The organism is Bartonella phoceensis (assembly GCF_902825145.1).
GTDB lineage: Bacteria > Pseudomonadota > Alphaproteobacteria > Rhizobiales > Rhizobiaceae > Bartonella > Bartonella phoceensis.
Map to the genome: position 1 here is coordinate 115343 of NZ_CADEAD010000001.1, position 115343 is coordinate 230685.

Consider the following 115343-nt stretch of genomic DNA (forward strand, 5'->3'; position numbering starts at 1 on the left):
AGCTTCTTTTTCCTTGAAACCAGAATAGATCTCAGGTTTGTGATGACAAGTTTTCTGCTGGTAAAAGCGTGGACCATGTTCAATGGCACCTCCTTTGGAGTCGCTTGTTGCATAATAAAGACGTCGGATGCGTGCAAATGAAATAGCAGCGGCGCACATTGCACAAGGTTCAAGGGTTACATAGAGGTCGCAATCAGGCAGTCTTTCGCTTTGAAATGTTTCGCAGGCCATACGAATAACACGCATTTCTGCATGTCCTGTAGGATCATATGCGGCTTTTGTGTAGTTACCGGCGCGTGCAATAATTGTTTTACCGTGTGTGATAACAGCACCTACCGGGACTTCATCTTTTTTCTTTGCCCATTGGGCTTCTAAAATGGCTATTTCCATAGGTGTCAAGGTCATAGAGTTCTTTCTGCAAAAGTATAGGGATTCGAAGGCTTTTCTAGAGAAAAGAATACTTATAAAATGGGTGAACTATGATCCTTTTATAACAAAGAGACATATTTTAAAATGTTTAAAACGAACTTGCAAGTAACCGATACATTACTTCTGCTATAGGATAGAAAATGATTGTATTACTGACCTTTTTCAGGATAAGCGGTATGGTACGGGGTAACAATTTTCTGAACCTACTGGAAGAGATTGGTGTGAAAAACAAATGAATGAAAACAGCAAGAGTGAACGAATTGCTAAAAGGTTAGCGCGTGCAGGGGTTGCCTCACGACGTGATGCAGAGATGATGATTGCTGCAGGCCGTATTGTCGTGAATGGTGAAGTTGTGACGACGCCTGCTTTTAATGTTACCCGCTCTGATGTTATTAAAGTTGATGGCAAACCTTTGTCTCCTACGGAACGAACGCGATTATGGCTTTACCACAAGCCGGCAGGATTTGTCACCACTAACCGTGATCCTGAAGGTAGGCCAACAGTCTTTAGCAACTTACCAAAAGGAATGCCTCGTGTTCTTTCAATAGGAAGACTTGACATTAACACAGAAGGACTTTTGCTGTTAACCAACGATGGTGGTTTAGCACATGTATTAGAGCTTCCTTTAACAGGGTGGGTGCGCAAATATCGGATTCGTGCACATGGAAAAATAACACAGGGTGCACTTGATAACCTTAAAAATGGCATAGCGATTGATGGTATTTTCTATGGTTCGATTGAAGCATCGATTGAACGTGAACAAGGGTCAAATATATGGCTTTCTGTAGCGTTGCGTGAAGGAAAAAATCGTGAAATAAAAAAGGTTTTGGGTGCATTAGGATTATTGGTTAATCGTTTAATCCGTGTATCTTATGGTCCATTTCAGCTCTCTGATTTGGAAGAAGGAGCTGTTCGTGAGATAAAAGGACGAATGTTACGTGAGCAATTGGGGGAGCGTTTAATTATGCAAGCCAATGCAGATTTTGATTCTCCTATTCTGAAACCCTTTTCAAACTCTACCGTTATTGCGGAAAAACGAAGTGGTAAAGATTCTTCTGTTACAAATGATGGTCGGATTTTCTCGAGTAGTAGAGAGATAAAACGCAAACAGCGCGACAGATCTATTCAGCACGATCAATCACGATTGGCTACGAAATCTGATGAAAAACTTGTGCGCAAGGATCGGAATGAAGAAGGAAAAGCAGAGCATTTTTTGCCTCGTTCGCGTCGTTGTAATGTTTGGATGGCTCCTGGTGCACGACCACAAAGTGGGCGCAAGAAGTCTTTCTATGGCGAAAATTCCTCGCATGAACATAAAAGCAAACTAGTTGATCAGAAATTTGTTCATAGAGAAAGAAAAAAGCCACCAGAAGTTCAATTACAGAAAGAGAGGGGTGCGAATTTTGATCAAAAATATGGTAAAAAATCTTTTAGTAAGGCGCGTTTTATTGGCAAGAAGGAGCGTTTTTTAAAGAAAGAAGAAAAGATCATGAAAGATAAAAATGATGCGCGTTCTTTTGAAAGAAAACGTAGGACTAAGTTTGATAGTACCATGAAAAAATCTAAAGCGTATAGTGGTGATGCAAAAACAACGAAGAAATTTGGAGGAGCACGTGCGGATTATCGGGGGTAAATTTGCTGGGCGTATTTTGTTTGCTCCTACGGGGCAATCGATTCGTCCAACGAGTGATCGGACACGCGAAAGCCTTTTCAATATTCTTGCTAGCCGAGAAGAACAATTTTGGACCAATAAACGTGTTCTTGATCTTTTTGCTGGGACTGGTGCTTTAGGCATAGAGGCTCTATCGCGTGGTGCAAAAGCTGCTGTTTTTGTTGAAAATTCAGTTGATGGGCGTGGACTGTTGCAAAAAAATATTGAAGCTTTTGAATTGCAGTCTATTGGGCGTATTTTGCGTCGCGATGCAACAAAACTGGGGAATATTGGGACAATGCTTCCATTTGATGTTATTTGTGCAGATCCTCCCTATGGACATTGTTTAGGTGAGCGTGCTTTTGTAGAAGCTCTAAGAGGAGGGTGGGCAAAATCTGATACACTTTTTGTGCTTGAAGAAAAGAAAGATACACTGATTCAATTACCTGATACATTTTATCTCGATGATGAGCGTTTTTATGGGGATACAGCAATACGTTTTTATAAACTGCGTTCATAACTTCAGGCTTGAGGTAGTTCTTGTTTTTATCTGATAGGATAAGAGAGGTTATCTTATATATCTTTTTTCATGAGGTGTTTGCTTTATTAACCAATCATCATTTTTGAAGTTAATCAAAGACGAAGAAAGATTTTCTGCAATTATTTTGCATCACTAACGTATAATCTCTTATTCTTATACATGATACATCTAAGGGTATATAGCATGTTCGGGTGATATTCTCATGACCATCGCTATATGCTAAGTTTCAGGTAGACGATATAAGAAGCATAAAGGTGTAATCGCCTTTGCAGCATTACTACACATGTACAAAAACCTTGATAACATTATACAAAGATATTCCCTTTTAAAATCGATGATTCGATAACGTTTTATGCTTTTTTTAAAAATATTAACGGAATACATAAAAAAATATTTCTAAAATAAATCTGCAATTTTCTACATCCTTGGTATACTATTTACACAAGTTTTCTTAGATCTAGTAATTTTTCATCATGGAAATTACTTTATATGTTCAAAATAAAGGATAAGTAATGTATAAAACGTGTTTTTAGATATTATTTATAAATATTCTAAGGGGGAGAAGGTATGGCTTACGCAACCAATAAAGCAGATATTCATGATACGATTTATGCTCTGCGTTTATATCTTAAAGTCCTTGATCTCATTAGAAAAGCGGAATCCAGACAGACAGCTGGTAGCCTTTCCTGCATTGATTTCTTTTATATCTTATACAAATATATTCTTCAAATAAATCCAACACGTATCAATGAATCCCAAGTGTGATCGATATATTCAAAGTAAAGGGTATGCGGTTGAAGTGTTGTATAGTATATTATCAGAGAAATGGGATATTTTTATCCTCAATTTCTTGAGACGGATTTAAGCTTTGGTTCAAATTTTATTGGCCATGTAACCAAAAAAGTTCCTGGTATCGAATAACGCATAGAGTTTCTTGGTCATGGCTTATCTCTTGGTGCGGGAATAGCTCTTGCTGGACAGCATAACGCTCAATCCTGCCGTATTTTTGTACTTCTTGGCAACGGTGAAATGACAAAGGGATAGGTTTGGGAGTCAGCACTTTTTTCAGCATACTATAGACTTAGCAATCTTATTACCTTATTGCAGTTGTCAATAGAAATCGGTTGCAAATTATGGGTAACGGATGTCTTAATGAAAATAGAGCCTTTATCAGATGAATTTACAAGTTTTGGATGACACTTTGTAGAAATCGATGGTGACGATATAACACAACTGAAAAGACTTTTAGCATCAACTTTATCGCATAAGGAAAAACCAACAACAATACTTATGGATACAATAAATGGATGCGGAATTTTCGCTATGGAAATGACGTACGCTGGTACCATAAAGTTCCAACAGATGAGGAATATAATAGGGCTGTCAATGAAATTCAGATAAAAATTCAATTGATGAAAGAAAGAGCGTGAATACTCTCTATCAAGAAACACAAACTGCCGTGAAATTTTCCAACCTCGAAATTTTGAATAAGACTCTTATAAAAATAGAAAATTTGATAAAGATATTGTTGTTTTAACAGCTGATTCACGAATATCTGGAAAATTGACCGATTTACAAAATTTTATCCGAAATGTATTGTAGAAGTTGGAATTGCCAAACAAAATTTAGTAGGCGTTACCGCTGGTCTCTTGCTTCATGTGGAAAAAAGCCTTTTGTTGTTTCGCAAGCGTGTTTTTTGACAACGCGTGTACTTGAACAAATAAAAGTAGATGTGGCTTATTGCGAAAATCCTGTTTAATTGATTGGTATAAGTGCTGATATTAGCCATGGATCCCTCAGGGCAACACATCATGCCATTTCTTATTTTGCTTCGCTTCGTGCTATTCCTAAACCTACGCATCATTGCTTCGGTGGATAATAAGGAAACGGAAGCTGTAATTCTCTCGATGCTTAGAAGTCCTACGCCTATTTATGTACGTTTAGGAAAGCACTCTATTACAAATATTCATAAAGATACTTTAAAAATCAATATCAGCAAAGCTTCTGTTATAAAAAAAGAAAAGATGTTCTCTTACTTGCCACTGGCGAGACTGTTCAGATTTGTCTTGATGCTGCTAAAGAACTCCAAAATATGAAGTTATACCAATGTTTGTCAGTGTACCAACAATTCGGCCTTTATATGATGCATCTATTCTAGAACTGCGCAAACTTCACAGATCTATTATAGTCTGTGAAGAGCATAGTGGTAAATAAAGGGCTTGGAGATGCAATTGCGAGATTACTTATGGAACATAGCATTGTGTGCAAATTTGTATCGCTAGAGATATCGGATGAACCAATCTGTAATGGAAGCCAATTGGATGTTTTCGCACATTATGAAAGAAGCTCAGGTAGTATAACGAAAACTGTGTCAGCAATGACATAATATATAAAAATATTAAATTTCTTCCTAATATACTTACCAGTTAAAACATTATAAATCATTGAGGATACAAAATAAAATAGATAAGCACATCAAATCGTGCTGTCTTTTTTTTCATTATTTAAAAATGTACTCTATAAAAGACAATATCATATCCTATGGTATATTATCCAATAAATGCACACAAATATTATAGAGATTATAGAATCTGATCAATTTTTTATCGTTTATAGACTATTAATAATATATCTTGATATTTTAAATAAAATTAATTATACACTATGCGTGTTTATTATATATTAAAATGAAACTAAATGACATTTATAAATCTACTTTTTTATGCCAACATGGAAGAGAATTAATTGGCGTATTATATTTTAAACGTTTTTTATAAATAGGAGGGAAAAAATGCTTACAGCAGCACTTATATCTATTTTTGCTTTCTCAACAGTTATTTTGCCTTTAATAGCTGCGCTTGTTCCTTTTTATCCTTAGAATGAGCTTTTAACGACCCAAATAAAGGTTATGTAGTCTTATTTGTGTTTTTTTGCATTCAATTATTATTAAGCTTTTTTATTTGACTATTAGCGTAGTTATTGGACATTTCCCGTCGTTTTATGGAGGAGACTCTTGACATTTTCTATTTAACATTAATTGTCAACATATCTGTGAAATACACAAATATACTCCTCTATAAAAAGGACTTTCATTTTCTAAAAACAGTGTAAAATATTGCTTTCGTTGTTTAAAAAGCATCTATATTTACTAAACTCTCACCTGTAATCTCTTTAACCGCCTGTGCACCGGTCAATGTCATAGCCACCCGCATTTCATTCGCAAAAAGATCAAGGAGATGAGCAACACCTCTCTCGCCCGCTGCTGCAAGTGCATAAACAAAAGCACGCCCAATCATAACGGCATTTGCGCCTTGAGCTATCATGCGTACAACATCAAGGCCAGAACGAACACCAGAATCTACTAAAATAGCCAAATCACCCTTTACCGCTTCGGCAATTGCTGGCAATGCTCGTGCAGTAGATAAGACACCATCAAGTTGACGTCCTCCATGATTGGAAACAACAATACCATCAGCACCAAATTGTACTGCTTCTCGTGCATCTTCTGGATCGAGAATACCTTTCAAAATCATTTTTCCCTTCCAAAAATCTCGAATCCATTGCAAATCGCGCCAACCAATTGATGGATCAAAATTTGCACCGAGCCAACCAACATAATCATCCAATGCAATTTTCTTTTGCAAATAAGTAGAAACATTTCCAAGATCATGTGGACGCCCCATAAGACCAACATTCCAAGCCCAATGTGGATGAATAAAAGCTTGTAAAATACGACGTAACCCAGCATAAGGCCCAGACATTCCTGAATGTGCATCACGATAACGTGCACCAGGAACCGGCATATCGACTGTAAACACCAAGGTTTGTATTCCAGAAGCCCAAGCCCGCTCTAATGCATCACGCATAAATCCACGATCTTTAAGCACATAAAGTTGAAACCAAAATGCACTTCCAACTGCTTTCTGAACTTCTGCAATAGGGCAAACTGAAACTGAGGATAGGGTAAAGGGAATACCTTTTTCAACGGCTGCACGCGCAGCTTGTACCTCACCACGGCGTGCATACATGCCTGTTAATCCAACGGGTGCAAGTATAATCGGTAAATTAAGTGTTTGATCAAAAAGCTTGGTTGAAAGATCAACTTTACCGATCTGCTTCAGAATCCGTTGACGCAGTGCAAGTGCTTGAAGATCGGTACAATTACGTCGCAGCGTCTCCTCAGCATAAGCTCCACCATCAATGTAGTGAAAAAGGAAAGGAGGAAGTCTACGTTTTGCTGCCTTGCGGTAATCAAATGTTGAGGAAATAATCATGAGTAGCACCAATATTCCTGAATGAACAATAAATACATTCTAAAACTAATAAGGACTAACCCGCACGTCACCTATTAGACGTTCTCCCAAAACACTTCATTCAGTAGATGCAGGAAATTAATATTGCAACTCAAAAATACATAAATGAAAATAAAATTTTTATTACCCTCATTTAGATTAAGAATCTATGGGGGCTAAATCTTAATAAATAACTTATAAACGTACACATTATTAACATGTATCCAAAAATAAAGAATTAAGGTACGACACCTTTTTCTCATCAATATCCTTTAAAAGATATTGTTTGAGTTATTGATTCTCATTTTAAAGCAATACCCTTCTTATAAACTATAAAGATATTTCACATTACAGTTTTAAAAAGTTCTAGAGCTAACTATTGAGTATAGACTATGAAGCTTCTTTATAAAGATGAAAGTATCAATAGAACAAATTAAACTTGTCACATGCATCAGATGTTTTCTTTTACAAGTTTCCAGCCAATAAAAATTTATCAAAGCACACACATCTCGATTTACTTAAAGAATTTTAATTATGATTATTTATAAACAAAAAAATATCATCTTTTTTTCAGATATTTACTGTTCTATCACTGATAACTTACTTTCGCATTTTTTAACGATATTTGATATGAAAAGAGTACAGAATAATTTTTATTTCAATTTTTAAAAATAAAACGAATGCTAACAACCAATTTCGCATATCCAATTTGAGAAATGAACACATTAACAGTGTATCATATTTATGAAAATGAGGTTGATATATATGCTTCTTGCAAAGACTTTATCAACACTCGTATCTTCAAATCATTTAAAATGTTTAGATAACTTTAATTCTTGCGCTTGATAATGTGATCCAGCATTATGCCCGTATAGTATAGACGGCCTATTGAGCATATGTTCATATACTAAACGACCAATAATTTGACCATGTTCTAAGATAAATGGAACCTCACGGCTGCGGACTTCCAAAACTGCTTTTGCTCCTTTTCCACCAGCTTCCATATGCCCAAAGCCTGGGTCAAAAAAACCTGCATAATGCACTCTGAATTCACCAACTAAAGGATCAAAAGGGGTCATTTCAGCTGCGTAAAGCGGGGGAACATGGACAGATTCTCGCGAAACTAAGATATAGAACTCATCAGGATCAAGAATCAATTCCCTTTGACCACGGTTAAAAAGAGGCTCCCAAAAATCTAGAATATCCACAATAGCGTGTTTATCAATATCAATAATATTTGTATGGCGTTTACCACGATAGCCTACAAGTCCATTTTCATCCCCTTTCAAATTAATTGAAATCCCAATACCACCTGCGCTAATATTAGGCAAATCATCCGATATTAGTGTTTCATTTGTATGCAAAGCATGCAACTCAATTTCATTTAAATAACTGTATCCTTTGCGAAATCGAAGTTGAGATAAACGCGAACCGGTACGCACCAAAATTGGAAATGTGCGTGGACTCATTTCAAGATAGAGTGGGCCATGGTAACCGGCATAAATCTTATCAAATTCCCGCGCGTTATCGGTAATCACACGTGTAAAAATATCTAATCGCCCGGTAGAACTTTTTGGATTTGCAACGGCCGATAAAGTTTCCGGTAAAGCCAAACTTTCTAAAAGAGGAACTATATAAACACATCCTGTTTCCAAAACTGCTCCATCTCGCAAATCAAATTCGTGTAATTTTAACCGTTCGATTTTATCTAAAACTTTTACATCAGCGCCCGGCATAAAGGAAGAACGTATACGATAGGCTTTATCTCCTAAACGAAGATCAAGACTTGCAGGTTGTATTTGGGCTGCATCAAATGGCCAAAGAGCCTTGAGAATGCTATTATCAATCAAAACTTGTATATCACTATTTGCCAAAATACCGCTCACACGCACCATATGTTCTGCCTTCCATTTTTACTTCATTTCTTTTTGGCTCAGATGATTGATGAGTGCAAGCTGTTTTAAGGCGACAACAACAATTCTCCTCTGGTTTTGCTAATAAATTTGTTGCTACAATCTACATGAAAACACTATAAGCGACGAAACAGTACTTGGTGCAACATTCCGGAAAGTAAATATAAGAGTTATTTTGTGAATAATATCTTACACAATTCCATTCTTGAATGTTACACAAATAATGCTATCATAATTCAAATCTCTCATAGAATCCGCAGGAATCTTTGTATAATTTATTATGATCATACGCCATCTTAGCGAAAATATTATTAATCAAATTGCTGCCGGTGAAGTTATCGAACGACCAGCAAATGTTGTTAAAGAACTTGTTGAAAACGCTATTGATGCTGGAGCAACCCGAATCGAAATTGTTACAGCAAATGGTGGGAAGAACTTTATAAAGGTCTGTGATAACGGCTGTGGTATTCCTGCAGATCAGTTGACATTAGCAGTTTCTCGCCATTGTACCTCAAAAATTACTGATAATGTGCACAATATTTGTTTCCTTGGGTTTCGAGGAGAGGCTTTACCATCTATTGGTTCTGTTGCTAAACTTAAACTCACTTCACGAACCCGGGATGCTGATAATGCTGCTGAAATTACTGTTACAGCAGGAAAAGTTATTGGCCCCAAACCAGCTGCCGCAAATTGCGGAACGATTGTTGAAGTTCGTGACCTTTTTTTTGTCACTCCAGCACGGCTCAAATTTATGAAAACGGACCGTGCTGAAATGAATGCGATTACTGATATGATTAAACGAATTGCTATCGCATTTCCGCATATCCGTTTTTCCCTTTCAGGCTCAGATAGAACTTCTATGGAATTACCTGCTACGGAAAATAATATCCAAGGACAATTACAACGTATTACGCAAATTATGGGGAAAGAATTTGCTCCCAACAGTATCGCACTGAATGCTGAACGCGAATCAGTTCGTTTGACTGGATTTGCTTGTTTACCATCCTTCAACCGTAGCAATAGCCTTCATCAATTTTCTTATGTAAATGGGCGTCCAGTGCACGATAAATTTCTCTGGGGAGCAATTCGAGGAGCCTATGCTGATGTTATGACACGGGATCGTTATCCTGTATCTATTCTTTTTATTGATCTACCACCTGCTGATGTAGATGTTAACGTCCACCCTGCCAAAGCAGATGTACGATTCCGTGATTCAGGGCTCATTCGCGGTTTAATCGTTGGAGCAATTCGTGAAGCATTGCATCAGACGGGTGTTCGTCCTACTTCAACGCGTTCTGAAGCAATGTTGGCTGCATTTCAGATACAACAGCCATTGAAAACTTTTAAAAATACACATTCACCTTCTTCTTACAGTTCACAGCCCCATCATTTTGCATCCGCATCAATGCTTCATAAGCCATTGGATATTATCAACTCTTTTGGTTTAGAAGAAGATGCTACTCCTCTTATAGACGGTTTAGATACACCAAGTGGTGATACTTACATTTCAAGTACGGCACCTTCACCAGAAGAATTATCTTATCCACTAGGAGCAGCCAGGGCACAAATTCATAAAAACTATATTATTGCTCAAACCAAAGATAGTTTGATTATTGTTGATCAGCATGCTGCACATGAACGATTGGTTTATGAAGCACTCAAGAATGCGCTTTATTCCAAACCACTTCCCTCACAATTGTTGCTTATCCCTGAAATTGTAGAACTCTCTGAAGAAGATGCAACATGCCTTTTAACGCATAAAGATGCTTTGCAGAAATTTGGCTTGTGTATAGAACCATTTGGACCGGGTGCAATCGTTGTACGTGAAACACCCTCCATGTTAGGAGAGATCGATGTACAAGCCCTCATTAAAGATCTCGCAGATGAGGCTGCTGAATATGATACTACAGACAATTTAAAAGCAATGCTTGATTATGTTGCAGCGACTATGGCCTGTCATAGTTCCATACGATCTGGGCGTCTTTTACGCCCTGAAGAAATGAATGCACTGTTACGACAAATAGAAGAAACGCCTAATACGGGAACGTGTAATCATGGACGCCCCACTTATATTGAACTCAAATTGGCTGATATAGAGAGGCTTTTTGGTAGGAAATAAATTTCTCTTCCCCACTTTAGCAAGAAAGAAATATTTTTTAATTCACTATCGGCTTTATTAAGGTATCTTATGGCACTTTACTTGTATAACATCTCATAAGAATAGAAAGGGAGTATAAAAAGTGTTTTCCAGTAATGAACGCGAAGCAAAAATTCATTATTCTAATAATGGATATAAAATCATAGAATATGGAACCTATACCTTTTGTGCTGTCAGTGGACAAAAAATCCCAATAGACGATTTAAAATATTGGAATCATCATCGCCAAGAAGCATATGCGAGTTGTGAAATTTCCTATCATCGCGAACTTGAATGCAATCCATATCTTAACAAATTGTTAGAAACACAGAAAAAATAACCTACTGAAAGCTACAAATTCGCTTCTTAAAAGGAGAGATGTCTACGCTCTCTAAAACGATGCATCACCTCTTCAAGGAGTATACGGCAAAAATCTTTTTGAGCAAAATCAACGCTGACATCAAATACAATAAGATTTTTTAAGTCTTTTTGTACACTACTTGTTTGTATACGTGCATAATCCTTGGCAGTTGTAGCTAGCCATAAATTTTGCATTTTAGCCTTTTGTGCAAGTTTTTTTAAATCGGTGTCGGTAAAAAAATAGTGGTCAGGATAAGAATAAGTTTGCACCACATGACCGGAGAGTTCTTTAATAGATTTGAAAAATTTATCTGGATTACCAATACCTGCAAATGCCAAAAATGATTTTCCTGCAACCTCCCCAGATGCGAATGATTTGAGATGTGCATGATGCGAAGGTTTTCCAGTATTTGTGACAAGGGAAGTAATCTTATCACACGCATCCGAATGACCAAACAATAAAATACTATCCGTCAAAGAAAGCTGTGTTTTTAAGGGTGCACGCAAAGGTCCTGCTGGAAAAACAGCTCCATTACCAAAACCACGCAATGCATCTACAACAAGCAATGCATAGTCCATATAAAGACGACGGCTTTGAAAACCATCGTCCATTAAAATAAGATTACATCCTTCTTGCTTGAGTCGTTGTGCTGCTGCATAACGATCGGCTGAGATAGCCACAAGGGCATGCTGTAGAAGTAAAAGTGCTTCATCTCCAACATCGCGTGCATTATCATATTCCTTATTTACAATATGTACTTCCTTAATTGTTCCACCATAACCACGCGATACAACACCAGGTACAAAACCAAGTTCTTTAGCCACTTGAGCAAAAGCGATAACAACGGGCGTTTTACCAGCACCACCACATGTAAAATTACCAATACACAAGACAGGAAGATCGATAACGGGAAGCTCTCTTGTCATACGGCGATGTAAAAAATAGCCATAACCCCACGAAACTGGTGTTAACAGAGTACGCAAAAAGCTTTTATCTTTCCACCAAAAATGCGGCGCGCTAATGTGCATAGTTATCCTGATTTTGGTTTAACCCTGTTTGTATTACAAGAGGTTGCAAAAAGGGATCAAGAACCTTTAATGTGCGCTCTAGTGCACCTGCCATCCCTGTTGCAACTTCATAGGCTCTATCAGCCATTTCTTGTCGAAATACTTCATTTGTTAAAAGTTTATACACTTGTATAGCAAGCTGTTTTGTATTTTGAATCATATATGCTGCATCACGCATTAAAAATTCTTCAAACATCTCTTGAAAATTTGAGACATAGGGGCCTGTTAAAATCGCTGAACCAAGTAAAGCTAACTCCAATGGATTGTGTCCACCATCCTCACATAATGACTTACCAATAAAAGAAACTTTTGATAAGCGAAGAAAAAGCGCTATCTCCCCAATCGTATCACCCCACAAAATGTCTGTATTGGCATCTGGAACAATATTGCTGCTTCTACGGATAAAACGCAACCCTTTATTGTCACATTTCTTGACAAGGTCTTCCAACCGTTCAGGATGGCGAGGAACAATAATTGTCAATAAATTTGGCAAATAATTTTTAAGAATCTGATGGACCTCAAAAGCAATTTCTTCTTCCCCTTCGTGGGTTGAAATAGCTGCCCAAACCGGGCGATTGCCAATAGCACTCCGATAATATGTAAGCAATTCTTGATTTTCAGCCGGTAAAACATTAGCCTTAAGATTACCAGAAAACGCAACAGATTTTACTCCAAGTGCATGGTAATAAGCGACATCTTTTTCGTTTTGACCAATAGCTAAATCGATATGCTTAAAAATATGTTTGACAAGAAAAGGGCGCTTTTGCCAAGCTTTAAAAGTTCGTTCGGACATATGGGCATTTACCAAAATCTGTGGAATGCGCATTTTAGCAAGCTCTTTAATACGTAAAGGCCAAATTTCCGATTCACAAGTCAGTGCTAGATCAGGCTTCCAATAATGAATAAAACGGCGTACTGCCAAGTCTAAATCCAATGGAGCATACTGATGAATTAACTGATTTCTAAAATGCTTTTTTACGAGGGAAGAAGATGTCACAGTACATGTTGTTAATAATATATTGATTTTTAATGACAAAATATAATCAATGAGCGGAACAAGAGCGAGGGTTTCTCCAACACTTGCTGCATGTAACCAGATTAATGGGCTTTGAGGTCGCTCCTTCTGGCTTTTACCCAAACGCTCTTTTTGGCGACCTCGTTCTTCTTTTCCACGTACAGTACGAAGAAACAAATAAAAGGGTATAATAGGACGTAAGCAAAAACCAAATATCCGATAGATTAAAAGAGCTACATGTGCTTTTAGTTCCATCATGAAAACCACTTCATTTATCTGTTTTGAGATGTCTATAAACTTTTTCTATTAAAAGATTCATCACTCCCATTTATTGCATTCATTTTTTTTCCAGCGAATAGAAAGATATCTTTCACATTTTAGTCCACAAAAAACACTACACTTGTGAGAGGATTATCGGGAAAGAGAATCGCGCTTTTATTCCCTATCTTTTCAAGAACTTTCTCCCATGGAAATGCATATACACAAAATATGATAGGACAGATAAATAATTTAGCGAATAAAATAATCTATTTTCGTATTCTACGCCCTTTATATCCACAAGTATAGTATCTTTTATCAGACTAAAGAGCATTTTGAATGTTAAAAGTTTCCATAAGAATCATGATGGACATAAGGTATTGCCTCGTTTTCTCGAACGATACATAAATTTAAGCTCTTATTTTTTTGTAAATTAAACATTGATTTTTTGGTGAGTAGAACAAAAAAATGTGGCAACAACTTTTTTATTTTGAAAATAAAAAAAGAGATCTCGGATATGCTGTCCATGCAAAAAGTGATAAGGAAATAAATAACAAACATTCTCTATTTTTGCAACATTATCTCAATTTTTCAACTGCAAATTTATTCAATAAGCAAAATGAAAATAAACTTTCCACGCGATAAAAAACTATACGAATACTGTTTTGTCAGTAAAGATTAATTTCCTCGTTAAAAACTCTTTAAAATGTATTATTTTTTTGGATTTTTTTACTCATCCGAACATTCAATCTTTCTCTTTTTTTACTCAGATAACATAGAAAAATAATGATTGAATACTTGGAATTTCTTATTTATCGGTTGTTTCAGTGTCAAGAAGCCGATGCAAGTCTACAATGTAATAACGTTGTAATGCGTTATCTACACTACTTTGTGCTTTCGCCTGCCATGCCTCTTGGGCGGATTGGTAGTCTGGAAAAATACCAACCACATCTAACTCATCAATATTCTTAAATTGGTTACTACTAAGATTTTTCAATTCTCCACCAAATACAAGATGCAAATACTGTTTTTTTTCGTTGGCTTCAGACATATGTGCCTCCATATCATTAAGAGATTTTAGCGCGTTTTTTTATGTGGTTAAACTAACTTTGCTTGACGAACAACACCTATCACCTCCTGACAGCAATTATTTTTTCCAGCGATTAAAAGTCCGTACTGATAATGTTCAATGCCGTAAGATATAAAAGGTGCATCAAGGGATAGAAAACATCCTCCGCATTCCTGTAAAATAAGATCAGCTGCAGCAATATCCCACGCATGACAATTTGGGCGAACTAATACGATATCGATCTCATTTTGAGCAACAAGAACAATACGATATGCAAGAGAGGGAATGTGGCGATAAAAACTGACCCGATTGCAAAAATCATCCGGCAATTTTTGTGCTAACGATTTATCAATTGAGACTTTATATTTTCTATTTGTTTGAGAGAATAAAAGAGGAATCTCTACGTCATTTAATGTTGCTCCTCTACCCGTAACAGCTGCATAAACATCCTCCTGAGCTGGACATTGCACAACACCTACAATAGGACGCTCGTTCTCAATAATAGCAACCGAAATACACCAAGAAGTGCTGCCAGAAAGAAAACCACGCGTTCCATCAATAGGGTCAACCACAAAGTAGCGCGCATAAGCTTTTCGCCCTCGGTCATCTTTTGTTTCCTCTGAAATCCATCCATAATCCGGTCGTGCTCCAAGAAGTTTTTCCTTCAAAAAGCGATCAACTGCGAAATCTGCTTCACTAACCGGTGAATTGCCTTCTTTCATCCAAACATCCAACGCACACCCAAAATACCTCATTGCTAAATCTCCTGCCTCTCGACAAACATCAAGCAAAAGGTTTAAATCAGAAGAATGATGCGTGTTATTTTCCTGCAAGTGTCATCCCTTCAATTAATAATGTTGGAGCTGCTATACCATAACGCCGATCAATATCGCTTGCTGGTGTCAAATGTGCTAACATATGGAGTAAATCAGAACCTAGTGTTACCTCGCTTACTGGATAAGTGATTTCACCGTTTTCAATCCAAAAACCAGAAGCTCCACGACTATACTGACCCGTGACAAAATCAATACCATGCCCGAATAATTCTGTGACATAAAACCCGCTTTGCAAACCTTTTACCATATCATAAGGCGATATTAAACCCGGTTCAATAGCAAAATTAGTGCTGGACGGTTGAACAGATGACGCTGAACGTACACCGTGACCATTGGTTTTAAGCCCTAATTCACGAGCTGAAGATGATGAAAGGAGCCAGTATTTTAAAATACCATTTTCAATAATATTGAGCGTTTGCCCTTCTACTCCTTCTCCATCGAAAGGTCGAGAAGCATTTCCACGTAAGCGCAGAGGTTGGTCTGTCACATTAACATGCGGTTTCATCACCGCTTTTCCCAAGAGATTTTGTAAAAGACTCGTTTTACGTGCCACCGATGCTCCATTAACCATAGATGCGATATGCCCTGCAATTCCACGAGCCACACGCGGATCAAAAATAACATCTACAGTTCCTGTAGCAGCACGAACTGCTCCTAAGCGTCGAACTGCTCCAACACCTGCATTTCTTCCCACAGTTTCTGCTGCTTCCAAATCAGAAAAATGTAGTGCAGTTGTATAATCATAATCGCGCTCCATTGCTGTGCCTTCACCAGCAAGCGCACTGCAAGAACGTGAAAAATAACTGGAGTGATAGGCTCCACAAAAACCATCGCTTGTCACAAGGACAAATCCGCTACGACCATAAGCTGTCGTGGCCCCACCAGAATTGCTCACTCCTTTAACATCAAGAGCTGCTGCTTCCATTTTCAAAGCATCGTCTGTTAGAAAATGACTGTGTGGAACAAAATCATCAAAAAGATCAAGATCTTTAGGATGTGTAACCAAAGACTCTTTATCTGCCAATCCTTCAAATAAACTATCAGGAGAAGCTTTTGCCATCGCAACAGCACGCTCTGCAAGTTTTTGCGGGTAAGCCGCTAAATTAGCAGAAACACTTGCTACTTTTTTACCGACAAAAACTCTTAAGGTGAAATCATTACTCTCTGAAGATTCTGTCGATTCAACTTTTCCAAAACGAACCGATACATTGGTAGAATGTGCGCGAACAATAATAGCATCAGCAGCATCTGCCCCAGAACGTCTTGCCGATTCAACGAGTGAAGCAGCTTTATCAATCTGGTTTTTGTCAGTCATTATGGACTCCCTTAAATATTAACATTCATGTGGTTAAGCCATTTGGCAAATTTATACAAAGTATAGCGCCTGTATGCTTATCAGTAAAAAATCACGCGGTATTAAGCACTTTTTTCTTCGATGAAACAAGCGATTCTCTTTTAGCGCCTTTTCACAAAGGTGCAATATGTTCTCAATTTTTTACTTCCACTATTCCAATACACTTCATATCATGAAGCAAGCTAAATCCACATTTAAATCCCAAAAAGAGGAAACTATACAATGGATAATACTTGGATTTAAGCTCAAATATTCAAGTATTCCAATAATCGGCAGATATTCTAAACCACATACCCCTTGGCCACTAAATGCTAAACCAATTTTCATGTTATCTTGCCTATAAGATTCTTTAATTCTCACGCAAGTACAAGAAACATTTTACTATAATACTCTTTCTTGATGCTTACGAGCTCTTTGTTTCACGAACATAACAATCTTCTGAATGAAACAAAGATTACAGAAAGTGTAAAAGATCACTTCTCTCATTATGATCTTACCAACAGCAGCAGTTATATATTTCCTTAATCCTGCATAGGACGTCAGCCCAAAATCTCTATCGTTTATATCTATTGAAAATAAGTTGTAATCATGGCATTCTTTTTAGCGACTATCGGGAAAATGATAACAGTATCGTGTCTTTTTTATGCACCGTAATTAATTGGTTACTATATTATTAAAGCAAAAGGCTAATTAGCTTCTTCTATAATATCTGTGTCTCAATCCAGTGCCGAAATCAGCATATCATATATAGATTCAATTAATGATAGCAGAATTATAGGTTATAATCCCTTTAAACAGACTCAGAGATCTATGTTAGGTAACGAGACATCTCCACACATAAAAAAAAACAACCATTTTTTGAAGAGATGGACATAATAGATAGAATAAAGTGCTTTTTATAAAAGCTTTAGTGTAGAATGGATTTTACATAAGAGTTTGATGAGGTTTAAAAACATAAAAATGTTTTCTGGAGGGGTATAAAATATCTATGGTTATAAAGGACTTCATTCTCACATAGGCTATAACGCCTACATCGTTTCTTTTTGAAAAATATCAATTTCTTTATATTAATCATCACTACGAAAGAGTTTTATTGCCAGTAAGAGCACGCTGGCTCATTTCAAGCATCGCATCCCGAAGATGTAACTTAATTTTTGATCCAATAATCATTCCAAATAAAGGAGAGAGTAAGCCAGACATCGTCACAGTATGACGAATTGTATTATTTGAAGCATCAGTTTTTTTTGAACAAATATACTCATGATTGAAAATTATACGCGTAAGAGGAAGTTTAGCATAATCAGAAAAACAAACGTTTTTTACAACTTTATTAAGCGTAAAGGTTACTATTGGTCCTTTTTTAGGTTTCATACGTCCTACAGTTCCTTCTTTGAAAGTACCGGAAAGCTTTACCCACTCAAGTTCGTGGTCCCAGCAAGGCCATGTTTCTACATCTTCCCACATAGCCCAAATCTGCTCAGCACTTGCTTCTGTATTAATTTCTTCACTATGTACCCATCTAAACATGAAAGTCCTCTTTTATTTTACAAAAAATTCCCATTTTAAATACATCAATATTTAGGCTAAAAAAACTGTTAAATTTAAGATACTTTTCCCTCAAGTTTGGTCCTGAACAGCATTATTATAATCAAAGAATAAGTGGATCACGATCACTTATTTTAGATCATTCCTTAATGAACAAAGCTGTTCAGTTTCTCAAAGAAGGCTTCTTGAGATGTTTGAGCAAAAACAAAAAATCACCAAAACAGTTAAAGAATTAGCCGTCATAAATCCCCATTACCTCGCGAATTCGGGCTGCATCGTAAGCTGTAATTTCAAAAAACTCGTCGCGCTAACATTTTTCAATGAGGATAGATTAAAAATTCAAGCCCTTGAATCTTTTTCAAAACAACAGATTTTGCTTGTTTATTAAAAATAATACCTTTTCAAAAAGGCAAAAAATGAGGCGCTTGCTCTACTTGATAAATGTGGTTATCCTTAAATATACACTGAAATTCTAACGTTTGAAGAACCTGTCTAGTACCCGTTTTGCAGCGTGGACAGTAAATAAATGCTTCATCTCCCTTAGATGTTTTTTGAAGTGGTCCAGCCTTACCATGAAAGACTTGAAGAAAGCCAAATTCAGCAGTAAGGCGGGCATGCTCTTGGGAAATCACGACTATCCAATGTTTCATTTCATATTCACTTTTTCACCAAGTGAGCAATACTTTCTCCACTGAGTGGAATACCTTTTCAAAAGTGATCCAATAACCAGGGAGAGCTTTCCGCACTGCTGAAGGATGGAAAGAACTAGGCAGAACAAAATTTTAGAAACGAGGTTCGAATTATATAAAGATACGCAAGAACATATTGATACCCATAACTTTTTATAATCCAATAAAAATAAGTATTCAGAGAAAAAATCTCATATCAAAAATTAAAGGTGATCTAAAAGGTGGACAGGTGATGTGTGCAAAGGTGGACGAGAATTTGAATTAAAGTGAAAGTGGAGCAAAGGTTATCAGTATCATTTGTAAAGATGTATCCTTAGAATAAATACTGTGATGAGGTAGGTTTATGATTGAGTGTTTGAAAAAACTATGCATTCTTAGTTTTTTCATGATAGATACTACCATAAGTACTGTAAAATAGGATTTGGTTCTATTACGAAAATTTTTTTAAAAGAAGTGCACAAGTTTTCTGGACATTATAGTGATATTTTTAAGGAGAACAATGATCCTATTGTATTGCGAGAGCAAAATATTTTAAAACAGCAAAGCAATATCTTTAAAGAAATTTCTAGTAATTTTTGAAAGCAAAAAAGCTGAGTTAGAGAATAAAGGCAAAAACGATTGCTGGTTTTTTTCCACTAGATTTATACGTTATTCTACAGATAGATATTTTTTCTATAAAAAGAATTCACAGCGCATATCATTCGTAATGTTTTTGCTTCATTTTGGTATAAAAAAGCAGATCAGCGCGAAAAGCACTTAATCTTATCAATATTGCGTGAAATATGTTGCAGCTCTTGACTGAGATAGTGATCTAAAAGTGTGTATGAAAACACGCGCTCTTTTAAAAAACAACGTGCTACACCAATAAAGATTTTTGCTATGTCATGACAAGAAATTCTAGTTTTCTATCAAAATTCAGAGGATGATCTCCAGTCAAATTTAGCACTGAAGTTACTAATTTTAACTGGAGAACGATTGTATTCATTGTGATATTTGCATCTTGAGTAAATTGATAAAAATATATGGGTGATATTAAAAGAAAATAGTAAAGGGAGTGTAAGGAAAGTTTAAGATTTTCGCATGACACTGAATGATAAAGCCTTAAAAATGGTTGAAAAATCTCTCTTCTTTAAGAAAAATTACTTTCTGTTTCCTGATCTTAAAGGCTTCCAGTTTTTGATGCAAGTACGGAAAATATACAAAACACTTTACAGCTTAATCTGTTGTCTCCATGGTTTTTATTTAAGCTCATAGGAGTTGGATAGCAGAAACAGTGTAAACACCATTTGAAGTTGCTAAAACTGTTCTTGCTCACTCAGAGCTCAGTGACACAAGCTTACTACAAACGGATTTTTTAAAACAACGGCGTATTCTGTTAAAATAATAGGCATCTGTCATTTCAAAATAACGCAAAAAATAGGATACTTCCAAGATGGGTTCTAAAAAGTGCATGCTTTCTTGTCAACTTTTTCTGCTTATTTTTAGGATTTTTCTAAGATCTATCGTGAAAAATACTTCAAATTTCTAATAAACATAGCAACAATTGTACCATGAAAAGGATCATAAGATTTTATTGTAAAAACCTTACAAAAAACACTTGCTTTTCTTTTACTTTTCTAGCACAGGCTTTTTGCCAATCTCTACAGAAAATAACCTACAGACAAATTTAATTTTTAGCCATATCTAAAAGGTATGCGAAGTGATCAATGTACATTTACGTAAGATTTTCCAAATATTGTAAGTGTCTAAAAACAGCCTTATTAGAGAGACTCCTTATGATTTTGACACAAACCTTTAGTTTTTTATTTGCCATTATTTTGAATACGTAAAATGCTGTTTAACACTTCTAAAAATGAGATCTGCAACATAGAAATAAATGCTTCATTCTTTAATTTAGTATCCACCAATAGAATCCTGTCACTTTGTTTTTGAATCAGTTCTTCAAACTCAGCTTGTAGAATTTGAACTTTAAGTTCGCCTTCTTCATCAGCAATAATATAGCAGTGAAAAACACATTCATTTGAATTTTTTATACATTTGTTTTCAAATGTCTTATAAAGACCCTATCAACATCAACCTGTCAAGCTCTATCTCAAAACGCTTTTCAAGCCCTAGAGCATAGGATTGATCATAACATGCTAAATCAGGATGGTTTTCTTTTGTACTTATCCTCTATGGTTTTTTTGGTAGAAAGATCTGGAGTGATATATCTTGTAAATGTTAAGTGTAATTTTACGAGGCATAACCTATTCCGTTAGCTAACTTTTTTCTTCATCTTTCATTTCTTTTGCAAGTTTAGAAACTTTCTTGGAAAAGCTTTGTGGATTGGCATTTCTTTCAGTAATTTTACGGTATATTTTTTCAATTCTTTTATTTTTTTCTTTTCCTAAGCTTATGTATATACAGTATCTTAAATAAAACCCTTGTGTACTTTTCAGATGTAAGAGATCTATCTAATAATTTTTCGTAATTATGAAAGTTATAAAAAGGATATAATTTACAAAATTATTTTAATTTATTTAAATATGCTTTTTCAGCTTCCGCATTTTCTGGAGTAAGAACGAACGCTATTTACAAGACTGTCAACAATAGTACATAAAGTATTTTTTAATGTGCTATTTTTAAAAGAAAAATGCTTTTTTCTTGATTAATTCTACCATCTAAATGCTGGCCACTTATATAACCAGGATATATCAGCCTTTATCTGCAAATTTTTAAAAACCGATAAGATTATCTATACTTTCGGTAATAAAAATGCGATTATGTGTGAAAAGTTGTAGATGATAGTTCTCTTTTAAATTACGTTTGGCATTCGCATATAAATTTTTAATAAAGAAAACTCTATAGCCTCAAGCGTAATCTCTTCCCTATTGCTATTAATTTTTTTCAATCTTCTTCGGTAAATCAATAGACACCTTATTATCACAAAGATTTATTTTAGGAAGTTATCCTAAAATTAAATCTGAAAAAAGTATGCCTAAAAACAGTAGATAATTTCTTCAGTTTTATGTGGAAAATATTTTTATATACGGCATCTTTTAAATCTGTAAAATAATTTCTGTTCTTGTTATCTTTTGATTAATCAGAGGTATTTTTGAATAATCAAGAATCTGATTATCTTTTTTAAAAAATACAATATTAACCTGTATTTTTTTTAAAAGATCCAACCACAACAGTTGCTCAACAACTTTTCCATTTTTTAAATTTAAAATCGTATCTACGATGCAAAAGGATAATACTCATCGTTCACTTCTATATTATAAATTGTAATTTTAAGCGATTCATGGTTACGCATATCTCTAATCGAAAGATAAAGAATCATGAAAAGGAACTACAATACGATTTGATTCAAGAAAGAACTTCTCCTATGACATGATCAATGGCGCTTATAAGACGCGAGTAGTATTATAACCAACTTGGGCAGTAGTAGCTGTACCGAAGCGATGGGAAGAATACATGGCGTCAAGTATGTTCTTCCAAACTCGCACGTTACTTTTTTATTTTTCTCAATTAACAGTTATTTCGTGCAATCTTTCAAGTGCAACTTGTGTTCTTTTCAATTTGATCTTGCATTCATTGATAGCTATCTGTGGAGTTTATTTTATCTTTGTCTGTAGTTATTTATCTAAAGTGGGGGTACTTCATTGGATTTCATTACAAATGGCTATTGCAAGAATTTCATTGATGGAACCATCTTCAAAAAGACCAGTATCAAATTTGCTGATTTTAAATCGAGAAACAACTGCATGAGAAGAAACAGGTATTTTTTTATAAGCCTATGAAACCAGAGACTCTGCTGATCATTCCTATTTATGTTTTTCTATTTTGAACAGTTTATGCAAATTATCGTACACTTTATTTGTTGATATTGCCATATTTAAATTATGCATAAAATGTATGAAGATAATGTGGGATAAACCAAAAAGAGCTTTCAACATTCTTAAACATCAACTTTATTTTGCCGATATTATTGACTTTGATTAGAAGCATGATCTTATTGATTCAACACATTCAAAATGCACGAAAACTATCGGATATTTTTCTAATGGTACGACAGTTATTATCTTTGCTAAGCGTGCTATTAAAGTGGTGTCCATTGTCAGTTTTCGTCGAGCTAATGAAAAGAAAGGGAGATTTTTAATGACTATCAAAAAAACCTCTGAAATAGGATGTGGCTATACAACAGAAGATTCAAACACCATGGATTCTTCATCGCTAACAGATGAAGAACTTGTACATCTAAAGCCAGATAAAGACGTTTTACCTACCTCCCTTTTAAAGTATGTAACGGTAGAACGCCGTAAACGTGGGCGTCCACCGGTTGAATATCCTAAACAAGCAATTACTCTACGTCTTGATCCAAACGTTATTGCCTCTTTTAAAAAACAAGGTAAAGATTGGCGAACGCGTATGGGTGAAGTCTTAAAAAAAGCAAGCGGTTGCTAAATCAAATTACTTCTTCACTCTAAAAAGGATGCTTTACGATGTAAAATGATAAGCTAGTTGGCTTGCGGTTGAGGTTAGACGTGACTTGTATTACCTTGAAAGACAAGTAAGAGAGGGGGTGGTCTTTATAGCTGTTAGTTGCAGGGTTAAGGCGCACATATCAGAAGAAAAATAAGCATGTCACGAGTCGAATTATGAAAGCCTCTAGCTTATCAATAAGTGATATTGTGGGAGTGTTGATGGGCGCGTATTGCGCAAGATAAAGCTATTCCGTCTATCTTATTTCAATCCAATGCAGAAACCATGGCAGCTTTTGCGCAACAAGATAATGGTAACTTAGAAAAGTTTAATTTTGTAAATAGATCACTTGATGATTTGTATGCGGATGATTGAACATATTGCTCTCTTCAGGTATGAAAAAAAGGACGACATCGGCGTCTTTTAAATGCTGATTTGCACTAAATTATTGAAGCATTAGCGAATGATTGGCATATAGAGACTTGGCATTGTAGTCGTGCATTAACTGGAAGTTGAAGTAATTATAGAGATTACCATATTTTTTCTGATGTACTATTTGATGAGCTAAGACCAATTAATTTTGCTGCGTCTTGGTTCTCGTTCGAAGCTTAACCTACAATATTAAACAACAGATTTCATATTTATTGGAAGTGGTATTCTAACAATATTTATAAATTGAAATTGAGATTTATCATTCATCTATAAGGAAGCAAAATGAAACGCTATACAACATCTACCAACCATGCTAGCCTATAATGTTGAAAATTATATCATAACTTAATCAAAGGCTTATATTCAATGATCCTTTTCATGTATGCAGAAGCAGATGCAGGTCTATTATCTGCTAAAACTAAAATTTTCTCGAACCGCCTAAAAATACCATCATCTTTTTTGTTAACAGGTTTGCATAAAATATATAGATCTTTACGTACATATTCTTTGAAACGTTTTTTACTGCTTACGTGTTTACAAAAATTGACTGAAAGATAGTAATCCAACTGATAAAAGGCTAAGAGAATATCTCATTTACAAGTAACATTAATGTTATTGTAGTGTATTTTCTATAACTTGCGCAATTCAAGATAAAGTTTTTTGACTAATGTCAAGTGAACGATCCTGGTTTCAAAAGAGTTTCATTAAATATTTATTTCTGTTATGAAAAAATGACAATGAGAGAGCTTATAATATCAAAGCGTCCTATTATGATGGTTTGATGATTAATAACAGCGCTTCTTTACCCTTTATATCAACTATAAATTTAGAAGGTTAAATCCATCATCAATTACTTTTTCTACTAGTTCGAAAAAGCTTTCAAAGATTATAGAGAATTGAATATTTCCTATTTGTTTACTAAACTAGGGCAGTCATCATTATGAGATTGCTATGCATCTGGCCGGTTTTGGCAAAACTACCATTATCGATTTTCATTTTTTGATCACTAGAATACTTTTTAATAATCTATTACTGAATAAGCCAGCTGGTCTTTGCTCTAGCGCTTTATTCTCTAAACGTGTAAGAAGATTTTCTAATGGTTCATCTTTTATATCCTCTCCTTTAGAATAGATCACTTTCTTAGTAGGTTTGATGTTTTGGTTTTAACGTCATGAGACTCTGCGTTAACAATTAGCATAAAATAATAATTCTTTATTTTTTTATGGTGAAAAGATGTTTTGCATTAACTACCTCCCTACCTCTGAGGGTAAGAAGAGGCGTTATGTTTTTCAAAATTAAACAATTATTTTAAATCGAGCTATCTTGATCTGGATTGTAGGCTTTCAAAAAAGGATCTAAAACATTGGGAAATTTTAAAGTTACAAAATCTGTGAAAATTGCTATTTAAATAAAAAGTCTATGTATTTCAATGCATTAAATATAAAAAACGGTGCCGCATGCCGGCAGACAGGGCTTTTGCAACAAGAATCAAGTTATGTAAATATGTGCAAGAGCATATTGATGTCTATAATTTTTTATGTTCCAATAAAAAAATTAAGAATTAAAGAAAAAATCTCAAATCAAAAATTAAAGGTGGTCTAAAAGGTGGACCCAAAAAGGTGGACGGGTGATGTGTGAAAAGGTGGACGAGAAGGGAAATTAAGTGAGGGGGATTCATAGATTATCAGCATTACTTGTCAAGTCTGCTTCTCAGGGTAAATATTGTGATGGGGCAGGGTTATGGTTGAATGTTCGAAAAGACAATACGCGCTCTTGGTTCTTTCGTTATACATACCATAACAAACGCCGTGAAATGGGGCTTGGTCCAGTCGCACAACTTTCTCTGAAGGAAGCGCGCGAACTTGCCAAGCATTATAGTGCTATTCTCAGAGAAGGCAATGACCCTATTGTCTTTCGAGAACAAACCGTTTTAAAACAGCAAAGCAACATATTCAGTGAGATTGCAATTGCGGCTTTTGAAAGTAAAAAAGCAGAGTTAAAAAATGAAGGCAAAAATGGGCGTTGGTTTTCTCCGCTGGAATTGCACGTTATTCCACACATAGGCAGCCTCTCTATAGAAAAATTAACGGCTAATATCATTCGCAATGTTCTTGCGCCCCTTTGGCATGAAAAAGCAGATACAGCACGAAAAGCGTTAAACCGTATTAACATTTGCTTGAAATATGCGGCGGCTCTTGGTTTGGAAGTTGATCTACAAGCTTGTATGAAAGCACGCGCCCTTTTGGGAAAGCCCCGTACTACACCAACAAATATTCCTGCTATGCCATGGCAAGAAGTTCCGGCATTTTATCAGAATTTAGATGATAAGATTCTTTCAAATTTAGCACTGAAGTTGCTTATTTTGACGGGGGTACGGTCATATCCATTGCGATATTTGCGTCTTGAACAAATAGATAAAAATATATGGACGATACCAAAAGAAAATATGAAGGGCATTGTAGGAAAGGTTTCAGATTTTCGCGTGCCATTGAGTGATGAAGCTTTAAAAGTGATTGAAAAATCCCTCCCCTTTGAAAAGAATGGTTTTTTATTTGCTGGGAGTTCTGGAAAGCCTATATCTGATGTAACACTTTCTAAATTCATGAAAGACAAAGGTTTTGATTATAGACCCCATGGTTTCAGATCTAGTCTTCGTGACTGGATAGCAGAAACAACGTCAACACCCTTTGAGATTGCCGAAACTGTTCTTGCGCATTCAGTTGGGAGTTCAGTGACAAAAGCTTATATGCGAACGGATTTTTTAGAACAGCGACATGCTCTCTTGGAACAGTGGGCTGCATTTATAATAGGAGCGACTTAAGGGATCAAATTGTTAATGTTTTGAAAAGCACTGTTTGAGATGTGTAAAACGATATTATCTCTCGCATCTGTGAGGCGTGCGAAATTGATAATTCATTTGCTAAACAGTTTTGCACGTTTCAGAGTGTATTTAGAGTCGGATATTTGGTTTTTGTGTAAAAATATTTTCTACAGCATCCATAAGACGTGAAAAATCAAGCGCTAGTAAGAGTATAATGAGTACAATCCATCTCGTATAACGTGACATCACTTTTATACTTTTGTAGGTCATGATAATTTCTTGAAGGATTTCTTTTTCTCCTTCTGTAAGCTCTGTATCGTCTTTTGTTTTTTTCTTAGCCATGTTTCCACCCACACACACGTTCGCCCTGCTTGTTATGCTTTAAGATCTCTCTTGCTAAATTGGAACTGATGACGTTGGCATCTTGCCTCTCTAAATAAATGGGCAACCAACCAACACAAGAGACATACTTATTTGTTCCGCAACCAACGAGAGAGAGCAGCACGCACATCAGTATCACTTTTCTGATTAACTTCATTTTCCACCTCCAGCCGTGTTGTTGCTGCCTTTAAGGTTTTTTCTGTTTGCTTTTGCCGTTCTGCCTTTTTTCCAAGGGTAAAAGCTTTTGCCAAAGCCATAAAAAAAGCGGCTAGAGCCGCGCCTATTAACAGCAGATTTTTTTTCATCCATAAGATCATAGGCGGTGTTCCTGAAAACGTTTAGCAACAAAGAAAATGCCAGCACATGCGGCTAAAACCATTATAGTGGCGAGCGCCCATTGCACTGGACCATTGCCTGCTAATAAGCCTCCAAGCCCAGAAAAAGAGCCAATGATTGGGGCAAGGGCTTCGGCTTTGAAAATCCCAGTTGGTGCTTGCGTTTCTACGGTTTGGTAGTTAGAGGAAACAAAAGCACCTTTCGCCCATAAGCCTGCTTCTGCTGCACGCCGATGTACAAGACCTTGCAAGCGTTTTCCACCGGCTTTGGTCCATTTCTGTAATTCGGTTGGGATTGCTTCATAATCGCCACTATTGAGTTTCTTTAACAGTGTTGAGTTGCAAAAGGCTGTTGTTCCTATATTATAGCAAAAGGAGACCAATGCCGCGAATTGTTCATCGGTTAAAGAAACTTGAACGGCTTGTTCAACGGTATTTTCAAATTGTCTTAAATCTTGGCACAGAAGTTCTTCAGCTTGTTTTTCAGTGATTGCCATACCTTTATGAACAAAAGGTTTTCCAGCATTATTTGTATGTCCATAACCAATGGTCCACACTCCGATGGCATCTTTATAGGCATTGAGACGTAAACCTTCCCATTGTTTAATCAGTGCTAACCCTTCTGATGATATTGTTCTCATGTATTGCTCCTATAAAAAAGCCCCACAAAAGGTGGGGCAGATTGATAGATTTAAATTGTAATTATTGCGTTTTATTAAAAGTAGTGTTTCATGTAACTTTTTTCTGTGTTATACGTTACATGAAACACAATGGAGATTTTGTTATGGCTACAATGCATGTCAATGAACGCGTTCAAAAACATCGCAACGCACAAAGAAAAGCAGGTTTGCGTTTAATGCAAATTTGGGTACCAGATACTCGCCAACCGAACTTTGCAGAAGAGTGCCGACGCCAATGTCGCTTAGTCGCAAAGATGGATAAAACAGATACATCTATGCAGTTGTTGATGGATCAATCTTTAATGGATGTTGATGGCTGGACAGAATGATGCGTGGATCTCTCGTCACAATAGCTATGCAAGGCGATTCTGGTAAACCAAGACCTGCGTTAATCATTCAAGCTAATCAATTCAGTGAACATACAAGTGTAACAGTTTTACCCATTACTAGCACACTTGTTGATGCGCCATTACTCCGCATTACGATTCAGCCAAACGATAAAAATGGTTTGCAAAAACCTTCGCAAGTCATGATTGATAAGATTATGACGGTAAGATGTGAAAAAGTTAGTCCAGCTTTCGGCTCCATTCATGCAGATAAAATGGTAGAAATTGAACGCTGTTTAGCTGTATTTTTAGGAATAGTAAAATAAAAATAGTATTTCTTTTTATCATCATAAAATAGCTTTGTTTATCTATCTTCCTCGTCCATATGGATAACGCCTTCGCCTTCATCACATGCATTAGGTGGGGCGTTTGGGTCAAGGGTATCATCTTTGTCTGGTGTGGTGTTTGCAACGTTTCCAGCCGCATCTTCTTGGGTTTCATCAAAAAGTTCACAATCTATTTTTGTGGTATAACCACCTGTTTTGTCAAGCTTGTGTTTAACGCTTTTGATGCGCCATTCGGCTGGAATATAGGGGCGGAAAGGGGGCTCTTGAACAAGCTTTGCTTCTGCTTGTACAAAGGGATCACCTCCGATATCACATGAGAAAGAAGATTTGCCACGCGATGATTTATTGCGATAAGCTGCAATAGCTGCAACAGCTTCTGATTGATTGTGGTAGGTATATTTGAGTTCATGAAACGGTGGTTTGCCAACCTTGACTTCCTTTTTTTCACCAGTACGGATGTCATGATAGTTTGCGATAACACCGCCTTTTTTCTCTTCTTCTTGCTCTTGATTTTCAGGTGTTTTGGCTTCCGTCTCTGCTTTAGGCAAATTGGGGGCGTCACTTTCATCCATATGGATAACATCTTCGCCTTCCTCAACTTCTTCTGGTTCTCGTGCATCAGCGGCAGCTTTTTGATCATCCCCTGCATCTGTTTTTAGGCCATTGGCTGCTCCTGCTTCATCACGCGCACTGTATTTAAAATCCCAAGAGCTGCAGAGTTTCTCATGAATAACCACAACGGGGAGTGTTTCACCAGTGATGGCTTTGCCTTCCCCCCGTTTAGCCAAAACAAGCTTGCCATCAACGGGTTTTGCTACTGCATCATAGTTTTCTGCAAGGCGCGTGGCAAAAGCCATATCGCTTTCAGAAGTTTGGTCAATATGACGCACAACAATTTTTGCAAGAGCAGGGTCGACTTTTGGTGTATAGCCATTGCGCTGTGCTATCTCCTGAATAATATTGCCAAGGGTTTGTTGGTGATAGGATTGGCTTTTAGGTGTTCTATAAGATGTGTTCATAGATGCTGCGCGCCCTGTTACGCTTAAGCTTTGTGGGGGGCTGCTTACGGAGATTTCATCAATCAGATAGGCTCCCATATCGCGGACTTTACCCCCTTCATAGCCAAGAGTGACAGAAATGATTGTCCCGATGAGAGGGATATCAAGAAAGCCATTGTCGCACTCACGGGCGCGGTCATCAAGCTCTATGGTAATGCGGTCACTTTTGTCTTCTGCTTCATCGGTAATTTCAATCGACAAAACATAGTCCATCAGAGTTCTTGTGATGTCCTCTCCATTTGCCATCACTGTGCAAAAAGGTTTCATGATTGACTGCCCCAAATTCTAATCACCGGTGTGGCTTTAGGATAGGGGAGGGTTGGCAAAACGATTGTGATGCCTGCTTTTAAGATGGGTCCATAGTCTGCAAGACCAAAGTTTGCTGCATAAACGCGTTCAACAGCAAGGGCTTGTTGACCCTTTGCATAGTATCTCCAGCAAATGGCATCAACCATATCGCCTTCTTTTGTCACGTAAAGATCACTCATAGCTCTTCACCATATTCTCTCAACTTTATTGTAAATTCTTGTTTTTTGGGGGACCCGTTTTGGTGAAAAATGCTTTGTTTTTCCTCTACAGAAAGAATGACAAACTTGCCTAAAATTTTCCCCTGACCCGTCACAAGGATATGAGGACCATTATGCGCCATTTGTCGCAAATACTCGATTTGTCCATAGCCGCCTTTAAAGTCTGGATAGATCACACCGGTTAAAGAAAATTCCGCATTTGCCACAGCAGGCAATTGAAGTGCTGCTTTGCGCCCCAATCGCCCTTGCTCGATCCATGGAATGCCATAAGACATGTCAAGGGTTTGATAAGCGGCCGTTTCAATGGAAAAGATAAAACTACCCAAAGCTAACATCATGATGTTTAATCCGAAAGGCTAGAGGCTATAGCCAAGCGTTGCTGTTTGGCATAACGTTCAAGGGCTTGATTGACTGCGTTTCTGATTTCGTCCTTTAAACCATTGGGGACGGAAATATTTAAATTTGAAATCATCACGCGGGCATCTACTTCTACCGGCTTATGAACCATAATGGGTTTGGGTGCTTTGAAGGCACCCACTTTTGCATTTGGAGCTTCCATATGCCTTGTTTCAACGTCCCCTGTATTAAAGCCGCTCTTTCGTTTTTCAGGTGGGGTATTTGTAACCACTGCTCTATCAAGCATTCTTTTTGCTCGTGCTTTGGTTTCTTCGGTAAAGGTTTTTAAAGTTTGGGTTGAAGTCTTATTAATTGTGACGTTAAAGCCTAATTTTTCTTTCATCCAGTTTGGCATCCAACTGGTTAATTTACTCATCATGCCGCTAAACCATTCAGACAGAGTATTCCATTTGTTTTTGATGCCCTCCCAAAGCCCATTAATAAGATTGGAGCCTACTTCCATTAAGTCGACACCGAACAGCCATTCAATGAGTTCATTGATTCCTTTCGCTATCCAAGAGAGCGGTGAAAAGTTTTTAAAGAGCGTAAAGAGGTTATTAAAAATGTTACTGCATAAATTGGCAAAAGAATCCCATAGCTTGCTTATAAAGTTTATGACTGTGTCCCAATTTTTGTAGAGCAAATATCCAGCAGCAACAAGAGCGGCAATACCACCAATGATCCAGCCTATGGGGGTTGTCATAATTGTGATACCAAGGCTAACAAATGCTGCTCCCACGGCTGCTAATGCGGCAATGAGTGGACCAAAAATGAAGGAACCAAGAGCGACAAGCCCCACCTTGAAAAGGGTTATTTCACCAATCAGAGGTTCTAGCCATTGGAACCAGCCTTTAATCCTCTCTGTGAGATCACTGATGCCTTTTCTTAAATCAGAGGTAGGATTAAGCAAATCATTAAAGACTTTTCTTAAGGTTTTCGCCCAGTTCGCAACGGTTGTTTGGATGAGGTCACGGTTTTCATCAATTAACTTTGAAAAACCGTCAACCATATCATTGATCACGGGCATGAAACGTGCACCAATAAAGTTCGCGATACCACCTATTTTTTTCTTAAAGGCACCAAGCTTGTCACTTAAATCTGCGGCATAGCGTGCAACATCGGCGCCTATCAGCCATTTTCCTTTTCTCGCCTTTGCAAACATCTCTTTAATGGGTGCCATGCCTTGTGCAAGCATGGAAGCCATTTCTTTCCCATCCCCACCAAACAGCAGAGCAGCAATATGCTGTCTTTGTGCTTGATTTTTCATCTTACTCATCTTGTCAGTAATTTCTTCCAACAAAACGGAGTTTGATTTGAGTTTTCCAGAAGCGTTTTTAACAGAAATGCCAAGTGCTTCAAAGCCCATAATGCCTCTTTTTTGTCCAGCATATGCTTGTGCAGAACGTCTATTTAAAGTGGCTAAGGATTGTTGAAAAAGTTCAGCAGAAGTACCTGAATTATCGGCCGCATCACCCCATAATTGTAGTGCCGTAACACTCATACCTAAATGGTGTGATGCATGGTGAAGACTATCCCCCAGATGCATGGTTTTCATGGTGAGGGCGGTCACACTTGCCACAAGACCACCACCAGCAAGCCCTAAGACACCAGTAAAGACCGAAGCACGACTTGCCGCTGTGCTAAGAGCACCTTGAACACCATGAAGACTTTTTGTCATGTTTTTGACAGCAGCAGAAAAGCGCGGAATACCCAAACTATGTGATAATTTTTTTGAAAGTGTATCGAATTTCTTTTGTACACGTTTAAGAGGCGCGGTGAGTTTGTCTTCAAGAGACAATTTGACCTTTGCATCGGCAACTTTTTCACTCATTTTGTCTTATACCTTTCTGCTGCTTGTTTTCGCCAGAATATGAGTTCTTGTAGTTCCATTTCCATTATCTCTGAAAGAGACCAATGGAATACAATGGCGATATCGGCTATGAGTTTTGCGGCGGTTTCCCAGTTGAGGTATCCCGCCGTTTGATAAAAGACTCCAAAATCTCTCCAATACTTGCCAAATCATTGATGTCGAGTTCGCTGATAGCCTCGTACGGCCATCCAGAAAGGCGTGCGATCATAGCGATTGTTTGCTCTATGCCTTCTTTTTTGTCGATTGCTTGCACATCTTTTATTTTGGGGCGCTGTAAGATGATTGTGGTGTGTTCTTTTCCTTCAAAGGTAATGGGTATCAATAATTTATGTGTAATGCTTGTTTGTATAGTCATTTCATAATCCTATATTTTCTCTATGGTCTGCTAATTGATTGATGCCATTGAATTTTCTGATGAGATTAGGGACATCTATCTCAACGATTTCAATGTCCTTCTGGACATATTTAAAATATTGCAATGTGAATGTTGCTGTAGAAGTTGCTTTGCTTCCCGGTTGCCATTCTGCCATTTCAAAGTTTTTGCAAAGCCCTCTCATGGTAATGATAACGCCTTCTGCGGGTGTGCCTTGTGCTTGCATTGAACTTCGCAATGAGATGTCGACATCCGTGCGCCCCAACAGTGCCATTAACTCTGGGGAGCAATCAGAAATGGTCATGCTAAGCGTGAGAGTTTCCAGACCAAGATCAACCTCAATGGAACTATCCATGCCACCGCCACGATAACTTTCAACGACCAAACTCAAATTCGGTAGGGTGACACTTTCACACTTTGCCTGATAGGGAATGCCGTCGACAAAAATGTTAAAATATTTCAAAACTCTTGGTAATACAGGTATGGCCATTAAAAGATCTCCTCTAAGTAATCATTCACAATGCGTGAACGGAATGTGATGTGTTCTGCTGGTGTTGTTGGGGTAAATTCCACATTGAAATAGACTTTTCCGTTTTCAATGGCGCTTGCTGTGTTAAGTTCTGGATCAGGCGTACAGTGTCCACCAAGAATAGCGCCTTGTGCTTTTAAATTACGCAAATAGGCATTGATACTTTCGCTTACGTCACTCAGGTAAGTCTTTTTGATATTGCGGTCGATAGCCCATAGATGCCCGCGTAAAATAGCATCATTGATCATATCCGCGGTGCGCACCACTGATAAGAAAGCAAATTTTGTATCGCTTGAGAGTGTGCGATTGCCCCAGAGACGATAGCCATTTTCACGAATGATTGTTGTGATGTTTTGTTCATTGAGAAGGTTGGCACGGCTTGCGCGATCACCAATGGAAAAATCAATAGGGCGCGCAGTTCCCACAATGCCATTGATCACTTTATTGGAAGGGGAATGCCAAAAGCCATAGGTAAAATCCGTTTTGGCAATGACACCAGCAACCGCTGCACTTGCTGGCTGTTCTATGATCTTTCCATCACGATTTACCTTTACAAATGGGTCAATGAGAATGGCGCGTTTTGAATCAAAATCCTTTGCTGTGCTAAGAGCTGCTTCATCTGTTGTGTTGGGTGCATCAAGCACCACAATGGCGCGCAAACGCTCGGCAATGCCAATCAATTCTGCTGCGACGGGGTTGGTAGTTGCACCAGTTTCATTCCCTTCAATACCCACACCGGAAGGGCGCTGATGTGTAAAGCCTGGAGCAATCAGAATGCGTGGTGTTTGTCCTACAACAGATTGTGCTCCAATGAAAGCATGAACACCTTCATAAGCGCCATTTGCGTTTACACCACCTAGAATATTGGTGAGTGTTGCATTTTCGTTGTCACCTTCTTGCACGCGTACGACAACGACAATCGCTCCTACTTGTTTAAAAATAAGATCAAGGGCATTGGGTAAAGTGCCGCGTCGTTTTCCTGTTCTATCCAGTTTTGCGGCTTGTGAAAGAGAACCCGCTACCAAAACCGGTGTGTTGAGGGGGAATGCTTGTTCATCGGCATCGGGTGCTGTGCCAACAATCCCGATAACGGCAGACTGAACTGCGCGAAGGGGGCGGGTGCCGTCGTCAACTTCAACGACTTCAACACCGTGTAAAAAACCTGTTGCCATTTTATACTCCTTTGAAATATTGGCGAATGAAATGAATGGGAAAAAATGAGAGAATGATTGTTGTGTTTGTTAAACTGGCATTACGATAAAAAATTATCGAAAATATCTTGACATTATTTCTGCAATGTATATTTTCGAATCAGGTGCCTGAAAAACGCCTTAAATACCAAGCGGATTGATTGCCGAAATAATCAATCTTCTGAACATTAAAGATTTTGACTCATTATATGCTGTGGCATATAAAGATCTTGTCGGGTGTGGTTATGCTATAAAATACCCTTTCGGGAAAAGCATAACGACGGACTTGGTACCGTGTTTTTCAGCGCCCGACACTCTTTAGAGTGTCAATGAAAAACCTCTATTACCAAGGAGTTCACATGAACACTCTTATAAAAATTAAAGAACGGATTATTGATCAGGAAACTGTTCAAACCGTTAATGCTCGTGATTTGCATGCATTTTTGGGAATCACATCAAAGTTTGCAGACTGGATTAAAAATCGCATTAAAGAATGTAAGTTTCTGAAAAATATAAACTTTATCACGCTTACTAAAAATTTAGTAAGCGGTGGGAAGGTAAAAGACTACTATCTCACCTTAGATATGGCTAAACACCTTTCCATGATAGAGAGGAATGATAAAGGACATGAAGCTCGTCAATACTTTATCAAATGTGAACGGCTTTTGAAACAAGTAGCAACACCACAAATCGATTACTCTAAACCTGAAGCATTACTTGGTGTCTTGAATCACCTACAAAGTCAAATAGAACAGAAAGACCATGTTATTGCCGAATTAACTCCAAAAGCAGAGGCTTTGGAAAGTTTAAAACGCTCTGATGGTCTGTTTGGTCTCATCGAAGCTGCAAAAATGTTAGAGATACGACCAAAGGATTTAACCGATTACTTACGTAAAAATGATTGGGTCTATCGGCGGGCTCCAGGGGCGCCTTTGTTGCCTTATCAGGATAAAATCAAAAAAGGCTTCATGGATTGCCCTGCTATTACTATCCAAAGACCGGATGGTACAGAAAAGGTGCTCCCTTCAACGAAAATCACATCCAGAGGATTGGCATGCTTAAGAGAGCAAATCTTTGGGGGTGTGCAATGAAGATAGATACTAACTTCTTATGCGATTTGTGGTTGGCATTATCTCAATTTTCTAATGATGAAAATGTGAGCGACAAAGATTGTAGTGCTCTGGTTCAAACTATGAATGCAATAGAAAAGGTTCTAGTTTTAAAACTTCAAAATGACGTGCCTAATATTACAAAGATTTTGGCAATTCTTACAGATTTTGGAGCCTCAGAATTACCGCATAGCACGGATTCTTTGTTGCGCGCTTATGAACCAAATTTCGAGAACCCTATTAAAAAGGTTGCTTAAGTAAAAAACATGACTCATCCCCCCGTCTTTAGGGCGGGGAGGTGGTTACGAATGGCTATGTTCCATTTGCGTATCTACTTCATTAGCTGTTAGTGTTGGAATAGAAGAGACATCAATGTCCCTCAAGGCATGCCATGTATCATAATTGGCTTGAAGCTGTAGCCAAAGGGCTGGTCCATTTCCTAACAATTTACCAATGCGAGCTGCTGTTACGGCTGTGACTGGACGTTCTCCTTTAAGGATGCCATGCAAGTGCTGGCGTGATATTTGAAGTATCCTAGCAATTTCGGTTTTGCTTGCATTTAAATGTTCTAAGGATTCAGCTAAAATTTCTCCTGGATGAGAAGGACAACGATTAGGATTACGTGTAGTCATGGATAGTTTCCTTTACAATTAATCTTAAAACCTTCAGTGGTATTGCTCTAGATCAACATGGTAAACATGTCTGTCTTTAAATTCAAAAGTGATACACCAAGGACCATTGATATGAATTGTGTAGCGAGTCGGAGTAAAGCCTTTAAGCATATGAAAATTATAACCTGGTACATTGATATCACTAACTTGAGAAGCTGCGTCAAGAGTATCAAGACGGCGAATAATACGCTGTTGAAGCCTGCTATCAATCTTACTTTTTCCTGTTTCCCAGAGAGATTGTAGGTCTTTATTTTTAAATGTTTTGATCACAGCAAATTCAGTAACATCATTTTAAATAGAATGTAATGTATTAAGTGACAAGTGTCAACAAAAATGTTACAATTTAATACGGTTGATGCCAATACTGTAGAACTGAAGGAATGTAAGAAATGAACATCAAACCTATTCGCACTGAACAAGATTATCAAGAAGCCTTAGAAATTGTGTCAGCAATGTTTGACCAGCAACCAGAAGTTAATACGCCAGAGTTTGATAGAATGAAAACTCTTGTTTTTTAATTGAAGCTTATGAAGCCGAACACTATTCTGTTCCTCCACTTCATGCGTAAAGAGAAGGACAGGCACATGGAGGGAATAAACTTGCCCGTAAACATCAAGGATTTTACAAATATACCAAAAGCTGTCTGATCAAATATTGCTAAAAATTCAGATCCTTTGCCATTCTTAATAAAGCGAATACGAAGTTTAAGTTCTATTGCCATTTTGCTCTCCAAATCAATGAAGAGACCATAACAACACTCATCCTCTCTCATAAGCCTGACAGTGTCAGTCAAAAAAAGTCCTTTAAAAGGGCTTTAAAAGAGCAATAAAAGGACAAATCATACAAAGTCCGCCTATACAACAAGCATTCCTATAACTTAGCTTATTTACCTTTTTTGTGGCTCCCCTATAGGTGGCTCTATGATTGCGTCTTTCTCTGCTGGTTGCGTAGATGCGGATTGTTTTTTGTTTTTATCCAATACGGGAGGAGAGAACACTCCGTCCTTATAAGTCCAGCCGATTTGTGCTTCATGTGAAGGAATAGCTTCCCCGTCAAAGCCGTGAACATAATCTTCTGAGGCTACGATAATGTTCGTTACCACACCATTTTCAACAACTGCATAGTCCATGAAAAACTCCTATATATAAAATTTCAACAAGATAGCTCCGTTACCACCGGCGCCGCCACAATTAATTCCACCATCATTCCCATTGTAATATCCGCCGCCACCGCCGCCACCTGCTGCATTCCCTTTACCGCCGTTACCCCCATAACCACCTTTTTTGCTTTCGCCACCATAACCGCCTCCTCCATTATAAGCACCTCCACCGCCACCGCCGCCACCACCAAAAAAAGAGGATCCACCGTGGCCACTTCCACCATTTCCACCATCTCCACCAGACAAAATATAACCTCCAGAGCCGTTATAACTATTGGAGCTACTATCGCCACCCTTACTTCCTCTGACAACAGACGTTCCGCCAAGACCTCCAGTACCTCCACCGCCTCCAGCTCCACCAAACGCCAATATAATATCTTCAATTATTGTTTTTCCGCCTGCAGCACCGAAGTTACCACCGCTACCGCCTCTACCACCACTGCCAATTTGCACTGTTGTTGATTTTTTAAGCGCAGAGACTTTTGTTTTCACATACACACTTTGAGCATCACCGCCACCGCCACCACCAAAATTACTTGATTTGTTGTTGTTTCTGATTCTACCCCCATCTCCACCGCCGCCACCGCCCCCCCATGCCCATATTTCTACATCTGTGTCATCCCTAACACCTTCAGGAAATGGAAGTGTGCCACTTTTTGTTATAAGGATTTCGACAGGTTTTTTGATTAATGAAGCTATTAATTTATCCACTTGCGCTTTCGTATAAACAGGTTCATCATCAACTGTAAGTGGACCTTTTAATGTGCTCCCCGTTGTGCTTAAACGGGTAACCACTCTGTTGTTACGTATAAGACTAAACGAAGAATAGTCTGACAGTAGTTCTAAGCCACCACTCATGGTGACTTTGCTGGTAAACTTATTATAACTTTGCCATTCATTGGCTTGTTTGAGACGACCATAGCTGGTCAGATCTTGATTGATCTTGGCTCTAAAATCATCAAGCCCCACGATATCTTCTGTTTTATGTTTATGTGCACCTAACAATGAGACAGCACTGCCAAAGGTAAAATTATTGTTGCTTGATTTATAGAGAACATAATTGTTGGCGGCATCTTTTGCTCCCTCGATATCCTTTAAATCAGCAAAAGTGAAGGTTTTATCCGCTGCCATCTTGCTTTTAAGGGCTGTTTCAAGACCACTGACTTCGCTGATCGTATGCGTGTGTTTTGTTGGCGCTTTTCCCTTCGCCTTTTCCTCAACATCGGAAAGAGCTTGATCAAGTTTGTTGAGATTTTCACGCAAGATTGGAAATTCAGAACTGATAAAACGTCCTTCTTGTGGCAATTCCATGTCGAGTTTTTTAGTTTTGCTCATTTTTCGTTCTCCCATCATATGATGCCGGCACCAAAATCACACACCATAGACCGCGCCGCCGGTCCACCGGTAAGGGTGAGTTTAAGGCGCGCTTGTCGTGCTGTTTTGTCACCACTGATAAATTTTCGCTCTGTCCAGAGAGGCTCCGATAACTGTTCTGTCTCATCCAGTTTTAAAGGGACAAAGGTACCATCATCCAGTTGCATCTCGAGTGTAAAGGTTGCACCGCCTGGTAAAAATGTTTTGATATAGCTCGTCAATCTTGCCTTTTCCCCAAAAGCAAAAGCCCTTGTGACATAGGTTGCTGTTTGATGGATTTTTCCTGCAATCAATTGCACAGGAGCAAATAAGACGGGGGAGAGTTTCTTTGTGCCTTTAAGAATGGCGCGAAGCCTTACCTTTTCACTGATATATTCGCTAAGGCTCAGCAATTGAAAGGGCAACAGTTGATAAATCGTGCCATTGTTTCTTTCAATTTCAAAGAGAACAGAACAATCGCTTGAAGGAAGTTCAACGGCTGCACGTACTTGCAAATCAGAGCAGCCCACAAGATCAAAGGTGCCTAAATCAACCGTCTTTTCTGTTTGTGTATAGCGGGCAGCAAGCACCCGAAAGGCTAAAGCCTCATCTTGATGGGCTGTCCAGCTCTTGGCATTAACCGAGGAAAAACGGGGACCGGTCACATAAGGGTGGCTTGAAACATATCTTTGGCTGTCTTTATCAAAATCACCAAGTTTTGCCAAGGAGACGGAATGGTCAGCATCATCGGTTTTAATCACAAAAGCGGTGAGACGATCATCAGGCACAAGGAGTGGCACATCATAGCGTGCTCCTGCCCATCCTTTCTTTGCTCCCTTCATAGAATAGGATGTTTGCGCTTGAATATCGGCAGTAGGATAACCGTTTTCAGTGGTGACCAAATCAATCACCAGATCATGGTTCTGATTGCCAATTTTACAAAGGTGGAAGTCAATACCGGTGATTTGCCGTGTTTCATCAGGGGTAAAGACTTGGGCTTGTGGATCATAGGCAGTCCATATTTTTACCGTTGTGGTGCGTCGCATCACCTTTACATCAATCACACCTTGACCGGTAAAAAGCCCTGTTGCAATCGTTCCACCTTTTCCTCGTGCCACAACATTTTTTGTGCCCGCAGTAATGTTTTTAGGAATCTTAAAGGTGCCTTCAAGGATGCCATAGGAATTGGCAAAAAGGGAACTATTGGGTAAAATATTGACACCATCAAAGGTGAGGTCCTCTAGTCTTTCGCCTTTACCAAAGCCTTCAATTTTAAAATTCAACGTAATTTGTCTTAAAAAATCGATTTGTTCTTGGGTTGCATTGACCAAATTATCACGCACTTCTGTTTTAACGATGCTTCTTCCACGGTTCCAGCCCATAGTGAGTTGATTGGTGACACCAGAGAGCCAATCGGTACGCTGTTCATGCCAAAAATCTGTTGCGGGGGTAAGGGTGACTGTGCCAGGGAGAGGGGCAAAATTTTGATAAGGATTGATCTTTTCGCAAGCGGTTGTCAATTCTTGCGCAATAATCACTTCATTTGTCCAGTCAAGCGTAACGGGTGCGGTTAAGCGAGCGGTATAAAAGGTTGGATCAATGGCCAGCTGCAAAAGACCATTGCCGATAGCCCCTGTTTGCGGAAAACCTTCATCTCTGTAACTGTCATCCAGAAAAGGGTCTGCAAACATGCCTTTTTTGGCAATGGGTTCTTTAGAGTCAACATTGCTTTTAATGCGTTCTAATTGCATCAGCCGATCAAGGGAGAGCACCCGTTGAAAATAACGCCACATCTCATCATAAGGAGCAACACGTGTCCCATCATTAACCACAAGGGGGGTACGAAGCCAATTGTTGGTAATGGTGGCAAGAGAGAGCACATCATCAGGGACACTAGGTGCCATGGGTTGGTCTGCCGAGACGCCTTTGATATAGACGACATTGCCTTTCGTATTGAAACCAATACGGTCAATGCGGGGGAGTTTGTAAGTGTAACTGACAATAATATCACCGCCTTCAGCACCTCCTGAGACGGTGATTTCTTGCTCTGTGATTTTATCAGCGCTTATTCGTGCACGGTAGCGGTATGTCACTTTATAGCTGCTTCCTGGTAAGGGTTCGTCTCCCACCGGCGCCCAATCAATGGTGTCTCCGGTTTTTTTGAAGTCTGTGCCTTCTTTAAATTCTTTGCCACCTTGAACAATTTTGATAAAAGCGGTGATGCTTTTGTCAGGAACGCCATCACGCCCTGAGACAACTGCACCGCGGGTGACTGTGACGGTTTTTTCTTTTGTCAACAAAAGAGACTGAATATCAGCAATGGGCGCATAATAAGTTTTAAAGGTAAAGCTTGTTTTTCCTTTTTGAGGGGCAAAAATATGGGTCTCGCTAGGCACTGCGCCTTTAGAAAAATCCTCTGGTTCTTCGTATCGCAAGGCTGCCAAGCGCTTGCGTTTGAAACCATTAATATTAGCTTCACCTTCTTGAATACTGAACACTTGCTTTTGTCCCTCTTTTCCAAGGGCTGTGACACGGCATCCCCCTACGATATAATGTCCATGGGCGCGGTCATACGTCGCAATGGCTTGCATAGCCGGTTCAAGCAGAGAGGGAGATTTTTGATCAATCAAAACGCCATCTTGTAAGATATAGACCGGAAAAAAAGCCCCTTGCTGGTCATCATCTTTGAGAGCCCAGACAAGTTTTACGATCTCACGGGCTGCTCCGGGCTCTCCTTCTGCCAAGGACCCTGGAACTTGCCCCAACAGTTCTGGATCATCCTCATGAGTCACCCATTTCTTTTGCAATTTTACACCGATTTCCAAGCGCCCAACCATGGAAACATTCTTGAGAATAGCTTCTGAAACAGGGAAAATATCGCCTGCTATATAAATCTTTCCCTCTGTCAGCGTCACGGTCTTTGTGTTTTTGTTGACAAAAGCATCAGCCCGTTCAACCCGGTCTCCTTCTTTGGCCACAAGGCGCCCCAAACGGTCATGACGCCCCCTGATGATGGTTTGAACTTCATTGAGTTCACCCGCTTGAAGAAAAGGGCGCTGTCCATAAAACACCACGCTTTGTTGCTCTTCTTTGCCGATTGATCTGTCAATTGCAAAGGGTAAACCACTTTCATGCTTCATGTTAAAACCTCAATAAAATTTTGAATTGTTCGCGAACATCGGCACGCAAAGGAATGTTGATAGGTGCTTTGATGATCTCCACACCGCCACGCAGTTCATCAGGTTCTAACCAAAGCTTGCCTGGCGGTGTCTTCTCTTCGAGGGAGCCATGAACCACAACCGAAACACATGTGGCTTGTTTGTCCTCAACATCCTGAAAGTCTGTTTGAGCTGCAAGAAACAACAGAGTGCCTGTTGGGGAAGGATTAAATCTGTTGCCACAATGGCTGTAAACACCCTCTAAAGCTTGTTCGACAGGTTGTACACTAGTGCATCTTCGAAACCCAATCAGAGCCTTGTTTGCATCTCTTAAAGCTAAATAAAGGGGACGGTTGCAAAACCACTTTGCCATGAGGAGATCGCGTTCGTGCTTTTTAACCGAACACCAGGGAAAATTAGCCAACTCCCAAGGATAATCAATTTGGTTCCAGCTTAACTCCTCATCTGTGTCATCAATCCAGTTGCCAATAAGCTTTCCTTCTGCTTTGGTGAGGGTGTGATTAATTTCTGTCGTGCGTCCAAAGGAAAACGGAGTGTCCCCAGCTGTTAAGCGCACGCCACTCTCAAAATCCAGCATGCTGTCATCAAGCCGTGACATATTGCCCTCTATGGCTTCCACATCATACCCATAGATTGCGCGACGGAAATCAGAGCGCAAACTTTTGGAAAGTCCCACAATCGCTTCAATGGCTTCAAGGCTGTTTTGTTCAGGCAATTGATCAAAATCAAGTTGGAAGGAGTTCCACCATGCACGCCCAGACCATGCGGGCTTAAAACGTGCAGAAAGATCGAGCCATTGAAGTCCCAACTCAATGGCTGCAACAGAACCGCGCAGGCGTTGCCATTGGAGCCCAGAATCAATCAACTCATAGAGGTTTGGAACATAAGGCGTGAGTTCACCAAGTCCATATTCTTCAATCAACCACGGCAAAAAGCGAGGAGGACGTGTGATCAGTTTTGCACGTGAAATCCCCGAAACAGCCCCATCAACATCTTGATGAAAGTCGCAAGCATCGGCGAGGCGTTTCTCAAATTCTGTTGCATGTGAGGGGAGCAGCGAGCCAACCATTAGCGCGCCCGCCCTTTAAAGTTTAAGGTGATTTTGCCAATCGATAAGATTTCTTCATCACAAACCGCACTGTCCTTTGTTGGTGTAATGGCAATCACTTTTTGGACACCAGGGATCATCAGTTTTGAAACCCACCACGAGAGGCTTAATTCACGACCAATGGCTTGTTCTTGTTTCCAAGCCGTGCGTAAACTTGCTTCCATTGTCGTGAGAATTTTCAAAGATGCTTCTGGGAGCAGCCAAACATCGGCTTCTAAGTCCAGCACTTTTTTGACAGCCGCATGCACAATGATGGTATCATTGGTCATGATGATATTTTTTCTGTGAAGAGCTTGTGAAACTGTTTGTAAGAGATCTTCAGAGGCTGTTCCTTCTTCATTGTTGCCAAAAACAGCAACATAGATGGTTGGATCTTTGCCTTTACGATAGATAATGGCATCTTTCACTCGACTATCGGCTGTCAAGGCGATAAGCTTGTAATAGGGTTCTGTTCCACTTCCATTTCCCCCACGGGCATGAAGCTGTATGCGTTCACGATACCTCGTATCGCTCTCTCCCTCTATGCGGGCAATACCGTGCCAGTTTCCCAAAGCATCAAGAGATTCACCGGTGGCAAAATCAAGAATATTATTGCGTGTTGCCTCGTTGATACGCTGTCTTAAAAGCAGTTCTCGATAGCTAAAAGCCTCTATGACTTTTACGGCTGGATCACTTTCCAAAAATGTATAATTAGGTAAAAGCTCTTTTAAATGGGTAAGAACAGCAGCGCGGATTTCCTCAAAAGAAAGTTCTGTAATAATTTCGGGTTTTGCAAGCGCTTTACTCATTTTATCAATAATCCTTCCATGGTGATGGGCTTGCCTGATGGTAAATAAATGCCCTCAAAGGACAGAGAAACTTGTCCGGCTTCAAGCATTTTAAAATCAATCTTTTTGAGCTTAAAACGCGGTTCCCACTTGTCTAAAGCCTCAGCAATGGTGGCATAAAGAGCAACAGAAAAGTTGCTGTTAACCGGTGCATCAATGAGCTCAGCAAGGCGTGAACCGTAGTCACGACGCATCACTCGGGTGCCAATCCGTGTTGACAAGATGTCAATAATCGACTGTCGCAAATGCTCTATGCCGACCAATGGTTTGCCTGTTGCGCGGTCCATTCCACTGTTCAATTTGGACCTCCCGTCATGGAACCACCAGGGGAAACACCCCCATGAACATGGGTTGCTCCTACATTGGTGTCGTTATGCTTTAATTCCCTTGAATGAATGGAAACCTCATTGTTGCTTGAATGAAGAGAAACATCTTTCTGCGAATTGAGTGAAATATTACCCTCTGCTTTTACAGAAATATTGCCCTTTGCCTTTAAATTCAGGTCACGTTCTGAGATGATTTTTATGCCATCCGGTGCACTAAGCTCTAGCTTACCTCCATCCCCTTTGAGTGACACACCATCAGAGATTGTCAGGATAAATTTTCCACCCGACTTTATATTAAGTGCATAGGTGTTTTGTTCATCATTATATTCAAGGCTGGTACCATCGGGATAAAGTGTTTTATGGATATTGCCTTTATCGGCTGCTTGGTTCGCATCGGTATGAACAGAGCCAACAATCACCCCTTGAGATAAATCGCCTGATGATGAAACAACAACCACTTGCTCTCCAATATCGCGCCCCTCATAAGAGCGTGTTTTCCCAGCGCGGGCTTGGGTATCGGGAATCCAATCACTGACAAGATTGCCCGTTTTTACCCGATAGCGTGCGTTTTTATGGTCGACATGGCTAATTTTCCCCACCACAACCATATTGGCTATGCGTCTCTTTAAATCAGTGATCTCTTTATCGCGTCGCTCTAACATGGTCACCTTCAATTTTATGGTATTTTTCCTCATTTCCTACACCTGTTTCTGGTGCAAAACCGACAAGAGGTTCAACAGCTACTGCGATTGCATTTCCTTCATCAGGGCAGGGAATATTGGTAACGTAAGTCACATCAAAGGTTAAAATTGCACCGTGGAGTGCTAGAGCGCCATTATCACCAAAGGCAAAAGCAATATTTTGCAGGTGGCATGTTTCAACGGTGTTGTTAAGATTGGGATTGGCATGGAAAATCTCTTCAACTTCCCACGCTAATTGGTCAACAAAACGTGCGCCATCTTCACATGTTGCATAGCATTCAACATCTACTGTTAAAACACGCCGCCTTAAGCCAAAATCATGTCCATCTTCAATGGTTTCACTTTGCGTTGAGATATTAATGGCTGGCATTGCTTCAATAAATAAGTTGAAGTCATGCATATTGAAAACATTGTCACCAGCCGCTGTTTTTGCTGCCTTTATCAACGCAACAAATGTTTCTCTTATCGTCTCGCGGGGATGCATGGGAGCTCCTTTTAGACAAATTGATTTTTAATCATTTTTATTGCATTTGTGGATACATTTTAATATACATACGTTATGGTAACAAATATCAAAATTCATGGCATAAATTGGGATGACGGGAACTGGCCCAAATGTGCCAAACATGGAGTTTGTAAAAAAGAGATAGAATATTTATTCACCAATCCGGGGAATCTCGTCATAAAGCACGACCCAAATGTTAAAGAAGAGCGTTTCAGAGCTATTGGAAGAAGCTATAATAAAAGATATATTTTTTTAGTTTTTACTTTGAGAACAATAAAGAATGAACTGTTTGTGCGTCCTATTAGCGCCCGTTATATGCACCAAAAGGAGATCGATTTTTATGAAAAACTCTAAATTAAAACAAATACCTGTTTTCAAAACGGATGAAGAAGCAGAAAACTTTGTCGATACTGCTGATCTTACGGATTATGATTTAACTGGTTTTAAACCTGTTCATTTTGAATTCTTACCTAAAGAAGCTTCTATCAATATTCGCTTACCTCAAGCACTTATGAAGGCTTTAAAGGAAAAAGCTAAAAATCAGGCTATCCCTTACACACGCTATGTTAGGCATCTAATTGAACAAGATTTACGAAAAAGCCATCGTAATTAGTTTTCCTTTATCGTTGATATAGGAGGTCGAGATGAAAAATTATATTGCAATACATCCAGGAGAAATTTTACGGGAGGAATATTTAAAAGAATATGCTCTGTCTGCTTATGCTCTTGCAAAAGCATTGAATGTTCCACGCACGAGGATAGAACGTATTGTTGCGGAAAATAGTCCAATAACTCCTGATACGGCTCTTAGATTAGCCTCTTTTTTTGATACTACAGCTGAGTTCTGGCTTAATATGCAAGCCGCTTATGATGTTCATATTTTACAAGCCGAAAAAGCAGATGAATTTGCCAAAATTAATAAGTTTGAATGTACAATTTAACCACCTCCCCACCTTCGAAGTGGGGAAGGGGTATGTTTTACTTAAGCAACTTTTCTAATAGGGTTCTCGAAATTTGGTTCATAAGCGCGCAATAAAGAATCCATGCTATGCGGTAACTCTGAATCTCCAAAATCTGTGAGAACTGTTAAGATTTTAAGTATACTTGGCATCTCATCTTGAATTTTTAAAATTAAAGCTTTTTCTATTACACTCATAGTATCAACCAGAGCAGTACAATCTTTATCATTCATATTTTCATGTCTAGAAAATTGAGATAATGCCAACCACAAATCGCATAAGAAGTTAGTATCTATCTTCATTGCACACCCCCAAAGATTTGCTCTCTTAAGCATGCCAATCCTCTGGATGTGATTTTCGTTGAAGGGAGCACCTTTTCTGTACCATCCGGTCTTTGAATGGTGATAGCAGGGCAGTCCATGAAGCCTTTCTTGATTTTATCCTGATAAGGTAATAGAGGCGCTCCTGGAGCCCGCCGATAGACCCAATCATTTTTACGTAAGTAATCGGTTAAATCCTTTGGTCGTATCTCTAACATCTTTGCTGCTTCGATGAGACCAAACAGACCATCAGAGCGTTTTAAACCTTCTAAAGCCTCTGCTTTTGGAGTCAATTCGGCAATAACATGGTTTTTCTGTTCTATTTGACTTTGTAAGTGATTCAAGACACCAAGTAATGCTTCAGGTTTGGAGTAGTCAACTTGTGGTGTTGCTATTTGCTTTTCCAATTCTTGCCAACGGTCAATGATTTTTGCTCGTAAAGCAGTGCTGTAACCAGACACGAGAATTAAACATTCACGCTTTGGTAGGTAATAACAAGGAAGAGTGCGACCTGTGGAATCTTTATAGACTCCCGAAAAATCACTCGGCTCAAATTTGAGCTCAGTGAATATTTGCTTAATATCGCGTATAACATTCTTATGCTGCTTACCACACACCTCCGCAATTTCAATGCTAGCCATAGTTTGAATTGCTGCGTCATCAGCAACGGTTTCAGTAATTCTTATAAGAGTGTTCATTGTGAACTCCTATCGATTAGAGGTTTTCTATTGACATCCAAAGAGGATGCCGGGCGCTAGAAAACACGGTCGATAGTCCGTCGTTACACTTTCCCCGCAAGGGTATTGTATAGCGTAACTACACCCGACAAATCTATTATACGCATGTAGCATATAATGAGTCAAAGCCTTTAATACACGGAAAAGAGATTGTGTCGGCAATCTATCCGCTATCGATTTAAGGTGTTTTCTAGGCACCTGATTCGACAATAGACATAATATTGCTACTTTGTCAAACAAAATATTAAAACATTGACGAGCTTCTCTCCCTTTCTTATTATTCTCAAGCATAGAGAGCTCTTTGGCTACACTTAAGGTGAGGTGATATTCTTTTAATACCACATTTTGACGTTCGCCAATTTTGGCGAGCGTTAAAATATAATCTCTTTCCTCTTTAAAATCATATTTATTGATACGGTCTTTAATCCAATTGGAAAAATCCCGTTTTACCTCTAAGAATGCGTGCAATTCGCGTGCACTAACGGTTTGAACAATCTCTTGTCTAATTGCTTGTTCTGATATTTTAATGAGAGTCATTTTAAGCTCCTAGATGTTAGAGTTTTTGATTGACACTCTAAAAGAGTGCCGGGTGCTCAAAAACACGGCATCTAGTCCGTCGTTATGCTTTCCCCATAAGGGTATTCTATGGCATAACCACACCCGACAAGACCTTTATATGCCACGGCACATAATGAGTCAAAATCTTTAATGTTCAGAAGATTGATTATTTCGGCAACCAATCCGCTAGATGTTTTAAGGTGTTTTTGAGGCACCTGACTCGACTATTCACATCCTTATGATGATGTCAAGCATTAATATCACTTTTTTCTAAAAATGATAAGCTATCTTTACTTTATTTATCGACTCACTTTAGAATCCCTCTCTTTTTATTTATAGCGGAGGGGGAGTAATGCGCGACGTACTTGATACAATTGCGATTATTGTATGGTTGTTATCTTTACCAATTATTATCACTGGGATCGTTTTCGTATGTAGAAAAAAATGGCGCAAAATGGGGTTAAAGACTCTTGGTGTTGGTGCTCTATTATTTGTCGGTGCTCCAATAGTAGGTGTTTCTGTACAGAAAGACAAACCAGGTCAAGTTGTACATAATAATGAAGTTGTTACCCTCTCTTCGACTTCGTCAATAGATGTTGCTACTCAAGATGAAAGCATGGCTCAGGCACCAGTTGAGAATACTGATAAGCAAATCATGCCCACTCAAGACAATAAATCAGATGAAAATAATGGATTAGGTTTTTGGGGATGGTTTTGGTTAATTTTCTTTGCGTTTTTTGCGTTTTCCATTTTCGCTTATTGGCAAGATAAACGCAAAAAACGCTTTCAAGAGAAAGTTCCAGAACAGGCTTCAATGTCTCTCCCTCCTGCACATCCTTCTTCTGATTTCTCAGTCGTTAATAAAACATCTCCAGCATTTAAAAACGAACGATTGGAAAAGGGGATCAAGATTTTTCTCCTTTGTGCTCTATTGATTGGGGGCACAGTAGCAATAATAAGTATTTCACCATGGTTATTAATAGCCATTATTATTGTTTCACTTTTGGGAATCGCTGTCCATTTTGAAAATAAAAATGTAAAGCTTTTTGAAGAACAAGTTGCGATGTTGCAACCAGATATTCCTCCCTCTAATTTTTTGGAGGCGTGTGAAATGTTTCAAGAACTTGATGCGAGTGAATATGATTATCGTTTAGCGCGTAATGAAAAATTGTTGGGAGTTCAAGAACGCGTTTCCTTTGATATTAGTAAAAAGACCACACTTTGGGGACGTCTTTTGGTTACAGATCAAGCCATTGTATTTGAAAGCCCTGAAAGGAATGAAAGGACTACTTGGACACGAATTGCATCAGTAGCTATAACATACAAAGGATGCCAAGTTAGTCGCCGTACCGGCATTCCGTGGAATTACCAATTCACTGCTTTTTCAAGCCCAAGATTTACAGCAGTAATCCGAGCTCTTGGGCGGCCTTATTGATTTTTAAACACACCACACAAAGATGTTTCATTGTTTTAGCTCCCGCAAGATAAGTTTGTACATACCGGATTCAGAAGCTTGGACATCTGTGACCACGAATTGCTCTTGAGAAGAGGGGGCTTTGTTGTTTTCAGGAGAGATGATCACAATACTATCTTGAAGTTTTGGTGGTATTCCCCCGATATCATTGATACAAACATCAAGTTCCTTTTTTGCGATTGTCGTGGGAATTCTGCCGCCAGCCTCCGATTCTGAATGCTTAATGGTGTAAATTGCTGTAATTTGAAACGATTGTTGATTATCCTTTCGCGTGTAGATGACGGATTGCCCAAAGGTGTTGCACACGTCTTGAATCATTTGGTTTAGCAACCCGTGCCATCGCATGTTATTTTCCTCCACTGACCGCTTTAAAGAGCATTTCAGGACGCGTGCAAATATAAAGCGGATAGCTGTATACCTCCGGTTTTACCCATGCATTACGGTCGTTATCAACGATCAACATGGTGTAGAGCGGTTTTCCAACTGTGTTGGCAAAATCCAAACTTTCTCCAGGAGAAAAGGTTTTTTGAAACACTCCCGGTGCATTGGCGGGCAAGAATTGACATTCATCAGGCTTAATGCCTATGGCGCGCTTTGTTCCAGCCTTCGCACTCACATTATAGTTGTGAATACTCCGGTAATTAATGAAAGTCACACCCGCGAAGTCAAAACTGCCAAAGCTCCCAGAGCCAATTGAACTTGGTGTTGCAATACCTCCAGCACTATTCAACGTTTGTGCAAGAGCTGTGTTGAGATAAGTTTCACGAATTGTTTTATGGTTTTTCAATTTGGAGAAAAATTCATTTCCACAAAGCCCAATAATGCGTGAACGATCAGAAAACGCTCCCTTTGAAGCTTCAATCATTTTCATAATGACTTGATCAACATGGTCCGCAACATTGGTTGTCTCATTATTTAATTTAAAGTCAATCGGCTTTGGAGGTGTAATTTCCCATTCCTTGTACCAATCGACAATAACAGAGCCATCGGCATCAAGTACCACCCCTTGAACAGCGCCAAGTTGCATGTTTTCCCATGTCAATTCGATTTCAGAAATCAGTTTCTTTTGTTTTCTGGCAATATATTTCATTGCTGTCTCGAGTTGATCTTCTGTCCCAAATTCACGCCGGTTCTGGATTTCCTCTGATTTCACCGTGTCACTTTTGGCAATACGTGTTGTTTTGAAAAACCGAAGATTACGTCCATCTCTATCACCTTCTGCCAAGGGAGCGCCACGTTCACTGGTTTGAATCAAGGACAATGTATTGTCACGTCTTTCAATACCAACCACTGTGGTGCTTGTTTCCACTTCCTCAAAAAGATCAAGAGAACTAATAAGGCCCGGCTGAAACTCATAGTTTTCAATCGCTTTCATCATTGTGGTGGCAGAGAAAGCGTCGTGTTTAAAAAAATTCATATCCATGTGCGCATTCTCCTATCGCAATAAAATATTGTTATGGTCTTCGAGAGACTGAATGGCAGCACTTTTTTGTTCATCTGTAATGGCATCTGGCCATAGCAGTTCAGAAGCTTTTACAGTGCATAAGCGTGCTGTCATCACGGTACGTTGATCGGCTTGAGAGGCATCAACAGTGGCAAAAGAAATCCCAGCAGGGATTTGACTGCCATCTGATGCTGCTGGATTAAGGGGGGCATATTTTTGTGATGCTGTAATTTTCCCCATGACAGTTCCAGCTTCAATGAATGCTCCTGATGCAAAAACCACTTCTTCGTTTGACATATCCGGATCGTAGGGTCCAAGATAAGCGCCATTGCGTACGTCTTCATAAAAAACTTGACTCATTTTATTGCCCTCCAAGCTGTTTCCCATTTTGCATAAATTTTTTCCTTGCTCGTCCCATCCCTATGGGGAGATGTGGTTGATAGTTTTAAAGATGCGCTTTTCGAGACAGCGGCGGTTAACACAACATTTTTTGCTTTCTCAACACTCATGCCGCTTTTAATGGCTTTTGCTGCATCAAAAGAAACGCCTAAGCGTTTTGCTTGCCTTTCAAGGTTTGTCAGTGCCTCGCCACGTTTTCTTTCCTTTTCAAGAGCAGCTTTTACGCTTTCCTGTTTATCTTCGTCCTCATCTTCGTCTTCGTTTTCCTCTTCTTCGTCGAAGTCTTGAGTGTCTTCGTCAATGTCATTATCATTTTCGTCCTCTTCGTCCTCATTGATGACGTCGACAATTTTTTCATCATCTTCTTCGGCGCGGTATTGTGTGCGTGCCATGTGTTTTTTCCTTTTTTTGTTGCTGTTGGGGTTTGTGATATGGAATCCGTTAAGGCTTCCAAAGCTTGCGCAAGGGTGCCCTGCGCATCTGCTAATCCAAGCTCTAAAGCTTGGGTGCCTATAAAAGTTTCTGCTTTTGTGTCACGAATTGCGTCCGCATTCAGAGGTCTGTTTTTTGCAACCCAATCGACAAACATTTCGTAGAGCAGGGCGCAATCGGCTTGCATTTTTATCTGTGCTGTATTGCTCAAGGGTTCGTGAGGATTGCCATGCGTTTTGTGATCACCTTCAAAAACAAAGGTCCATTTAAGCCCCTGTTTCTCATCTGCACGAGATTGGTCAAGATGGGCGCAAACAACCCCAATGGAGCCTACAACACTCGTGCGTGCAACCCAGATTTGAGAAGCTGAACAAGCAATGGCATAAGCCGCCGAGCAAGCAAATTCATTGGCATGTGCCCAAATGGGTTTATTGTATTGTTTTGAGAGGGTTTGAAACTCTTCAACCAAATCAAAGATACCACCGGCTCCTCCCCCACCACTGTCAATATCGAGTAAGACGGCATGAACATCAGGTTGTGCAATGGCTTCACGAAAAGAAGCCCTTAACCCTTCATAAGAAGTCAATCCCGATAAAGCTCCAAGCCATGCACTGCGGCGTACAAGCGTACCATGAACCGGTATTATGGCAATATTGTTTTGTACCACATAGGTTTCTGGTGGTCTGAAAGCTTCTGTATTCTCTTGCGAATAAGCTTCAATGGGAAACTTTTCACTTGCAAAAAGGCGTGGGGCAAGAGCATTGAGAATAATATCAAGCTTTGTGGAGGCAAGCATGTGTGGAACCCCAAAAAGCCGTGATGCCAAAAACGGCATGTCAAGATTATTCACCATTTTTATGTGCTTTACTGTCTTGGTTACTTTCATAACTCTCAGAAGAGTCTGAATCTTCATCATCAATCGCTTGATTTTCACCAGAAGGTGCTGCCATATCCGTGTCAAAAGATAAGCCGCGCGCGCGAGCATCTGTATGCTCTTCCTCAAGTTCGGCATGAATGCTGTCGATATCAAAGCCCCGTTCAGCAAGAGCCATACGTCGTGTTTTCAAGCCAGCACGGATTTCTTCTTTTTCCGCTGAGATATCTTTAATAGGATCAATCATTTCAAGCGGGGGCGCAAAGCTTTCACATTGAAGCCATGGCAAGGGATTTTCTTCCCATCTAGGTAAATTCAAGCATTTGCCAAGCACTGCCATTTCAACAAAGCGCTCCCAAACAACGCGGTTAAACTGAAAGGCAATGATATGTTCACGCCATTGTTTGACATGTCGTCTAAACTGAATGATAGAAGTGCGCACATTAGAAAAGTTGCCACGCGTAACGTCTCCAGTGACAACGGCATAAGGCATATTGAAAGCCGAGCAAATTTTTAAAATATTACGAAATTGGAAAGCCTCATAAGAACCTCCAACTTCAACAGGATTAGAGAATGTAACCTCTTTATTCTCTCCTAAATAAAGAGATGCACCGGGCTCAATGACAGGTGCTTTGTATTCTTCTTCAATGTCGTTTTTATCACGATTATCGGATAATTTTGCGACGTTTGGGGAATTGTCCTTGACAAACGCCGCGAAAAGAGCCGCCGTCCTTTTTCTATCGAGTTCTGCGTCATCATAGGATTCGAGTTGAAAGATTTTTGTCATACAGCGCGTTATTTTAGGAGAACCGCGCAATTGTCCAGCAATACGACGCTCTTTGATATGAATGACCATTTCAGCAGGGACACGTATGCGCTCTTGGCTCTTAAAGGATCTGTTTGCAGGGCAATCATCATAGGGATGATGTTCCCAAAAATGATAAGCAACCCGCTTGCCACTTGCATTAAATTCAATCCCCATACGAATGTAATTGCCTTCAATCTCAGCAGGTCCATTGTAAGTAAGATCGAGCATTTCAGTAGGATAAACTTGCAACTGAAGAGGTACACCAGAGCGCCCATAAAGGTCAACATAATGCAGTCTGACAAAACATTCGCCGGTTAAAAAGACCTCTCGGGCAATGGTTGCTTGCAAACCATAAAAGTTGGCATCTTCATCATAATCCGCCTCATCAACCCATTGCCACCATAAGTCTAAAAGCTTTTTCTTTTCTTCTTGAAAACCTTCAATGCGAGGATAAGGTTTAATCCCATCGCTCACAGTTGCAGAGACCCATTCTTCAGTCGCAGAACCGTAAAGAGCTTCATTGTCATAAAGCCATCTTGAACGGGCAACAATGGTATCACCGCATTCTTCAATCGCTTTATTGATATGTTTTTTTGCGGGGTCAAAACCACCCATGCGACGGCTTTTGCTTGCCGCTTCAAAATGGGGATTGTGTTGGCGAGAAATTGTAAAAAAGCCCGTAATTTTATTGAACAAACCAGCCATTAATAGCCTCGTGAGATATTAAAATAGAACACGCGTGAACTTTTGCGCCCTTCAAGGTCCGCTATTTGCGTATTGATCATTTCAAGAGCTCTGCGCAGTTCCTCAACAGAGCGATTGCTGACTTGCTTATCGCCGTGACGCACTGATTGCGCACCCGAATAAAGAGCCTCTTCAATTTGTTCACGCCGCCTTTTTAAACTTTCCAGTCTGTCAATTTTGCTGTTAAATTGTCCTAAAGTTTCATTCACAAATTACCTCCAATCCCCTCGCATATAAGGATTTATCACCGTTCTGGATTGTTTCCTTTGAGGTTGTGCTATCTGAGATCTTCTTGGAGAAGTGAATGAAGAAATCCTAGGTGTTTTTTCTTCCAAAGAGCTTTCAGCAATTTTAAGTTTTTCCAAACGCTCTTCTAAGATATCGACTTCTCGATTAAGGTTTATTCCTGCCGAAATCAGACCTTGTAAAGCAGCATAAGCATAGACCCTACAATCCAAGGCTTCGTTTCTTGCCTTTTCACTTTTTTGCCATTCAATACGCTTGAAGCCTTTAAAATATTTGATGACTTTTCTTTCAGCGGTTAGCTGGTCAAAATATTCTCGATCAAGGCTTTTGTGAAAGTGTGTTGCACCAGCTCCCGTTGCTTCTGGACCCGATTTTTTAAACCGTGCTGTAATGATATCTTTCGCGGCATCAACCCCAACAATATAAAGATTAATCTGTCCTTTATTGTTTTTGCTTGGTCGGCGTGGCCATACCGCACGCCATCCCGCCTGTCCTTTAATCCCCCAGATGCGCCGCCCCTCCCGCGGGCGCACATAATTATAAACTGCCTGTGTATGTCCACCACCGGTATCAATGCATGCCGCTGTTATCCTAATCCCCTCTTTATAGCCTGGATGCGGCCAGCGTTTTGCAAGATATTCATCCAATTGGTCCCACACTTCAAAAGAAGAGGGATCACCAAGGATCACTTGATAATCAATATGCCAACTTTCTTCATTACGCCCCCATCCTACCACTTCAAGCTCTAAACGGTCATTTTGCACATCAATGCCTGCTGTCAACACGACGGCTTGTTCTGGTGCTAAAGGATAATCTTCGCGTTTTGCATAGAGGCTGTCTGGATCAATAACTTCGCCTGTTCTATCCTCCCATGGCTCTCCAAGCACTGTATTGACAAAAGGCTGTAGAAGAGCTGGATCATCTTTAGCATTTAAAAACTCTCTTGCGCATTCCCCCCATGTAAGCCAAGGTGAATAGAGTGCCGAAATATGATAAGAGCGCAAATTGGGTCTGCTTGACTCACTGGTTGGGACCCAGCATGCGCCTCTTTCTTCACACATGAGATCTGTTTTTCGGTGCTCGGCATGTTCATGACCACAATGGGCACAAACAAAAACAGCTTTTTCGGGAGCCCCTTTCGGCCATTTGATTTGTGACCAAACAATCGGCTGTAGTGTACCACATGCATCACAAGGCACGTTGTAATATCTCTGGTCTCCTAGTACAAAATCTTTGGCAATACGGCTTGTGTCACGGTGGGTGGGTGTGGACAATTTAAAGATCTTTCGTTGTACAAAGGTCGAGGTACGCTTTTCTGCAATCATCACTGGATCGCCTTCGTTATCGACACTGAGAGGATAACCATCCACTTCATCCAAAATCAGATAACGAATAGGCATAGAACGCAAACCAGCCGCACTGTTTGCCCCTGTAAGCATCAGTGCACCACCATCAAACTCTTTCGAAAACATGGTATTCCCACTGTCACGTGCTCGTGCTGGGGCTATGCGTTCACTTAAAACTGGACTTGCCATAATCATGGGATCAAGCCGTGTCTTTGAAAGCTTTTTGGCTGTTTCAACGGTTGGCATGACATAAAGAGCAGGCCCTGGACTATAATGAATAGCATAACCGCAGAAATTTAATCCTGCCTCTGACATGCCAACCTGCGCTCCTTTCATGACAATGGTTGTTTCAATCGGTTTGTGAGAGGAAAGATTATCCATGATTTCGCGCAAATAGGGGGTCCGCTTTGTTCTCCACAATCCAGGTTCAGCACTTGCTACGGTGCTAAGGTATCTATTCTTATCCGCCCATTGGGAAACCGTATACGGTGGGTCCGGTTGTCTTGCATCATTGGCATGGGCGAAAAATTCTGTAACAGCATTCTCATCCATTATTCATTCTTTGCTCGCCCCAAAACTCTCTCATTCTGGAGGTTGAGGATCATGATAAGGAACTGGAATATGAACAGCTTCAAGCAAAGCCTTTCGTATGTAATAATCAATGGCACCGATTAGGCTTGCAGCATCACATCCAATCTGTGCGGCAATGCTTGCACCAAATCGATGAGGAAAATTCAACATAGCGTCACGGTGTGCTCTTCCAAACTCACGCGCTGCTCTCTTGACTTCTTCACGGTCAACGGTTGTTTCGCGTAAGCGTTCAAGGGCAATCTTCTCGCTTTCAAGGGCAACTTGCATTCGCTCCAGTTTAATCTTGTATTCATTAGCACCCTCTGTAGAGGCTTGTTTGATCTTTGTTCGCGGTTGACCATCCGGTGCTAAAAATGGAGCAGGGCGTTTTGTTGGATTCTCATTCCAGATAGCTGTTGCAAGGGCTTCATTAACAGAACCATCTTCAAAAAGAGCTTGATCAAATTTACCTGTCTTAAATCGAGAAACCACTGCATTAGGAGAAACACGCATCTTTTTGGCAAATGCACGAAGCGATAAACCCTTCCGAGCTTTCTTATTCATAGTGGCTCCTTGCCTTTTTCTGTCCTAAGAAGTAGGTGGTTACGGCATTACAAATAATTGACAATCAGGTATAATCCGGTATATATTCCGGTATGCGAACGGATACACTTCAAATTACACAAGAATTGTTGGCTCTCATTACTGAGATTGATGAGTTCAAAGGTGCTTGGCGCGCCTTTGGAACTCTTGCCCCTGAAAGATTAAATACTCTTCGTCATATTGCTACTGTTGAAAGTGTTGGATCTTCCACACGCATTGAAGGCAGCAAATTAACAGACCGCGAGATTGAACAGCTTTTAGCAAATTTAGAAATTAAACGTTTTAAGAGTCGTGATGAACAAGAAGTTATTGGTTATGCCAAGGTTATGGAAACAATTTTTCAATCTTGGAGTGATATTCCCATTACAGAAAATCATATCAAACAACTTCATCGTGATCTTTTATGCCATAGTAATAAAGATGAACGACATCGAGGTGAATATAAGACCTCACGTAATGATGTAGCAGCTTTTAATTCTCAAGGAAAAATGGTTGGTATCGTTTTTGAAACAGCCACACCATTTGACACACCATATCGAATGCAAGAGCTTATTACTTGGTTCAGTAAGACCAGTGAATTAAAAGATCTTCATCCTTTACTTACGATTGCTATTTTTAATGTCACTTTTTTAGCGATTCATCCTTTTCAAAATGGAAACGGACGTTTAAGCCGCATCTTAACCACCTTGCTTTTGTTACAAAAAGGTTATGTTTATGTACCCTATTCATCCCTTGAAAGTGTTATTGAAAATAATAAAGAAAGCTACTACTTAGCTTTAAATCAGACTCAAAAAACAATTTATACTAAAACCCCCAATTGGGAACCTTGGATACTCTTTTTTTTACGTGCTCTACAAAAACAAAAACGCCAATTAGAAATAAAAATAGAGAGTGAAAAAAATGCTCTTTTTTCTTTATCTGAATTGGCTATTAATGTTCTTGATTATGTACGTAATCACGGACGTGTTACAACCCGTGATATGGTGCGTGAAGTTGGTGCAAGCCCTAATACACTTAAAGCAACCTTTACATCATTAGTTGAAAAAGGTCTTTTGATACGTCATGGTGGTGGGCGATCAACTTGGTATGGCTTACCTTAATTTTTATTGTCTTATTGATACCTCCCCATTTTTGAGAACGGGGAGGGGACATATTTTTTACTTAAGCAACTTTTCTAATAGGGTTCTCGAAATTTGGTTCATAAGCGCGCAATAAAGAGTCCATGCTATGCGGTAACTCTGAATCTCCAAAATCTGTTAGAACTGTTAAGATTTTAAGTATACTTGGCATCTCATCTTGAATTTTTAAAATTAAAGCTTTTTCTATTACACTCATAGTATCAACCAGAGTAGTACAATCTTTATCATTCATATTTTCATGTCTAGAAAATTGAGATAATGCCAACCACAAATCGCATAAGAAGTTAGTATCTATCTTCATTGTACACCCCCAAAGATTTGTTCTCTTAAACATGCTAATCCTCTGGATGTGATTTTTGTTGAAGGGAGTACCTTTTCTGTACCATCCGGTCTTTGGATAGTAATAGCAGGGCAATCCATGAAGCCTTTTTTGATTTTATCCTGATAAGGCAACAAAGGCGCCCCTGGAGCCCGCCGATAGACCCAATCATGTTTACGTAAGTAATCGGTTAAATCCTTTGGTCGTATCTCTAACATTTTTGCAGCTTCGATGAGACCAAACAATCCATCAGAGCGTTTTAAACCTTCCAAAGCCTCTGCTTTTGGAGTCAATTCGGCAATAACATGGTTTTTTTGTTCTATTTGACTTTGTAAGTGATTCAAGACACCAAGTAATGCTTCAGGTTTGGAGTAGTCAACTTGTGGTGTTGCTATTTGCTTTTCCAATTCTTGCCAACGGTCAATGATTTTTGCTCGTAAAGCAGTGCTGTAACCAGACACAAGAATTAGACATTCACGCTTTGGAAGGTTGTAACAAGGAAGTGTACGCCCTGTTGAGTCTTTGTATAATCCTGAAAAATCACTCACCCCAAATTTGGGGGCAGTACTTTCAGAGTTTAATTCTCCTAACATTTGTTTAATGTCACGCATGACATGGTCATGTCTTTTACCGCACAACTCAGCAATTTCGCGACTAGACATAGTCTGAGTGGTAGCACTATTAGCAGTGCTTTCTCTAATTTTTATAAGAGTGTTCATAATGAACTCCTTGTTGATAGATGTTTCTTAATGACACTCCAAAAGAGCGCCGGGTGCTAAGAAACACGGCAACAAGCCCGTCGTTATGCTTTTCCCCCGAAAGGGTATTTTATGGCATAACCACACCCGACAAGACCAGTATACGCTATACGCGCATAATGAGTCAAAGCCTTTACAATGTGCGGAAGACTGATTATTTCGGCAACCAATCCGCTTGTTGTTTTGAGGTGTTTCTTAGGCACCTAATTCGATTATTCATATTGTTGCCACATTGTCAAATAGAAAATGAGACAAGTTATAAAAATAATCGGTTAAATCCTTTGGTCGTATCTCTAACATCTTTGCTGCTTCGATGAGACCAAACAGACCATCAGAGCGTTTTAAGTCTTCCAAAGCCTCTGCTTTTGGAGTCAATTCAGCAATGGTATTATCCTTTTGCTTGATTTGACTTTGTAAGTGATTCAAAACACCCAGTAATGCTTCGGGTTTGGAATAATCTACTTGTGGAGCGGCTATCTGTGGTGTTGCTACTTGTTTTAACCGTCTTTCACATTCGATAAAGTATAAACGAGCTTCTCTTCCTTTCTTATTATTCTCAAGCATAGAAAGCTCTTTAGCTACACTTAAGGTGAGGTGATAGTCTTTACGATTGTGACCACCCCTGCCTTTACTTCCCAAAATAGGGAAGCAAACAAAGTCTTGATTTTCTACTAAATTATATTTGTTGATACGTTCAGTAATCCAATCCGCAAACTTTTTACCTATTTCCAAAAATGTATGTAATTCACGTGCATTTACCATCTGAACGGTATCGCCATCAATACTGGTTTGATGTATGTCGATTAAATATTGTGCCATGATTTGGCTCCTGTTTGTTTAAAGTTTCTTAATGACACTCTATGAAGAGCGCCGGGTGCTAAGAAACACGGCAAACAGTCCGTCGCTATGTTTTCCCCATAAGGGTATTTTATGACACAGCCACACCCGACAAGACTAGTATATGCTAGACGCCTATAATGAGTCAAAATCTTTAACATGCGGAGATAAAGATTATTTCGGTAACCTATCCGCTGTTTGCTTAAGGTGTTTCTTAGGCACCTGGTTCGATTATTCATATTGTTGCCACATTGTCAAATAGAAAATGAGACAAGTTATAAAAATAATCGGTTAAATCCTTTGGTCGTATCTCTAACATTTTTGCAGCTTCGGTGAGACCAAACAATCCATCAGAGTGTTTTAGACCTTCTAAAGCCTCTGCTTTTGGAGTCAATTCGGCAATAACATGGTCTTTCTGTTCTATTTGGCTTTGTAGGTGATTCAAGACACCAAGTAATGCTTCGGGTTTGGAATAATCTACTTGTGGAGCGGCTATCTGTGGTGTTGCTACTTGTTTTAACCGTCTTTCACATTCGATAAAGTATAAACGAGCTTCTCTTCCTTTCTGATTGTTCTCAAGCATAGAAAGTTCTTTAGCTACACTTAAAGTGAGAGCATAATCTTTAGAGGGACGACCACCTTGGAGGTTTTCGCCAAAATTGGCGAAAACTATATAATCCTGATTTTCTATAAAGCTGTATTTGTTAATACGATCTTTAATCCAATTGGAAAAATCTCGTTTTGCTTCTAAGAATGCATGCAAATCACGAGCATTGACGGTTTGAACAGTTTCTTGATCAATAACCTGTTCTGATATTTCTATAAGTGTGTTCATAATGAACTCCTTGGTAATAAATGTTTTTGATTGACACTCTAAAAGAGTGCCGGGCGCTCAAAAACACGGTACCAAGTCCGTCGTTATGCTTTCCCTGCGAAGGTATTTTATAGCACAACCACACCCGACAAGACCTTTATATGCTACCACATATAATGAGTCAAAATCTTTAATGTTCAGAAGATTGATTATTTCGGCAATCAATCCGCTTGGTATTTTAAGGTGTTTTTGAGGCACCTGATTCGACGATAGATATAACAATACTATCTTGTCAAGTGACAAAAAACTTTTTTCTAAAAAATAATCCACTATTGTACAGTATGTATATGAGTACACATTAAATTCGTTATTTATCAATGTGTTGTGTGTACAATGTACAGTCAATTTGAAAATTCTGTCGCTAGCGATAGTTCGCGCTAGCCTGCCCCGCAACGAAGCCAACCCGCTGGAAAGTACCTTTTACATTGATTTTATTGACTTTTTTATGAAAAAACAAAGCATAAGTGATAATCTGTTTTTAAAATTACAATAAGAATATGTAATGCCTAAACTCATAAGGATATGTAATATAGAGATAAAGCTTGAGAACATGATCTAGCCTTTTTTATTAGCAGCGTATCCTTGACGAGAAAATTGTCTCTGTATGTTTTTGGTTAATCTTTCATTGGCATATTGTGCAATAGCACTTGCAATTTCTGGCTTTGACATCACTTTAGCAATTGAAGGTCCTTCTTGTTTTGCAATGGGGAATTGCTCTCCGTCATCTCTTTGAAACACATTCCTTCCCATTTTCAATTCAACGCGCTTTGGAAAACTGCCTCCCTTGATAAAACCATGGGGTAAGATTTCTTTCTTTCCAAATAGTGTGTAAGTTACGCCGCGTTTTGTTTCTTTTGCTTTAAAAAATTTAAGAGGTATCGGTGTTCCAGAACCAATGATATCTGTCTCAAGAAAGCTTGCTGTCGCCTTTTCTTTAATATAAACGCCTCTTTTGATACGCTTTATTTGGGCTGATGAGATGTCGGCAACTTGTTTTTCAGTAAAGCGTTCAACTTGTTTTGCTGCGGTGTTTAGAGCATTACGCAGAGCCCAATTAAGGCGAGGGGCTTGAAGGCTTGTGAAGGTATCCTTCACTTGTTGAAGATACCATTTTTGGTGGATGATTAACTTCAACTTCTAAGCCTTTTTTTGGGTAGGTGTTGATGGCTTGGAAGCTTTAGGTATTTTGGGTTGTTCGAGTAGAATTTCCTCGGTTGCTGATTCAGTTGATGTTTGTACGGCTTCTTGTTCTATCTGCTTAATTTGTTCAACTCCCTTGTCAGGCTTTATTTTTGTTTTAACATCAACAAAAGGTTTAGCAGCATTTGCACGCTTGAGACGTGCGTAGACTTGATGAGAAATCTCCATAAATGGATTATTGGGAGTTGAAGTTTCAAAACGAACAGTGCTTTTATTATCGCCCACAACACACATTGGCTTGGTGATGATTGCTTTCATCTTCGCTCCTTTTGAGGCAATGAATTAATGACATCATTAGTCACTTAATGGCGTTTGATATGTGCAAAATAGATTAGCCTGTTATTATCAATGAAAACAGTAATTTAAGCCCTTTTGAAAGCTTAAGATTTTATCAAATTTTAGGGGATATTTTTGAAATTTAGACACAATAAAACCACTACAGTAGTATCATTAAATACAATTTTTCACCTATTGTCAATAGAAAAAATATATATTTTGTATTTTTTTTTATGTTAAAATAAAATTTTCTAAAACATTTTAGATTTTATAAATTATTAAGCAATTATTATAGAAATGATAGTTATATCCCTCTTAACTATAGCGTTTTGTTTGCCTGCTGCCTTTTGATTTTCATTAATATTTTGTAGATCATATGTAATTATACGCTTTTACAAAAAAATCTAGAGTGAGAAATTTCTCCATATTAATTGAGCTAAATATTAAGTTCGTGACGGGCTGCTGTTGCCAAAAAAGCAGATCTTGTTAAACCTCTCTCTTGTGCACAATTATCAATTGCACGCAAAAGCCCTCGTTCAATTGATATATTTGTACGTACGACCTCTGAGTCATTTTCAATAAAAGGAACTTGTATTAAAAAAGCTCCTTCTGACAAAGCTTTTTTGACAGCTTTCTGTTGTATTACTTCTTCAAATTTTAAAGGAATAGGCACTGTATCCATATCTTCACAGTAAAGTTGCAAAGCCTCGGTTGCATTTATGATAAGATTTTCTTCTTCATCAGCAGCAGAGAATAGACCTTCAAAATCAGGAAATTGAACACCAAAAGCAGAATCTTCATCTTTATGAACAAGAGCAAAAAATCTTTTCATTTTTCTTCTCCTTTTTTTAACCATCCTGCTTGTAGTGCAATAGAACGCGCTGTACCAATTGGAAGATTTTTCTTAGGATGTGGAACAATAACAACCTTACCATCTTTTTTAAATTTATGGTGCGAACCTTTTACTTTGACAAGTTCAAAGCCATCGCGTTTTAATTTTGTAATTATCTTTCGGCTGTTTTGTTCCATTCCCTAATCTTATAATGTGTATATATTTACACACTATACTTTTTCTTATTTTAAGTCAATGTTTTTAATGATCAAAATATTTCTGGAGAGCGTTCAGGACTATCCGCAATGAAGGTACAAGGTATGGTAATTCTTGATCTTCACTAACAAGATACTGTAGCGCAGCATAAAAATTATGCTGTCTGTAAAGGTGTTGTGTTTCTTTTATTACCTCTTGCATATTCAAAAATTGTTTTGTTGCAAATTCAACCCATTTTTTTCTAGCTGCCTCATCAGAAGATGAGGGCATTTTATCATAAATTGCATTTGGTAAGGCTTTTGCACAGAGGTAATTATTTCTCACTTCAAGGTATTGTTGTGCTGCATCATACTGATCTTGATCAATCACACCTTGCAGATAAAGTCGTCCGATATAAGTACCGGAAAGCGGGTTTTTGGCGTCTTCTATGGTCAAGCCAAAGCGCTTAGCACGCATTTCTATTGCCAATTTGTCGATGGGATCATGTGGCATTTTTGTCCGTGAGATACGACCATTTGGTTCTCTGATCCATCCATTAATCCTAGGGCGCCCACGTTTTGCATGTTTTTTTCTTTTAGCCATATTTTTTCAATCAGAATGGGACGCTATCATTAAGAGCTGTTCTATAATCTTGAGCACCTGAAGCAATAGCATAATTTTGAGAGGTAATGGGTGAGGGGGGTGCAGATTGCTCTTTCTTTGCATCAAGCAAATGCAGTTCACCTTTATATTGTGACAAGACAATCTCTGTTGTGTAATGGTCATGACCGTTTTTATCTTGCCATTTACGTGTTTGTAATTTGCCTTCTATGTAAACCTTTGAACCTTTGTGTAGATATTGAAGAGCAATTTTTGCCAAATGTGGATTAAAAACCACAATGGAATGCCATTCCGTTTTATCTATTTTTTGATTAGTCTTTTTATCAGTATAGCTTTCAGAAGTCGCTATACTAAAATTGACTATTTCAGCTCCAGAAGCCATGGTTTTGCTTTCGGGGTTAGCACCGAGGCGCCCGATTAATGTCACTTTGTTTAGCATGTTTTAGTTACCTTAAATTTGTATTTAAATATGTAAAAAATATTAGCAATAATTTTATTATTTTTCAATTATTTCAGTAAATTAATCACAATTTTTTAAAGTATTACTTTATAATTTTATTTGATAAATTATTCATCAAGAAGACGCGTTATGTAGTTACTTCAGTCTTGTATTTAAAACTCTTGATATACATACATAAATGTATTAACATAAGATATGAAAATAAGATTTGAATGGGATGAAGCTAAAGCGAAAAGTAATCTTAGAAAACACCGTGTAAGTTTTGAAATAGCTGCACGTGTTTTTGCCGATCCATTCGCTATGGTTAAACAAGACCGTATCGAAAACGGAGAATATCGTTGGCAAACTTTAGGGCTTGTGGATGGTTTTTTATTACTTCTTGTAGCTCATACTGTTCATGATGATAAAGATGGCATAGAGGTCATCCGTATTATTTCAGCGCGGCGCGCTAACTTGAAAGAGAGGAAACGTTATGAAGAAGAAAATTCGTTATGAGATGGACATAGGCCATTTATCGCCTTTAACAGATAAACAAAGGGTCGAAATTGATGAACTAGCGGCAATGCCAGACAGTGCAATTGATCATAGTGATATTCCAACGTTAGATGATGCATTCTGGAAAAACGCTGTTCGCAATCCATTCTATAAACCAACGAAAACTGTCACAACAGTGCGTGTAGATTCAGACGTACTAGCATGGCTTAAGAGTCAAGGAAAAGGCTACCAGACGCGGATTAACGCCATTTTACGTGATGCTATGCTTCGTTCAATGCGTTGATCACTCCCTTCGCTAAAAAGCAAGGAAGGGTTTGCTTCTTTGGTTAAGGCTTTATAGTTTGTTTGCTTCTTTTGTATCTACTCAATTGAATATCAAGCGCTTTTTCTAATTCTCTATCTATATCGTAAACTTGTGAATAACACTTCTCACCATCATCTGTAATCTCACAAATCAGTGTATCTTGACCACGCCTTGCTCTCTTCTTATTTGCACTGTCTATCAACGCTTCATAACTCAATACGCTTTTAGGAACAGCACCCCCATAAACCCATGCTTTTACTTGCGCTTTGGTGCTAAAATCTGCCTTTTTGGGTATGGTGTAATACTGACCACCGTCAAACTTTTCACACTCTCTTGTGCCGTCTTCATATTCGTAGAGGTTGTAAAAATACTCTGCCGCTCCGTCTCCCCAAGGAACATACCCAACAGCCGTTGCGATAAACTTTTTTTGCATTGGTTTTTTACGTTGTGTTAAGAACAGTTGTTTTAAAATTTCCATGTTTTAATTCTATTTTTTTTACCGATAAGTCAATTTACCTCAAATTTAATCGTACAGAGCGTTTTATATTACGGTGGTTTTTAATCATAAAATCTTTAAATCGCTTTGTACGGTACCTTTTTATCGATTTAAATGCATATCTAATCACAAAGCTATCAGCACTTTTCACTGAAAAGGATTTAAATCAATCTTCGGTTTTTCAAGCATTTGCATCAGTTTATCCCATTTTTCAGCAGAAACAGGCTCTCCTTTCGGCTTAATCTCTGGTCTATCGAGTGAGGTAAATATCCCTTTAACAGTAGTTCGAATATCGTCTTCAAGCTTTTCACAGTAAAGCAGAAGATCAGCAGAAGCGGGTATAAATGTTGTTGACAAGCCTTCTGCTTTACCCTTCATCACATCCCTTGTTGCGGTTTTGATTGCCCAACGGCTTAAACCATCGAGAGAAAAAAGATAAGCAACAGCTGTGGCTTTTTCATCTTCTCCAGGTTGGCTTTTAAGTCCACCAGAAAGCGTGAGAAACATAGCTTTTATTTCTTCCTCAGAAGCTTTTTCATCAAGCATTTGCAAAGCTTCATGACCCAACGAAATAATTCTCTTCGCTTCTGCAGGTGATGGCTTTTTGCCCGGTAGCCAATGGAATGGAGGGTTTTGCATCATCCTCGAACAAAAATTTGTACGGACTGTCTGCATTTTTGAAATCGGACATGTGTTGTGTAATTCTATAGGCACGACCGCGCTGTTGTCCTGTTTGGGAATTGGTTTGTGTTCCATAATTTTCTCCTTGTTTGTAATCCTTTGCATTTCTTACCCAATTGCGCCATGTTGCTTGCCAATCACGCTTGCTAGCGTCTTTACCTGCCTTGGCATTCCAAAAATCTCTAAATTTTGCGATTTCAACTTTGATACGCTCTGGAGGCAAGCCCTCGTTGATTGCAAAATCGTAATCGGGTTCAAAATCCGCAGGCAATCGACAGCCTCTATCAGCTTTAACCCGCTTGGCTTTCTTAGGAACGCTTGCTTGCTCGTGAATGAGAGGTTGGTTTTCTGATGATGTTGCTTTTTGATCTGATTGGCTTTCAATCGCATCAGCCTCGAGTGGCTCTTCAATCAAATCCGTTGTTTCTAAATCTTCAAATTCGATTTCTTTTTTTGATAATACGATAGTATTATTTTTTTTATATATATTTGTATTGTTTGTTATGGCATCACAAGCATCATGCTTAGCATCATGCTTAATATTACAAGCATCTTTTGTATTTTTATCCCATCTTGCCTTTGCTGCCTTCTGTGCTCTCTCTGAAAACTTATTCAAATTCTCATTAGAGTTGTTAAGTTCCTCTTCAACTTGTAAACTCCACAAACGACCGTCTTCTAAACGTATCAGTCTCTCATCACTCAATAAAAAGTCTAGCGCTTTATTAAAAGCTTTTACTGAGCAACCAGAAATGCGTGCTAATATAGAGGCATTCTCAAGAATTGGCTGTCTCTTCTTATACATAAGCAATGTCAACATCATATAAGTCGATATTTGATGAGACGTCATTCCACTCGCTTCAGATACCCAATCAGAAGGAAAACAACGAACCCAAGCTAACTTAGTTGACATACTTCACCTCCCTTTCTTCATTATTATTGCAAGTGAAATTATCTAACTCTTCTTCACTGAGACTGTTGAGTTCCTCTTCAACTTGTAAACTCCACAAGCGACCATCTTCTAAACAAATGATATGTCCAGTTTCCAATAAAAGATCTAATGCTTTCTGAAATCTTTTAATTGAACACCCAGCTAATAAAGATAACACTCGAAAATTATTCGTAAGCGGTTCACCAGTGCGAAGCATCTGAAATCGCAACTTCACATATATAAAACCTTCAAAAGGAGGCAAATGTGCAAGATCAAGTAGCCACTTGTCTGCAAAAAGCCGCGTCCATGGTAACTTAGTTGACATGCATTGCCTCCCCTCTTTTCTTACTCCACCTTGCTATTGCTGCTTTATGCGCTCTTTCTGAAAATTGACTAATGCTATAATCAAAGGCTCGTGAATTATGCCATAAACGACCATTCTCTAATTGCGTGATATGACCTGTGCTGATTAAAGTCTCTAATGTCTTTTGAAACGTTCTTAATGAACACCCACACCAACTCGATAAATAAGACGCATTATTGATAAGAGGCGCTTTTCTATCATTCATTAGCAACATAAGTGTTGTATAAACAGCCTTCTCGGTCGCTCTTAATCCCATAAGATCTTTTAAAAAATGATCTGTACTAAATTTTACAAACGCTACTTTATTACTGGACATCATTGGAGATCTCCCTCTCTTTAACTAAATATAAAATGGCTAAAGCATCCGCTTCATTATCATCACAAGGCGCGTGACCTTTTGCACACATTGCCTTAATCATTTCTTCTTTTGACGCATTCCCTTTGCCTGTCATTGCTTTTTTAATCGTACCAACGGGAATGCCTTCATACGGTATCTGATGATGTTCACACCAAGCTGTTAATGTTGCTAGAAAGCCCCCATAAACATGAGAAGCGTCTGTACCCACATGCCGGCGTACCTCTTCAAAATACACCGCATCAATTTCATCAACAGATCTCTTTAGTTCAGAAAGCCATTTCTTAAAGCGCAGATAACGCATCCCCCCGCCTTCAAAACGGCGTGATTGAAAATGTTCTGTATCACTTGTGATAAAACCATCTGCATCACGAAGCGCCCAGCCAGTCTTAGTCCCTAGATCAAGACAGAGAATGGTTTGTGCTTTAGTGATCATAATCCCCCCCCCCTTAAGGTTCTACGTATTTATATCTGTGCTATGATAGAGCGTGTTGTGATTGCCGGTCTTGCAAAAATGTTTGTGAAAAAGTATCCTCCCGACGATTCTAAAGAATTGGGGGGAGTTATGATGCAAGAATGGATAAAGATATTTCTTACAGGTTTTCTGTCATTTATCGGATCACTTTCAGTAGCGCTTATTTTAAGAAATAAAGACCGTAAAGAAGCAGCCAAAATCCGCAAAGATGATTTAGAAAAAGCTGCAAAAGAACGAGAAGAAGATAGAGAATGGGTAAGCAAGCAATTTGCAGAAAGCCAAGAACAGACGACAGCCCTTAAAGAGCAAGCAATATCGACAAAAGATCTCGCCAAATGGTCAGAAGAACATATTAAAATTTTGTTAGATAACAAAAGAGTACAGGATTTAGGACCGCCACTTTCCATATATGCAACTGGACCGCATCTTCCAACAAAGGACAAGTGGACGCTTCTTTTCTTAAAGGTAGAAAATAATGCACAAACTGTCATCCATATTTTAAATATAAAGCTAAAAGATGGTTCTCGCTTTATTCTTGGATATGGCATCATATACAAACCTGAAGAAAAATGGTGGCAAATGCAATCAAAATATGTTAATCCTGATGCCAGACCAACGTCACACACAATATCATCCGGATACTGTGAGAAAGCAAAGAATTTTCGAACGGGACAAGAAATCGATGTTAATATTTCTGTAGCTCCCTCAGAAGGCAAACCTTCGATAATCCTTATTTTTGTAGCAGCACGTGAAGAAGATATAAAAGACCAAGTTACTTTAATCATTACCCATACATCCCCACTACAACCAGAAACAAAAATGACTGTAACGACACAAACCGACCTCATAGACTTTAAAAAATTGGATTAACTCCCTTAGGCAAATATTTTTATGCTAAGTCTATTAATTCGATTTCTTCTTCTCTTTTTTCGATGAGTTTATCCCTTAAGATATCAAGCTTACTTTTGACTGAGACCATGAATAAGATCAGCCCATTTAAGCGATAAAAAGATGACAACTCTTGAGAAAAATAATTATCAAACCAAGCCGTAAAAGCTTGTGTAAACACAGATGAAAACCATTGATTAAAGTCATCGTACGGCAATAACGGAAAATAATTTCTATCATCACGCACAAAAATACTATGCAGCGTACAGACAAGAGAACCTTTTGATGAGGGATCTATGCTTATTTCATATGTATTATGAGGCGAGCGGACACCACAATATATGTCTTTCTGTCCAATCTTATTAACAAGATCAATCAACTGGACTTTGCTTATAGTGATCTGTGGGACATCTATCATCTCTGATCTTTCCTCTTTAAGAGTGTGTATGGGGCTGTGGGTGTTTATTATTATCTGTAGAAGCAGCAATAAAAGCAGGCATAGAACTGTTCTTTAATTGTTGTAGTTTCAGATAACTTTTTAATGATAATCCTTTGCCTTGTTCCCAACGACAAACAGAAGCTTGCTTAACGCCTAAAAGGTCTGCTAATTCCTTTTGTGTTAGAGATAAACACTTTCGGATAGATTTAATCTTTAATTTTTCCTCTGTGCCCATTTGAATTGAATCCATTATCTTTAACCATATACGCAATTGTATACAATTTATTTAAAAAAACAATAGATTTTTTTAAATTTAAAAATCATAAGTAATTAATTATGACAAAAAACATCATTGCTACATTGCAAGTATTGCAATCTGAATTCGGTCTCAGTCAAAAAGATCTTGCAGATAGACTAAATGTAACTCAAGCAACCGTTTCAAGGTGGTTGGGGAGTGAGTCAGACCCTAGAGGTTCACATAGAGATGCAATTTTAGAACTTTATAAAAGCTTAAAGGGCTATAACCAAATTACTACACTTGTTCCTCTTATGGGATATGTAGGAGCAGGGCTAGAGATTGACACAGATGTTGAGCAAATTCCAGAAGACGGACTTGAAACAATCGAGATACCATTTGATTTGCCTTTTGAAGCAATAGGATTCATGGTTCGTGGAAATTCTATGTATCCCGTGTATAAAGATGGTGATTTAATCGTAGTTAAACATCTGCAAACAAGACCAGTGAGCGATTATTATGGTGATGAAGTTGTTGTTCTAACAGAAGATAATAGGCGATTTATCAAACAAATTACTCGTTCTTTAGAAGGTATTGTACTCAAGTCATGGAATGCAGACCCTATTAAAAATGCTAAGATAAAATGGGTTGGAGAAATAGTTGCAATACTACCACGTAAATCCTATCGTCCACTTATGAAATAATCTCAGTAAGACTTTTGTTTCTATTACTTTTGAAGATGCCATTTAAGTGAAAATGCAAAAAATAGTGGATAATGGACAGATGGTTTATTTGCCAAAAGATAGACTTAAAATAGCGCGTAAGAACGCTGGATATGTAACACCGAGTGAAGCTGCGCGCGCTATACCAGCTCTTAATCAAAATACCCTAATTAGTCACGAAAATGGAAATCGTGGTATTTCTCGACAAAAAGCCGAACTCTATGAGCAAGTGTTTAACGTGGATCCGGGGTGGATTTTATATGGCGAATCTCTTCAAGAGAATCCTAGCCTTAATATAAGTATTCCTCTTATTTCATGGATTAGTGCTGGAGAGTTCAGTGAGCAAGATGAGATAATGGATTTTTCAGATTATCCTATGACAGAAGCTGTTAACCTTCCTGCCGGTGAATGGATTGCGTTGCGTGTGGATGGTGCATCCATGAATAAAATTAGTCCTCCAGATTCCATAATACTTGTAAATATGCGAGACAAAAAGCTTGTACCTAATGCTTGCTATGTAATTGCAGATGAAACTGGGCAGGCTACATATAAGCGATATAGACCAAATGATAATCCTCCTTTTCAGCCTGCTTCGTACGATAAAACAATAAAAGCTCCAAAACTTGAAGGTGCCATTTCTATAATAGGTCGTGTACGACGCACTATTCTTGATATGTAAACACAATACGATTCCCTCTTCACGTTATCAATTAAACACCCTTAACGGGTTTTAGCAAGTTTGATTGATTTTTATCAGTAAACCGCGCATTTATTGATTCTAAAATCAGCTTTTAACTCTTATTTCTGAAGAGGGCATTTAAATGAAAATGCAAAAAAAAGTGAAATATATGTAATTTTTTTCTTGATTTAATTTATACGTTTGCGTATAAGTATTATATAAATTAGCACAAACAATCGCCAAGAGGCGTTAGGGAGGGGAAATTATGGAAAAGCCAATTCTTATAAATTCCAATGAAGTTTTATTAGTTGCCTACGATAAAGAGCAATACATTGCAGAGTCTGGACCACTTGATGCAAGCCAAATTCTAAACATTGTTGACGAGGCAGATGATGCAATCCAAATCTTTCGCATAAATCCTTCTGAAAAAAGTTGCGAAGATATTTCTGAAGATATCGCAGAAATTTATCTCAGAGAATGTGAAGAACAGTATTTTAACGGAAACATACCTCACGATTTTATTTTACACAGCACTGCATACGGTTTTTTTTTAGATGATATAAAACAGCGCGAATATGATGATGTAATGTATGGCTCTTACGAACAGCAGCACCGTTTGTGTCCTTGTGATGTGCTTTAAAATTCTTAAGGGCGTTTGAAAAAGCGCCCCCTTTTTCCCATCAATCCCACCCAATATGAGGTCCGTAATGGAAAAGCTAATTGCTATCCAGCAAAATACAAACAAACACGAAACAATTCCAACCATGTCTAGCATTGAAATTGCAGAGTTATGCGGTAAAAGACATGGCCATGTAATGCGAGATATTCGTAAACTATTTAGCGAACTTAAAATCAACCTGAGTAATTTTGCTGGATTATACAAAGATTCAACAGGTCGTACTCTTCCTTGTTATCATCTTCCTAAACGTGAATCTCTTATTGTCATTTTAGGTTATAACACTGTGTTACGCGCAAAAATCATAGATTATTGGAAAAAATTAGAAGAGCAAGCAGCTAATCCCCAAATCGATTTTTCGAGACCTGAAATACGAGCAGCTATCATGATGCATCTTAAAAATAAAATTAAACAGACTGCATAGGGGTTCATCATGAACATTCTCATAGAGATTAAAGAACAAATCATTGATCAGGAAATAGTTCAGACAGTAAATGCACGTGATCTGCATGCATTCTTAGAGGCAAAACGTGACTTTTCAAATTGGATTAAGGACCGTATTACTAGATACAATTTTATAGAAGGACAAGACTTTGTAAAAACACAAGATTTGCGGTCGCCAAATTTGGCGAGCGCAAAATCTAGGGCTGTTATCGCGATTAACTACTATCTCACACTCGATAGAGCCAAAGAACTTTCTATGCTTGAGAACAATCAGAAAGGGAGAGAAGCCCGTTTATACTTTATCGAATGTGAAAAGCGTGTAAAGCAAGTAGTAACACCACAAATCGACTATTCAAGTCCAAAGGCTATGATTGGCTTTTTGAATTACCTACAAGGTCAAATAGATCAAAAAGACACCATCATTGAAGATTTAACACCAAAAGCCATGGCTCTTGAAAGCTTACAGCGCCATGATGGGCTCTTTGGTCTGACTGAAGCCGCTAAAATACTCGAGATGCAACCAAAACAATTCATTCAATTTTTACAGCAAAAAGGGTGGATTTACAGACGTACAACAGGTGGAAATTTGCTACCTTATCAAGACAAAATCCAAAAGCAACTTATGGATTGTCCAACCATCACACTTCAAACCGCTAGTGGAATAGAAAAAGTCATTCCTTGCGCAAAAATTACTGCAAAAGGCATTGGTGTGTTGTCTCAAGAACTGAAACGACAAAGCATGCATTAAGAGGCAATCATTTTATGGAAAAGAAATACGAACTGATTGATAAAACAAACATGGTTTATTTGTATCAATTTTTGAATTTTTTAATTGACAATATACTATCAGTATATATATGTTTGAATCTGGTGCCTGAAAAACGCCTTAAACGAGCAGCGGATAGATTACCGAAACAATCTTTTTTCCGCACATTAAAGACTTTGACTCATTATATGCTACGTGCGTATAATAGCTTTGTCGGGTGTGGTTGCGCTATACAATACTCTTATGGGGAAGGCGTAACGACGGACTGTTCGCCGTGTTTTTCAGCACCCGGCACTCTTCATAGAGTGTTAATGAAAAATCTCTAGTCGAACAGGAGTTCATTATGAACAATTTAGTAAACATCCAAACTACATTAACAATGTCTAGCTGTGAAATTGCGGAGTTGTGCGATAAAAGGCACGACAATGTAAGGCGCGATATTAAGCAAATGTTAGGGGAGTTATATCCTGTAGGAGGTCTCCTCAAATTTGAGGGCACCTATTTAGACAAACAAGGCAAATCTCAAAATTGTTACAATCTCCCTAAGCGTGAATGCCTTATCTTAGTTTCAGGATACAGTACAGTGTTGCGTGCTAAGATCATTGACCGCTGGATAGAACTCGAGAGTCAAGAACAGAATAATTATGATACTGATAAACGCTTTGATTTGCCAAGTCATTGGGAAGGTATGAGCGCTGGTGAAAAAGCTCTGTATCTTTTAGGTCCTATTCATGTTCGTCTTATCGATGCTTTCAGAGTAGATGAAGAAAACAGAAAATACAAAGCTCTCATTAAAGAAGCAAAACAGGTGTTAGCAAGATCTGTCGTGAAAGCTGCTTAGATTTAAAATATAATCTCATCTTCTCGTCTTTACAGGCGGGGAGGTGGTCAATATCACACAGTCTCTAGAAACGGGATTCTAACAATACAAAACAACCAACCTTTTTAACACAAGCGTGCTTCACGCCACGGGGGAATGCGCTTCAATGGAGGAAAGCAAAATGAGTGAACCAAACACGAACCTAACAGCAGTAAACAAAACAAACGATTGTGAAGTCAAATCTACGGCTATGGATCTCATTTTAACCAGAGCCTTAGAAAACGACATCGATATGGATCGTCTCGAGCGGCTCATTGCATTGCGAGAAAAAGAAATAGAGAGACAAAACTACCAATACTTTGTTTCTGATCTTTCAGCTATGCAAATGGAATATCAAAACATTCAAAAAAACGCTAAGAATGCCCATACAAATAGCCAATATGCAACCCTTGACCAACACATTGATGCTGTAAAGGAAACCTTGTCAAAATACCACTTCGCTTTGTTTTCTCGTATTAAAGAACAAGGTCATGATACTATGATTATAGAAATGACATTGACACATCCTTCAGGAAACAAAATATCAACAGAAGGAAAATTTCCTTATGATGTTAAAGGATGCAAATCAACCATCCAATCGGTAGGCTCTACCATCACTTATGCACGCAGATATCTTTTAAGCATGCTCCTTAATGTAGCCAGCAAAGAAGATGACACAGATGGAAATATACCTATCAAATCTGCTTTTCCACAACAGATCACTGAAATCAGAAACCTCATGTCACAAACCCAAACAGAAGAGGAAAAAATCCTTGCTTATGCAAATGTTGAAAAGCTTGACGATATGTCTGATAGACAAGCACAGACGGTGTTACATCTTTTGAAAAATAAACAAAACAAGAAAAAGATAGAAACGGAACACTCTTTACCATCACAAGACCAACAAACGGTGGTGTGAAATGGACCAAAGAACAGCAGAATGGTTTCAAGCCCGCTTGGGAAAAGTCACCGCATCAAATATTTACAATGTCCTGAGTAAAACAGCCAAAGGAACCCCAACAAAAAAATATGAAGACTATAAAATTAAACTCATTACAGAGCGTTTAACAGGAGAAGTAAGCCAATCTTATCTAACACCAGCTATGCAATGGGGCATTGAACATGAAGAAGATGCCTTGAGAGAATATGCATTCATTTATGATACAGAGGTCACTCCATGTGGTTTCATCCCACATCCCACAATAGAAATGGCTGGTGCAAGTCCTGATGGATTTGTTGGTGATGACGGTTTAGTTGAGGTTAAATGCCCGCAAGCAAATACCCATCTACGCTTCTTTATCGATAACCAGATTAAGCCTGAATATAGCGCACAAATGCAGTTCCAAATGGCTTGCACTGGGCGTAAGTGGTGTCATTTCATTAGCTATAATCCGCATTTTGTAGGCAGATCAGATCACTTGCGCATGAAAATCAAACGCGTGGAGCGTGATGAGGAACAAATTAAACAGATCAATCAAGCTGTTGAAGTCTTTTTAGAGGGAATAGAGCAAGACATGAAGAAGGTCTTGACACAAGCTGCTTGACATTATGGGGGTGCTTTCTCCTCCCAGCACCCCCGCCCATTTAAGTAACATAAAAAAATAGAAAGGTAATGAGATGATATTTGATGATGGCGATAGATATGTAACAACCCGTGAATGTGCACAGCTTTTTAGTGTCTCTACAACAACGATTCGCAATTGGGTGCTTCAAGGTGTATTTCCAGAGCCCTATAAGCTAGGAAGAGCAGTAAGATGGAGAAAAAAAGAAATTCTAGCTTTCACTCCAAAGAAAAATAGGGAACAAATAACAACAAATTAAGTAAAATTGTATAAACCACAAGAGGTGGTCTAAAAGGTGGTCTGAAAATTGCTATTTAAATAAAAAGTCTATGTATTTCAATGCATTAAATATAAAAAACGGTGCCGCATGCCGGATTCGAACCAGCGACCCCATCATTACGAATGATGTGCTCTACCAACTGAGCTAATGCGGCATATGGGCATATGCTTGTATATTTATTAAACAAAAAACAATTCGAGGGTAATAACCAAAAGTATGCACAAAAGCAAGCATGTATTTTTTTCAATAATTTATAAAATGTAACTATTATTGAGGGAAGAGGAGAGAAATTCAAAGGTCTAGAACAGAACAGTATTTTTTGATTTTGATGTTAAAAATACGTTCCGATTTACCACTACGTTCAAATTTAGAAACTGGTATGAAAAACATATTTTCGGGGTGGAAAGTGATATTAGGCTATCTTCAGAAGATAACATATTGCTTCTCCTAAGAAGGCGAGAGATTTATTGGACAAGAAATTGGAAATAAAAGATATCATTGATCCTTATGATGTGAGGATAAAAATAGTGGAATTGATAAAAAGTTACTTATCATTCTTATAAAAATGATGATAAAAGTGATTCAATAAATTCAAAAATATTTTTCTATTTAAGATGGAGTAAGAGCCATGTCAGATAAAAATCAGTTGATAGAACTAGAAAAGAGGTTAGTTTATCAAGAGAGGCTTGTTGACGAACTTTCTTCTGTAGTAACCGATCAATGGAAAAGTTTAAATAATATATCTAAAAAATTAGACACCTTAACGAAGCGGTTTTTAGATTTAGAAGAACGGAGTGTGTCTGAAGCTGTTATTCCACCATCTTCTCATAAATAGAGGTATTGTATATTTTTTGGGGGCAAGTTTTTCCAATTAGGAGTCTTGGTGGTTTTTTAAATATATAACGAAATATACACTGCAGTGGACGCATAATTTGTCACAGCAGTCGTTTATCGCTCTGTTTTTTTGTTTAGCGCATTCTATTAAGTATATAGAGCGGCTTTTATAAGATGCAAAATTTTCCTTATTATTTCAAGAAACTTCAGTTTTATAAGAAATACCTGTGTTATGAAAAAGTGTTTTCTGTATGCAGTCTATGATGCTAAAAAATAGAGAAAATCTTTTGAAGGGGATAAATGAGCAATCCTAGAAAATTGAGCCATTACGATATGTGCTAGTTTCACTGTAACGATTTTCTTATAAATGAAATGAGGAGGTAAATAGAATATCTCATTTTTTTAATTGAGGCAACTGATTTGATATTGCAGTTTCTTATAGCAATCGTGAATTGATGTATATGTTTATAATAAGGTGCTTTTAATATGTATTCTTCTTAACAAAATAGCTTTCAGCGATTTTAATAGAATAAAGTCCTTTTAAAATGCGTCGACTATATATGGCACAATGGATTTTAGAAAAGTCTTTGCAATCTCAAAATCAAATATATCCTTCTTTTAAGTATACGATATTTTTTGAAAAGGCTTTTGTTTTTCGTGATTCAAGATACAAAATGCTACTGCTAAGACACCCAATATAAACCATACCGGTAAACAGGTAAGAGTAATGCAAATTGAAGATAAAGGAGCAGGTATCATGTTATGTATAAACTGGTTAAGGTGATAGATATCTGTTTTCAGGAAATTTGCTAATATTTTATTTAAAGGGGTTGCCGTCCAGTGTAATGTGCTCATAGAGTGTATGCTATCAATGACTGATACTATAATTGTTAGTGTAACAAAAATAAAAGCCATTAATTTGAGTAAGGGGCGCAGCATATTTTTTCCTGTAATTTCAATAGGACAATCGCATAATGCACAAAAAGAGAAGGAGTTGCATTATGACAAGAAAAATAAATTTATGTTCTTTTTTATAATTTCTGTTGAAAAAAATATGGTCAAAGATATTATTAACCCTTCGTATAAAATTTCAGGCCGATATCAAGGGAGGGGAGAGTAAGGAATAATGCTTAAGAATACGAATAATGAATTGAAGCGTGGTCTTCAAAGTCGTCACATTCAAATGATTGCTTTGGGTGGTGTCATTGGAACAGGGCTTTTTTATGGATCAACTGAGGCAATTCAATTAGCAGGTCCTTCAGCTATTTTAGCTTATCTTATCGGCGGGCTTATTATATATTTCATTATGCGAATGCTTGGTGAAATGTCAGTAGAAGAACCATCTTCAGGAGCTTTTAGTTTTTTTGCTTATAAATATTGGGGGAGATTAGCTGGTTTCATAACAGGTTGGAATTATTGGTTTCTTTATATTCTTGTGAGCATGGCTGAACTTACAGTGATAGGGTTTTACCTTGATCATTGGATTTTGATTGATCATTGGAAGTCATCTTTCATTGTTCTTTTATTTGTTACATTCGTTAATTTGTTTAATGTTCGTTTTTATGGAGAATTTGAATTTGCTTGTGCTTTGATCAAAGTTGCTGCCGTTATTGGTATGATTATTTTTGGAATTTTTCTCATTGTTACTGGAATAGGGGGAAATGAAGCGAATATTCATTATCTTTGGGATCATGGTGGTTTTTTCCCTTATGGAGCAATAGGAGTTGTTTTAGCGACTTCTGTGGTAATGTTTTCTTTTGGAGGAACAGAGCTTATTGGTATTGCTGCTGGAGAGGCATCTAATCCACAAAAAACAATTCCAGCGGCTATCCGTCAAGTTATGTGGAGGATTATAATTTTTTATATTGGTTCTATCAGCGTTATTATGATACTCAGTCCATGGAATATGATTGGAAAAAACGGTAGCCCTTTTGTTACGATTTTCGAGACTATAGGAATACCTGCGGCTGGCCATATTTTGAATTTTGTGGTCATTATGGCTGCTATTTCTGTTTACAATAGTGGCATTTATTCTAATGGCCGTATGCTTTATAGTTTAGCTGTACAAAAAAATGCACCACATATTTTTAGTAAATTGAGCGTGGCTCGTGTTCCTTATGTTACTATCCTTTTTTCGTCATTCTGTACGGCGTTGATTATCGTTGTTAATGCTCTTGTTCCTGATAATAGTTTCATGCGGATCATGGCTCTTGCAACTGCAGCAGCAGTGATTACTTGGGCGATTGTTGTTATTGTTCATTTGAAATTTCGCAAGGCACATAAGAACAGAAAAGGCGGCTTTACTTATGCGTTTGGTTTATATCCTTACGCTAACTATCTTTGCCTCTGCTTTCTTGGTTTATTATTTTGTATTATGTTTGTCAGTGGTTTTGGGCAAGATGGATTGATGACTCAACTTTTTGATATGATAGGAATCAAGGTTTCTTTTCTTGAAACATATATTCCTGTACAGATGCCTGATATGAGTTTAGCAGTTATTATTATTCCTCTATGGTGCTTGTTATTACTTTTAGGCTATAAACTTAAGCGATAGCAGTAGAAGAGGAACTAAAGGAATTGATTGGAATAAATCTTGGGGATTATAAAGTTTGATAAGGTAACACAAGTCTTTGATGATTTATGTGTATTGAAGGGTATTACTATACAGCTTACCGAAAAACGAATCGCTGTTATTGGTGCGAATGGTTCTGGAAAAAGTACATTTGTTCGTCTTATCAATGGGCTACAATTACCGTCTCATGGTTTTGTAAGTGTTGATGGGCTTGATACAAAGCGTGATGCAAAGGCGGTAAAGCGTAAAGTGGGATTTGTTTTTCAAAATCCTGATAGTCAAATTGTTTTACCATTAGTGGAGGAAGATTTATCTTTTGGTCTCAAAAATCTAAAACTTAGTAAAGATGAGATTAAAGAGCGTATAGATGAAATTTTACAGCGCTATGATCTTCAAGCTTTTAGAAATCACGCAGTTCATTTATTAAGCGGGGGACAAAAACAACTCGTCGCTATTTCCAGTGTAGTAGCGATGAAACCAGACTATATTGTTTTTGATGAGCCGACGACATTACTTGATTTGCGAAATAAGCACCGTGTTACGCACGTAATAGAAGAATTAACACAAACAGCAATTGTTGTATCTCATGATTTGGAATTTCTCAAAAAGTTTGATAGAATGCTAGTTTTTGATAAGGGGGAAATAGTTGTTGATGATGTACCGTCTGTTGCGATTAAAGAATATATGAGAAGAATGTCGTGATCAGTTTATATCTTGCTCAGGATACATTTGTTCATAGACTTAGACCAGGGATTAAATTGTTATCCCTTGCTATATGTGCGACCATTCTATTTATGGTATCAGCGATACCTATCTTTTTGCTCTTTTTATTGTTTATCGCTTTACTTTATAGAGTTGCTAAGGTGCCTTTTAACAATGTGTTAAAGCAACTTAAAACAATAGGTCTATTTTTAATCCTTATATTTGTTTTTCAAGTTATTTTTAAAAGTTGGCTTACAGGTTTTGAGGTTGTATTGCGTCTTATTTCTCTCGTTTTTTTAGCATCACTTATGTCTTTAACGACTAAAGTTTCAGATATGGTGGGTGTAATTGAAACATGTCTTCAACCATTTCGACGTTTTGGTATAAATCCATCAAAATTTAGTATGGTAATATCTATGGCAATCAGATTTATTCCGGTTGTTAGTGAAAAATTCAATGAAGTGCGTGAAGCACAGCGCGCACGTGGATTTAATACGAATATTGCTGCTCTGGCAATGCCGTTAATGATACGAACCATCAGGATGGCTTCAGAAGTTGCTGAAGCACTAGATGCACGTTCTTATGACGGTGATGCTGATGATAAAATACCGAACGGATAATACAGTTAATTCATAATACAGGGGTAATTTCAATGAATACAAAAGATCTCACCTATATTGCTTTATTTGCGGCTATTTACGCGGTTTTAGGCCTTTTTCCTCCCATTTTGCTTCCTATTTTTCTCGGGATTCCTATTACTGCTCAGTCAATGGGACCGATGTTAGCAGGGTCTATACTTGGTGCAAAAAGAGGTGCCTTAGCATCACTCCTTTTTCTTGTACTTGTAGCTATTGGATTGCCTTTATTGGCTGGAGGTCATGGAGGAATTAGTGTTTTTTTAGGAGCTAGTGCCGGTTTTTTAATTGGTTTTCCAATCGCTGCATTTTTTATTGGTTTGATGGTTGAGCGATTTTGGCAGCGATTAAATTTTGTAATGTTATTTGTAATAAATGCTGTGGGTGGTGTTGGTATTGTCCATCTTTTTGGTGTACCATGGATGGCGTATATCACCCAGGTTTCTTTGTTAACGGCTGTAGTAAGTTCATTAGGTTTTTTGGTTGGCGATTTTGTGAAAGTACTGATTGCATCTTTTATTGCGGTTACAGTGAAAAAAACCATTCCTCTTATTACGTCAAAGAAAGGGTAGTTATTATTTTGAATTGAGAGGGGGTATAGCAGTTTATATGAAGAAAAACATGCTCAGTTTTCTTGTCTTATTTTGCACTGTAATGGGCGGGCATATAATAGGAAAAAAGATCTTATTCTATTAATATCCAAATGGTCGTCTAAAAAAGCGGCAATATAAAATCCATATCATATAGAGTATTATTATAAGAGATATAAAATTAAAAAATATCTCTTATAAACAGCGGTTATTATTTTTTATTTAGAATAAATTTACTGTAGAAGATTCAGGTATTTTATTGAATACGAGTCGCAAATTTTTTCTCTTAGAAAATTTTTATGTTTATTCAATAGTAAAAATGGACAACTGAAAATAATGATTGTATTTTTATTAGTGAGGAATATTTTTTTATATATTTATAGGTCACATTATATAATATTATTCTGTATCGTATTTTAATAGAATAAATAGTGAAATATTTTTATTATTTTAGTATCATATTATTTATGATATATACATAAAAAACAACATTATGTTATTTGTATTATGTGTCTTTACTAAAGAAGATAAGGATAAAAATAAAGCTATGAATATAAGATATTACTTTGCTGTATGCGCTCTTGTTTTAGGTTTTTCATCTGTTGTAAAAGCATCCGAATACGCAGTCTTTCAGAGAGAAGAATCTGTTACCATTGCCTCTACTGTTTTTGCGAAAAATATATTTTGTGATGAGCAAGTGAATTCTTTATTAAATAAAGTTGTTATACCCGTTCATCCAGGGAACCATGATATTTTTTGGAATAGTATGGTGTCAATTTTCCAGAAAGTGAGACATATATATACTGGTTTAGGGTCATATTTATACGATTCCATATTTTCCATATTCAGTTGGTAGAGTACAAAAGAAAGCATTGTTTGATTTTTAATACTTCAGGTGATTTATTTTGTTTGAAGCATTTTAGTTCTACAAAGAAGGGATATTATAGCTCTAACGGTTTTTTTGAAAACTTTATAAAATGATAGTTATCCTCAAGGCTATTCAAGGGAAGTTTGCAAATTCTATTCCCTCACTTTGTTTACTCATCTCCTGCGTTTAAAAATATTAGAGAAAATAACAGATTACATGTAATAAAAAAAGAGCATGATGCTAGATGCAGAAAAGTATGGTATAGCAATGTGAATAAAATGATACCAAAATGCACAAGGACGCCTTGATGTCTGTAGCTTTTTATAATTCAATAAGTCTCATATCAAAAACTAAAGCTGGATGAGAAGACCATTTAGGCGGAAGCGTATTGCTCTTCGAAGAAAGGAAGGTCAATTTCTATTATAAGCACAGAAAAATATACGAAACTTCGCAATTTAATCTCTCACTCTCGTGATTTTTGCTTAAGCTTACAGAATTGGATCGCAAACCAACCTTAACATCCTTTAAAATTACCAAAACCGTTTTTGCGCATTTAGTTTGTCGTTCAGTGATAAAAGCTTACATGCGAACAGGTTTTTTAGAACAATCGTGTATTCCATTGGAACTGTGGGTATCTTTCATTTCAGAATAACCTAAGGAATAAAATTTTCTGACATGCATTCTAGAAAAATCACTTTCTTTTTTGCTAACTTTTTCTAGTAATTATTTACACTATGCATAATAGAAAAATTATAATCTCTTATTTCTTCATTAGAAATTACTCCATGTATGCACTGCATATATAGATCATTCAAAGATATATTTTCTGTGTCATCTTCAATAGTTATGAAAGGACAACTGCCGTTTCTCGCAAAATACCAGAGACAATGTTTGAATTGTGCTTTTGCAATAGGCTGTATTGTTTTCAGAATATTATTTTATATTATTTTTTTAGTGTTTTAGCTCAACAACGGTTTCTTTTGTTGTACAGTTATCTTGGAAATTGCGGTGTGCTTTTATATTTTCAACAGCGTCGAATGAAAATTTACGTTTTTTAGTCCTTCATCTGTTTCATAAATACCCCTTATTTTTATGTCATCAAAAGCTTTAAACCATAGAAGTTATCCTATACTACAGCAGCCTTTTTCTATTTTATTATCTGAGTCTAAAGTTTCAAATGATTGTAAATTATGATCCTTAAAGTCTGTACCACTATCAATTACTTTAAAACCTATAATGTCTTTCTCGTTTTCTATTTCTTTGATAAAATGAATAGAGTTCACAACTGCTTCAAAAAGAGGTAGAGAGCATGCAGCGTTGTTGGGAAAGATGTGTTTCTTACGCGACCACTTAAATTTGTTTTCATGATTACTTTTCCCTTGATGATATAAGATAAAAAATGGCGTTATCTTACAATTTAACTTCCTTTTTGTCCTGCAAGGGTGAAAATTTGGAAGCTAATCGCGTCAAGCATATGCTATGATAATCCCCAAACCCATAAAAAAGACGAATTCTTTGAGATTTACTATTTCAAATGCGCAAAAACATTACCATACACTCATGAGATGGACAAAATCCAGGATCAATCAAAAGATGAGGAATGCTACCCATTTCATAAAGCGAGACATCATTTAACACTTTATAGGCAACAACCATTTTTCTTGGAGCATTTCTATTTCTGCTCTTATAAATTCTATATTTCTATCACTGTATTCGTTATATTTTAGAATGTCTTTCACCAAATTTAAGCGAAACACATTAATATCTTACCGCTTCAAATAAACCGGTGGTCATCCAACTACAAGAAGCTCATTTATTAGTTATCCAACTCATTAGAGAATTCAGCACGCATATCAATATTACTTTTTTTATTAACTCCATTTTCTACATCTCATGGATGTTTTAGAAACCGAAAACAATGACTCTGTTATACATGTATTAAACATCCCCGTACACCAACAAGAAATAACAACTTTTTCCAAGAGACAAGATCAAATAACGAATTCCTCTGTTGTTTTTGAAGCAATTAATTCAAAACTTCCTATTTTTACTAATGTTACGAGTGCTCTCGATTTACAAAACAGCTTAACATCCATCATAAAGTCACTATCATGAGGAACCGATAGTTTTAGAAAAACAGTCCAACCACCCTCCTATTTTTGGAAAGAAGAATTATATTTACTTAACACTCAAACAGCTTTTACAACTCGATTATACACTGAACTATATTTGTAATTGAAACCACAATCTATGAAATGAAAGCGCTTTACAAACTCTCTCCTTTATCATAACAATTTTTTAATTTTTTGAAAACCACTGCTTCAGGTGTACATAAATATCATCTATTGCATCTATGAGATGAGCAAAATCAACAACCACTAAGAATATAATGAATACAACCCATTTCATACAACGAGATATTATTTTCATACCTTGATAAGTATTTATTATCTCATGAAGAAGTTGTATCTCTGACTCTGTAAACTCTGTATTTTTATCACTTCGTTTTTTGTCCACTTTTCCACCCACATAGACGCTCACCTTGTTCATTATGCTTTAGGATGTCTCTCGCCAAATGTGAGCTAATCACATCAATATCCCGCCGATCCAAATAGATTGGCAACCACCCAATACAAGAAATTCGTTCATTTGTTACGCAACCAGTCAGAAAGTTTAGAACGCACATCAGCATCACTTTTCTTATTAATTTCATTTTCTACCTCTAGGCGTGTTTTTGCCATTTCGAGAGCTTCCTCTGTTTGTTTTTGCTGCTCAACTTTTTTTCCAAGGAAAAAAGCTCTTGTTAAAGCGACAAAAAAAGTCGCTAAGATCGCTGCTGTTATCGCGAGATATTTTCTTATCCATGAGATCATAGACGATGCTCCTGAAAGCGTTTAGCGATATACACCATAGCTGTACAAGCAGCTAAAACCATAATGCCTGCTAAAGCCCATTGAACGGGACCATTTCCTGCGAAAAGTCCCCCAAGTCCTGAAAAAGAACCTATGATCGGTGCAAAAGCTTCTATTTTATCAATACCCGTTACACCATGTGATTCTACTTTTTGATAATTTGGAGACATATAAGCACCTTGAGCCCATAACCCAGCTTCAGCTGCCCGACGATTGACAAGACCTTTAAGACGTTTTCCTCCTACTCTTGTCCATTTTTGCAATTCAATTGGCACAGCTTCGTAATTTCCCTTATTAAGTTTCTTTAACAATGTAGAGCGACGAAAAGCTTGTGTTCCCACATTATAAGAAAACGACACAAGTGCGACAAATTGCTCATCGCTTAACGGAACGGTAACAGATTGTTCAACAACTTGTTCAAATTTCTTCAAGTCTTGACAAAGAATCTCTTCCGCTTCCATTTCTGTAATCTGCATATCTTTATGAACATGCGGAGCTCCAGCAGCGTTTGTATGTCCATAACCAATTGTCCATATACCGTCAGGATCTTCATAAGCGCTTAAACGCAACCCCTCCCACCTCTTAATCAATGCAAGCCCCTCGTTTGATATTTTTCTCATCACTCTTATCCCGTAAAAAGCTCGACACAAAGCAGGACATAAAAAATCAAAAATTTAAAAACACATCCGACCATTCTAAAGAATGGGATAACAAAGTAATCGAGTAGATGTAAAAAACTTCCGCGATAAAGTTTGTTAAACTTATACCGCTTTTTATTAAGAAAAAGCCATATTAATCACTATCTACTTTGTAGTAATTCACCCCCTCTCTGCTTTAAAAATGATGATTTTCAACAGATAGAATTGAAAATTACACACACTTTTTAGATGCTTACACAACAAACCACCCCAATAGCTCACCTCATAAACTCTAAAACAAAACTATTTGTAACATCGATATTTCTGCATGAAAAACAATATGAACTCTAATTGTCTAAAAAATACCCACTAACTCATACTTATCTCTCAGTATTAACATCTTTAAAATAACTAAAAACAACTTCACTTAAAAAACATATTACAAGTAAAAATCTAGTATACTAAATAAAACATCGATAAATAAAACAATCAGTAAAATAAAATATAATATATTTAAAGAATTATAACATATCTTCCTTATAATATAGCAGTTCTCGTAAACACAAAGAAAATATTGCAATTAAACATTTTGTACTCAAATGACACTTGAGAATCTACATTCAAGACACATAGCGTACTATACACATTTTGTTCAAAAAATCTACAATTAATTTAATTATTCTTTATTTTGCTGTTTAATTGTCTTAATTGCCTTAAAAAAAATAAATTCATTAAGAATTTTAAATAAAGATCTATCTAAACAAATAGACTAAAATAAAGAAATTTAATAAATAATATTTATTTATATTTTACAGTATTTTTCATTTAAAAAATATTTCTATTATAAAACAATTACTCTATATGAAAAAATAATATTATAATAATATATACTATATTAAGCATATAAATGGATCACTATATATTTTCATCGTATAGTTTATAGTATAAAGCACTTTAATTAATAGTATTATTTGTATTTTATGTTATGTCTGCCACGTTTAATGAAATGTATACTTTAGTATTATTAAAAAATTTGCAATCTGAGTTTGTTGTATCTAAGATTATTTTATAAAATTTGTATTTGACATTTTTTATATACTATTCTGCTGAGATATAAGGTTGAAAAAGTAGCTTTTGAATAAGATTCATTTTCGTTTGCATAAGGGGACGCAATCTCTATCATACGAGAAAGAAGATTTTCCGCGCGACGATTTTTTTGTGATAAGCAACAATAGCTGCAACAACTTCTGCTTGATTGTGGGAGGTATATTTGAATTTATGAAAAGATAGTTTTCCACTTTTGTCTTCCTTTTTCATCACTGGATATATAATGATAGCTTACAAGGGTACCGCCTTTTTTCTGCTTGCTTTTCAGATTCCATCTTTTGTGGTTATTTTTGCTGCTTTGATCAATGAAACAAATATTTTTCTAATTGTTTTTCTTGAATGCATAAACGCTTCTGTTGAGATAAACGACATTTGTGAATATATGTGAAATATACATACGTTACAGCATTGACCTTCTTCGCATCCTGCAAGGCGAGGAGAGGGGCGGATGTACCGAAAAATTAATTTTCATAAAACCATCTGACTTGAAAACAATACCTGTCTTCAAGTCAGATGACGCAGTAAAGAAATTTATTGATACTATAGATCTCATGAGTGATGATTCTACAGGTCTTAAACCCGTTCATCGCAAATTTTTACCTAAAGAAACCTCTATAGATATTCAATTGCTTTAAACACTTTAAAAGAAGAATCTAAAAATCAGGTGATCCTTTACACGCGTTATATGAAGCATTTGATTAAACAAGATTTACAAAAAAGCTCTCGTAATTCACTTATCTTTCACTATAGAAGATTTTAAAAAGATTAAAATAAAGTATGAACAAAAATCATGATATACATTGTGTTTTTTGGTTAAAAGAAGATGGGAATATGTTAGATTGTGTATAGAATTTTCATCCCTTTTATATTTAGCTTCTCAAACAGAAAAATCCTTAAAAGGTATTATGAACCTCCTTTCTAAAATTATCAAAGGCATAAAACATAATGGAAGAGAAGTTCCCCCACCTTTTTCATATAGTAGACATAGTGGTAAGTTTCAATGAAAAATATCACCAGAAATTCATACGCAACGCACAGCTCAAGCTACCCAAAACGGTGTAAGCTTCAACAGATATATCTCTTTTAAACTTCTAACTTTTTCAAGATTATTATTCTCTTCATATGCATGACCAATTTCGTATTTGTTTTGAATGACATTCTAATGGTGCCTATAAGTAAAATTAAAACTGTCATGATCCGCAAGAAAATGAAGTAAGACATTGCACAACACTCACCAATCTCAATAATCCAAAATATGAAAAGATTACATTATCATTGTGTAAGAGATTTATATGCATGAACTCTCTTCTGCATCGCCGAAACAGAGTGTTCTTTGCCTTCTACAAGAGTTAAGTTTTTGTAATGCCTTTCTAAAATACTTTCCTTCTTTTTATTAACGGGTTCATGTAACGCCTTCGGATTACGTTCTACATATTGTCTGATACGTTCTTCATGATTCGCATGTTTGTAAAACCCGACTGGAAGATAACTATCGACTTTAGAAGGACTTAAAGGACCGCCCTTTGGACATAATTCACCCTGAATATTATCGATGTGCATCCTGATTAATTGAGGATACGCGAGATAGAGTTTGTGGGCTAAAGCCAAACTAACAATCCCAACCTCAGAAGGGCCTTTTTGAATACTCATTTCTACCATGGAAAAATGACAACCAGGGATTTCAGCACTTTCAATGGCTGATTTACTCATTGCTGCCAGCGTTTGTGCCGCTGTATTTCTAAAGCTTGTGGTTTCAAAAAATAGCATAGATTGCCTGCCAGAAAAGTCCCGATAGTCTATTACTGCAAAATGGGGTTCGGGCCTTTCCATGCAGACCATCACCCTAGCAGCTTCCTGTTTTTTTTCGATTATTTCTTTTAATGATAAGACCAGTTCTTCAGAGGATCTCGCGAGATGAAGATTTAGACCTGCATCTTGAGAATTCGCTTTTGCGACTAGAGCAGGCATCATTGTAAGATCTGTATATACATAATTGGTTCTGGTGAAATCCCCACTGGCTATATCCTTCTCTAAATCGCTCACAATACTTTTTAATGATTTATCACTGTACAGGGGGCTTTTTTTTTCTTCGGGGGGAATCGCTTCTAACCGTGCAAGAAGATCTTCTAATGGCAGTTCTTCTAATGAATTATATTTTTGTTCAGCTTTATCTTTTGATTTTGGCATAGTGAAACTCCTTACTAACGATTTAGCATGAAACAATTTTTTATTTTTTTTATGACATAAGAGTGTTTTATATTAGTCATCTTTTTAGTGGAGCTATCCAAACTTGGATTGTAAGATTTTAACAAAGAGTCTATAGCTTTGGAAAATCTGAAAGTTTTAAAGATCTGTAGGGGTTCTTAGATTTTGACTATATTTGGAAATTCATTTTAAAATTAAATTTTTTCTACCCTGTTTATGACTTCAGCCAGAGTGTTACACTGCTTTTATTTTTCAATATTTTTATGATCAATAAACTCAAACGGTATCATTTAAAAAACACGCAATAAAGTCGATATTGCATGTCTCGTTGCATCCTTCTCTATGGATTTTCGCTCAAACATACCAATTGTTTTGTTGTGATTTTGATTGAAGGAGTACCTTTTCTGTATCACGAGCTCTTTGGATATGATAGTAGGGCCATCCGTAAAACCTTTTTTGATTTTATTCTGATAGGGGTCATAAAGGAGCATTGGGAGCAGGTTGGCACACCACATCATTTTTATGCAAATAATCTATTAAGTCCTTTGGTTATACTTCAAGCATATTTTCTGCCTCAATCAAACCACATAAACCATCATAATGCTTAAATCTTCAAGATCTTTATGTTTTTGGTTGCAGGTTAGCAATGTGATGGTACTTCGGTCGATTTGCTCTTGTAGATATATCAAGATACCAAGCAATACTGGGGATTTAGAACAGTTCATTTATAGAGCTGATTCTTGCTGTTTCAATTCTTGTATATGGTCACTTAATTTTTATACGTAAAAAAGTTCTGTAATCAAATTACGAGAACTAAACATTTGCGCTTAGGAATGTTATGAAAGCACACAACCTTTTGAATCTGCATATAATCCTGCAAATTCACTCAGTGCAAATTAAAGATCAGGAGGCTTAACCAATTTATTTGAAAACGGGTTAAATTTTTCAAGTACTTTCTGAGTGTTGCACATAACATGTTTGTATTGCTTACTACAAAATTCAGCAATTTTATGGCTGGATATAATTTAAACGGTAGCACTATAGTAGTATGTAATTTCTATGAGGATATTATAATTGAGCCTCTTGGTAATAACTGTTTTCCAAGAGCCTATTTCTGTAATAGATACACGATTATTGTATACAACGCATAGCCCAATTAAAAAATTCTATTGCTCGCAATCTTGTACGCTCACTCATCCCACAATGAAACCAAACCACTATGCAGAAATTTTTTATTAATTTTACGGAATTTTTTCTGAAAAAGCTGGGCACAATCGATAATCTGTTTTAGAAATTAAAATCGTAATGTGTGTAGTGCGTAGATATATTGGGGATTATGATTGAGCCTTTTTATTGGCAGCGTATTTTTGATTTGTGCAAGTTGGGTCTGTATATTTGTGGTTAATTTTCCTGATATATATTGTACGATGGCATTTGCAATCTCTAATTTGGAGCATAACTTGAGCAATTGAAGATCTTTCTTATTTTGCAATAGGAAGTTTATCACTATCAGCTTTTTGGGACATATTGCTTCCATATTTAAATCAACGCACTTTGGAAAATTTCTTCTCCGAATATAAAAATATATTTACAGTTTTATTTCAGGAAAAGGTGGATATTTTCTTGTAAAGTACGCTTTTAAAAAATCTGTTTTTCTTACGCATAGTGCGCGAAAAAAATAAGAAACAGAATGAGTTCCAAAGGTTCTTAAAGATCTTCACTTGAAATAATCCTGGACTTTAATAAGAGAAGGTTCAAATGAAATGTGCAATCAAATTTATCAGCGATTATAATGATCTTCTTCTTGTCGTTTCTAAAAACTTTCAAGAATTTATCATCTATGGCAACAGTGAGAAAAAAGCTTTAGAATACGCTAAAATGCATTTTATACCAGTCATTAAGAGGATTTTTCCAAGGGCTCATCCCTTTTGGATATTGCCTATACTTTTATTGAAGTATCTCCGTTGGTAAATTTAAAAATTGTAATATATAACGCTACTGTTGAAAAAATGATGCAAAGCCAATCTTGTATATGTCTTCTAAAATTTCACTCAATATAAATTGATCTATTATTGAATTGAAATTAAGCAACAAAATGAGATGCTTTAGAATCTACTCTTATTTCTCTTGAAAAGAGGTTACTATTAATATCCAAAATACTACTTTAAATTTACAGGTTTTATGTAAAATATTTACGCAAACTATTAAGAGCAACATACAGTGAACTGATAAGCTGTGATAGTGATTGATTTTCTATAATAGAATATTGCAATATGGCATGAAAATTATATTGGAAGTATAAATATAGAGCTGCTTAAACAATCTTTATATATTCAAAAACTGTTCTGTTGTTATCTTTACCTATTTCTCTTTTGCATCATCATAAGAGATTATAAACGTTTCACCATAAATTGCGCTAAGGTAACACCTTTACACATAAGTAATAGTTTATTACTTCGAGATCTTTTTTTGCAGTATTATACTGATTTTGACGGAGATAATTTTGCAGATAAAGCTATCCAATATAAGAAACAAAAACGAATTCTTCGCGTTTTTTGGCAAAAAATCAAAACATTTAGTTCGCATTTTATTGCCGATTTATCAATGAGCTTCAGTCTTTTTGTTGTATGTGAAATCCGTCTATTTTTCTCATATACGCATCCTTTAATCCATGGAATCCGTGGAACATGTTGTTACATTTTTTTCTCTGTCCTATTTTTTCAATCTAGAATGAAAGCTATCATTAACAGGTCTACTATCGTCAATGGTATCTGAGGTGATAGAGTAACTTTAAACAGTGACAGACGAGGAAATACAGATTGCTCTTTTTTTGAAATAAGCAAATACAATTCACGCTTAAATTGTGGTAAAACGGTTTCTATTATAAGACTGTTCATCACTATTTATCTTTTTCATTCACATGTTTGTAATTTGCTTTCTACACAAATCGTTGAGCTTTTTTTTGAGTACTGAAGCGCACTTTTAGCAAAGTGTAGATTGAAAACCACAATGGAATGCTATCTTTTTTAACTTCTGATTAGCTGCCTTACCTGTGTAGTTATCGGAAGTCGCTATAGCAAAATTGATCACTTAGGCATCAGAAACTATTGCTCCGTTTTTGAGATAAATGTAAAGACGCTTAATTAACATTACTTTATTAAGCAATATTTTATATCTATTTTGGAACAAATTGTGAAGAAATTCATTAAACTTGATACATAAATTCAAAAACAACTTTTATGATCGCCTATAATAAAACAACACGATTATTTTTCAAATAAAAAATCTATATGATATGGAAAAATAAAATAACTTCTTTAACTTTTCGTCAGTTTTTTACTCTTTAACAGATATCATTTTTAAAAATCTAAAGTAATTTTTTTTGTCATATTTATTATTTGAAATAGAATTTAGTTTACAATATTTATTTCATAATTATTTATTCTTACTGGAATTTAAATTTATAATATTAAATAACAATATAATATATATAAAATAGGTAAATAAATCAAAAATGAATACTGTTTATTTTTTTTCTAAAAAAAATCAGTACTGAACAAACTAAAGGACCAATTACGGATGCAGTTTCACCTATAATTTATGAAATGCTATTTGCCTTTATAATATCATTTATTGAGAACATTCTTTGAATAGCAGCGTGAAAACTTGGTTGAAAAACACTTCTTCCTATTGTTGTACATATTTCTGCAAAAATAAGAACAATAATATGTGCATTACCTATTATATATGTTTTAAAAACGAATAATGAGGCCAATAATCTAACAAATTCACTCAAGATCATATTTTTTCAAAGAAGAATTATCAGCTAACCAATCTCCTATAGGACCAAAAAAGAGAAAAGGGATAAATCGAAAAAAATACACAAGACCTGTAAAAAAGTAATCATCTGTTAATTCTAAGACAAGTAAAATAAAATTAACGTCATAAGTAGAATAGATAACTTTAGAATTAAAGATAGAAAAAAGAAATAATGTACTCTTTTTTAAAAATAAATTCATATCAACCATCAGATATTAAACTTTTCTACATTTAATAAAATTGGTGATATGAACTACAAAGTAATCATTTATTATATTAAATCTCTAATAATTTAATAGAAAACTTTTAAAAAAAATATTGATTATGATAAAATCAAATAGAACAATATTTAGAAATATAACAACTTTTCTTTCTTCGTTGCTTTTTAAATAAAGAATATTAAAACTATTAGATTAAAATATATTATATTAGTACAATAAATATCTGAATTTTTCACAATAGCACGATATTATTCTTAACATATTATATAATACAATATTATGTTTATTTTTTTATAATTATTTTTTGATAATAATATATAAAGTGAACACGAGTAAATAGGGGACTGTACCTATTTTTGTCAAGAATGCTGTAAATTTATTGCTGAAGCAGGAAGTTATCAAAATAAGTCAGATTTTAGTTTTGGTTGCAGTAGAAATATTTATTCTTTAAAATGATAAGTATATCAATGAACAGGCTATTATCATACATAAGCTTTTTTAGTTATAAATCTACCTGTTTGATCCAGTTTTTTTTACAATAAATACTTCTCAAATAACGGATAATTTTTTTAAAGATAGCGGTAATAAACCTCAATTGGGTGGAAATCTACGCGTCGCTGGGGGGAAAGCATTCTACCAGAAATTAGTCAATTTCAGCTAAGTTGCTTCTTCAGATCAAACTAAATCGATTGCTCCAGAAATGAGCGATATTGCTGATATAGCCTTAAAAATTGCAGGAACTATAACTGCTTTTCTTTTTATATTCCTGGAATGGAAGACGCTGCAAACCTTAGTCTTAATGCTCCACCTACCCCACCAGAATATAACGATATCCAATTTTCTAGTGATGACAAATCTCAATCTGACGAAGCTAGAACAAGTAATATTACTGAAAATACAATCTCTGGAGCAGAATCTGAAATAGATAAAAAATAAAGAAACTATGGTTTTCTTTTCAAGAAGTAGACAGTAGCTTCTTTATTTCAAGATTGATAACTCATATTTTATGGTCGTAGGGTATTTTTTCAAAATCCATGGTTACGACCTGTAGAAGGTAGCTTTGTTTCAAAAAACTTTTTAGTTTGTTCTTCTTGTTGTGCTCGACGTTTTTCTTCTTCGCTTTTACCACAACCCGTAAGGCTTAATCCTATAGTTAATATAGCCATGCTTACTAAAATCAATTTTTTCATTTTATCCCTCTTTAAATATCAGATGTGTTGATAGTTTTGCTCAAGATGCAAAGTAATTTTTTTGCTGTATCAGAAGATAGGTTTAGTGATTATAATTTTGTTTTTTAATTAGCGTTGTTAATGGGAGGATATGTGAACAGTTGTTGTAAATATCTTATAAGTTTCTCATAGTAAAACATGAGAAGGAAAGAGCCAAAACTTGCAATAAACAACTGAATCATAAAGTATATTAATGATGGTGACCAACTTGCCGTTGAAAATTGTATTGCAATAGGAAATCCGACTAATGTTGCAAAACACATAAGCATAATAATGCTTAGTATTAATCTTAACGGACCACGGAACCATAAGAGAAAAAGGAGTAATCCCTTTTTCCCTATCTGTATTGTTGTCATTATCCCCCCTCTAATATTATAGCTAATTTGGTCTCACCATATACATAGAACGATAAATGATACAAGTCATATTTTTATAAAATCTTCAAGATCTGTTTGATATTTTCCAGATGAACTATCTGTTTTGGCAGGAGATTGTTTTATTTAATATTCTTTCATCAATGAGTATTCAAAAAATCCCATGCTGTATATTATTAAAATTCCAATTTTTTAAACATATCTAATAGCTTCCAATATTTTTTTATGCTCTTGTTTATCTCATCCATAAGCAGTTCATCATTGATAACAGTTCTAGATTACAGTTATGCCCATAAACTTCTGCTTTCACTTACGATTTTGTACTCAATCCCATGCTCCCAAGTATATCCCATGGAATTGTCTACCATCGCATTCCTTGTAGTCTCTAGATTTATCATGTTCATAAAGGTTATAAAAATACTCACTTCCCTAAATTTTATAATGCATAGCTGATAGTCATAGCGGTTAAATTTTTTGTGTTGGTTGTTTACGTTTTATTAAGAATAGATGCTTTAATCCTTAATTTATTGGTGAGGCTACTTGCCTCATATTTAGCCGTACAGGGCAATTTTTAACAGCCAATATGGTATTAAAACTACTCAATCGCTCTGTACGGTGCCTTTTTCCCGATTTAACGCATATTGCATTCAAAGTAGTGAGTATTTTTCACTATTTTGCAGTTCTTTTGAAGAATTTCAAGCAAGCTTAGAGATATTGAACATCAGCTTCAGCTTATCCAGTTTTTTCTTATTAAGGCTTTTTCTTGATAATCTTTACTAAACTTTTCTATTCTCGTGAATGAGATGCATTTATCTCATAGAGCTAGCCTTATGACTTGTGTTCTCAACGATTATAAATATTTTTTCAGCTGTTTCATAGAGGGTACTTTCTAGACGACGACAAATTTTTTATAAGATTAGCAAAGAAGAGCACAAAGGTGACTGATGTATTATTTTTTTATTACATCACTTACAGGATTTTTAACGGCACGCTAAAATCCACAATGAAATGACATTAAGAGCTTTGATATAATTACAAGCATTTTCTAGCACACCAAAAACATTGGCGATGTCATCAATAGAAGCTATCAACACAAATAAATTTTGAACAGTCTTAATATATGTCGTAGGCTTTTTTTTTGATACTGATATCGGTTTTATTCCAGAGATCAATATCAATGGATGTGCTTACGTTTGCACACCTTAATATCTGTTCTGCAGTGTTTTGGAAGGATTTACGAAATCCTTTTTCGCCACTATAAAGTTATATACTATGGTTTCGGCATCATCTCCACAATAGAAATGGTTGGTGCAAGTTCCGATGGGCTTATTGATGAGGATGAATTAATTGAAGCCAAATGCTCATAAGAAACTATTTACTTTTGTTTTTTTTAATAATCAGATCAAACTTGAATATATCACGCAAATACAATTCCATATGATATGTACGGGGCGCAATTCGTGTGATTTTTTAAGTTATAATCCACAATTAGTAAATAGATCAGCATATTTGTGTCTCAATATTCAGCAAGTTTACCGTGATGATGAACAAATTGAATAGATCAATAAAGCTGTCGAGATATTCTTAGAGGAAAGACAAGATATGAAGCAGATCTTGACACAAGCTGCTTGGGGTGCTCTTTCCTCCCAGCACTTCCGCCCATTTACGTAATATAAAAAAGTAAAAGGTAATAAGATGATATTTGATGATAGCGATAGATATGTAACGACACGTGAATGTGCACAGCTTTTTAATGTATAAACAACAACGATTCGCAATTGAGTGCTTCAAGGATAGGTTCCTCAACCCTATAAGCTAGGAAGAGCAGTAAGATGGAGAAAAAAGAGACTCTAACCTTTATTTCAAAGCAAAATACGGAGCCAAGAACAACAAATTAAGTAAAATTATATAAACCGCAAGAGGTGGTCTAAAAGGTGGTCTTAAAATCGCTGTTTAAATAAAAATTAAATAAAAAATCTGTATATTTCAATATGTTAAATAGAAAAAACGGTGCCCAGACGCGGATTCGAACCACGGACACGCGGATTTTCAGTCCGCTGCTCTACCAACTGAGCTACCTGGGCACGTTTCACAAAACACGTGAAACGTGTGCGGTTATAACATTAAAATTTTTCCTGTCCAGCCATCAGAAGCAAAATAATTGATTTTTTATAAGTTTATCTCCGTATTCTAGATAATTATAATGGTCCTTTCCATAAAATAAACTTGATAGGTATATTATGATACGTTACTGTATCTTTATCAAAATGCCAAAATGCTGGTTTACCGTGGTGACGAAACGAGGAAATCTTTTTAAAGGATTAATACGATAAGCATACTTAAGGGGGGTATTTTTTACAAGGTTTCCATGTATTTTAAGCTTACGAAATAAATAGAAAACATTTTTGATTTTTGTATTAAAGGGACTATTGGCTTCAGTCTTTATAATAACTCGTTTTTCTTTAAAGAAAGACAAGCCGTCTAAAAGGGGAGAAATAATGATAATGTTACAAAAACCAAGTTGTCGTCCAAATAATCCTAATTTTTCTTCAGGGCCTTGTAGCAAACGACCTGGCTGGACTCCTGAAGTCCTTAAAAATGCATTAGTTGGGCGCTCGCATAGATCGAAAGAAGCAGAATTAAAACTGGCTGAAGTTATTAATTTAACCCGTGAGATTCTTGAGGTTCCTTCTGGTCATTATATAGGAATTATGCCAGGTTCAGATACCGGTGCTGTTGAAGCTTCTCTATGGTCTTTATTAGGGGAGCGTGGCATTGATATGGCGGCGTGGGAAAGTTTTGGATTTGGGTGGAATAAAGATGTGGTCGAGCAATTAAAACTTTCTGATGTGCGTCGTTTTGAAGCCCCATATGGTGAAATGCCCGATCTAACCCAACTTAATTTTGATCGTGATGTTGTTTTTACATGGAATGGGACAACTTCTGGTGTGTGTATTCCTAATGCGGATTTCATTCCGGATAAGCGGTCAGGATTGACCATTTGTGATGCGACATCAGCGGCTTTCGCGCAATATCTTGATTTTTCAAAATTGGATGTTGTTACTTTTTCGTGGCAAAAAGTTTTAGGAGGTGAAGCAGCACATGGTATGGTGATTTTAAGTCCTCGTGCTGTTGAGAGGCTTGAGAATCATATTTCATCTTGGCCTATGCCTCAACTTTTCTGTATGACAAAAAATGGAAAATTGAATGAAGATATTTTTAAAGGAAAGATAATCAATACGCCTTCTATGCTTTGTGTTGAGGATTTTCTTGACGCATTGAAGTGGGCAAAGTCTCTAGGAGGTGCGGCGGCGTTAAGAGCACGGGTTGAGAAGAACTTTTCTGTACTTGATGCTTTTGTTCGTAAAACACCATGGTTAGAATATTTGGCAAAAGATCCTGAAGTGCGTTCTAACACATCTATTTGTTTAGATATTGTGGATCCAGTAATTACTGCTTTGGATATTGAAAAGCGGATATCTTTTATAAAAGCGATAGTGAATCGTCTTGATGAAGAAGAGGTTGCTTATGATATCAATTCGTATCGAGATGCTCCTCCGGGACTTCGGATTTGGACAGGTATAACAGTTGAAGCTTCAGATCTCGAAATTTTAACGCAATGGCTTGAATGGGCATTTCAGATTGAAAAAGCACGACTTTAAGGTGCTGTTAGCAATTTTTATAACGTATTTTTCTAGAAAAAAAGAATATGGCAGATTGTGATGATCTTTCGTATTCTTGTATCAGATAAATAATCTTTTAAAATCCTGTACAGATTACAAAATTTACGAGGAATTATAAAAGGTTTGTCAGATGTTGGTTAAAGCAACAACCAAAAGCTCTAAATGTTTTTACTTTTTACGGCAAAAATGATGGATTAAGAATAGGGGTATATTTTATATCCTAGAGATTGTTTGCCTTTGTTATCATGTTTGAAGTTTTAATCACTTTAGGATTGGGAAAAAGCTGAAATGAAGAGTCGCACTTGCTGTAAGGTTTCGTTATAAGGAAATATTTGTTTTTGAATGCTGGTTTTATTTGACCAAATACGACGGAGAAGGTTATGGCCAATGTAGTAGTTGTTGGTACACAATGGGGCGATGAAGGCAAAGGTAAAATTGTAGATTGGTTATCTGAGCGGGCAGATATCGTAGTGAGATATCAGGGTGGTCATAACGCAGGACATACATTAGTTGTTGATGGAATGAGTTATAAATTATCGCTTTTACCATCTGGTTTAGTGCGTGGAAAGTTGTCGATTATCGGGAATGGTGTTGTCGTTGATCCCCATCATTTTGTAGCAGAATTGAAAAAACTACGTGACCAGGGTGTGAAAATTACACCAGAAACTTTACGTGTTGCTGAAAATGCTCCATTGATTCTTTCTTTGCATCGTGATCTTGATGCAACGCGTGAAAGTGGTTTTTCCGGTTTAAAAATTGGTACGACAAAGCGTGGTATTGGTCCAGCTTATGAGGATAAGGTGGGACGTCGTGCTATCCGCGTGATGGATTTAGCGGAAGCTGATACACTGATGACTAAGATCAAGCGGCTTTTGCAACATCATAATGCTTTACGTCGTGGTATGGGAGTTGCAGAGATTGATTCTCAAGCGCTTTATGATGAATTAATGCAAGTAGCCGATGAAATTTTACCCTTTATGGATTGTACGTGGCGCCTTTTAGATGAAAGTAACCGGATGGGAAAGCATGTTCTTTTTGAAGGTGCACAAGGTGCTTTACTAGATAATGATTTTGGGACTTATCCTTATGTAACGTCATCCAATACAGTTGCTGGACAGGCATGTACTGGTTCAGGTATGGGGTCTGGATCAATCCATTATGTTTTGGGTATTGCAAAAGCTTATACAACACGTGTTGGAGAAGGGCCATTCCCGACAGAGCAGATAAATGATATTGGTGAGTTTCTTGGGATGCGTGGCAAAGAATTTGGCGTTGTGACTGGACGAAAGCGTAGATGTGGTTGGTTTGATGCTGTTTTGGTACGTCAAATGGTAACGATTTGTGGTGTTCAGGGTATAGCATTGACAAAACTTGATGTTTTAGATGGTGTGGATGAAATTAAGATCTGTATTGGCTATGAGCTTGATGGTAAAAGAATTGATTATTTACCCTCTTCGATGGGCGCACAAGCGCGTGTGAATCCCATTTATGAGACACTGGAAGGTTGGAGGGAAGCAACAGCACATGCATTGAGTTGGGAAGATTTACCAGTGCAGGCTATTAAATATATACGCTATATTGAAGAACAGATTGGTACGCAGGTAGCTTTATTATCTACAAGCCCTGAGCGTGAAGATACTATTCTTATTACTGATCCTTTTGCAAATTAATATTTATTTTGAGATTTTCGTACAAGTTCTCGGTTTATTTTTCGTGTTTTTATGAAGAGAGAGGTTAAGAGTGGGTGAGAGAAAGATACAAAAGAGCATTGTTTATTTTTTTATATTCATTTTAAAATATCATGATAATTGTATCAATATAAATGACAATCGATTTAGAAGGCTAAAATAAAATTATTTTGAGCCTTACGGCTGGGACTTCTTTTCTCAGTTTGAGAAAGATTATGAAGGATATGGTAGATTTCGTTGGAATCTTAAAGAAAGCAATCAATGCGCAAAGTAATGTCACATTACAAGTGCGTAAGCGGATTTATAAACGAGCTATCGAAACACTAGAACATCAGTTTGTAGTAGCGACAGTACCACAAGCAATGGCAGACGAGCAAAGGAAGATTTTGCAAAGTGCTATTGTAACTGTTGAAGAGGAATATTTAGCTGTTGAAAAGAATTTACTTTCTTCAGTTATTGGATGGAAACCTACAAGTATAGTTGAAAGTGATAAGCATACACGAAGTTCTATATTGTTACAAAGTAATGCATTTTCAAAGAACAATACTGTGTTTAAAGAGTCTCGTATACTAGAGCTGCCGGATGCTGAGCCTGTCAATATGCAAGCTTATTTGAATTCTCAACATGCTAACAATAATATATTAAAAACTTCTCCTTCATTTGCTTCTTCGCAAGGAGATAATCCATATATTGTTTCGCATATTTTTTCTCAAGCTATGCGTCGTGCTAATCGATCGTCGGTGCAAAAGCATGTTATTATAAGTGCTGCTGTTCTTGCCAGTTTTGTTATCTTAACTGTTGGCGTTTTTTTTATTTGTGGACGTGTATTTTTATCGAATGACCATCAGTTTCTGGGGAAAAATCAGCAAATTTCTCAACCATTACCAAAGGCACTTTCGGTTAACAGAAAGTTAGCGAAACGCTTATTAGAAGATGGAAGCGAAATTGATGTCGGTTTAGACCAAACAGCAGATTCTTCAAATGAAGAAGGAACCTCAGAAATTGTGGGCAGCAATTCGCAGTTAATTGAACAGTTGGGTGAAGCTATCTTTTATCAAGCGCGTACAAATTATTATGCAGAAAAAGTGGCAACAGGCAGCGCTCGTTGGACGCTTATAAAAGAATCTCATGTGAAGGGTGCTCCAGAAGAATTAGCTATACAAGGTGATATAAAAATTCCAGATGAAGGGGTGTCATTACGGCTTATTTTACGTCGTAATACCGATGTGTCTTTTCCTGCTGCATATGTTATGGATCTTATTTTTATTCTTTCTGATAAATTTTCAGGTCAAGCTATAAGCAATGTTAAAGCATTAACTTTTAAAGCAAGTGAACACTCCATTGGGCAATCTTTAGCAAGAACTGTTGCAGCAAAGATTAGCGATGATTTTTTTCTTGTTGCATTGAGTGGAAATCGTCCATTTCTTAACCGGAATTTACAATTAATGCGGGAATTAGATTGGATGCGTTTGATATTAACAGACAAAAACGGACGTATCAACGAATTAACTTTTGCAAAAGGGCCAACAGGTGAGTCTATTTTCAATAAAGTTATTGGACAATGGCTTGCACAACCAGAAAAGTTAACAGTTCTTGGTCAGAAAAAATAAAGTGCCAATACAGGTGAGATAAAAGGCTATACAAAGTTTCAAGAATCAAAAAGCCTTTTTATAAATCAATTCAAGCGTATGAAGCCAAAACACACGCGATTTACTCTTATTTTAGAAATGCACGCAAACAATTGACTTTATACTTATTTTTCAGGCTCTAAAGTTCTACACTTAACTTTGAGATAAAGCGGATACTTTAATAAAGTTTTGTACTTTTTCAAATGCACGCATCTCAATTTGTCTTACACGTTCCCGACTGATATCAAATTCGCTTGAAAGTTCTTCTAATGTCAGTGGTCTATCGCTTAAGCGACGTGCTTTGAATATACGCTTCTCACGTTCATTCAGGTTATCCATGGCATTTACAAGCATAGAACGACGGTTTTCCAATTCACTTTGTTCAATCAAAGCTTGTTCTTGATTGTCCGAATCATCCACCAACCAATCTTGCAATTCGCCGTTTTCACCTGCTTTTGTGCGAAGAGGCGCATTGAGTGAAGTGTCACCCCCAAGTCGACGGTTCATTGAGACAACCTCATCTTCAGTCACATTTAACTTTGTTGCAATTTCTTGCACTTGCTCTGCGTTAAGATCGCCACCGTCAAACGCTTGAAGTCTGCTTTTTAACTTGCGAAGATTGAAAAACAAGCGTTTTTGATTGGCGGTTGTTCCTATTTTCACCAAACTCCAAGACCGCAACACATATTCTTGAATCGATGCTTTAATCCACCATATAGCATAGGTTGCAAGACGAAAACCACGTTCTGGTTCAAAACGCTTAACAGCTTGCATAAGCCCAACATTTCCTTCAGAGATAACTTCCCCGATGGGTAGTCCGTAGCCTCGATATCCCATCGCGATTTTAGCTACAAGACGCAGGTGACTGGTCACCAATTTATGTGCAGCTTTCAAATCATTATGTTTACGATAACGCTGCGCCAACATATATTCTTCCTTCGGCTCCAGCATTGGAAAACGACGCACTTCCTCTAGGTAACGATTCAACCCCCCGTCACTCGTCGTCACTGATAGTAAATTCATATGGGCCATATAGCACCCTCCTTTTATGTGAATTCCCTTATAAGGCAAATTCTATTTCTAGATATTATAACATCTCTCCGACCTTATCCTAACATAATTTTCAATTTTGTTCAAAAAGAGATATTTTATTGTGAAATCCTGAAAAGGTTAAAAGTTTCAATTTATTTTTTTTAAATGTTCGATAAGTTTAGCCATGTCTTGAGGAAGAGGTGAAGAAAAAGACATAATTTTATTTGTAACGGGATGTTCAAATGTTAGGCTGGCGGCATGGAGCGCTTGCCGGTTGAGTTGCTCGATTGCATTTTTGATGATGGGATGAAGTGTGTTCGTTTTTGTTTTAAAAGCGTTACCATAAACACTATCACCTATAAGTGGATGCCCGATATGCGCCATGTGAACACGGATTTGATGAGTGCGTCCAGTTTCCAAACGGCATTCTAGAAGGCTAGCAACAGATGTTGTATCTGCATGAGTTCCATATTTTTCTAAAAGAGAAAAATGTGTAACAGCATGGCGAGCATGAGGATGTTGGCTCTGGATGACAGTTTGCTTTGTTCGGTTATGGGGAGAACGGCCAAGGGACGCATCAATTGTCCAACCATTACGGTGAGGTGTCCCCCAAATCAGGGCATGATAACGTCGATCTAATGCGCTGGTACGTCCATGATCAGAAAATTGGGCACTGAGGCTTTTATGAGCAAGGTCATTTTTGGCAACGACCATGACTCCACTGGTATTTTTATCAAGACGATGGACGATACCAGGGCGCTTAACACCACCGATACCAGACAAATTATTACCACAGTGATGAATAAGGGCATTTACTAATGTTCCCGTCCAATTTCCATTGCCAGGATGAACAACGAGACCAGCAGGTTTATTAATGACAATGATATGATCATCTTCAAAGAAAATATCCAATGCAATAGCTTCACCGATGGGTTTTGCATCACGAAGAGCAGGTATTGTTAATTCGATAATTTGATTAGGTTTTAATTTTGTTTTTGGCTCTTTTATAAGTTGACCATCAACTTTAAGATAACCTTCACGGATAAGGGCTTGCAGACGTGAACGCGACAACGCATTATGATACTGTTTAACAAGCCACTGATCGAGTCTTTGCCCAAGAGCACCTTTATCCGTTATTTGCTGTGTTATCATATAATTCTTATTAAGTTTTTTATAAAACTCTTTTACCAGTATGAAATTGCTTTGGTATCAAGGAATTCTTTAATTCCCCAGAGACCACCCTCACGGGCACGTCCAGAAAATTTCACGCCTCCAAAGTAACTACCAGCGGGTAATCCACGATCGTTAACTTCTACCATACCAGACAATACTTGCGCAGCAATGCGGCGACATTTGTTACGATCTTGCGATTGTATATAATTTGTAAGACCGTATTTGGTATCATTGGCTAAGGCTACGGCTTCATCTTCTGTATTAAAGGGAAGAATCGAGAGGACTGGACCAAAGATTTCTTCTTGAAAAATCCGCATATGAGGTTTTACACCGGCAAACACTGTTGGACGTACATAGTAACCACGCTCCATTCCGATTGGTAAACCAGTCCCTCCTGCAACAAGAGTTGCACCTTCATCAATTCCAGATTGAATAAGATCTTGAATTTTGTCGTATTGTTGTTTTGAAGCGACTGGACCAATATGATCGCCGGTTTGGTAGTTTGGGCCCACTGATGTTTTTTTGGCAATATCTTTAGCTATTTCAATGGCTTCAGCATAAATGGTTTGTTCGACAAGCATACGTGTTGGTGCATTACAGCTTTGACCACTATTATAAAAGCAGTGTCGTACACCACGTTGAATGGCGTCTGTATCGGCATCAGCAAAGATAATATTAGCACCTTTGCCTCCAAGTTCCAGACAAACCCGTTTTAAAGTATTGCTGGCATTTTTAGAAATATCTTTTCCTGCTCTGGTTGATCCGGTAAAGCTAATCATTTCCAGATCTGGATGAGCGGAGAGGTAAGAGCCAACGCCAGCACCATCACCATTGATCAGATTAAAAACGCCAGCTGGGAGGGCAGCTTCATCTAAAATTTCAGCGAAAAGCATAGCAGAAAGAGGAGCAATTTCAGAGGGTTTTAACACCATAGTGCAACCTGCTAAGAGAGCAGGAATCACTTTAAGAGTTATCTGGTTCATAGGCCAATTCCAAGGAGTAATTAATCCTACGACACCGATAGGGTCATACTGAAGAATCGCTTGTTCGTCTCCTTGTACTAAAACCTCTTGGAATGAAAACTCTTTGTAAGCTTTGATAAAGTTGCGAATATGAAAACTTCCGGTTGCAGTCTGTGCATTGAGTGCCATATCAATAGGAGCTCCCATTTCCATTGAAATGGTTTTTGCCATATCACTTGAACGTTTTTCATAGATTTCTAAAATTTTTTCAACGAATCTAAGGCGCTCACTAGGCAGAATTGTTTTCCAGGTTTGAAAGGCTAATTTAGCAGCATGAATTGCTTTATCTGCGTCTTTTGTGCTGCCAAGGCTAATAACAGCGCAAACCTCTTCTGTTGATGGATTAATAACATCTAGATCGTGAGGAGTGCTTGGGTCGTCCCATAGACCATTAATATAAAACTTTCGCTTGTTAAACACGATTCACTCCCTATTTTTATACGATTAAACTGTGTCCCATTTAAGTCCTTTTAAACAAGAATAACAAGGCTAATTTTATCAAAGGTAAAGAAACGAGTTTAGTTTTATCACAACAAGTTTGGAGAGTTGGAAGAGTACTTCTTATACTTACTGCTTGTATTGTCTGTACTCATCACTTTTATGAAAGTGGACGAAAAGAGCATAATTAGAGACTTTTCTGTAATTTTTTATCAGAGAGTTCTTTTCACAACAGATGAAGTACAGCTATATGACATCATGAATTTTACAATTTATCCCGTATTTGTGAAGAGGGTCTCATTGAGAGGAATGACGACATTATTTTTTTATTAAAAAGTGATAGTCAGCAAAAGGTTATTAACCTTCATATTATAGTCTCTATGCATTCTTTTGAAGAAGCAATTGTTCTCATTATAAGTTTGTTGGATATCATGCATAATTCGAAAACAAAATCCATTTTTACGTCTTCTTTTTCTGATGAGAGCACACAAAGTGCATCAGAAGAAAATTCATTTACTAAGATTGCTGAGACATTTTCTTATCCAGAAGTATGGAAAAAGGCATTTACTCTAGGACAAAACGTGCGTTTTACACGAACACCAGAAGTTGAGATTTTGCGTCGTCGCATAGAAACCGATCCAATTTTTGCAAAACAGTTTAAAGTTTTTACAAAAAAAGAGCAAAAAAATCTTACACATATTTCACGCTGTAACAAGGACACAACAAATTCCCCCTTAACAAAAAAAGTCATTAATCCGCAATCAATAGAAAATAAAGCATCTATTTGTCATACAACGGTTTTGAAACAATTGTCACAGCAGGCTGTTAGTAAGCCGCTTAAGGAGGAAAAAAAGGAGCACAAATTACAAGTAGAAAATGTGGAGCAAAAAACAAAGCCTGTTTTTCATCTTTCTGACGACGCATTTTTTGAATGTGGATTCTTTATGTTAGAACAGCTTGATGCCAAAACTTCAGAAGAGGGTGTAACATCAGTTGATTCCATGAGTAATGAGGTGGCGTCCAAAACTTCTGCTTTTGATGAGTCCATTACTGGTCTTTACCGTGTTCTTGAATATCGTTTTCCGCAATTTTATGATTCCATTACATCAGAATCTCCAGTGGATAAAATTCGGGGCATGGAGCAAATTTCTGATTTAATACCTGAGAAGAATGATTCTGTTAAAGAGGTTCGGCCGTGTCATTCTGAGTTTACTATTGAAAATTCTGCTGAGAGGTTAAATGATCTAGAGGCTGTTATAGAAACCGAAAATACCATCAATACTGGTTGTATAACAGAAGGCATAGCAAAGAGTTCAGAAAATTTTTCTGGAATGAAATCAAAAGGTCAAATATTGCGATCCGCTCATACGTCGTTGGGCAATTATGATTCTGCTTTAACGTCAAATATGCAATCTTTTGATGAGAGTGTTTATAAATTTCCTCCGATCAGTTTATTGCAAGAACCTATTTTTCACGAAGGCACGATGATTCCGCAGGAAACATTGGAGCGGAGTGCTGGACTTTTGGAAAGTGTTTTGGAAGATTTTGGCATTAAAGGTGAAATTATCCATGTTCATCCAGGACCGGTAGTAACAATGTACGAATTTGAACCTGCAGCTGGCGTAAAATCATCGCGAGTCATTAATCTTTCCGATGATATTGCTCGTTCTATGTCTGCGATTTCCACGCGCGTTGCTGTGATTCCTGGACGGAATGTTATTGGGATTGAGTTACCAAATGCAGTTCGTGAAACCGTTTTTTTGCGGGAATTAATCCGATCAAAATCTTTTCGCCAAAGCCAATTTAAATTAGCTCTTGCTTTGGGGAAGGGGATTAATGGTGAGCCCATCATTGCAGAATTAGCAAAAATGCCTCATTTATTGGTTGCCGGGACAACAGGGTCAGGAAAATCGGTTGCGATTAATACAATGATTTTATCGATTCTTTACCGAATGACACCACAGCAGTGCCGTTTGATCATGGTTGATCCTAAAATGTTAGAACTTTCTGTTTATGATGGCATTCCACATCTTTTAACGCCTGTTGTAACGGATCCCAAAAAAGCGGTAACAGCTTTAAAATGGGCAGTTCGTGAAATGGAAGAGCGTTATCGCAAAATGGCTAAGTTAGGTGTGCGTAATATTGATGGTTTTAATGCACGCGTTGCACTTGCAGCACAAAAAGGTGAGACGATCATGTGTACTGTACAGTCGGGTTTTGATAAGAAAAGTGGGGAAATACTTTACCATGAAGAAGCAATGGATTTAACCCAGCTTCCTTATATTGTTGTGATTGTTGATGAGATGGCTGATCTCATGATGGTCGCGGGTAAAGAAATTGAAAATGCTATTCAGCGTTTAGCGCAAATGGCGCGTGCGGCAGGTATTCATCTTATTATGGCCACGCAACGCCCTTCTGTTGATGTCATTACTGGCACGATTAAAGCAAATTTTCCTACCCGTATTTCTTTTCAGGTAACATCAAAAATAGACAGTCGTACGATTTTGGGAGAACAAGGCGCTGAAACACTTTTGGGTCAAGGAGATATGCTGCATATGGTGGGCGGTGGGCGCATTGTCCGCGTTCATGGTCCTTTTGTTTCTGACGAAGAAGTTGAAGCCATTGTTGCGCATCTTAAAATGCAAGGAAAGCCTGATTATTTAGCAACGGTAACAGATAATGAAGAAGATAACAAAGATGGTGAATCTGTTGATTCAGTTGGAGGAGTTTCTACTGAAGAAAATTTTGGTGAGGATGGCGAAGAGCTTTATATGCAAGCGGTAAAGATTGTTATGCGTGATAGAAAATGTTCAACATCTTATATTCAACGTCGGCTTGCAATCGGATACAATAAGGCCGCTTCCCTCGTTGAGCGTATGGAGGAAAAAGGCATTGTTGGAGCTGCTAATCATGTTGGAAAACGTGAAATTTTATTAAGTGAGTACAATAATTAAGTAAGACAATTTTAAAAATGTATGACTTTTAAAATACCTAATAGTCGTTATTTTAATGGTTAATACTTGTTTTATTGTATGAGGACGGTCAATATACCGTGCTTGTTTTTTTACGGTGAAATATTAAAAAATGGGGAGTGAGAAAACAGTAGTGCTATTTTGTATTAGGGCTGCTGATGGGTAGCTTAGAGTGATACAAAGAAGGGTTTGAGATGTCTTTGACATTTTTAGATTATCTGGAATGTAAAGAAATTAAACAAACCTTCATGCGAGGAAATATGGCTTTTGTTCTTTCCTCTGATTGTCGCAATATTCTTTGGTCAAATGGCGCTGCGGCACGTTTTTTTGGTTTTTCTTCTGTAGCAGATATGATGAAGGAACGGTCTTTTTTTGACCAAGTAGTGTATCGCAAGATATTAAAGGACGTGCAATGTATAAGTACTGTTGCATTAGATGGTTTAAAGCGCTGCACTGAATTTTCTGTAATTTCTATTGATATTATGGGCTTAGGAAAAGCATTTTTGCTGGAATCTTCTCTGGAAGAAGAAAAAGAGGTCTCTCTTATCGCTGGTTTAGATGATACAACAACGTCTGCTGCGATAGTTGATGAATACGGGGCAGTGCTAGAGGCTTCCTCTCATTTTTCTTTTGTTGATGAAACAGTCAAAATTCTACTTCAGACAATTGATGATGAGATCCCAGTCAAAACCACTTTATCCATAGCAGGTATTTATACACAAGTTAGTATTGTTCGATTGAAGGTGCAACCTGCAAGTTTTTTGGTTTTATATACGCCATTAAAATCAGATGTGTTGAAGAGTGATCAAGAACCTTTTCATTTTACGCCACAACTTTTGCCAAAACGGTTTACTTGGAAAATGGATAAAAATGGACGATTTTATGAGATTTCAAAAGAATTGGCAGAAACTGTTGGGCCTATTTCTTCCTCTATTGTAGGATCAGATTTTCATGAACTGACCAAGAGATTTAATGATGAGCGTTATCAAGTACTTAGTGACTTTATTACAGCAGCTTTACCTTGGAACAAACGGATAGTTCAATGGTCTGTCGATAATCATTTAGAGTGTCTTGATGTTGAATTATCTGCTGTGCCGATCTTTGATGCTAAACAGCGGCTTAAGGAATTCCGTGGATTTGGTATTTTGAAGAGACAAGAAAAGGAACAAGAGAACAAAGATGGAAATCCGTATACTAAAGCATCAAGTCTTTCAGAGAGTGAGCGTTCAGCTTTTTATGAGATTGCAGAGCGATTGCGTAGAGAATTGCATTCCTCTATAGGATGCGAGCATTTGGTGAAGGAAAATGCATTTCTGTCTCCAAGTGCACAGACATTGCTAGCAAATACTATAGAAAAAACTCTCATAAAAGAACCAGCAGTTGTTCTATCCTTGTTGGATACAGCGACTGATGGTGTTTTTTGGTTGGACGGACAGGGGATAATTCAATCGGCTAGTAGGGCTGCTTTAGCGTTAACCGGCTATGAAATAAGTGAATTATTGGCACAGCCATTATCATCACTCTTTACTTTGCAAAGCCGATTATCCGTTGAAAAGTATTTTGAGTTGATCCGTGTGAAGGGAAAAAATCAGGTTTTTAATCGTGGTGAGACGGTTGATTTAGTGACGAAAAATCATAAAAATAAAAGGGTTTCTATGATGATTGTACCTTTGGCACGCCAAGATAATTATGCTGTTATATTGCGTGATATGATAGGAGCAATTCTACCAGGAGAAAAAAAAACAGAAGAGAATAAAATAATAGAAGTCGTTCATGAAATACGAACACCTTTAAGTGCTCTTATTGGTTTTGCAGAAATTATGAGAGATGGTCGTTTTGGTGTGATAGATAATGAGCGTTATCGTGGATACTTACGCGATATTATCTCATCTGGAAAACATATATTATTATTGGTTAATCAATTACTAGAATGCTCGAAAGCAAATTATTCTAGTTCAAATAGTCAAATTAAGACTCCTCTTATAGCTGAAGCATTTGATGTGATAGCGTGTTTGCGCGCAAGTATAGCTTTCCTTGAAACACAGGCTAATCATAATGGCATCATTATGCGTATTGTTGCTCCGACTCATGTGCCATGTATTGGTGTGCCGCAACAGATATTTCGGCAAATTATATGGAATATTCTATCCAATGCTATTCGTTTTACGCCATCGGGAGGGCAAATTATTGTTCATGTTTCTTATGGAAAAAAAGAGCGTATAAAGATTTCAGTAAGTGATAACGGTATAGGGATGAGTGATGAAGAAATTGCACGGGCACTCCAACCTTATGGTCAGGTAGAGCGTAAAGATGGCAGATCTGGTGATAGTGTTTTTATTGGAACTGGTTTAGGACTCCCCATATGTAAGGCAATGGTAGAAGAAAGTGGTGGCCAATTTTTATTATTTTCAAAACCCAATCGCGGAACAACTGTGGAAATGTTTTTTCCTCATGTTCTATGAAGGAAATAACACGTAAGTTTATTTTTTCTCAGCCAAAAGATCTCTAATTTCTGACAAAAGTTGCTCTTCTAAAGACATCTTTTTAGAGCTTTTCTCTTCTTCTTGTTTTCGGCGAAGTTTATTCATAGCTTTAACACACAAGAAAAGAACCCAAGCAATAATGAGAAAATTGATAAGTAATGTTATAAAATTTCCATAACTAATGGTTGCTCCAGCTGCTTTAGCAGCACTCAATGTGGTTTGTTTTTCACCAGCAAGCTGAATAAACATGTTAGAAAAGTCTATTCCACCTGTAATAAGCCCAATGATTGGCATAAAAATATCATTAACAATTGAATTGACTAAGCTACCAAAAGCGCTTCCGATAATCACACCGATAGCAAGGTCAATCATATTTCCTTTTAGGGCAAATTCTTTGAATTCTTTAAGCATTGTGTTTTCCCCTCTATATAAAAAAATATACGACAGTTTTAATTACCGCTTTTGATGAAAAAGGAAAGGGCGGTTTTTATTTTCTTGGTAAGTGTTATATTACAAAGAATAAAATTCCTTTCCAAGAGTATTATGGTATTTTAGAAGGCCTAAAGCATAGTTATCTTTGGCTTAAAAATAAGAGTATCTCACGGAGATCAAAGCAACGCAAATATTTTAGCAAAAATGTTACATCTTTTTTTAATTAAAATGAGCAAACTATACTTAATTTATAAAGCATTATAAAATTTTTTATGACAACATGTTAAAAAAACAATTTTATGGGATTTTTGTTTTTCTTTATTTAAAGATGGGTTCAATTTTTAATGTTTGAAAACTTACGAAAGGGCGAGAAAGTTTTTTCAAGATCAAAAGACAATTATTCTGTTTAGCGTGCGTAGACATAAACGTGAATGGTGAAGATATTATAAACTTTCTTGTAGTTATATTATAAACTTTCTTGTAGTAGGGGAGGCATGCTTATTTGATGTGCGATCTTTATGAGTGACTTTTTGTGTTAAAAGATTTACGTGAAGTGCAGCGGATCAGTTTTATGTTGGAGAAGGATTAATGAGTTTCTTTCGTTGTATTGGCCGTTCTGCTTTATTTATGTTAGATCCAGAGCATGCACATCGTTTAGCAATTATCGGGCTGAAAAGTGGATTAAACAGTTGTCAAAAGGTTGTCGATAAGCGTTTGTGTGTAACTGTTGCGGGTCTTGAGTTTGAAAATTTTATCGGTTTTGCTGCGGGTTTTGACAAAAATGCAGAGATTGTTGATGCTGTTTTTCGTTTAGGATTTGGTTTTACTGAAATCGGTACAGTTACACCAAAGCCCCAAGCAGGGAATCCTAAACCACGGCTTTTTCGCTTAAGAGAAGATGAAGCGATTATTAATAGAATGGGCTTTAATAATGATGGGCATCAAATTGTTTACGATAGACTTCGCACCCATAAACAACCTGGTATTGTAGGAATCAATATTGGTGCCAATAAGGATACAGTTGATAAGATTGAAGATTATACTGCTGGTATTGCGTATTTTTATGACGTTGCTGATTATTTTACGGTTAATATTTCTTCGCCCAATACACCGGGTTTACGTAATTTACAGGCCCGTGACAGTTTGCATCTTTTAATAAATGCGATTTCGCAGGTGCGCAATGTACAAAAGAAAAAGCATGGATTTTCTGTTCCCATTTTTTTAAAAATTGCTCCAGATTTATCGGAAAGCGCGTTGGATGATATTGCTGAAGAAATAAAACTTTCTGATTTTGACGGACTGATTGTTTCCAATACCACTCTTTCACGCCCAGGTCTTAAAAATAGCTTCTTGAGTACTGAGGAGGGGGGGCTTTCTGGGAGCCCACTCTTTGAACTCTCTACTACTGTGTTGGCAAAAATGCGTCAAAAATTAGGTAAAGAGATTGCAATTATCGGTGTCGGTGGTGTAAGAGATGCACAAACTGCTTTGGAAAAGATTAAAGCTGGTGCAGACTTAATTCAATTATATAGTGGAATGGTTTATGAGGGTCCAGACCTTGCAGTAACTATTCTCGAAGAAATTTTGCAGCTTATGCAGCAAGATGGTATTAATACTATCAAAACTTATCGTGATTCTCGTGTTGAATATTGGGCAGAACGCACGCTTCTTTTGTGATAAAACTATTTTTTTGATAAAAATTGCGGGATTTTTTTAAAGGGGCTTGCAAACTCTTTTGATCTTCCTTATGTCACACGAACAGAGAGTGATTGTTTGTGAAAGAGTAAACAGTTATAGTGTGTTTACTTTTTATGCGGTTGTAGCTCAGTTGGTTAGAGCGCTGGTTTGTGGCACCAGAGGTCGTAGGTTCAAATCCCACCAACCGTACCATTTTTCCACTATATTTGATATGATAAGCAGCTTATAATAGTCGCGAGGTTTTTCTTACCTTGATGGGAGTTATGTATTCTTGGACAATTAAGTTAATCAGATTTTTTTGTAACGTTTATACATGGGATGATACCATAAGAGCGGGGCTTGATTGTCTTTTTAAGTTGGTGTGTTATGGTTGTGAAAAATGGTAAACAAATGAAAAAAAAGGATTCTAAGCCTGTTTCTAGTTTTCTTAAAAATTTACGTGGTGCGAACAATTGGGAGCAAGTTTCGCAGTGGCTTGCATTCCGTAATGTAGAAGATATTGAATGTATTACGCCTGATCAAGCAGGTGTACCGCGTGGTAAGATGGTGCTTTCTAAAAAATTTACATCGGAAACATCGTTGGCACTGCCTTCAGCGGTTTTTGTAGCAACAATTTCAGGAGATTACCCTGAAGATGGCCATGGTTTTGAATATCCCAAAACTGATGGTGATCTACGCCTTGAACCTGATCTTTCTACGTTAAGTATTGTGCCATGGGAGGAGGCTCCTACTGCACAAGTTATTTGTGATCTTGTCTATCAAAATGGACAGATTGTGGATTATACACCACGAAATGTTTTACGAAAAGTGATTGATTTTTATACGCAAATGGGCCTAAAGCCGGTTGTTTCACCGGAAATTGAGTTTTATTTAGTGCAAAAAAATCCTGATCCTGATTATCCTTTAGTTCCTCCAGTTGGTCGTTCTGGACGTTCCATTGGTGGGGGGCAGGGATATTCGATCGCTGGTGTGAATGAATTTGATGAATTCATTGATGATATTTATCATTTTTCGGAAGCGCAAGGGTTGGAGATTGATACGCTCATTCATGAAGAAGGGGCAGGTCAGTTTGAAATTAATTTACATCATGGTGACCCAATTGAATTAGCTGATCAAGTTTTTATGTTCAAACGAACGATCCGTGAAGCAGCACTTAAGCATAATATGTATGCAACTTTTATGGCTAAACCTATTCAGGGGCAGCCGGGTTCTGCCATGCATATTCATCAATCGGTTGTTGATCAAAAGACAGGTATGAATATATTTACCAAGCAGGATGGGGGAGAAAATATTTGTTTTCGCCATTTTATTGGAGGGTTACAAAGACATATGGCAGGGGGGCTTGTAATGCTTGCTCCTTATGTGAATTCTTATCGACGTCTCATGCCTGATATTTCAGCACCTGTTAATTTGCGATGGGGATATGATAATCGCACCACAGCTTTTCGTGTACCTCGCTCTACTCCACAAGCACGGCGTGTTGAGAATAGGCTTCCTTCCTCAGATGCTAATCCTTATTTAGCTCTTGCAGCGTCTTTAGCTTGTGGTCTGATTGGATTGCAGCACAAGCTTGAACCGGATGAGCCAACAGCAAATAATGTGAATGCTGACGATATTGAATTACCACGTGGGCTTATTGAAGCGGTCAACTTATTTGAACAAGATACAGCGATACGCGCTATTTTAGGGGATGTGTTTGTAAGTACTTATGCTGCAATCAAACGACAAGAGTTTGAAACTTTTATGGAAGTGATTAGCCCGTGGGAGCGCGAATATCTCTTGCTTAATGTTTGAGGTTTATCAAGATGATTGGTTCTAATCCGATTTCTCCAGGAATTTCTTGGTACGAAGATACTTTAGAAGAACGTCCTTCTTATCCATTTTTTAGTGA

General features: G+C 37.3%; 123 protein-coding genes, 3 tRNA genes and 4 pseudogenes (2 of these 130 running past the window's edge). 50 read left to right on the forward strand and 80 right to left on the reverse strand.

Features of this window, described 5'->3' with window-relative positions:
• A protein-coding gene (locus tag J7R07_RS00500) for a nucleoside deaminase (protein WP_208435005.1) crosses the window boundary here: on the reverse strand, positions 1 to 405 show its 5' portion. It extends 42 nt beyond the left edge of the window; 405 of the gene's 447 nt are visible here — the first part of the coding sequence; its start codon is at positions 403 to 405; the stop codon falls past the left edge of the window.
• A 256-nt stretch (positions 406 to 661) separates the two neighbouring features.
• Between J7R07_RS00500 and J7R07_RS00505 the strand changes: the two genes are divergently transcribed.
• The 5 genes from J7R07_RS00505 (at position 662) to J7R07_RS08260 (ending at position 4380) form a co-directional block, all read left to right on the forward strand.
• On the forward strand, positions 662 to 2062 hold the full coding sequence (locus J7R07_RS00505; protein WP_208435006.1) for a pseudouridine synthase: 1401 nt from the start codon (positions 662 to 664) through the stop codon (positions 2060 to 2062).
• A complete protein-coding gene (rsmD, locus tag J7R07_RS00510; protein ID WP_208435007.1) occupies positions 2043 to 2600 on the forward strand; it encodes a 16S rRNA (guanine(966)-N(2))-methyltransferase RsmD in 558 nt (185 codons plus the stop codon). The genes J7R07_RS00505 and rsmD overlap by 20 nt, the downstream gene beginning before the upstream one ends.
• A 588-nt stretch (positions 2601 to 3188) precedes the next feature.
• Positions 3189 to 3386, forward strand: a complete 198-nt coding sequence (locus tag J7R07_RS08255; protein WP_246464792.1) for a hypothetical protein — start codon at positions 3189 to 3191, stop codon at positions 3384 to 3386.
• 542 nt (positions 3387 to 3928) lie between these two features.
• Positions 3929 to 4051: a hypothetical protein gene (locus J7R07_RS08470; protein WP_281384533.1), complete on the forward strand. Its 123-nt coding sequence runs from the start codon at positions 3929 to 3931 to the stop codon at positions 4049 to 4051.
• A gap of 161 nt (positions 4052 to 4212) precedes the next feature.
• Positions 4213 to 4380 (forward strand): hypothetical protein, encoded by a 168-nt coding sequence (locus J7R07_RS08260; protein WP_246464793.1) that lies wholly within the window; start codon positions 4213 to 4215, stop codon positions 4378 to 4380.
• A 1369-nt stretch (positions 4381 to 5749) separates the two neighbouring features.
• On the opposite strand, the gene lldD is transcribed toward J7R07_RS08260, so the two are convergent.
• Both lldD and J7R07_RS00530 read right to left on the reverse strand, forming a co-directional pair.
• Positions 5750 to 6895, reverse strand: coding sequence for an FMN-dependent L-lactate dehydrogenase LldD (gene lldD / locus J7R07_RS00525; protein ID WP_208435008.1), 1146 nt, complete (start codon positions 6893 to 6895; stop codon positions 5750 to 5752).
• Positions 6896 to 7719: 824 nt separating this feature from the next.
• A complete protein-coding gene (locus J7R07_RS00530; protein ID WP_208435009.1) occupies positions 7720 to 8808 on the reverse strand; it encodes a 2'-deoxycytidine 5'-triphosphate deaminase in 1089 nt (362 codons plus the stop codon).
• Between the two features lie 298 nt (positions 8809 to 9106).
• On the opposite strand from J7R07_RS00530, the gene mutL reads away from it, so the two are divergent.
• The gene (mutL, locus tag J7R07_RS00535; RefSeq protein ID WP_208435010.1) at positions 9107 to 10945 is read left to right on the forward strand and encodes a DNA mismatch repair endonuclease MutL; all 1839 of its coding nucleotides are present in this window, start codon (positions 9107 to 9109) and stop codon (positions 10943 to 10945) included.
• A 121-nt stretch (positions 10946 to 11066) separates the two neighbouring features.
• Positions 11067 to 11303 (forward strand): DUF2093 domain-containing protein, encoded by a 237-nt coding sequence (locus J7R07_RS00540; RefSeq protein ID WP_208435011.1) that lies wholly within the window; start codon positions 11067 to 11069, stop codon positions 11301 to 11303.
• A 26-nt stretch (positions 11304 to 11329) separates the two neighbouring features.
• On the opposite strand, the gene lpxK is transcribed toward J7R07_RS00540, so the two are convergent.
• The 8 genes from lpxK to J7R07_RS00580 all read right to left on the reverse strand — a co-directional run bounded on the left by lpxK (position 11330) and on the right by J7R07_RS00580 (position 19118).
• Positions 11330 to 12352, reverse strand: coding sequence for a tetraacyldisaccharide 4'-kinase (lpxK, locus tag J7R07_RS00545; protein ID WP_208435012.1), 1023 nt, complete (start codon positions 12350 to 12352; stop codon positions 11330 to 11332).
• Positions 12342 to 13664, reverse strand: coding sequence for a lipid IV(A) 3-deoxy-D-manno-octulosonic acid transferase (gene waaA, locus J7R07_RS00550; RefSeq protein ID WP_208435013.1), 1323 nt, complete (start codon positions 13662 to 13664; stop codon positions 12342 to 12344). Before waaA ends, lpxK begins: the two co-directional genes overlap by 11 nt.
• An 808-nt stretch (positions 13665 to 14472) precedes the next feature.
• The gene (locus tag J7R07_RS00555) at positions 14473 to 14715 is read right to left on the reverse strand and encodes a DUF4170 domain-containing protein (RefSeq protein WP_208435014.1); all 243 of its coding nucleotides are present in this window, start codon (positions 14713 to 14715) and stop codon (positions 14473 to 14475) included.
• 47 nt (positions 14716 to 14762) lie between these two features.
• Positions 14763 to 15566 (reverse strand): 3'(2'),5'-bisphosphate nucleotidase CysQ, encoded by an 804-nt coding sequence (locus J7R07_RS00560; RefSeq protein WP_208435015.1) that lies wholly within the window; start codon positions 15564 to 15566, stop codon positions 14763 to 14765.
• Entirely contained in the window at positions 15553 to 16884 is a 1332-nt protein-coding gene (locus J7R07_RS00565; RefSeq protein ID WP_208435016.1) for a TldD/PmbA family protein, read from the reverse strand. Before J7R07_RS00565 ends, J7R07_RS00560 begins: the two co-directional genes overlap by 14 nt.
• Before the next feature lie 204 nt (positions 16885 to 17088).
• On the reverse strand, positions 17089 to 17250 hold the full coding sequence (locus J7R07_RS00570) for a hypothetical protein (RefSeq protein ID WP_208435017.1): 162 nt from the start codon (positions 17248 to 17250) through the stop codon (positions 17089 to 17091).
• A gap of 750 nt (positions 17251 to 18000) precedes the next feature.
• Positions 18001 to 18450 carry an SRPBCC family protein gene (locus J7R07_RS00575; protein ID WP_208435018.1) on the reverse strand — a complete coding sequence of 150 codons (450 nt, stop codon included), beginning with the start codon at positions 18448 to 18450 and terminating at the stop codon, positions 18001 to 18003.
• A gap of 419 nt (positions 18451 to 18869) precedes the next feature.
• Positions 18870 to 19118, reverse strand: coding sequence for an EVE domain-containing protein (locus tag J7R07_RS00580; protein ID WP_208435019.1), 249 nt, complete (start codon positions 19116 to 19118; stop codon positions 18870 to 18872).
• A gap of 4179 nt (positions 19119 to 23297) precedes the next feature.
• Here J7R07_RS00580 and J7R07_RS00585 point away from each other — a divergent pair.
• Positions 23298 to 23603 (forward strand): BrnA antitoxin family protein, encoded by a 306-nt coding sequence (locus tag J7R07_RS00585; RefSeq protein ID WP_208435020.1) that lies wholly within the window; start codon positions 23298 to 23300, stop codon positions 23601 to 23603.
• 788 nt (positions 23604 to 24391) lie between these two features.
• Here the strand turns inward: J7R07_RS00585 and J7R07_RS08615 are convergent.
• Positions 24392 to 24619: a YopJ family acetyltransferase gene (locus J7R07_RS08615; protein ID WP_484479023.1), complete on the reverse strand. Its 228-nt coding sequence runs from the start codon at positions 24617 to 24619 to the stop codon at positions 24392 to 24394.
• A 1097-nt stretch (positions 24620 to 25716) separates the two neighbouring features.
• On the opposite strand from J7R07_RS08615, the gene J7R07_RS00590 reads away from it, so the two are divergent.
• Complete coding sequence (locus tag J7R07_RS00590; RefSeq protein WP_208435021.1) at positions 25717 to 26874, forward strand: tyrosine-type recombinase/integrase; 1158 nt, start codon at positions 25717 to 25719, stop codon at positions 26872 to 26874.
• Positions 26875 to 27003: 129 nt separating this feature from the next.
• On the opposite strand, the gene J7R07_RS00595 is transcribed toward J7R07_RS00590, so the two are convergent.
• Genes J7R07_RS00595 through J7R07_RS00605 form a run of 4 tightly spaced genes read right to left on the reverse strand, consistent with a single transcriptional unit; the run spans position 27004 to position 28231 of the window.
• On the reverse strand, positions 27004 to 27216 hold the full coding sequence (locus J7R07_RS00595; RefSeq protein WP_208435022.1) for a hypothetical protein: 213 nt from the start codon (positions 27214 to 27216) through the stop codon (positions 27004 to 27006).
• A complete protein-coding gene (locus tag J7R07_RS08270; RefSeq protein WP_246464795.1) occupies positions 27209 to 27412 on the reverse strand; it encodes a hypothetical protein in 204 nt (67 codons plus the stop codon). Before J7R07_RS08270 ends, J7R07_RS00595 begins: the two co-directional genes overlap by 8 nt.
• Complete coding sequence (locus J7R07_RS00600; protein ID WP_208435023.1) at positions 27345 to 27572, reverse strand: hypothetical protein; 228 nt, start codon at positions 27570 to 27572, stop codon at positions 27345 to 27347. Before J7R07_RS00600 ends, J7R07_RS08270 begins: the two co-directional genes overlap by 68 nt.
• Positions 27569 to 28231 (reverse strand): lysozyme, encoded by a 663-nt coding sequence (locus tag J7R07_RS00605; RefSeq protein ID WP_208435024.1) that lies wholly within the window; start codon positions 28229 to 28231, stop codon positions 27569 to 27571. Before J7R07_RS00605 ends, J7R07_RS00600 begins: the two co-directional genes overlap by 4 nt.
• 143 nt (positions 28232 to 28374) lie before the next feature.
• On the opposite strand from J7R07_RS00605, the gene J7R07_RS00610 reads away from it, so the two are divergent.
• Both J7R07_RS00610 and J7R07_RS00615 read left to right on the forward strand, forming a co-directional pair.
• On the forward strand, positions 28375 to 28599 hold the full coding sequence (locus J7R07_RS00610) for an antitoxin MazE family protein (protein ID WP_019224016.1): 225 nt from the start codon (positions 28375 to 28377) through the stop codon (positions 28597 to 28599).
• Positions 28599 to 28922, forward strand: coding sequence for a type II toxin-antitoxin system PemK/MazF family toxin (locus J7R07_RS00615; RefSeq protein ID WP_208435285.1), 324 nt, complete (start codon positions 28599 to 28601; stop codon positions 28920 to 28922). Before J7R07_RS00610 ends, J7R07_RS00615 begins: the two co-directional genes overlap by 1 nt.
• 38 nt (positions 28923 to 28960) lie before the next feature.
• Here the strand turns inward: J7R07_RS00615 and J7R07_RS00620 are convergent, their stop codons facing one another.
• From J7R07_RS00620 to J7R07_RS00655, 8 genes are read right to left on the reverse strand one after another with little or no spacing between them, the layout of a single operon-like run.
• The gene (locus tag J7R07_RS00620; RefSeq protein ID WP_208435025.1) at positions 28961 to 30268 is read right to left on the reverse strand and encodes a phage late control D family protein; all 1308 of its coding nucleotides are present in this window, start codon (positions 30266 to 30268) and stop codon (positions 28961 to 28963) included.
• Positions 30265 to 30489, reverse strand: a complete 225-nt coding sequence (locus tag J7R07_RS00625) for a tail protein X (protein ID WP_039760481.1) — start codon at positions 30487 to 30489, stop codon at positions 30265 to 30267. The genes J7R07_RS00620 and J7R07_RS00625 overlap by 4 nt, the downstream gene beginning before the upstream one ends.
• A complete protein-coding gene (locus J7R07_RS00630) occupies positions 30486 to 30866 on the reverse strand; it encodes a phage tail protein (RefSeq protein WP_208435026.1) in 381 nt (126 codons plus the stop codon). Before J7R07_RS00630 ends, J7R07_RS00625 begins: the two co-directional genes overlap by 4 nt.
• 5 nt (positions 30867 to 30871) lie before the next feature.
• Positions 30872 to 32755 (reverse strand): phage tail tape measure protein, encoded by a 1884-nt coding sequence (locus J7R07_RS00635; RefSeq protein WP_208435027.1) that lies wholly within the window; start codon positions 32753 to 32755, stop codon positions 30872 to 30874.
• Positions 32752 to 32820 carry a GpE family phage tail protein gene (locus tag J7R07_RS08570; RefSeq protein ID WP_425489177.1) on the reverse strand — a complete coding sequence of 23 codons (69 nt, stop codon included), beginning with the start codon at positions 32818 to 32820 and terminating at the stop codon, positions 32752 to 32754. Before J7R07_RS08570 ends, J7R07_RS00635 begins: the two co-directional genes overlap by 4 nt.
• A gap of 41 nt (positions 32821 to 32861) precedes the next feature.
• Positions 32862 to 33149 (reverse strand): phage tail assembly protein, encoded by a 288-nt coding sequence (locus J7R07_RS00645; protein WP_208435028.1) that lies wholly within the window; start codon positions 33147 to 33149, stop codon positions 32862 to 32864.
• 1 nt (position 33150) lies between these two features.
• Positions 33151 to 33657: a phage major tail tube protein gene (locus J7R07_RS00650; RefSeq protein ID WP_208435029.1), complete on the reverse strand. Its 507-nt coding sequence runs from the start codon at positions 33655 to 33657 to the stop codon at positions 33151 to 33153.
• On the reverse strand, positions 33657 to 34868 hold the full coding sequence (locus J7R07_RS00655) for a phage tail sheath subtilisin-like domain-containing protein (RefSeq protein WP_208435030.1): 1212 nt from the start codon (positions 34866 to 34868) through the stop codon (positions 33657 to 33659). Before J7R07_RS00655 ends, J7R07_RS00650 begins: the two co-directional genes overlap by 1 nt.
• A 377-nt stretch (positions 34869 to 35245) precedes the next feature.
• Between J7R07_RS00655 and J7R07_RS00660 the strand changes: the two genes are divergently transcribed.
• On the forward strand, positions 35246 to 35977 hold the full coding sequence (locus J7R07_RS00660; RefSeq protein ID WP_208435031.1) for an antA/AntB antirepressor family protein: 732 nt from the start codon (positions 35246 to 35248) through the stop codon (positions 35975 to 35977).
• Positions 35974 to 36252, forward strand: coding sequence for a hypothetical protein (locus tag J7R07_RS00665; RefSeq protein ID WP_208435032.1), 279 nt, complete (start codon positions 35974 to 35976; stop codon positions 36250 to 36252). The genes J7R07_RS00660 and J7R07_RS00665 overlap by 4 nt, the downstream gene beginning before the upstream one ends.
• 45 nt (positions 36253 to 36297) lie before the next feature.
• Here the strand turns inward: J7R07_RS00665 and J7R07_RS00670 are convergent, their stop codons facing one another.
• On the reverse strand, positions 36298 to 36627 hold the full coding sequence (locus J7R07_RS00670) for a HigA family addiction module antitoxin (protein WP_011180254.1): 330 nt from the start codon (positions 36625 to 36627) through the stop codon (positions 36298 to 36300).
• Positions 36628 to 36660: 33 nt separating this feature from the next.
• A complete protein-coding gene (locus J7R07_RS00675; protein ID WP_208435033.1) occupies positions 36661 to 36936 on the reverse strand; it encodes a type II toxin-antitoxin system RelE/ParE family toxin in 276 nt (91 codons plus the stop codon).
• Between the two features lie 119 nt (positions 36937 to 37055).
• On the opposite strand from J7R07_RS00675, the gene J7R07_RS08475 reads away from it, so the two are divergent.
• Positions 37056 to 37184: a hypothetical protein gene (locus J7R07_RS08475; protein ID WP_281384534.1), complete on the forward strand. Its 129-nt coding sequence runs from the start codon at positions 37056 to 37058 to the stop codon at positions 37182 to 37184.
• 368 nt (positions 37185 to 37552) lie between these two features.
• Here the strand turns inward: J7R07_RS08475 and J7R07_RS00680 are convergent, their stop codons facing one another.
• From J7R07_RS00680 to J7R07_RS00715, 8 genes are read right to left on the reverse strand one after another with little or no spacing between them, the layout of a single operon-like run.
• Positions 37553 to 37795 (reverse strand): hypothetical protein, encoded by a 243-nt coding sequence (locus J7R07_RS00680; RefSeq protein WP_208435034.1) that lies wholly within the window; start codon positions 37793 to 37795, stop codon positions 37553 to 37555.
• A 9-nt stretch (positions 37796 to 37804) separates the two neighbouring features.
• Positions 37805 to 39160 carry a Bgr_08870 family protein gene (locus J7R07_RS00685; protein WP_208435317.1) on the reverse strand — a complete coding sequence of 452 codons (1356 nt, stop codon included), beginning with the start codon at positions 39158 to 39160 and terminating at the stop codon, positions 37805 to 37807.
• 14 nt (positions 39161 to 39174) lie between these two features.
• Entirely contained in the window at positions 39175 to 42318 is a 3144-nt protein-coding gene (locus tag J7R07_RS00690) for a DUF4815 domain-containing protein (RefSeq protein ID WP_208435035.1), read from the reverse strand.
• A gap of 1 nt (position 42319) precedes the next feature.
• Positions 42320 to 43426, reverse strand: a complete 1107-nt coding sequence (locus tag J7R07_RS00695; RefSeq protein ID WP_208435036.1) for a phage tail protein — start codon at positions 43424 to 43426, stop codon at positions 42320 to 42322.
• Complete coding sequence (locus J7R07_RS00700; RefSeq protein WP_208435037.1) at positions 43426 to 44253, reverse strand: baseplate J/gp47 family protein; 828 nt, start codon at positions 44251 to 44253, stop codon at positions 43426 to 43428. Before J7R07_RS00700 ends, J7R07_RS00695 begins: the two co-directional genes overlap by 1 nt.
• On the reverse strand, positions 44250 to 44591 hold the full coding sequence (locus J7R07_RS00705; protein ID WP_208435038.1) for a GPW/gp25 family protein: 342 nt from the start codon (positions 44589 to 44591) through the stop codon (positions 44250 to 44252). The genes J7R07_RS00700 and J7R07_RS00705 overlap by 4 nt, the downstream gene beginning before the upstream one ends.
• Positions 44588 to 45280, reverse strand: a complete 693-nt coding sequence (locus tag J7R07_RS00710; RefSeq protein ID WP_208435287.1) for a phage baseplate assembly protein V — start codon at positions 45278 to 45280, stop codon at positions 44588 to 44590. The genes J7R07_RS00705 and J7R07_RS00710 overlap by 4 nt, the downstream gene beginning before the upstream one ends.
• Positions 45261 to 45803, reverse strand: coding sequence for a hypothetical protein (locus J7R07_RS00715; protein WP_208435039.1), 543 nt, complete (start codon positions 45801 to 45803; stop codon positions 45261 to 45263). Before J7R07_RS00715 ends, J7R07_RS00710 begins: the two co-directional genes overlap by 20 nt.
• A gap of 75 nt (positions 45804 to 45878) precedes the next feature.
• On the opposite strand from J7R07_RS00715, the gene J7R07_RS00720 reads away from it, so the two are divergent.
• From J7R07_RS00720 to J7R07_RS00730, 3 genes are read left to right on the forward strand one after another with little or no spacing between them, the layout of a single operon-like run.
• The gene (locus J7R07_RS00720; protein WP_208435040.1) at positions 45879 to 46178 is read left to right on the forward strand and encodes a BrnT family toxin; all 300 of its coding nucleotides are present in this window, start codon (positions 45879 to 45881) and stop codon (positions 46176 to 46178) included.
• Positions 46165 to 46437, forward strand: a complete 273-nt coding sequence (locus J7R07_RS00725; RefSeq protein ID WP_208435041.1) for a CopG family antitoxin — start codon at positions 46165 to 46167, stop codon at positions 46435 to 46437. The genes J7R07_RS00720 and J7R07_RS00725 overlap by 14 nt, the downstream gene beginning before the upstream one ends.
• 31 nt (positions 46438 to 46468) lie before the next feature.
• Entirely contained in the window at positions 46469 to 46765 is a 297-nt protein-coding gene (locus tag J7R07_RS00730) for a HigA family addiction module antitoxin (RefSeq protein WP_120100579.1), read from the forward strand.
• Between the two features lie 41 nt (positions 46766 to 46806).
• Here the strand turns inward: J7R07_RS00730 and J7R07_RS00735 are convergent, their stop codons facing one another.
• The 3 genes from J7R07_RS00735 to J7R07_RS00745 are packed head-to-tail and all read right to left on the reverse strand — an operon-like array spanning position 46807 to position 48377.
• Positions 46807 to 47085, reverse strand: coding sequence for a hypothetical protein (locus J7R07_RS00735; protein WP_208435042.1), 279 nt, complete (start codon positions 47083 to 47085; stop codon positions 46807 to 46809).
• Positions 47082 to 47801 carry a Rha family transcriptional regulator gene (locus tag J7R07_RS00740; protein ID WP_208435043.1) on the reverse strand — a complete coding sequence of 240 codons (720 nt, stop codon included), beginning with the start codon at positions 47799 to 47801 and terminating at the stop codon, positions 47082 to 47084. Before J7R07_RS00740 ends, J7R07_RS00735 begins: the two co-directional genes overlap by 4 nt.
• Before the next feature lie 27 nt (positions 47802 to 47828).
• Positions 47829 to 48377, reverse strand: a complete 549-nt coding sequence (locus J7R07_RS00745) for an antA/AntB antirepressor family protein (RefSeq protein WP_208435044.1) — start codon at positions 48375 to 48377, stop codon at positions 47829 to 47831.
• 373 nt (positions 48378 to 48750) lie between these two features.
• Between J7R07_RS00745 and J7R07_RS00750 the strand changes: the two genes are divergently transcribed.
• On the forward strand, positions 48751 to 49833 hold the full coding sequence (locus tag J7R07_RS00750) for a hypothetical protein (protein WP_208435045.1): 1083 nt from the start codon (positions 48751 to 48753) through the stop codon (positions 49831 to 49833).
• Positions 49834 to 49860: 27 nt separating this feature from the next.
• On the opposite strand, the gene J7R07_RS00755 is transcribed toward J7R07_RS00750, so the two are convergent.
• The 9 genes from J7R07_RS00755 to J7R07_RS00795 are packed head-to-tail and all read right to left on the reverse strand — an operon-like array spanning position 49861 to position 57299.
• Positions 49861 to 50217, reverse strand: coding sequence for a head-tail joining protein (locus J7R07_RS00755; RefSeq protein WP_007346878.1), 357 nt, complete (start codon positions 50215 to 50217; stop codon positions 49861 to 49863).
• A gap of 1 nt (position 50218) precedes the next feature.
• Positions 50219 to 51295, reverse strand: a complete 1077-nt coding sequence (locus J7R07_RS00760) for a major capsid protein (protein WP_007346879.1) — start codon at positions 51293 to 51295, stop codon at positions 50219 to 50221.
• 12 nt (positions 51296 to 51307) lie between these two features.
• Positions 51308 to 51676, reverse strand: coding sequence for a head decoration protein (locus J7R07_RS00765; RefSeq protein ID WP_208435046.1), 369 nt, complete (start codon positions 51674 to 51676; stop codon positions 51308 to 51310).
• On the reverse strand, positions 51673 to 52053 hold the full coding sequence (locus J7R07_RS00770) for a hypothetical protein (RefSeq protein WP_246464819.1): 381 nt from the start codon (positions 52051 to 52053) through the stop codon (positions 51673 to 51675). Before J7R07_RS00770 ends, J7R07_RS00765 begins: the two co-directional genes overlap by 4 nt.
• The gene (locus J7R07_RS00775; RefSeq protein ID WP_208435047.1) at positions 51936 to 53000 is read right to left on the reverse strand and encodes a S49 family peptidase; all 1065 of its coding nucleotides are present in this window, start codon (positions 52998 to 53000) and stop codon (positions 51936 to 51938) included. Before J7R07_RS00775 ends, J7R07_RS00770 begins: the two co-directional genes overlap by 118 nt.
• A complete protein-coding gene (locus tag J7R07_RS00780) occupies positions 52990 to 54534 on the reverse strand; it encodes a phage portal protein (RefSeq protein WP_208435048.1) in 1545 nt (514 codons plus the stop codon). Before J7R07_RS00780 ends, J7R07_RS00775 begins: the two co-directional genes overlap by 11 nt.
• Entirely contained in the window at positions 54534 to 54782 is a 249-nt protein-coding gene (locus tag J7R07_RS00785; RefSeq protein ID WP_208435049.1) for a phage head-tail joining protein, read from the reverse strand. Before J7R07_RS00785 ends, J7R07_RS00780 begins: the two co-directional genes overlap by 1 nt.
• A 3-nt stretch (positions 54783 to 54785) precedes the next feature.
• Positions 54786 to 56717: a phage terminase large subunit family protein gene (locus J7R07_RS00790; RefSeq protein ID WP_208435050.1), complete on the reverse strand. Its 1932-nt coding sequence runs from the start codon at positions 56715 to 56717 to the stop codon at positions 54786 to 54788.
• A gap of 30 nt (positions 56718 to 56747) precedes the next feature.
• Entirely contained in the window at positions 56748 to 57299 is a 552-nt protein-coding gene (locus tag J7R07_RS00795) for a hypothetical protein (protein WP_208435051.1), read from the reverse strand.
• 92 nt (positions 57300 to 57391) lie between these two features.
• Here J7R07_RS00795 and J7R07_RS00800 point away from each other — a divergent pair, with 92 nt between their 5' ends.
• On the forward strand, positions 57392 to 58438 hold the full coding sequence (locus J7R07_RS00800; RefSeq protein ID WP_208435052.1) for a Fic family protein: 1047 nt from the start codon (positions 57392 to 57394) through the stop codon (positions 58436 to 58438).
• A 61-nt stretch (positions 58439 to 58499) separates the two neighbouring features.
• Here the strand turns inward: J7R07_RS00800 and J7R07_RS00805 are convergent, their stop codons facing one another.
• From J7R07_RS00805 to ssb, 11 genes and pseudogenes are all read right to left on the reverse strand, one after another.
• The gene (locus J7R07_RS00805) at positions 58500 to 58778 is read right to left on the reverse strand and encodes a hypothetical protein (protein ID WP_208435053.1); all 279 of its coding nucleotides are present in this window, start codon (positions 58776 to 58778) and stop codon (positions 58500 to 58502) included.
• Positions 58775 to 59515: a Rha family transcriptional regulator gene (locus J7R07_RS00810; RefSeq protein ID WP_208435054.1), complete on the reverse strand. Its 741-nt coding sequence runs from the start codon at positions 59513 to 59515 to the stop codon at positions 58775 to 58777. The genes J7R07_RS00805 and J7R07_RS00810 overlap by 4 nt, the downstream gene beginning before the upstream one ends.
• Before the next feature lie 83 nt (positions 59516 to 59598).
• A complete protein-coding gene (locus J7R07_RS00815; protein WP_167309083.1) occupies positions 59599 to 59757 on the reverse strand; it encodes a hypothetical protein in 159 nt (52 codons plus the stop codon).
• A 61-nt stretch (positions 59758 to 59818) separates the two neighbouring features.
• Positions 59819 to 60373 (reverse strand): annotated as a pseudogene (locus J7R07_RS00820) (antA/AntB antirepressor family protein); the annotation flags it as partial.
• A gap of 301 nt (positions 60374 to 60674) precedes the next feature.
• A pseudogene (locus J7R07_RS00825) lies at positions 60675 to 61226 on the reverse strand (antA/AntB antirepressor family protein); the annotation flags it as partial.
• Positions 61227 to 61820: 594 nt separating this feature from the next.
• On the reverse strand, positions 61821 to 62399 hold the full coding sequence (locus J7R07_RS00830) for a hypothetical protein (protein ID WP_208435056.1): 579 nt from the start codon (positions 62397 to 62399) through the stop codon (positions 61821 to 61823).
• Positions 62400 to 62402: 3 nt separating this feature from the next.
• Positions 62403 to 62723, reverse strand: a complete 321-nt coding sequence (locus tag J7R07_RS00835; protein WP_208435057.1) for a hypothetical protein — start codon at positions 62721 to 62723, stop codon at positions 62403 to 62405.
• Positions 62724 to 63177: 454 nt separating this feature from the next.
• Positions 63178 to 63573, reverse strand: coding sequence for a type II toxin-antitoxin system HicB family antitoxin (locus tag J7R07_RS00840; protein WP_208435058.1), 396 nt, complete (start codon positions 63571 to 63573; stop codon positions 63178 to 63180).
• Positions 63570 to 63770 carry a type II toxin-antitoxin system HicA family toxin gene (locus tag J7R07_RS00845; protein ID WP_208435059.1) on the reverse strand — a complete coding sequence of 67 codons (201 nt, stop codon included), beginning with the start codon at positions 63768 to 63770 and terminating at the stop codon, positions 63570 to 63572. The genes J7R07_RS00840 and J7R07_RS00845 overlap by 4 nt, the downstream gene beginning before the upstream one ends.
• A 64-nt stretch (positions 63771 to 63834) precedes the next feature.
• Positions 63835 to 64371 carry a hypothetical protein gene (locus tag J7R07_RS00850; protein ID WP_208435060.1) on the reverse strand — a complete coding sequence of 179 codons (537 nt, stop codon included), beginning with the start codon at positions 64369 to 64371 and terminating at the stop codon, positions 63835 to 63837.
• Positions 64372 to 64381: 10 nt separating this feature from the next.
• Entirely contained in the window at positions 64382 to 64828 is a 447-nt protein-coding gene (gene ssb / locus J7R07_RS00855) for a single-stranded DNA-binding protein (protein ID WP_208435061.1), read from the reverse strand.
• A gap of 216 nt (positions 64829 to 65044) precedes the next feature.
• Here ssb and J7R07_RS00860 point away from each other — a divergent pair, with 216 nt between their 5' ends.
• The gene (locus J7R07_RS00860; protein ID WP_208435062.1) at positions 65045 to 65344 is read left to right on the forward strand and encodes a BrnT family toxin; all 300 of its coding nucleotides are present in this window, start codon (positions 65045 to 65047) and stop codon (positions 65342 to 65344) included.
• On the forward strand, positions 65322 to 65627 hold the full coding sequence (locus tag J7R07_RS00865) for a BrnA antitoxin family protein (protein WP_208435063.1): 306 nt from the start codon (positions 65322 to 65324) through the stop codon (positions 65625 to 65627). The genes J7R07_RS00860 and J7R07_RS00865 overlap by 23 nt, the downstream gene beginning before the upstream one ends.
• 43 nt (positions 65628 to 65670) lie before the next feature.
• On the opposite strand, the gene J7R07_RS00870 is transcribed toward J7R07_RS00865, so the two are convergent.
• The 6 genes from J7R07_RS00870 to J7R07_RS00895 form a co-directional block, all read right to left on the reverse strand.
• The gene (locus tag J7R07_RS00870; RefSeq protein ID WP_007346771.1) at positions 65671 to 66126 is read right to left on the reverse strand and encodes a hypothetical protein; all 456 of its coding nucleotides are present in this window, start codon (positions 66124 to 66126) and stop codon (positions 65671 to 65673) included.
• 165 nt (positions 66127 to 66291) lie between these two features.
• Positions 66292 to 66711, reverse strand: a complete 420-nt coding sequence (locus tag J7R07_RS00875) for a hypothetical protein (RefSeq protein ID WP_208435064.1) — start codon at positions 66709 to 66711, stop codon at positions 66292 to 66294.
• Positions 66701 to 67735: a DUF1376 domain-containing protein gene (locus J7R07_RS00880; RefSeq protein WP_208435065.1), complete on the reverse strand. Its 1035-nt coding sequence runs from the start codon at positions 67733 to 67735 to the stop codon at positions 66701 to 66703. The genes J7R07_RS00875 and J7R07_RS00880 overlap by 11 nt, the downstream gene beginning before the upstream one ends.
• The gene (locus J7R07_RS00885) at positions 67725 to 68078 is read right to left on the reverse strand and encodes a DUF1376 domain-containing protein (protein ID WP_208435066.1); all 354 of its coding nucleotides are present in this window, start codon (positions 68076 to 68078) and stop codon (positions 67725 to 67727) included. Before J7R07_RS00885 ends, J7R07_RS00880 begins: the two co-directional genes overlap by 11 nt.
• The gene (locus J7R07_RS00890) at positions 68068 to 68436 is read right to left on the reverse strand and encodes a DUF1376 domain-containing protein (protein ID WP_425489175.1); all 369 of its coding nucleotides are present in this window, start codon (positions 68434 to 68436) and stop codon (positions 68068 to 68070) included. Before J7R07_RS00890 ends, J7R07_RS00885 begins: the two co-directional genes overlap by 11 nt.
• Positions 68423 to 68908, reverse strand: coding sequence for a crossover junction endodeoxyribonuclease RuvC (locus J7R07_RS00895; protein ID WP_208435067.1), 486 nt, complete (start codon positions 68906 to 68908; stop codon positions 68423 to 68425). Before J7R07_RS00895 ends, J7R07_RS00890 begins: the two co-directional genes overlap by 14 nt.
• Here J7R07_RS00895 and J7R07_RS00900 point away from each other — a divergent pair.
• On the forward strand, positions 68891 to 69817 hold the full coding sequence (locus J7R07_RS00900; RefSeq protein ID WP_246464797.1) for a hypothetical protein: 927 nt from the start codon (positions 68891 to 68893) through the stop codon (positions 69815 to 69817). The genes J7R07_RS00895 and J7R07_RS00900 overlap by 18 nt on opposite strands.
• A 19-nt stretch (positions 69818 to 69836) precedes the next feature.
• On the opposite strand, the gene J7R07_RS00905 is transcribed toward J7R07_RS00900, so the two are convergent.
• Both J7R07_RS00905 and J7R07_RS00910 read right to left on the reverse strand, forming a co-directional pair.
• Entirely contained in the window at positions 69837 to 70253 is a 417-nt protein-coding gene (locus J7R07_RS00905) for a hypothetical protein (protein ID WP_208435068.1), read from the reverse strand.
• 16 nt (positions 70254 to 70269) lie between these two features.
• Complete coding sequence (locus J7R07_RS00910) at positions 70270 to 70524, reverse strand: helix-turn-helix transcriptional regulator (RefSeq protein ID WP_246464798.1); 255 nt, start codon at positions 70522 to 70524, stop codon at positions 70270 to 70272.
• 86 nt (positions 70525 to 70610) lie between these two features.
• Between J7R07_RS00910 and J7R07_RS00915 the strand changes: the two genes are divergently transcribed.
• The 9 genes from J7R07_RS00915 (at position 70611) to J7R07_RS00960 (ending at position 76476) form a co-directional block, all read left to right on the forward strand.
• Positions 70611 to 71213, forward strand: coding sequence for an XRE family transcriptional regulator (locus tag J7R07_RS00915; RefSeq protein WP_208435069.1), 603 nt, complete (start codon positions 70611 to 70613; stop codon positions 71211 to 71213).
• A 79-nt stretch (positions 71214 to 71292) separates the two neighbouring features.
• A complete protein-coding gene (locus tag J7R07_RS00920; RefSeq protein WP_208435292.1) occupies positions 71293 to 71910 on the forward strand; it encodes a LexA family transcriptional regulator in 618 nt (205 codons plus the stop codon).
• A gap of 265 nt (positions 71911 to 72175) precedes the next feature.
• Positions 72176 to 72550, forward strand: coding sequence for a hypothetical protein (locus tag J7R07_RS00925; protein ID WP_208435070.1), 375 nt, complete (start codon positions 72176 to 72178; stop codon positions 72548 to 72550).
• Between the two features lie 55 nt (positions 72551 to 72605).
• Complete coding sequence (locus J7R07_RS00930) at positions 72606 to 73010, forward strand: Rha family transcriptional regulator (protein WP_246464801.1); 405 nt, start codon at positions 72606 to 72608, stop codon at positions 73008 to 73010.
• Positions 73011 to 73019: 9 nt separating this feature from the next.
• Entirely contained in the window at positions 73020 to 73778 is a 759-nt protein-coding gene (locus tag J7R07_RS00935) for an antA/AntB antirepressor family protein (RefSeq protein ID WP_208435071.1), read from the forward strand.
• Between the two features lie 361 nt (positions 73779 to 74139).
• Positions 74140 to 74637 carry a Rha family transcriptional regulator gene (locus J7R07_RS08280; RefSeq protein ID WP_246464803.1) on the forward strand — a complete coding sequence of 166 codons (498 nt, stop codon included), beginning with the start codon at positions 74140 to 74142 and terminating at the stop codon, positions 74635 to 74637.
• A gap of 160 nt (positions 74638 to 74797) precedes the next feature.
• Positions 74798 to 75574, forward strand: coding sequence for an ERF family protein (locus tag J7R07_RS00950; RefSeq protein ID WP_007346780.1), 777 nt, complete (start codon positions 74798 to 74800; stop codon positions 75572 to 75574).
• A 1-nt stretch (position 75575) separates the two neighbouring features.
• A complete protein-coding gene (locus J7R07_RS00955; RefSeq protein ID WP_208435072.1) occupies positions 75576 to 76199 on the forward strand; it encodes a lambda exonuclease family protein in 624 nt (207 codons plus the stop codon).
• A gap of 73 nt (positions 76200 to 76272) precedes the next feature.
• A complete protein-coding gene (locus J7R07_RS00960) occupies positions 76273 to 76476 on the forward strand; it encodes a helix-turn-helix transcriptional regulator (RefSeq protein ID WP_208435073.1) in 204 nt (67 codons plus the stop codon).
• Between the two features lie 102 nt (positions 76477 to 76578).
• On the opposite strand, the gene J7R07_RS00965 is transcribed toward J7R07_RS00960, so the two are convergent.
• Positions 76579 to 76651: transfer RNA gene (locus tag J7R07_RS00965), tRNA-Thr, on the reverse strand.
• A 474-nt stretch (positions 76652 to 77125) separates the two neighbouring features.
• Here J7R07_RS00965 and J7R07_RS00970 point away from each other — a divergent pair.
• On the forward strand, positions 77126 to 77332 hold the full coding sequence (locus J7R07_RS00970; RefSeq protein WP_208435074.1) for a SlyX family protein: 207 nt from the start codon (positions 77126 to 77128) through the stop codon (positions 77330 to 77332).
• A 617-nt stretch (positions 77333 to 77949) separates the two neighbouring features.
• Here the strand turns inward: J7R07_RS00970 and J7R07_RS08285 are convergent.
• Positions 77950 to 78270, reverse strand: a complete 321-nt coding sequence (locus J7R07_RS08285; protein WP_246464804.1) for a hypothetical protein — start codon at positions 78268 to 78270, stop codon at positions 77950 to 77952.
• Between the two features lie 187 nt (positions 78271 to 78457).
• Here J7R07_RS08285 and J7R07_RS00975 point away from each other — a divergent pair, with 187 nt between their 5' ends.
• From J7R07_RS00975 to J7R07_RS00995, 5 genes are all read left to right on the forward strand, one after another.
• Positions 78458 to 79885 (forward strand): amino acid permease, encoded by a 1428-nt coding sequence (locus J7R07_RS00975; protein ID WP_208435075.1) that lies wholly within the window; start codon positions 78458 to 78460, stop codon positions 79883 to 79885.
• Positions 79886 to 79924: 39 nt separating this feature from the next.
• Positions 79925 to 80605 (forward strand): energy-coupling factor ABC transporter ATP-binding protein, encoded by a 681-nt coding sequence (locus J7R07_RS00980; RefSeq protein WP_208435076.1) that lies wholly within the window; start codon positions 79925 to 79927, stop codon positions 80603 to 80605.
• Positions 80602 to 81225: an energy-coupling factor transporter transmembrane component T family protein gene (locus J7R07_RS00985; RefSeq protein WP_208435077.1), complete on the forward strand. Its 624-nt coding sequence runs from the start codon at positions 80602 to 80604 to the stop codon at positions 81223 to 81225. Before J7R07_RS00980 ends, J7R07_RS00985 begins: the two co-directional genes overlap by 4 nt.
• 32 nt (positions 81226 to 81257) lie before the next feature.
• Positions 81258 to 81812 carry a biotin transporter BioY gene (locus J7R07_RS00990; protein WP_208435078.1) on the forward strand — a complete coding sequence of 185 codons (555 nt, stop codon included), beginning with the start codon at positions 81258 to 81260 and terminating at the stop codon, positions 81810 to 81812.
• Between the two features lie 511 nt (positions 81813 to 82323).
• Complete coding sequence (locus J7R07_RS00995; RefSeq protein ID WP_343070146.1) at positions 82324 to 82686, forward strand: hypothetical protein; 363 nt, start codon at positions 82324 to 82326, stop codon at positions 82684 to 82686.
• Between the two features lie 1133 nt (positions 82687 to 83819).
• Here the strand turns inward: J7R07_RS00995 and J7R07_RS01000 are convergent.
• The 4 genes from J7R07_RS01000 to J7R07_RS01015 all read right to left on the reverse strand — a co-directional run bounded on the left by J7R07_RS01000 (position 83820) and on the right by J7R07_RS01015 (position 86230).
• A complete protein-coding gene (locus tag J7R07_RS01000; protein WP_208435079.1) occupies positions 83820 to 83981 on the reverse strand; it encodes a hypothetical protein in 162 nt (53 codons plus the stop codon).
• A 1015-nt stretch (positions 83982 to 84996) separates the two neighbouring features.
• Entirely contained in the window at positions 84997 to 85227 is a 231-nt protein-coding gene (locus tag J7R07_RS01005) for a hypothetical protein (protein ID WP_208435080.1), read from the reverse strand.
• Positions 85228 to 85343: 116 nt separating this feature from the next.
• The gene (locus J7R07_RS01010; protein ID WP_208435081.1) at positions 85344 to 85571 is read right to left on the reverse strand and encodes a hypothetical protein; all 228 of its coding nucleotides are present in this window, start codon (positions 85569 to 85571) and stop codon (positions 85344 to 85346) included.
• Complete coding sequence (locus tag J7R07_RS01015; protein WP_208435082.1) at positions 85568 to 86230, reverse strand: lysozyme; 663 nt, start codon at positions 86228 to 86230, stop codon at positions 85568 to 85570. Before J7R07_RS01015 ends, J7R07_RS01010 begins: the two co-directional genes overlap by 4 nt.
• 1499 nt (positions 86231 to 87729) lie before the next feature.
• Between J7R07_RS01015 and J7R07_RS08295 the strand changes: the two genes are divergently transcribed.
• Both J7R07_RS08295 and J7R07_RS08300 read left to right on the forward strand, forming a co-directional pair.
• Positions 87730 to 87990, forward strand: a complete 261-nt coding sequence (locus J7R07_RS08295; RefSeq protein ID WP_246464807.1) for a hypothetical protein — start codon at positions 87730 to 87732, stop codon at positions 87988 to 87990.
• 384 nt (positions 87991 to 88374) lie between these two features.
• On the forward strand, positions 88375 to 88485 hold the full coding sequence (locus tag J7R07_RS08300) for a hypothetical protein (protein ID WP_246464821.1): 111 nt from the start codon (positions 88375 to 88377) through the stop codon (positions 88483 to 88485).
• Positions 88486 to 88627: 142 nt separating this feature from the next.
• Here the strand turns inward: J7R07_RS08300 and J7R07_RS01030 are convergent, their stop codons facing one another.
• The 3 genes and pseudogenes from J7R07_RS01030 to J7R07_RS08575 all read right to left on the reverse strand — a co-directional run.
• Positions 88628 to 89542 (reverse strand): YopJ/AvrA family T3SS effector serine/threonine acetyltransferase, encoded by a 915-nt coding sequence (locus tag J7R07_RS01030; RefSeq protein ID WP_208435083.1) that lies wholly within the window; start codon positions 89540 to 89542, stop codon positions 88628 to 88630.
• A 2738-nt stretch (positions 89543 to 92280) separates the two neighbouring features.
• Positions 92281 to 92457 carry a hypothetical protein gene (locus J7R07_RS01035; RefSeq protein WP_208435084.1) on the reverse strand — a complete coding sequence of 59 codons (177 nt, stop codon included), beginning with the start codon at positions 92455 to 92457 and terminating at the stop codon, positions 92281 to 92283.
• A gap of 541 nt (positions 92458 to 92998) precedes the next feature.
• A pseudogene (locus tag J7R07_RS08575) lies at positions 92999 to 93579 on the reverse strand (MFS transporter); the annotation flags it as partial.
• Positions 93580 to 94371: 792 nt separating this feature from the next.
• Between J7R07_RS08575 and J7R07_RS08310 the strand changes: the two are divergent.
• Positions 94372 to 94536: a hypothetical protein gene (locus J7R07_RS08310; RefSeq protein WP_246464810.1), complete on the forward strand. Its 165-nt coding sequence runs from the start codon at positions 94372 to 94374 to the stop codon at positions 94534 to 94536.
• An 89-nt stretch (positions 94537 to 94625) separates the two neighbouring features.
• On the opposite strand, the gene J7R07_RS01050 is transcribed toward J7R07_RS08310, so the two are convergent.
• Complete coding sequence (locus J7R07_RS01050; protein ID WP_208435085.1) at positions 94626 to 94790, reverse strand: hypothetical protein; 165 nt, start codon at positions 94788 to 94790, stop codon at positions 94626 to 94628.
• Between the two features lie 2108 nt (positions 94791 to 96898).
• Between J7R07_RS01050 and J7R07_RS08315 the strand changes: the two are divergent.
• A pseudogene (locus J7R07_RS08315) lies at positions 96899 to 97101 on the forward strand (helix-turn-helix transcriptional regulator).
• Between the two features lie 113 nt (positions 97102 to 97214).
• On the opposite strand, the gene J7R07_RS01055 reads toward J7R07_RS08315, so the two are convergent.
• A tRNA-Phe gene (locus tag J7R07_RS01055) sits at positions 97215 to 97287 on the reverse strand.
• 414 nt (positions 97288 to 97701) lie between these two features.
• On the opposite strand from J7R07_RS01055, the gene J7R07_RS01060 reads away from it, so the two are divergent.
• The 3 genes from J7R07_RS01060 to J7R07_RS01070 all read left to right on the forward strand — a co-directional run bounded on the left by J7R07_RS01060 (position 97702) and on the right by J7R07_RS01070 (position 102184).
• Positions 97702 to 98865 (forward strand): phosphoserine transaminase, encoded by a 1164-nt coding sequence (locus tag J7R07_RS01060; protein WP_208435086.1) that lies wholly within the window; start codon positions 97702 to 97704, stop codon positions 98863 to 98865.
• Between the two features lie 401 nt (positions 98866 to 99266).
• A complete protein-coding gene (locus J7R07_RS01065; protein ID WP_208435087.1) occupies positions 99267 to 100556 on the forward strand; it encodes an adenylosuccinate synthase in 1290 nt (429 codons plus the stop codon).
• A gap of 242 nt (positions 100557 to 100798) precedes the next feature.
• A complete protein-coding gene (locus J7R07_RS01070) occupies positions 100799 to 102184 on the forward strand; it encodes a hypothetical protein (RefSeq protein WP_208435088.1) in 1386 nt (461 codons plus the stop codon).
• 171 nt (positions 102185 to 102355) lie between these two features.
• Here the strand turns inward: J7R07_RS01070 and rpoH are convergent, their stop codons facing one another.
• The 3 genes from rpoH to J7R07_RS01085 form a co-directional block, all read right to left on the reverse strand.
• Positions 102356 to 103234: an RNA polymerase sigma factor RpoH gene (gene rpoH / locus J7R07_RS01075; protein WP_208435089.1), complete on the reverse strand. Its 879-nt coding sequence runs from the start codon at positions 103232 to 103234 to the stop codon at positions 102356 to 102358.
• A 147-nt stretch (positions 103235 to 103381) separates the two neighbouring features.
• Positions 103382 to 104386 carry an RluA family pseudouridine synthase gene (locus J7R07_RS01080; RefSeq protein ID WP_208435090.1) on the reverse strand — a complete coding sequence of 335 codons (1005 nt, stop codon included), beginning with the start codon at positions 104384 to 104386 and terminating at the stop codon, positions 103382 to 103384.
• Positions 104387 to 104418: 32 nt separating this feature from the next.
• Positions 104419 to 105849 carry an aldehyde dehydrogenase family protein gene (locus J7R07_RS01085; protein WP_208435091.1) on the reverse strand — a complete coding sequence of 477 codons (1431 nt, stop codon included), beginning with the start codon at positions 105847 to 105849 and terminating at the stop codon, positions 104419 to 104421.
• Between the two features lie 449 nt (positions 105850 to 106298).
• Here J7R07_RS01085 and J7R07_RS01090 point away from each other — a divergent pair, with 449 nt between their 5' ends.
• Together J7R07_RS01090 and J7R07_RS01095 are read left to right on the forward strand one after the other, a co-directional pair.
• Positions 106299 to 108821, forward strand: coding sequence for a DNA translocase FtsK (locus J7R07_RS01090; protein ID WP_208435295.1), 2523 nt, complete (start codon positions 106299 to 106301; stop codon positions 108819 to 108821).
• A 212-nt stretch (positions 108822 to 109033) separates the two neighbouring features.
• Complete coding sequence (locus tag J7R07_RS01095; RefSeq protein ID WP_208435092.1) at positions 109034 to 111301, forward strand: PAS domain-containing sensor histidine kinase; 2268 nt, start codon at positions 109034 to 109036, stop codon at positions 111299 to 111301.
• 18 nt (positions 111302 to 111319) lie between these two features.
• Here J7R07_RS01095 and mscL read toward each other — a convergent pair whose 3' ends face one another.
• The gene (gene mscL, locus J7R07_RS01100) at positions 111320 to 111733 is read right to left on the reverse strand and encodes a large conductance mechanosensitive channel protein MscL (RefSeq protein ID WP_208435093.1); all 414 of its coding nucleotides are present in this window, start codon (positions 111731 to 111733) and stop codon (positions 111320 to 111322) included.
• A gap of 609 nt (positions 111734 to 112342) precedes the next feature.
• Here mscL and J7R07_RS01105 point away from each other — a divergent pair.
• The 4 genes from J7R07_RS01105 to J7R07_RS01120 all read left to right on the forward strand — a co-directional run.
• Entirely contained in the window at positions 112343 to 113431 is a 1089-nt protein-coding gene (locus J7R07_RS01105) for a quinone-dependent dihydroorotate dehydrogenase (RefSeq protein ID WP_208435094.1), read from the forward strand.
• A gap of 136 nt (positions 113432 to 113567) precedes the next feature.
• Positions 113568 to 113644, forward strand: a tRNA-His gene (locus tag J7R07_RS01110).
• Between the two features lie 174 nt (positions 113645 to 113818).
• Positions 113819 to 115246, forward strand: coding sequence for a glutamine synthetase family protein (locus tag J7R07_RS01115; RefSeq protein ID WP_208435095.1), 1428 nt, complete (start codon positions 113819 to 113821; stop codon positions 115244 to 115246).
• A gap of 11 nt (positions 115247 to 115257) precedes the next feature.
• A protein-coding gene (locus tag J7R07_RS01120) for an NAD(P)/FAD-dependent oxidoreductase (RefSeq protein WP_208435096.1) crosses the window boundary here: on the forward strand, positions 115258 to 115343 show its 5' portion. The gene runs 1198 nt beyond the window's last position; the window shows 86 of its 1284 coding nt (coding positions 1-86); it begins with the start codon at positions 115258 to 115260; its stop codon lies beyond the right edge, outside the window.

Coding starts and splice junctions, on each gene's coding strand:
- J7R07_RS00905 (WP_208435068.1), bottom strand. CDS start 70,253: ATGATAGATGTCCCACAGATCACTATAAGCAAAGTCCAGTTGATTGAT.
- waaA (WP_208435013.1), bottom strand. CDS start 13,664: ATGATGGAACTAAAAGCACATGTAGCTCTTTTAATCTATCGGATATTT.
- J7R07_RS00715 (WP_208435039.1), bottom strand. CDS start 45,803: ATGCATCCCCGCGAGACGATAAGAGAAACATTTGTTGCGTTGATAAAG.
- J7R07_RS00800 (WP_208435052.1), top strand. CDS start 57,392: ATGCGAACGGATACACTTCAAATTACACAAGAATTGTTGGCTCTCATT.
- J7R07_RS01015 (WP_208435082.1), bottom strand. CDS start 86,230: ATGAGAAAAATATCAAACGAGGGGCTTGCATTGATTAAGAGGTGGGAG.
- J7R07_RS00850 (WP_208435060.1), bottom strand. CDS start 64,371: ATGGCTAAAAGAAAAAAACATGCAAAACGTGGGCGCCCTAGGATTAAT.
- J7R07_RS01050 (WP_208435085.1), bottom strand. CDS start 94,790: ATGAAAAAATTGATTTTAGTAAGCATGGCTATATTAACTATAGGATTA.
- J7R07_RS00600 (WP_208435023.1), bottom strand. CDS start 27,572: ATGATCTTATGGATGAAAAAAAATCTGCTGTTAATAGGCGCGGCTCTA.
- J7R07_RS00935 (WP_208435071.1), top strand. CDS start 73,020: ATGAACATTCTCATAGAGATTAAAGAACAAATCATTGATCAGGAAATA.
- J7R07_RS00795 (WP_208435051.1), bottom strand. CDS start 57,299: ATGAATAAGAAAGCTCGGAAGGGTTTATCGCTTCGTGCATTTGCCAAA.
- J7R07_RS00750 (WP_208435045.1), top strand. CDS start 48,751: ATGCGCGACGTACTTGATACAATTGCGATTATTGTATGGTTGTTATCT.
- J7R07_RS00880 (WP_208435065.1), bottom strand. CDS start 67,735: ATGTCAACTAAGTTAGCTTGGGTTCGTTGTTTTCCTTCTGATTGGGTA.
- J7R07_RS00910 (WP_246464798.1), bottom strand. CDS start 70,524: ATGGATTCAATTCAAATGGGCACAGAGGAAAAATTAAAGATTAAATCT.
- J7R07_RS00925 (WP_208435070.1), top strand. CDS start 72,176: ATGGAAAAGCCAATTCTTATAAATTCCAATGAAGTTTTATTAGTTGCC.
- J7R07_RS08255 (WP_246464792.1), top strand. CDS start 3,189: ATGGCTTACGCAACCAATAAAGCAGATATTCATGATACGATTTATGCT.
- J7R07_RS00690 (WP_208435035.1), bottom strand. CDS start 42,318: ATGAAGCATGAAAGTGGTTTACCCTTTGCAATTGACAGATCAATCGGC.
- J7R07_RS00695 (WP_208435036.1), bottom strand. CDS start 43,426: ATGGTTGGCTCGCTGCTCCCCTCACATGCAACAGAATTTGAGAAACGC.
- J7R07_RS00685 (WP_208435317.1), bottom strand. CDS start 39,160: ATGAGCAAAACTAAAAAACTCGACATGGAATTGCCACAAGAAGGACGT.
- J7R07_RS08260 (WP_246464793.1), top strand. CDS start 4,213: ATGTATTGTAGAAGTTGGAATTGCCAAACAAAATTTAGTAGGCGTTAC.
- J7R07_RS00725 (WP_208435041.1), top strand. CDS start 46,165: ATGAAAAACTCTAAATTAAAACAAATACCTGTTTTCAAAACGGATGAA.
- J7R07_RS01035 (WP_208435084.1), bottom strand. CDS start 92,457: ATGAACAGTCTTATAATAGAAACCGTTTTACCACAATTTAAGCGTGAA.
- J7R07_RS01065 (WP_208435087.1), top strand. CDS start 99,267: ATGGCCAATGTAGTAGTTGTTGGTACACAATGGGGCGATGAAGGCAAA.
- J7R07_RS00735 (WP_208435042.1), bottom strand. CDS start 47,085: ATGAAGATAGATACTAACTTCTTATGCGATTTGTGGTTGGCATTATCT.
- J7R07_RS00710 (WP_208435287.1), bottom strand. CDS start 45,280: ATGTTAGAGCGACGCGATAAAGAGATCACTGATTTAAAGAGACGCATA.
- J7R07_RS00655 (WP_208435030.1), bottom strand. CDS start 34,868: ATGGCAACAGGTTTTTTACACGGTGTTGAAGTCGTTGAAGTTGACGAC.
- J7R07_RS00605 (WP_208435024.1), bottom strand. CDS start 28,231: ATGAGAACAATATCATCAGAAGGGTTAGCACTGATTAAACAATGGGAA.
- J7R07_RS08475 (WP_281384534.1), top strand. CDS start 37,056: ATGAACATCAAACCTATTCGCACTGAACAAGATTATCAAGAAGCCTTA.
- J7R07_RS00835 (WP_208435057.1), bottom strand. CDS start 62,723: ATGAAAGCAATCATCACCAAGCCAATGTGTGTTGTGGGCGATAATAAA.
- J7R07_RS08285 (WP_246464804.1), bottom strand. CDS start 78,270: ATGCTGCGCCCCTTACTCAAATTAATGGCTTTTATTTTTGTTACACTA.
- J7R07_RS00650 (WP_208435029.1), bottom strand. CDS start 33,657: ATGGCCATACCTGTATTACCAAGAGTTTTGAAATATTTTAACATTTTT.
- J7R07_RS00595 (WP_208435022.1), bottom strand. CDS start 27,216: ATGGCTAAGAAAAAAACAAAAGACGATACAGAGCTTACAGAAGGAGAA.
- J7R07_RS00610 (WP_019224016.1), top strand. CDS start 28,375: ATGGCTACAATGCATGTCAATGAACGCGTTCAAAAACATCGCAACGCA.
- J7R07_RS00615 (WP_208435285.1), top strand. CDS start 28,599: ATGCGTGGATCTCTCGTCACAATAGCTATGCAAGGCGATTCTGGTAAA.
- J7R07_RS00505 (WP_208435006.1), top strand. CDS start 662: ATGAATGAAAACAGCAAGAGTGAACGAATTGCTAAAAGGTTAGCGCGT.
- J7R07_RS00565 (WP_208435016.1), bottom strand. CDS start 16,884: ATGACTGACAAAAACCAGATTGATAAAGCTGCTTCACTCGTTGAATCG.
- J7R07_RS00745 (WP_208435044.1), bottom strand. CDS start 48,377: ATGACTCTCATTAAAATATCAGAACAAGCAATTAGACAAGAGATTGTT.
- J7R07_RS01105 (WP_208435094.1), top strand. CDS start 112,343: ATGAGTTTCTTTCGTTGTATTGGCCGTTCTGCTTTATTTATGTTAGAT.
- J7R07_RS01090 (WP_208435295.1), top strand. CDS start 106,299: ATGCATAATTCGAAAACAAAATCCATTTTTACGTCTTCTTTTTCTGAT.
- rpoH (WP_208435089.1), bottom strand. CDS start 103,234: ATGGCCCATATGAATTTACTATCAGTGACGACGAGTGACGGGGGGTTG.
- J7R07_RS00995 (WP_343070146.1), top strand. CDS start 82,324: ATGTTATTTGTATTATGTGTCTTTACTAAAGAAGATAAGGATAAAAAT.
- J7R07_RS00950 (WP_007346780.1), top strand. CDS start 74,798: ATGAGTGAACCAAACACGAACCTAACAGCAGTAAACAAAACAAACGAT.
- J7R07_RS01115 (WP_208435095.1), top strand. CDS start 113,819: ATGGTTGTGAAAAATGGTAAACAAATGAAAAAAAAGGATTCTAAGCCT.
- J7R07_RS08310 (WP_246464810.1), top strand. CDS start 94,372: ATGGAAGACGCTGCAAACCTTAGTCTTAATGCTCCACCTACCCCACCA.
- J7R07_RS00575 (WP_208435018.1), bottom strand. CDS start 18,450: ATGTTTAGATGGGTACATAGTGAAGAAATTAATACAGAAGCAAGTGCT.
- J7R07_RS08270 (WP_246464795.1), bottom strand. CDS start 27,412: ATGAAGTTAATCAGAAAAGTGATACTGATGTGCGTGCTGCTCTCTCTC.
- J7R07_RS00890 (WP_425489175.1), bottom strand. CDS start 68,436: ATGATGTCCAGTAATAAAGTAGCGTTTGTAAAATTTAGTACAGATCAT.
- J7R07_RS00555 (WP_208435014.1), bottom strand. CDS start 14,715: ATGTCTGAAGCCAACGAAAAAAAACAGTATTTGCATCTTGTATTTGGT.
- J7R07_RS00915 (WP_208435069.1), top strand. CDS start 70,611: ATGACAAAAAACATCATTGCTACATTGCAAGTATTGCAATCTGAATTC.
- J7R07_RS00840 (WP_208435058.1), bottom strand. CDS start 63,573: ATGAAAAGATTTTTTGCTCTTGTTCATAAAGATGAAGATTCTGCTTTT.
- J7R07_RS00955 (WP_208435072.1), top strand. CDS start 75,576: ATGGACCAAAGAACAGCAGAATGGTTTCAAGCCCGCTTGGGAAAAGTC.
- J7R07_RS00570 (WP_208435017.1), bottom strand. CDS start 17,250: ATGAAAATTGGTTTAGCATTTAGTGGCCAAGGGGTATGTGGTTTAGAA.
- J7R07_RS00740 (WP_208435043.1), bottom strand. CDS start 47,801: ATGAACACTCTTATAAGAATTACTGAAACCGTTGCTGATGACGCAGCA.
- J7R07_RS00970 (WP_208435074.1), top strand. CDS start 77,126: ATGTCAGATAAAAATCAGTTGATAGAACTAGAAAAGAGGTTAGTTTAT.
- J7R07_RS00780 (WP_208435048.1), bottom strand. CDS start 54,534: ATGGCTGGTTTGTTCAATAAAATTACGGGCTTTTTTACAATTTCTCGC.
- J7R07_RS00620 (WP_208435025.1), bottom strand. CDS start 30,268: ATGAAACCTTTTTGCACAGTGATGGCAAATGGAGAGGACATCACAAGA.
- J7R07_RS00930 (WP_246464801.1), top strand. CDS start 72,606: ATGAGGTCCGTAATGGAAAAGCTAATTGCTATCCAGCAAAATACAAAC.
- J7R07_RS01095 (WP_208435092.1), top strand. CDS start 109,034: ATGTCTTTGACATTTTTAGATTATCTGGAATGTAAAGAAATTAAACAA.
- J7R07_RS00990 (WP_208435078.1), top strand. CDS start 81,258: ATGAATACAAAAGATCTCACCTATATTGCTTTATTTGCGGCTATTTAC.
- J7R07_RS00720 (WP_208435040.1), top strand. CDS start 45,879: ATGGTAACAAATATCAAAATTCATGGCATAAATTGGGATGACGGGAAC.
- J7R07_RS01070 (WP_208435088.1), top strand. CDS start 100,799: ATGGTAGATTTCGTTGGAATCTTAAAGAAAGCAATCAATGCGCAAAGT.
- J7R07_RS01030 (WP_208435083.1), bottom strand. CDS start 89,542: ATGCCAAAATCAAAAGATAAAGCTGAACAAAAATATAATTCATTAGAA.
- J7R07_RS00790 (WP_208435050.1), bottom strand. CDS start 56,717: ATGGATGAGAATGCTGTTACAGAATTTTTCGCCCATGCCAATGATGCA.
- J7R07_RS00870 (WP_007346771.1), bottom strand. CDS start 66,126: ATGGAAATTTTAAAACAACTGTTCTTAACACAACGTAAAAAACCAATG.
- J7R07_RS00680 (WP_208435034.1), bottom strand. CDS start 37,795: ATGGACTATGCAGTTGTTGAAAATGGTGTGGTAACGAACATTATCGTA.
- mutL (WP_208435010.1), top strand. CDS start 9,107: ATGATCATACGCCATCTTAGCGAAAATATTATTAATCAAATTGCTGCC.
- lpxK (WP_208435012.1), bottom strand. CDS start 12,352: ATGCACATTAGCGCGCCGCATTTTTGGTGGAAAGATAAAAGCTTTTTG.
- J7R07_RS00645 (WP_208435028.1), bottom strand. CDS start 33,149: ATGACTATACAAACAAGCATTACACATAAATTATTGATACCCATTACC.
- J7R07_RS00670 (WP_011180254.1), bottom strand. CDS start 36,627: ATGACTACACGTAATCCTAATCGTTGTCCTTCTCATCCAGGAGAAATT.
- J7R07_RS00805 (WP_208435053.1), bottom strand. CDS start 58,778: ATGAAGATAGATACTAACTTCTTATGCGATTTGTGGTTGGCATTATCT.
- J7R07_RS00920 (WP_208435292.1), top strand. CDS start 71,293: ATGGTTTATTTGCCAAAAGATAGACTTAAAATAGCGCGTAAGAACGCT.
- J7R07_RS00665 (WP_208435032.1), top strand. CDS start 35,974: ATGAAGATAGATACTAACTTCTTATGCGATTTGTGGTTGGCATTATCT.
- J7R07_RS00760 (WP_007346879.1), bottom strand. CDS start 51,295: ATGGATATGAATTTTTTTAAACACGACGCTTTCTCTGCCACCACAATG.
- J7R07_RS00845 (WP_208435059.1), bottom strand. CDS start 63,770: ATGGAACAAAACAGCCGAAAGATAATTACAAAATTAAAACGCGATGGC.
- J7R07_RS00960 (WP_208435073.1), top strand. CDS start 76,273: ATGATATTTGATGATGGCGATAGATATGTAACAACCCGTGAATGTGCA.
- J7R07_RS00660 (WP_208435031.1), top strand. CDS start 35,246: ATGAACACTCTTATAAAAATTAAAGAACGGATTATTGATCAGGAAACT.
- J7R07_RS00625 (WP_039760481.1), bottom strand. CDS start 30,489: ATGAGTGATCTTTACGTGACAAAAGAAGGCGATATGGTTGATGCCATT.
- J7R07_RS00895 (WP_208435067.1), bottom strand. CDS start 68,908: ATGATCACTAAAGCACAAACCATTCTCTGTCTTGATCTAGGGACTAAG.
- J7R07_RS00635 (WP_208435027.1), bottom strand. CDS start 32,755: ATGAGTGAAAAAGTTGCCGATGCAAAGGTCAAATTGTCTCTTGAAGAC.
- J7R07_RS00860 (WP_208435062.1), top strand. CDS start 65,045: ATGAAAATAAGATTTGAATGGGATGAAGCTAAAGCGAAAAGTAATCTT.
- J7R07_RS00975 (WP_208435075.1), top strand. CDS start 78,458: ATGCTTAAGAATACGAATAATGAATTGAAGCGTGGTCTTCAAAGTCGT.
- ssb (WP_208435061.1), bottom strand. CDS start 64,828: ATGCTAAACAAAGTGACATTAATCGGGCGCCTCGGTGCTAACCCCGAA.
- J7R07_RS00765 (WP_208435046.1), bottom strand. CDS start 51,676: ATGAGTCAAGTTTTTTATGAAGACGTACGCAATGGCGCTTATCTTGGA.
- mscL (WP_208435093.1), bottom strand. CDS start 111,733: ATGCTTAAAGAATTCAAAGAATTTGCCCTAAAAGGAAATATGATTGAC.
- J7R07_RS00865 (WP_208435063.1), top strand. CDS start 65,322: ATGAAGAAGAAAATTCGTTATGAGATGGACATAGGCCATTTATCGCCT.
- lldD (WP_208435008.1), bottom strand. CDS start 6,895: ATGATTATTTCCTCAACATTTGATTACCGCAAGGCAGCAAAACGTAGA.
- J7R07_RS00530 (WP_208435009.1), bottom strand. CDS start 8,808: ATGGTGCGTGTGAGCGGTATTTTGGCAAATAGTGATATACAAGTTTTG.
- J7R07_RS00885 (WP_208435066.1), bottom strand. CDS start 68,078: ATGTCAACTAAGTTACCATGGACGCGGCTTTTTGCAGACAAGTGGCTA.
- J7R07_RS00755 (WP_007346878.1), bottom strand. CDS start 50,217: ATGCGATGGCACGGGTTGCTAAACCAAATGATTCAAGACGTGTGCAAC.
- J7R07_RS00810 (WP_208435054.1), bottom strand. CDS start 59,515: ATGAACACTCTTATAAAAATTAGAGAAAGCACTGCTAATAGTGCTACC.
- J7R07_RS00700 (WP_208435037.1), bottom strand. CDS start 44,253: ATGAGTAAAGCGCTTGCAAAACCCGAAATTATTACAGAACTTTCTTTT.
- J7R07_RS00730 (WP_120100579.1), top strand. CDS start 46,469: ATGAAAAATTATATTGCAATACATCCAGGAGAAATTTTACGGGAGGAA.
- J7R07_RS00775 (WP_208435047.1), bottom strand. CDS start 53,000: ATGGTGAATAATCTTGACATGCCGTTTTTGGCATCACGGCTTTTTGGG.
- J7R07_RS08280 (WP_246464803.1), top strand. CDS start 74,140: ATGAACAATTTAGTAAACATCCAAACTACATTAACAATGTCTAGCTGT.
- J7R07_RS01010 (WP_208435081.1), bottom strand. CDS start 85,571: ATGATCTCATGGATAAGAAAATATCTCGCGATAACAGCAGCGATCTTA.
- J7R07_RS00580 (WP_208435019.1), bottom strand. CDS start 19,118: ATGAAACATTGGATAGTCGTGATTTCCCAAGAGCATGCCCGCCTTACT.
- J7R07_RS00585 (WP_208435020.1), top strand. CDS start 23,298: ATGACTATCAAAAAAACCTCTGAAATAGGATGTGGCTATACAACAGAA.
- J7R07_RS01080 (WP_208435090.1), bottom strand. CDS start 104,386: ATGATAACACAGCAAATAACGGATAAAGGTGCTCTTGGGCAAAGACTC.
- J7R07_RS01060 (WP_208435086.1), top strand. CDS start 97,702: ATGATAATGTTACAAAAACCAAGTTGTCGTCCAAATAATCCTAATTTT.
- J7R07_RS08470 (WP_281384533.1), top strand. CDS start 3,929: ATGCGGAATTTTCGCTATGGAAATGACGTACGCTGGTACCATAAAGTT.
- J7R07_RS00630 (WP_208435026.1), bottom strand. CDS start 30,866: ATGATGTTAGCTTTGGGTAGTTTTATCTTTTCCATTGAAACGGCCGCT.